General features: G+C 61.3%; 68 protein-coding genes and 2 tRNA genes. 28 read left to right on the forward strand and 42 right to left on the reverse strand.

All coding sequences use genetic code 11. The features are described 5' to 3' along the window. The 3 genes from FHS64_RS13345 to FHS64_RS13355 all read right to left on the reverse strand — a co-directional run. On the reverse strand, positions 1-254 hold a 254-nt coding region (locus FHS64_RS13345), incomplete at its 3' end, for a GTP-binding protein (RefSeq protein WP_243862989.1). 60 nt (positions 255-314) lie between these two features. Next, positions 315-388, reverse strand: a tRNA-Gly gene (locus FHS64_RS13350). 95 nt (positions 389-483) lie between these two features. After that, positions 484-567 (reverse strand) — tRNA-Tyr (locus FHS64_RS13355). 181 nt (positions 568-748) lie between these two features. On the opposite strand from FHS64_RS13355, the gene rlmB reads away from it, so the two are divergent. From rlmB to FHS64_RS13375, 4 genes are all read left to right on the forward strand, one after another. Further along, complete coding sequence (gene rlmB / locus FHS64_RS13360) at positions 749-1,591, forward strand: 23S rRNA (guanosine(2251)-2'-O)-methyltransferase RlmB (RefSeq protein ID WP_341771160.1); 843 nt, start codon at positions 749-751, stop codon at positions 1,589-1,591. A gap of 114 nt (positions 1,592-1,705) precedes the next feature. Further along, on the forward strand, positions 1,706-2,539 hold the full coding sequence (locus tag FHS64_RS13365) for an aminoglycoside phosphotransferase family protein (RefSeq protein WP_167179160.1): 834 nt from the start codon (positions 1,706-1,708) through the stop codon (positions 2,537-2,539). 76 nt (positions 2,540-2,615) lie between these two features. Then, complete coding sequence (locus FHS64_RS13370; protein ID WP_167179162.1) at positions 2,616-3,443, forward strand: TerC family protein; 828 nt, start codon at positions 2,616-2,618, stop codon at positions 3,441-3,443. Beyond that, positions 3,440-3,769, forward strand: a complete 330-nt coding sequence (locus FHS64_RS13375; RefSeq protein ID WP_167179164.1) for a rhodanese-like domain-containing protein — start codon at positions 3,440-3,442, stop codon at positions 3,767-3,769. Before FHS64_RS13370 ends, FHS64_RS13375 begins: the two co-directional genes overlap by 4 nt. Positions 3,770-3,830: 61 nt before the next feature. Here the strand turns inward: FHS64_RS13375 and FHS64_RS13380 are convergent, their stop codons facing one another. The 6 genes from FHS64_RS13380 to FHS64_RS13405 all read right to left on the reverse strand — a co-directional run bounded on the left by FHS64_RS13380 (position 3,831) and on the right by FHS64_RS13405 (position 10,869). Beyond that, positions 3,831-4,544, reverse strand: coding sequence for a 2OG-Fe(II) oxygenase (locus FHS64_RS13380; protein ID WP_167179166.1), 714 nt, complete (start codon positions 4,542-4,544; stop codon positions 3,831-3,833). Between the two features lie 51 nt (positions 4,545-4,595). Further along, positions 4,596-6,302: a methionine--tRNA ligase gene (gene metG / locus FHS64_RS13385; RefSeq protein WP_167179168.1), complete on the reverse strand. Its 1,707-nt coding sequence runs from the start codon at positions 6,300-6,302 to the stop codon at positions 4,596-4,598. 55 nt (positions 6,303-6,357) lie between these two features. Then, positions 6,358-7,713, reverse strand: a complete 1,356-nt coding sequence (locus tag FHS64_RS13390) for an MATE family efflux transporter (RefSeq protein ID WP_243862990.1) — start codon at positions 7,711-7,713, stop codon at positions 6,358-6,360. Positions 7,714-7,811: 98 nt separating this feature from the next. Next, a complete protein-coding gene (locus tag FHS64_RS13395) occupies positions 7,812-8,210 on the reverse strand; it encodes a DUF1489 family protein (RefSeq protein ID WP_167179170.1) in 399 nt (132 codons plus the stop codon). Positions 8,211-8,254: 44 nt separating this feature from the next. After that, entirely contained in the window at positions 8,255-9,952 is a 1,698-nt protein-coding gene (gene recN, locus FHS64_RS13400) for a DNA repair protein RecN (protein ID WP_167179172.1), read from the reverse strand. Positions 9,953-10,047: 95 nt separating this feature from the next. Continuing rightward, positions 10,048-10,869, reverse strand: a complete 822-nt coding sequence (locus FHS64_RS13405; RefSeq protein WP_243862991.1) for an outer membrane protein assembly factor BamD — start codon at positions 10,867-10,869, stop codon at positions 10,048-10,050. A gap of 259 nt (positions 10,870-11,128) precedes the next feature. Here FHS64_RS13405 and FHS64_RS13410 point away from each other — a divergent pair, with 259 nt between their 5' ends. From FHS64_RS13410 to pth, 4 genes are all read left to right on the forward strand, one after another. After that, positions 11,129-12,061, forward strand: coding sequence for a ribose-phosphate pyrophosphokinase (locus FHS64_RS13410; RefSeq protein WP_167179176.1), 933 nt, complete (start codon positions 11,129-11,131; stop codon positions 12,059-12,061). A gap of 109 nt (positions 12,062-12,170) precedes the next feature. Beyond that, positions 12,171-13,232: a hypothetical protein gene (locus FHS64_RS13415; RefSeq protein ID WP_243862992.1), complete on the forward strand. Its 1,062-nt coding sequence runs from the start codon at positions 12,171-12,173 to the stop codon at positions 13,230-13,232. A 150-nt stretch (positions 13,233-13,382) separates the two neighbouring features. Beyond that, positions 13,383-13,988: a 50S ribosomal protein L25/general stress protein Ctc gene (locus tag FHS64_RS13420; RefSeq protein ID WP_167179178.1), complete on the forward strand. Its 606-nt coding sequence runs from the start codon at positions 13,383-13,385 to the stop codon at positions 13,986-13,988. 90 nt (positions 13,989-14,078) lie between these two features. After that, positions 14,079-14,684 (forward strand): aminoacyl-tRNA hydrolase, encoded by a 606-nt coding sequence (gene pth / locus FHS64_RS13425; RefSeq protein WP_167179180.1) that lies wholly within the window; start codon positions 14,079-14,081, stop codon positions 14,682-14,684. 30 nt (positions 14,685-14,714) lie between these two features. On the opposite strand, the gene FHS64_RS13430 is transcribed toward pth, so the two are convergent. After that, positions 14,715-16,364, reverse strand: a complete 1,650-nt coding sequence (locus FHS64_RS13430; protein ID WP_167179182.1) for a DUF4139 domain-containing protein — start codon at positions 16,362-16,364, stop codon at positions 14,715-14,717. 1 nt (position 16,365) lies between these two features. Beyond that, positions 16,366-17,766, reverse strand: a complete 1,401-nt coding sequence (locus tag FHS64_RS13435) for a DUF4139 domain-containing protein (RefSeq protein WP_167179184.1) — start codon at positions 17,764-17,766, stop codon at positions 16,366-16,368. 186 nt (positions 17,767-17,952) lie between these two features. Between FHS64_RS13435 and FHS64_RS13440 the strand changes: the two genes are divergently transcribed. The 5 genes from FHS64_RS13440 (at position 17,953) to FHS64_RS13460 (ending at position 24,497) form a co-directional block, all read left to right on the forward strand. Next, entirely contained in the window at positions 17,953-18,477 is a 525-nt protein-coding gene (locus tag FHS64_RS13440; protein WP_167179186.1) for a copper chaperone PCu(A)C, read from the forward strand. A gap of 115 nt (positions 18,478-18,592) precedes the next feature. Continuing rightward, positions 18,593-19,690, forward strand: coding sequence for a redox-regulated ATPase YchF (gene ychF / locus FHS64_RS13445; protein WP_167179188.1), 1,098 nt, complete (start codon positions 18,593-18,595; stop codon positions 19,688-19,690). 128 nt (positions 19,691-19,818) lie between these two features. Next, entirely contained in the window at positions 19,819-21,090 is a 1,272-nt protein-coding gene (locus FHS64_RS13450) for an O-acetylhomoserine aminocarboxypropyltransferase/cysteine synthase family protein (RefSeq protein ID WP_167179190.1), read from the forward strand. A gap of 169 nt (positions 21,091-21,259) precedes the next feature. Then, a complete protein-coding gene (locus FHS64_RS13455; protein ID WP_167179192.1) occupies positions 21,260-23,476 on the forward strand; it encodes a TonB-dependent hemoglobin/transferrin/lactoferrin family receptor in 2,217 nt (738 codons plus the stop codon). A gap of 16 nt (positions 23,477-23,492) precedes the next feature. Then, on the forward strand, positions 23,493-24,497 hold the full coding sequence (locus FHS64_RS13460) for a DUF6607 family protein (RefSeq protein ID WP_208381026.1): 1,005 nt from the start codon (positions 23,493-23,495) through the stop codon (positions 24,495-24,497). A 265-nt stretch (positions 24,498-24,762) separates the two neighbouring features. Here FHS64_RS13460 and FHS64_RS13465 read toward each other — a convergent pair whose 3' ends face one another. The 5 genes from FHS64_RS13465 to petA all read right to left on the reverse strand — a co-directional run bounded on the left by FHS64_RS13465 (position 24,763) and on the right by petA (position 30,925). Continuing rightward, entirely contained in the window at positions 24,763-26,343 is a 1,581-nt protein-coding gene (locus FHS64_RS13465; protein ID WP_167179194.1) for a M28 family peptidase, read from the reverse strand. An 87-nt stretch (positions 26,344-26,430) separates the two neighbouring features. Further along, complete coding sequence (locus FHS64_RS13470) at positions 26,431-28,071, reverse strand: M28 family metallopeptidase (protein ID WP_167179197.1); 1,641 nt, start codon at positions 28,069-28,071, stop codon at positions 26,431-26,433. A gap of 141 nt (positions 28,072-28,212) precedes the next feature. Beyond that, positions 28,213-29,082 carry a cytochrome c1 gene (locus tag FHS64_RS13475; RefSeq protein WP_167179199.1) on the reverse strand — a complete coding sequence of 290 codons (870 nt, stop codon included), beginning with the start codon at positions 29,080-29,082 and terminating at the stop codon, positions 28,213-28,215. Between the two features lie 5 nt (positions 29,083-29,087). Then, positions 29,088-30,386, reverse strand: coding sequence for a cytochrome b (locus FHS64_RS13480; RefSeq protein WP_167179201.1), 1,299 nt, complete (start codon positions 30,384-30,386; stop codon positions 29,088-29,090). A 17-nt stretch (positions 30,387-30,403) separates the two neighbouring features. Beyond that, positions 30,404-30,925 carry a ubiquinol-cytochrome c reductase iron-sulfur subunit gene (gene petA, locus FHS64_RS13485; RefSeq protein ID WP_167179286.1) on the reverse strand — a complete coding sequence of 174 codons (522 nt, stop codon included), beginning with the start codon at positions 30,923-30,925 and terminating at the stop codon, positions 30,404-30,406. Between the two features lie 237 nt (positions 30,926-31,162). Here petA and FHS64_RS13490 point away from each other — a divergent pair, with 237 nt between their 5' ends. After that, on the forward strand, positions 31,163-31,618 hold the full coding sequence (locus FHS64_RS13490; RefSeq protein ID WP_167179203.1) for a tRNA (cytidine(34)-2'-O)-methyltransferase: 456 nt from the start codon (positions 31,163-31,165) through the stop codon (positions 31,616-31,618). Positions 31,619-31,727: 109 nt separating this feature from the next. Here the strand turns inward: FHS64_RS13490 and FHS64_RS13495 are convergent, their stop codons facing one another. Next, on the reverse strand, positions 31,728-32,045 hold the full coding sequence (locus FHS64_RS13495; RefSeq protein WP_167179205.1) for a hypothetical protein: 318 nt from the start codon (positions 32,043-32,045) through the stop codon (positions 31,728-31,730). A gap of 12 nt (positions 32,046-32,057) precedes the next feature. Then, complete coding sequence (locus FHS64_RS13500) at positions 32,058-33,323, reverse strand: dipeptidase (RefSeq protein ID WP_167179207.1); 1,266 nt, start codon at positions 33,321-33,323, stop codon at positions 32,058-32,060. Positions 33,324-33,505: 182 nt separating this feature from the next. On the opposite strand from FHS64_RS13500, the gene hemF reads away from it, so the two are divergent. After that, the gene (gene hemF / locus FHS64_RS13505) at positions 33,506-34,384 is read left to right on the forward strand and encodes an oxygen-dependent coproporphyrinogen oxidase (protein WP_167179209.1); all 879 of its coding nucleotides are present in this window, start codon (positions 33,506-33,508) and stop codon (positions 34,382-34,384) included. A gap of 63 nt (positions 34,385-34,447) precedes the next feature. On the opposite strand, the gene FHS64_RS13510 is transcribed toward hemF, so the two are convergent. From FHS64_RS13510 to rlmJ, 3 genes are all read right to left on the reverse strand, one after another. After that, positions 34,448-37,000: an ATP-binding protein gene (locus FHS64_RS13510; protein ID WP_167179211.1), complete on the reverse strand. Its 2,553-nt coding sequence runs from the start codon at positions 36,998-37,000 to the stop codon at positions 34,448-34,450. Between the two features lie 119 nt (positions 37,001-37,119). Beyond that, positions 37,120-37,851: a glutamine amidotransferase-related protein gene (locus FHS64_RS13515; RefSeq protein WP_167179213.1), complete on the reverse strand. Its 732-nt coding sequence runs from the start codon at positions 37,849-37,851 to the stop codon at positions 37,120-37,122. 107 nt (positions 37,852-37,958) lie between these two features. Continuing rightward, a complete protein-coding gene (rlmJ, locus tag FHS64_RS13520; protein WP_167179215.1) occupies positions 37,959-38,780 on the reverse strand; it encodes a 23S rRNA (adenine(2030)-N(6))-methyltransferase RlmJ in 822 nt (273 codons plus the stop codon). Positions 38,781-38,841: 61 nt separating this feature from the next. On the opposite strand from rlmJ, the gene FHS64_RS13525 reads away from it, so the two are divergent. After that, positions 38,842-39,189 carry a hypothetical protein gene (locus FHS64_RS13525; protein WP_208381027.1) on the forward strand — a complete coding sequence of 116 codons (348 nt, stop codon included), beginning with the start codon at positions 38,842-38,844 and terminating at the stop codon, positions 39,187-39,189. A 38-nt stretch (positions 39,190-39,227) separates the two neighbouring features. Here the strand turns inward: FHS64_RS13525 and tdh are convergent, their stop codons facing one another. From tdh to FHS64_RS13540, 3 genes are read right to left on the reverse strand one after another with little or no spacing between them, the layout of a single operon-like run. Beyond that, positions 39,228-40,283: an L-threonine 3-dehydrogenase gene (tdh, locus tag FHS64_RS13530; RefSeq protein ID WP_243862993.1), complete on the reverse strand. Its 1,056-nt coding sequence runs from the start codon at positions 40,281-40,283 to the stop codon at positions 39,228-39,230. Further along, complete coding sequence (locus FHS64_RS13535; RefSeq protein ID WP_167179217.1) at positions 40,280-41,485, reverse strand: glycine C-acetyltransferase; 1,206 nt, start codon at positions 41,483-41,485, stop codon at positions 40,280-40,282. The genes tdh and FHS64_RS13535 overlap by 4 nt, the downstream gene beginning before the upstream one ends. A gap of 53 nt (positions 41,486-41,538) precedes the next feature. Then, positions 41,539-42,354, reverse strand: a complete 816-nt coding sequence (locus FHS64_RS13540) for a DUF4232 domain-containing protein (protein ID WP_167179219.1) — start codon at positions 42,352-42,354, stop codon at positions 41,539-41,541. A gap of 154 nt (positions 42,355-42,508) precedes the next feature. Here FHS64_RS13540 and FHS64_RS13545 point away from each other — a divergent pair, with 154 nt between their 5' ends. Together FHS64_RS13545 and FHS64_RS13550 are read left to right on the forward strand one after the other, a co-directional pair. Continuing rightward, positions 42,509-44,587, forward strand: a complete 2,079-nt coding sequence (locus FHS64_RS13545; RefSeq protein ID WP_167179220.1) for a TonB-dependent receptor domain-containing protein — start codon at positions 42,509-42,511, stop codon at positions 44,585-44,587. A gap of 221 nt (positions 44,588-44,808) precedes the next feature. Then, positions 44,809-47,385: a TonB-dependent receptor gene (locus tag FHS64_RS13550; RefSeq protein ID WP_167179222.1), complete on the forward strand. Its 2,577-nt coding sequence runs from the start codon at positions 44,809-44,811 to the stop codon at positions 47,383-47,385. A 54-nt stretch (positions 47,386-47,439) separates the two neighbouring features. Here FHS64_RS13550 and mce read toward each other — a convergent pair whose 3' ends face one another. Genes mce through FHS64_RS13575 form a run of 5 tightly spaced genes read right to left on the reverse strand, consistent with a single transcriptional unit; the run spans position 47,440 to position 54,918 of the window. After that, a complete protein-coding gene (mce, locus tag FHS64_RS13555; RefSeq protein WP_208381034.1) occupies positions 47,440-47,862 on the reverse strand; it encodes a methylmalonyl-CoA epimerase in 423 nt (140 codons plus the stop codon). Next, positions 47,862-50,015: a methylmalonyl-CoA mutase gene (scpA, locus tag FHS64_RS13560; protein ID WP_167179224.1), complete on the reverse strand. Its 2,154-nt coding sequence runs from the start codon at positions 50,013-50,015 to the stop codon at positions 47,862-47,864. The genes mce and scpA overlap by 1 nt, the downstream gene beginning before the upstream one ends. Beyond that, positions 50,012-51,391: a methylmalonyl-CoA mutase family protein gene (locus FHS64_RS13565; protein WP_167179226.1), complete on the reverse strand. Its 1,380-nt coding sequence runs from the start codon at positions 51,389-51,391 to the stop codon at positions 50,012-50,014. The genes scpA and FHS64_RS13565 overlap by 4 nt, the downstream gene beginning before the upstream one ends. 3 nt (positions 51,392-51,394) lie before the next feature. Continuing rightward, the gene (locus FHS64_RS13570) at positions 51,395-53,371 is read right to left on the reverse strand and encodes an acetyl-CoA carboxylase biotin carboxylase subunit (protein WP_167179228.1); all 1,977 of its coding nucleotides are present in this window, start codon (positions 53,369-53,371) and stop codon (positions 51,395-51,397) included. Between the two features lie 11 nt (positions 53,372-53,382). Further along, positions 53,383-54,918 carry an acyl-CoA carboxylase subunit beta gene (locus tag FHS64_RS13575; protein ID WP_167179230.1) on the reverse strand — a complete coding sequence of 512 codons (1,536 nt, stop codon included), beginning with the start codon at positions 54,916-54,918 and terminating at the stop codon, positions 53,383-53,385. Positions 54,919-55,053: 135 nt separating this feature from the next. On the opposite strand from FHS64_RS13575, the gene FHS64_RS13580 reads away from it, so the two are divergent. The 8 genes from FHS64_RS13580 to FHS64_RS13615 all read left to right on the forward strand — a co-directional run bounded on the left by FHS64_RS13580 (position 55,054) and on the right by FHS64_RS13615 (position 68,025). Beyond that, the gene (locus tag FHS64_RS13580) at positions 55,054-56,457 is read left to right on the forward strand and encodes a helix-turn-helix domain-containing protein (RefSeq protein ID WP_167179232.1); all 1,404 of its coding nucleotides are present in this window, start codon (positions 55,054-55,056) and stop codon (positions 56,455-56,457) included. 292 nt (positions 56,458-56,749) lie between these two features. Further along, positions 56,750-58,969, forward strand: coding sequence for a TonB-dependent receptor (locus FHS64_RS13585; protein ID WP_167179234.1), 2,220 nt, complete (start codon positions 56,750-56,752; stop codon positions 58,967-58,969). An 83-nt stretch (positions 58,970-59,052) separates the two neighbouring features. Then, positions 59,053-60,609 carry an alkaline phosphatase D family protein gene (locus FHS64_RS13590; RefSeq protein WP_167179236.1) on the forward strand — a complete coding sequence of 519 codons (1,557 nt, stop codon included), beginning with the start codon at positions 59,053-59,055 and terminating at the stop codon, positions 60,607-60,609. 88 nt (positions 60,610-60,697) lie between these two features. Beyond that, positions 60,698-61,792, forward strand: coding sequence for a hypothetical protein (locus FHS64_RS13595; protein ID WP_167179238.1), 1,095 nt, complete (start codon positions 60,698-60,700; stop codon positions 61,790-61,792). 146 nt (positions 61,793-61,938) lie between these two features. Continuing rightward, positions 61,939-64,464, forward strand: coding sequence for an ABC transporter substrate-binding protein (locus tag FHS64_RS13600; protein ID WP_167179240.1), 2,526 nt, complete (start codon positions 61,939-61,941; stop codon positions 64,462-64,464). Next, positions 64,461-65,306: an ABC transporter permease gene (locus FHS64_RS13605; protein WP_167179242.1), complete on the forward strand. Its 846-nt coding sequence runs from the start codon at positions 64,461-64,463 to the stop codon at positions 65,304-65,306. The genes FHS64_RS13600 and FHS64_RS13605 overlap by 4 nt, the downstream gene beginning before the upstream one ends. 2 nt (positions 65,307-65,308) lie before the next feature. Further along, complete coding sequence (nikE, locus tag FHS64_RS13610) at positions 65,309-66,907, forward strand: nickel ABC transporter ATP-binding protein NikE (RefSeq protein WP_167179244.1); 1,599 nt, start codon at positions 65,309-65,311, stop codon at positions 66,905-66,907. Continuing rightward, positions 66,904-68,025, forward strand: a complete 1,122-nt coding sequence (locus tag FHS64_RS13615; protein ID WP_167179246.1) for a P1 family peptidase — start codon at positions 66,904-66,906, stop codon at positions 68,023-68,025. The genes nikE and FHS64_RS13615 overlap by 4 nt, the downstream gene beginning before the upstream one ends. 7 nt (positions 68,026-68,032) lie before the next feature. Here FHS64_RS13615 and FHS64_RS13620 read toward each other — a convergent pair whose 3' ends face one another. The 8 genes from FHS64_RS13620 to FHS64_RS13655 form a co-directional block, all read right to left on the reverse strand. Continuing rightward, positions 68,033-69,223, reverse strand: coding sequence for an efflux RND transporter periplasmic adaptor subunit (locus FHS64_RS13620; RefSeq protein ID WP_167179248.1), 1,191 nt, complete (start codon positions 69,221-69,223; stop codon positions 68,033-68,035). A gap of 53 nt (positions 69,224-69,276) precedes the next feature. Beyond that, complete coding sequence (locus FHS64_RS13625; protein WP_167179250.1) at positions 69,277-70,677, reverse strand: TolC family protein; 1,401 nt, start codon at positions 70,675-70,677, stop codon at positions 69,277-69,279. A 19-nt stretch (positions 70,678-70,696) separates the two neighbouring features. Then, entirely contained in the window at positions 70,697-71,866 is a 1,170-nt protein-coding gene (locus FHS64_RS13630; RefSeq protein WP_167179252.1) for an ABC transporter permease, read from the reverse strand. A gap of 6 nt (positions 71,867-71,872) precedes the next feature. Next, positions 71,873-72,550: an ABC transporter ATP-binding protein gene (locus FHS64_RS13635; protein ID WP_167179254.1), complete on the reverse strand. Its 678-nt coding sequence runs from the start codon at positions 72,548-72,550 to the stop codon at positions 71,873-71,875. Between the two features lie 51 nt (positions 72,551-72,601). After that, positions 72,602-72,973 carry a hypothetical protein gene (locus FHS64_RS13640; RefSeq protein ID WP_167179256.1) on the reverse strand — a complete coding sequence of 124 codons (372 nt, stop codon included), beginning with the start codon at positions 72,971-72,973 and terminating at the stop codon, positions 72,602-72,604. A gap of 512 nt (positions 72,974-73,485) precedes the next feature. Next, positions 73,486-75,345 carry an acetyl/propionyl/methylcrotonyl-CoA carboxylase subunit alpha gene (locus FHS64_RS13645; RefSeq protein WP_167179258.1) on the reverse strand — a complete coding sequence of 620 codons (1,860 nt, stop codon included), beginning with the start codon at positions 75,343-75,345 and terminating at the stop codon, positions 73,486-73,488. A 4-nt stretch (positions 75,346-75,349) separates the two neighbouring features. After that, on the reverse strand, positions 75,350-76,951 hold the full coding sequence (locus FHS64_RS13650; protein ID WP_167179260.1) for a carboxyl transferase domain-containing protein: 1,602 nt from the start codon (positions 76,949-76,951) through the stop codon (positions 75,350-75,352). 10 nt (positions 76,952-76,961) lie between these two features. Further along, entirely contained in the window at positions 76,962-78,125 is a 1,164-nt protein-coding gene (locus FHS64_RS13655; protein WP_167179262.1) for an isovaleryl-CoA dehydrogenase, read from the reverse strand. 107 nt (positions 78,126-78,232) lie between these two features. Here FHS64_RS13655 and FHS64_RS13660 point away from each other — a divergent pair, with 107 nt between their 5' ends. Then, positions 78,233-79,087 carry a LysR family transcriptional regulator gene (locus FHS64_RS13660; RefSeq protein WP_167179264.1) on the forward strand — a complete coding sequence of 285 codons (855 nt, stop codon included), beginning with the start codon at positions 78,233-78,235 and terminating at the stop codon, positions 79,085-79,087. A gap of 59 nt (positions 79,088-79,146) precedes the next feature. Here FHS64_RS13660 and FHS64_RS13665 read toward each other — a convergent pair whose 3' ends face one another. The 5 genes from FHS64_RS13665 to FHS64_RS13685 all read right to left on the reverse strand — a co-directional run bounded on the left by FHS64_RS13665 (position 79,147) and on the right by FHS64_RS13685 (position 99,991). Continuing rightward, positions 79,147-93,903: an autotransporter outer membrane beta-barrel domain-containing protein gene (locus FHS64_RS13665; protein ID WP_167179266.1), complete on the reverse strand. Its 14,757-nt coding sequence runs from the start codon at positions 93,901-93,903 to the stop codon at positions 79,147-79,149. Positions 93,904-94,136: 233 nt separating this feature from the next. Then, on the reverse strand, positions 94,137-95,186 hold the full coding sequence (locus FHS64_RS13670) for a helix-turn-helix domain-containing protein (protein ID WP_167179268.1): 1,050 nt from the start codon (positions 95,184-95,186) through the stop codon (positions 94,137-94,139). A gap of 265 nt (positions 95,187-95,451) precedes the next feature. Then, complete coding sequence (locus FHS64_RS13675) at positions 95,452-96,912, reverse strand: UdgX family uracil-DNA binding protein (RefSeq protein ID WP_167179269.1); 1,461 nt, start codon at positions 96,910-96,912, stop codon at positions 95,452-95,454. Next, a complete protein-coding gene (locus tag FHS64_RS13680; RefSeq protein ID WP_167179272.1) occupies positions 96,912-98,153 on the reverse strand; it encodes a putative DNA modification/repair radical SAM protein in 1,242 nt (413 codons plus the stop codon). The genes FHS64_RS13675 and FHS64_RS13680 overlap by 1 nt, the downstream gene beginning before the upstream one ends. A gap of 185 nt (positions 98,154-98,338) precedes the next feature. Further along, complete coding sequence (locus FHS64_RS13685; RefSeq protein WP_167179274.1) at positions 98,339-99,991, reverse strand: methyl-accepting chemotaxis protein; 1,653 nt, start codon at positions 99,989-99,991, stop codon at positions 98,339-98,341. Between the two features lie 215 nt (positions 99,992-100,206). On the opposite strand from FHS64_RS13685, the gene FHS64_RS13690 reads away from it, so the two are divergent. Continuing rightward, entirely contained in the window at positions 100,207-101,979 is a 1,773-nt protein-coding gene (locus tag FHS64_RS13690) for a DUF885 domain-containing protein (protein ID WP_167179276.1), read from the forward strand. The last annotated feature ends 279 nt before the right edge of the window (positions 101,980-102,258 follow it).

Here is a 102,258-nt window from a genome sequence, read left to right on the forward strand (position 1 = left end):
TGACCCGGGCAGTCCACGTGTGCGTAGTGACGGTTAGCCGTCTCGTACTCAACGTGCGAGGTGTTGATCGTGATGCCGCGGGCTTTTTCTTCCGGTGCAGCGTCGATGTCGGCATAGGCCTTGGCGGTGGCGCCACCGGCCTTGGCCAGCGTGATGGTGATCGCAGCCGTCAGCGTGGTCTTGCCATGGTCAACGTGACCGATGGTGCCGATGTTGCAGTGCGGCTTAGTGCGTTCGAACTTTTCCTTGGCCATGGCCAAACTCCTGTGGCCCGGGTCCAATGCGGAGGGGCGCTCTGCTCAGTTCATAAAACCTGGAGCGGGTAGCGGGAATCGAACCCGCGTATTCAGCTTGGAAGGCTGCTGCACTACCATTGTGCTATACCCGCGCGAAGAATGCGTTGCCCCAACCTTGGTGGCTGGCGTTTCCGCACCCGATTTCCGTTGAAGCTTCCGGTCCTGTGGCTCGGCCATTGTTAGCGCGTGGTGGGGGAAGAAGGACTCGAACCTTCGAAGCTTTCGCAGGGGATTTACAGTCCCCCCCCTTTGCCACTCGGGACATTCCCCCAGCGCGCTTAACAATGTGCCGACCAGGATTTGCTGAAAGCCGGTTATTCAACCAGATAACAACAAAAGCCTTCGCTGTCGGGCGACGCCTGTATTAGGAGAGCGCCTTCACCGAAAGCCCATGGCCTCGTCGGAGGCCGTCTTATAGTGTCCCCTTTTTCAGAACGCAACGACCGAAAACCGTGAAAAAACAATCTTTCCAAAGACGCGACGAAAAGGGTGCCTCGCGGGGTAATTCCTCGCACAATCAAGCACCTAAATTCCAGTCTGAGGGTAGAAAATCGCCCAAACAGGCGATCAACGCAGACAATTTTCTTTGGGGCCGTCACCCGGTTTTAGCCGCTTTGGCCAATCCGGCACGCCGTGGAACGGGTCGACTCATCGTCACAGCCGACCGTGCAGAGGAAATTGAGTCGCAGAATCTGTCCCACGGGCACAGAATCGAAGTCGTTGATTCCCATGAATTGAATCGAATTCTCCCCCCAGGCGCCGTCCATCAGGGCTTCGTCTTCAAATGTCAGCCTCTCGAAGGCGTCTCTCTCGAGGATTTGGCCGAACCGGCTGAAGGGATTCTGGTCATGCTGGACCAGTTGACCGATACGCAAAACGTCGGTGCCATCTTCCGCTCGGCCCTCGCCTTTGGTGCGCGCGGTATAATTGTGCAGGATCGCCACGCCCCTGCCCTTGCCGGTCCATTGGCCAAGGCTTCGGTCGGCGCGACCGAGCGTCTGCCGCATGCCCGCGTCACCAACCTGTCCCGCGCACTTGAAAAGCTGAACGATATGGGATGGCGTGCCATCGCTATGGACGGTGCTGCCGAACTGACGCTGGAACAGGCGCTGGACGAACGTCCTACCGTCATCGTCATGGGCTCCGAAGGCGACGGCGTGCGTCGTCTGGTGACCGAGCACTGCGAGGCCATCGCCAAAATCCCGATGCCGGGTGGTTTTGAATCGCTGAACGTCTCCAACGCCGCAGCGATTGCCCTTTACGAAGCGTCACGCGCCCAAAAGCGCAAAGCCTAATCTCTGGCTTAATATAAGGGCCGATCTGGCACCCCATCGGGTTCAGCCAGATCGGCCCTTATATATTATCAAAGTCGTGCCCCAGATTTGGCTGAACCACAGAAGGTCGCGCCAATGTCCGACACCGCCCTCGCACCATATTTTCGCATGTGGCGCCTCAAGGCCGCTGGCACAGCTATCGCGACACCCACAGCCATCCTGCAACCCGTAATATGCCCTGACGGTCGGGACGCGATGTTGCGCCTCGCGACCGCCGTCGCCGATGATGAAGACTGCACCACCAGTGGCGCAGATCTATTGCAAGCATGGAACGGACACGCAGCCGCACAGGTCTATGCGCGCAAAGGCCATGCCTTGCTGATCGAAAGCGCGGTCGGCACAGACAGCCTGATCGACATGGCCCAAAGCGGCAACGACGCGGCAGCAACACAGATATTATGCGACACCGCTGCTCGCCTGCACGCACACACAATCGCACCGCCTTCTTCGCTCATACCTCTGGAGCAGTGGTTTCGTTCGCTGATTAGCCCCAACCATACGGGGCTATTGGCCACCTGCGCCCAAGCCGCCAAACGGCTATTCGATCAAAGCGGTCAGCCTGTGCCCCTGCATGGCGATCTCCATCATGGCAATGTGCTCGACTTCGGATCACGCGGCTGGCTGGCCATTGACCCCAAGGGACTGCTGGGTGATCGGGCCTTTGAATATGCGGTGATGTTCACCAATCCCGATCTGGCCGCACCCGATCACCCTGTCGCCGTTGGCGCGTTCGAGCGACGCTTTATGCAAATCAGCGAGGCCTCAAATCTGCCCGCCCGCTCGCTGCGTGACTGGATCATTGCTGGCGCGGGCCTTTCCGCCGCCTGGTTCATGGAAGACGACAGCCCGCTTGGCACCATCCCGCTGGATATCGCCGCCCGCGCCCTGAGGCTCGACCTGCCCGCATAGCCAAACCACTTCGTTGAATTAGCCGGTTTTACTGCGGCAACTTGGCGCAGCCGCCGGTCAGGTTTAGGCTGTCCGTATGGACTTCCTCTCCTCTCCCGAATTTATGAGTCAGTTGATCGCCCTTGGGCAGGTCATGCTGATGGACCTTGTGCTGGCTGGCGATAATGCGGTCGCAGTGGGTCTTGCCGCCGCCGCCCTGCCGCAGGAACAACGCCGCCGGGCCATTTTGATTGGCCTCGGCTTTGCGGTCATCCTGCGTATCGGCTTTGCCCTGATTACCATTCAGCTTCTGGCCATTATCGGCCTGCTGATGGCGGGGGGCTTCCTGCTTCTGTGGGTGTGCTGGAAGATGTGGCGCGAACTGCGCGAACAATCGACCCACGATCAGGCCGAAGCCCAGCACGAACTGGAACTGGCCCAGAGCATCGAACACGGCACCGGCCCCTCGCCAGAAGCCCTCGGCCTGAAGCGCAAGACCTTTGGTGCCGCCCTTACCCAGATCATCATCGCCGATGTCGCCATGTCGCTGGACAATGTGCTGGCCGTCGCCGGTGCGGCGCATGAACATCCGTGGATCATGGTGTTCGGCCTTGTTCTGTCCATCGCCCTGATGGGTGTGGCCGCAACCTATATTGCCAAAATTCTGCATCGTTATAGCTGGATCGGCTATATCGGTCTGGTCGTCGTGCTTTATGTGGCCCTGCACATGATCTGGGACGGTGGCCGTCAGGTCGTTGTCCGTACCGGCAATACCGAGACGTTCAATATGCGTGTGCCGGACTTCATGGACATCAGCCCCGCCGAGGTGGCAAAACACAGCCGACATGCCGCAAATGCCCCGCCGCCGGTAAACCTACCGGCACAGGCTGCGGCGACCGATCTTCAAGTGGAGCCTGCCTCGTGACTGTTTCTGCAATTACCGTTCAAGACGCCAAGGCCCTGCTGGATGCCGATGAAGCCATCATGATCGATGTGCGCGAGCAGGATGAATGGGATGCCGCCCGTATCGGCGGCACCATCTTTGCGCCCCTCAGCCAGATGCCACAGGCATGGGACGCTCTGGACCTGCCGCAAGGCAAGACCGTGATCGTCCAGTGCAAGTCGGGCGGTCGCAGCGGCCGCGTCTGCGAATTCGTCGGCCCCTCCGCCAAGGACGGCCAACCCGTCGTCAATCTGGCCGGCGGCATCCTCGCCTGGGCCGAGGCCGGATACCCGATCATCCAAGGCTGATCCCGACAAACAAAAAGCCCTCGCAGAGCATCCTCTGCGGGGGCTTTTTTTATTGTGCGTGTCAGATGCCGCGCAACCAGCCGGTAATAGATATCCGCTCGCCGCCCGCTGACAGCGCAACCTGTGTCACCGAATGGGGAGACGGCACCTTTAACAGGTTCAAGGTGTTGAAACGGGGCGTAAAAGCCTCGGACACATTGCCGTCCTCGCCGTGAAAGGCCAGCAAGCCACCCCAGTCGATCCGCCAGATCGGCGTCAGGTTCAGGACATAGGCATAATAGCGATTCTTGCCTTCCGCGGCATCGCTATGCTCGGTCAAGAAATGTCCGCGACGAAAACGGGTCAACTGGGCATCAGCCATGGCAATCCGCGCCTCGCCGGTCACGTCACGCATCAGCGCCAAGAAAGTCTCGCCGTTCAGAAAATCACATACCGTCTTCCATACCGGCGGCACGCTTCCGTCCTGAACCGCATCATAAATAGGGTAGTTGTCGTACAGGTACTGGAAGTCCGAAGTCGCAGCTTGCTGGATGGCCTGCGCCAGCCCCTGTTTCTGCGGCGGGGTCAGCATGTCCAGCCATTGCTGCGACATATCCATATGGCCCGTCGTGCGTCGGCTGACGACATTATAGGTTTCGCTGTATGCGACCTGATGGAGTGCGTGCGCCGAAGCTTCGTTCAGAAATCCATCAATCTGGGTGCGACCGGTTAAGGCCAGACGCGAGCGGACATCTGCCCGCTTCTGTGCGTCGTGAGGTCCGATTAACAGTTCCATCCGTCCCTCCCCCGAGGTCGGAGACCGACGCGCGGCCTCCGTTCCTCAATGTCAGCTTTCGGCACCGCCGAAGCGTTCGGACCATTCGGCGACCATGGTGTCGTCGATCTTGTTGAACAGAACGCCTTGCGCCTCGACCTTTTGGCCCAGCGGCAGGACATTCAGGAAGTCCTCGTCCGCCTTGGGCCATGACAGGTCGGTCGAGCCAACCGATTCAGCGATCTTCGGGGCCGAAGTCGTCAGGATCGGCGCGGCCAGACGGGCAAACAGGGCCACAAGATTCAGACCCGTGCGAACACCCACAGCCGCCTGATCGCGGTCGGTCTTCAGTGCCGTCCACGGCGCAGCGAACTGTAGGTATTCGTTGCCCAGTGCCCATGCACCACGCACGGCGGCAGCGGCCTTGCGGAATTCCATAGCCTCGAAATGCTCGGTCGCCTCGGCAATGACTGCGCGCAGATCGGCTTCCAGCTTGGCCTCGACCTCACCGGCAACGCCGCCTTCAGGCACCACACCGTCGAACTTGGATTCCGTGAACTTGACGATGCGGTTGACGAAATTGCCCAGAACGTCGGCCAGGTCCTTATTGACCGCGCTCTGGAACTGTTCCCACGTAAAGGCCGCGTCCGAATGTTCCGGACCATAGGCGGTCAGGTACCAGCGCCAGAAATCGGCGGGCAGCAGCTCCAGCGCCTGATCCATAAAGACGCCGCGCTTCATCGAGGTCGAGAACTTGCCGCCGTACCAGTTCAGCCAGTTAAAGGCCTTGAGCTGGTCCACGGTCTTCCACGGTTCGCCCGAGCCGATGATGGTGGCGGGGAAGCTGACCGTGTGGAAGGCGACGTTGTCCTTGCCCATGAACTGCACATAGCGGACGTCCTCGGCACCTTCGTCCAGACGCCACCAGTCTTTCCACGTCTTGCCGTTGGCCTCGGCCCATTCCTGCGTCGCACCGATATATTCGATGGGTGCGTCGAACCACACATAGAAGACCTTGCCTTCCATGCCCGGACGCGAACCGCCATCGGGACCAATCACCGGCACGCCCCATTTCAGGTCGCGGGTGATGCCACGGTCGATCAGACCCTCATCCAAGTGCTTGTTGGCGATGGACTTGGCCAGCGGCTGCCAGCCTTGTTTGCCATCGATCCAGCCGCGAATCTTGTCCTCGATCTTGGTCTGCAACAGGTACAGGTGGCGCGTGTCGCGCACTTCCAGATTGCGGCTGCCCGAAACAGCCGAATAGGGATTGATCAGGTCCGTCGGGTCCAGCAGGCGTCCACAGCCGTCGCACTGGTCACCACGCGCTTTTTCAAAACCACAATGCGGGCAGGTGCCTTCGACATAACGGTCCGGCAGGAAGCGGCCATCGTCGATCGAATAGATCATGCGATCCACGCGCTCTTCGATCAGGCCGTTGTCTTCGAGAACCTTTGCGAAATGCTGGGTCAGGGCACGGTTCTGCGGGCCGGACGAACGGCCAAACCAGTCAAAGCTGAGGCCGAAGGCATCGGCGATCTGTTTCTGGACCTGATGCTGTTCATCGCAATAGGTCTGGACGTCCTGACCTGCCGCCGCAGCGGCCAGTTCAGCAGGCGTGCCATGCTCGTCCGTGGCGCAGATGTAGAGCACATCATGGCCTTCGGCGCGCTTGAAACGCGCCCACACATCGGCGGGCAACATCGACCCGGCCAGATTCCCAAGGTGCTTGATGCCATTGATGTAGGGCAGCGCCGAGGTGATGAGGATACGGGTCATAATGTTCCACTAGGTTAGAGTAATGCTGGGGATATAGAGAGGCTTTGCCCCTTCGTCACCCTGTGGCTTGATGGGAAGTGAGAGTGGCACGCTTGGCAACGCGGTAAAAACGCAAGCCCAGCAGCAGGCCCGAGATCAGGCTGGCCACAATCACCGCCCAGACCAGACCGTTGACGCCCAGCGAAGGGGCCAACAGGAAGCCCAGCGGGATCATCACCACGCCGTACGAAATAAAGTGCATGACCGTGGGCATGAACACATCGCCCGCCGCACGAATGGCCTGTGCCGCGACCACCTGAATGGCATCGGCCACAAAGAACAGGGTCGCCAGAGCCAGAGCCGGAGCCGCAATCGCCAGCACCGCCATATCATTCGTGTACGCGCCCGTAATCAGTCCGGCAGCAGGCCAGATCACCAGCCCGACAATAGTGGCCAGAACCGCCACCACGCCCATACCGATCCAGCCCGCGCGTTTGACGCCTTCATGGTCGCCTGCGCCATAGGCCTTGCCCACCAGTACCGCCGTCGCCGAGGACAGCCCCATCGGCAGCATGAAGACAATGGCCGAGGTGTTGATGACAATAGCCCAACCCGCCGTCTGGTTCGCACCCAGCAGACCCGCAGCCACGGTCATGGCCGAAAACGCACCGACCTCGATAAAGTTGGATGCACCGGCCCCCATGCCGACCGTAATCTGTTCGCGCTCGGCGACGCGATCGCGCGCAGGCTTTTTGAACAGTCCCCACGCCTTAACTTCCGGCATACGCAGAATATAGATGATCAGGAACACGGCCAGCGCCGTACGCGCACCAAAGGTCGCCCATGCCGATGCCGCCGCTCCATGGATGCCAAGACCCAGCAGGTCCGGCACCAGCAACAGGTTCAGACCGATATTGATGATGTTGGCGACCCACATCGCCCACATGCCGGGCTTGGGTTTGCCCAGTCCCTCAAGGAAGAACTGCGCCGCCACCGAAATCAGATAGGCGGGCATGGACAGGGCGAAGATGGTCAGCGGCAGTGCCGCGCCCTCGCCCAGTCCGTCTTCAAAGCCCAGACGCGGCAACAGGAACGGCCCGACCAGCGACAGCAGGATCATGGCCGCCACACCGATCTGTAGCGAATAGATCAGACCCCGACGCAAGACCGCGCCGACCTCGGCATGGCGACCTTCGCCGCGCATACGGGCGGTCATGACCTGCACACCCATCATCAGGCCAACCGCCGTGGTCAGGATCACCGAAGACGGTGCCCATGCCAGCGAGTGATAGGCCAGTTCCTTGGACGAGTGATGCCCCACCACGATGGCATCGGTCAGACCCATGGTCATGATGCCGATACGCGCCAGCACCACAGGCCAGGCGAGGACCATCAGGTCTTTCAAAGTTGTGCGGTGGGCTTGGCTGAACAAAGCGGGGTTCCAAAGGAAAAACTAGAATGGTCGCAAAGGCATTTTAGCCAGAGCGTGGATAACAGGTACGAAGGGCAAAACAGCAAACGACTGCTTGCCTACCACGCACCCAGTTCGCGTAACATCGAGGCCAGTTCCGGCGGGGTTTCGCCGGTATCGATCACATCCAGATCGACGGGCGCATCCTTAGGCTCCAGATAGCGCCAGCCCTGAAAGGCGCGGCGTATCGTCGGAGAGGTGCGGATCACCTGCGGAGCCAGTGTGATTTCACAGCGGCTGTCACGCCCCTCGCCCAATGTGGTGATGTCCACAATCGGCTGGCGGGCCATGATCGAACCCTTGACCACCCAGTAGAGCGATCCGCCGTCTTCCATTTCCGGCGCACGCTTGGGTGTCATGCGCGTGTGAACGACCAGTGGCACGCCCTGTGAGGCGCGCTCTTCCAGCCATTCGACGTCTGGCACGCCTACGGCGAGTTTGATCATGTGTAGCGGCATAGGTCGGCAGATAATCTTTGACTGAGGCGGGGTAAAGGCCGCCCTTAGGCTATCAGCCGGTTCGCGGCGGCGCGGGCCTCGTCGGTGACCTCGGCCCCCGACAACATGCGGGCGATTTCCTCAAGGCGGTGAACCTCGTCCAGAGGCTCGACCGTCGATGTGGTCTTGCCGCCCTTGTCGGCCTTACGGATCTTCCAGTGCGTATGACCGCACGCCGCCACCTGCGGGCTGTGTGTGACCACCAGAACCTGTGCGCCATGCGCCAGACGCTTCAGGCGACCGCCCACAGCCTCGGCCACGGCACCGCCCACGCCCTGATCGACCTCGTCAAAGATCATCACCGGCTGGATAATGTCCTCGCGGCTGGCCAGAGCCGCCTTCATCGCCAGAGCAAAGCGGGCCAGTTCGCCCCCCGAGGCCACACTGTCCAGCGGACCGAATGCTGTGCCGGTATTGGTAGAAACCTGAAAACGAATCGTCTCACGACCTTCGGGGCCACGACGCCCCTCGATCGGCTCCATCGCCACGCGGAAACGCGCCCGTTCCAGCTTGAGCGGGCCCAGTTCAGCCATGACAGCTTCGGTCAGCCGCTCGGCCGCCCCCTGCCGCGCCACGGTCAGAACCTCTGCCGCCGCATCATAGTCTTGCGCCGCCGCCGCCGCTTCGCGGCGGGCATTGGTCAGGGCTTCTTCGCTATTCTCGATGCGGCGCAGTTGCTCGCGCAGGCGCACCCGCAAGGACGGCAGGGCATCGACGGTCGTATGCAGTTTGCGCGCCGTGGCCCTCAGGGCAAACAGGCGCTCTTCGGTCTTGTCCAAGGCCCCCGGCTCGAAATCAAAGGCATCGGCGGCGGCATCCACTGCCGCAATCGCCTCCATGGCCTCGACCATGGTGCGGTCAATGGCATCAACCGCATCGGACAGGCTTTTGACGACCGGATGATCGCCCTCGATACCGGCCTGTCCCGCGCGAGTGCGGGCATGTTCGACCGCACGAAGGGCCGCGTTGAGCTTTTGCGACAGCTTGTCGCCGCCCAACTGGGTGCGGGCATCGGCCAGATCAGCCAGCGCCTTTTCCGCAGCGCCCAGCACGGCGCGATCGCCCGCCAACTCGGTTTCCTCGTTCTCGCGCGGATCGAGTGCATCCAGTTCGGCCAGATTATTCGATATTTCTTCAGCGCGACTGGCCGCATCGGCGGCTTCGGCCTGAAGTTCCGCCAGACGGCTCAAAGCGTCTTTCAGTTTTCGCGCCGTATCGGCCACCGCCGACAACTGGGGCTGCAAACCACCATAGGCATCCAGCGAGGCCCGATGGGTCTTCCAGTCCAGAAGGCCGACCGTCTCGTGCTGGCCATGCACTTCGACCAGACGCGATCCGATCTCGCGCAGAGCCGTCACGCCGACAGGTTGATCATTGATATAGGCTTTGGAACGGCCGTCCGCCGACAGAATACGGCGCAGGATCAGCTCGTCGCCCGCACGGACATCAAAGCCCTTTTCCACAATAGCGGCGATCAGTTCGGCATCGTCGGGCGTAGAAAATACCGCCGTCGCCACGGCCTGTTTTGCGCCGTGCCGAACCAGCCCTGCATCGCCCCGCGCGCCCAGCGCCAGACCCAGAGCATCCAGTATAATAGATTTACCCGCGCCGGTTTCACCGGTCAGAACGGTCAGTCCGTTCTCGACTTCCAGGTCGAGCGTATCGACGAGGACCACATCACGGATCGAAAGAGTGGTGAGCATGGATCGGTTTGATTCGCGTTATTCCAGACCACTCTAACGGAAACAGAACAAGAACACAGAGGTTTTACACCTCTGTGTTCCATAAATTTCCGAAATCAGTCGCGGTCGAATGGATTGAGACGGCTGATCCAAGACTTCTTGGCTTCAGGGGCCTGCATGCTCTCGGCACCCTGCGCACCGTCGGTCAGCAGAGCAAAGGCATCCGTGTACCACTGGCTGCCCGGGAAGTTGTGGCCCAGCACCGCAGCATTACGCACGGCCTCGTCGCGAAGACCCAGCTGCATGTTCAGCTCAACCAGACGATACAGAGCCTCTGGCGTATGCGAGGTGCGTTGGAAGGCCGGATTTTCGATCACAGCCTTATAGCGGTTCAGGGCACCGATCGGCTGGCTGTTACGCTGGTAGAAACGACCCACAGCCATTTCCTTACCGGCCAGCTGGTCATTGACCATGTCGATCTTCACGCGGGCATCGGTGGCAAACGCCGTATTCGGATAGCGGCGCTCGACATCGCGCAGACCCGCCAGAGCCGCCTCGGCATAGCCTTGGTCACGGCCCACATCGACGATGCGTTCGAAATTGCAGACCGCCTTCATATAGAAGGCATACGAGGCCGACGGATTACCCGGGAACAGCGCGATAAAGCGGTCCGCTGCGGCAATCGCCTCGTTGTAGCTGCTGTTTTGGTAATAGGCATAGACCTGCATCAGAATCGCGCGGCGCGCCCATTCCGAATAGGGGTGCTGGCGTTCGACTTCCTGGAAGTAGTCGATCGCATCGTTCCAGCGCTTGGACTGAAGACGTTGATAGCCCGTATTATACAGGGCCTCGACCGGACGTTCTTCATAGGCGAGCTTCTGGCGTGGCTTGGTTCCCGAGCAGGCCGAAAGCGTGAGTGCCAAGGCGGCAACACCCATCAGCATCATGCCAGAGCGGAAAGAACCGGAGCGAGACTTGTGAGCGGGCAAGAGCGACCTCGTAATTTTGCCAAACAGGCGATGCACCCTCTGCATCACATGTCCTTGGTGTTCTCTATAACAGCGCACAACGCGATGCCAATGCGCGGAAATCACGGAAACGCGGGTTGATGCGAGTCATTTCGCGGCCTAGAGAGCGCGCAACATATTCAGGGACCGCAAATGTGCAGGTCCTATCACGGCGAAAGGATGACCGGTCATGAAGCTGCTGGCAGGCAATTCGAACCGGACTTTGGCTCAGGCCATTGCAAACCACCTCGATGCACCTCTCACAAAGGCGGACGTCAAGCGTTTCGCCGATAACGAGGTCTTCGCCGTTATCGAGGAGAATGTGCGTGGCGAGGATGTCTTTATCATCCAGTCCACCAGCTTCCCCGCCAACGATAACCTGATGGAAATGCTGATCATGGTCGATGCGCTCCGCCGCGCCTCGGCCCGTCGCGTGACCTGTGTCATGCCGTATTTCGGCTATGCCCGTCAGGACCGTAAAACCGGTGGCCGCACGCCGATCTCGGCCAAGCTGGTAGCCAACATCATTGAACGCTCGGGTGCCGACCGTGTTCTGACCATGGACCTGCACGCCGGACAGATTCAGGGCTTCTTCGATATTCCGACCGATAATCTGGTCGCCATGCCGGTGCTGGCCCGAGACATCCGGGACACCAAACCGCGTGATTCGCTCGTCATCGTCTCGCCGGACGTCGGCGGCGTGGTCCGCGCCCGCTCTCTGGCCAACCGCCTCGACTGCGATCTGGCCATTGTCGACAAGCGCCGCCCCGAACCGGGCAAGTCCGAAGTGATGAACATCATCGGTGACGTGGCGGGTCGCAGCTGCATCCTGTTCGACGATATCGTCGATTCGGGCGGCACTCTGGTCAATGCTGCCGAGGCCCTGATCAAGCAAGGTGCCACCGAGGTATCGGCCTATATCAGCCACGGCGTCCTGTCCGGTCCGGCTGTAGAGCGCGTCAATAACGGCCCGCTGAGCGAACTGGTCATCACCGATTCGATCGAACAGCCGGCTGCGGTTATGGATTGCAACAAAATCCGCCGCGTCAGCGTTGCCCCCCTGATTGGGGAAGCCATCCGTCGCATCGCCAATGAAGAATCCGTGTCCAAGCTCTTCGATTAAGGTTCGGCTAACCATATTCGAGCGTATTGGACGGCTTCAAAGCCCCCATAAGGGGCTGCGCTGAGCGGCGCGGCCCCTTCACGTGAATATAGTAAAGGGAAGCCCGCCGATGCCACAGTTCAAGACGTGTCCGGCCCCGATGCGCGCCATAATGTCCCGTCGTGGTCTTTCGGTCGCAAGCTTGGCCGCCGCCGTTCTTCTGGCCAGTTGCTCGACACCCGAGCCGGAAGCTCCCCCGCCCCCGCCGCCTGCACCGCCGCCGGCCATTGCCCTGAACCAGAGCGTGGCCGAGGCAGCCTCGGTCTATGTCGCCTTTGTCCGCGACCTGAACACCATCAAGGCGGGCGGTTTCCAGAGTGCCGAAGAGATTCAAGCCGAACTGCGTAAAGGCGCGTCCTATGACGCCGCCCAGATGTCGCGCGGCATGATTGCCTATGGTGCCATCCTGGCCCTGCAATCGCCCGAATATCTGGCCGGTGTGCGCCAATTTGGCAGCGATCCGGTCCAGCGTCAGGAAATGGTCCGCCGAATCATCGCCGATCCGGCCTATGCCGCCACCCTGCCCGGTGCCGATGCGGCTGTCGGCCTGATGGTGCAAACCCTGATTCGCGATATCGATGCCCTGACCATGATTGCCGACGGTGTCGAAGCCGACGCCTATACGATTCAGGAGCGTAACGATCCGCGCCGTCGCTGGGCCACACAGGCCGTGGCCGACCGCAATGGTCGCCTGCAAACCGCCAAGGACCTGTCGGTGCCGCGTATGCCCTCCGCCGAGGAAAGCGCCCGCCTGCTGGCCGCGGCCCATAGCGGCTCGGGACTGGTATCGGAGCGCGCCCAGCGTGGTGCCCCCTATACGCCCGCTACGGTGAACGCTCTGGCCATTGCCGCCCTTGCTGCGCTTGGTGCAGCGGGTGAAGACGCACGGGCCAATACCGACGCCCTGACGACGGAATCCAATAACGAGTTCTGCCTGACGATGTCCAAGCTGATGCTCTATCAGTGCCTGGCCGCCGCCAAGCCGAACTATGAGGACATTTTCTGCACCGGACGCCACATCGTGCGCGATCTGGCACAGTGCACCTCGCAGTTTGCGGGACCCCGACCAACCGCTGTTCCGACAGTAACTGTTGTGTCTGATCCAAATTCCGGTACACAACCGACCGGATAAGGCGAGTTTTCGCGGGCAATATAGGCAGGAGCAGTTGCGTCCTGCCTATGATCCGTGTAATAGCCCGCGCTCTTGAATTCGAAGGGTTCATGACCCCGCCGCGCTGACATCAGCTCAGCGCTGGCGTTTATTTGTATGAAGGCGAGCCCTATGGCCGAGATCATTCTGAACGTTGACGTCCGCGAAGGCGTGGGCACCGGAAGCGCCCGTGCCGTGCGTCGCGCCGGCGCCGTGCCTGGCATCCTGTACGGTGGCGATAAAGCCCCGGTTGCCATTTCCGTAAGCGAGCGCGAATTCCGCAAGTCGCTGTACACCGGCAACCTGCGTGGCCAGCTGGTCACCCTGAAGTACGGTAAAGAAACCCAGCCGGTTATTGCCAAGGCAATCGACTTCGATCCGGTTTCGGATCGTCCGCTGCACTTCGACCTGATGCGCGTTGATGCATCGGTTCCGGTGAAGGTTGACCTGACCGTCCAGTTCATCAACGGCGACGAAGCTCCGTTCGTCCGTCAAGGTGGCACGCTGGAAATCGTCCGTCACGAAGTCGAAATCCTGGTTCTTGCCGACCGTATGCCGCAAACCCTGATCGTCGATCTGGCCAAGGCTGAAGTCGGTGCGGCTATCCGCTTCTCGGACATTGCCAACCTGCCGGAAGGCGCAACCCCGGTTATTGCCGACCGCGACTTCATGATCGCGACCGTCAAGGCTCCGGGCGGCGGCGTCAAGGAAGAAGCCGAAGAAGGCGCAGAGGGCTAATCCCCTTCTGATCTTCCCGAAAGATCAAAGCCCCGTAGCGGTTTCGCTGCGGGGCTTTTCTTTGCCCTCCACTCAAGGCAGAAGACACCCATGTTTATCATCGCAGGTCTGGGTAACCCCGGCGCAAAGTACGAAAAGAACCGCCACAACATCGGCTTCATGGCCGCTGACGAGATCGCACGTCGCTGGCGCTTTGGCCCCGAGAAGGCCAAGTTCCAGTCCAAGATTCAGGACGGCGAGATCGAGGGCGAGAAAGTCCTGTTGATGAAACCGCAGACCTTCATGAACGAGAGCGGCCGCGCGATTGGCGAGGCGGCCCGTTTCTACAAGGTGCCGGTGGATAACATCATCATCTTCCACGACGAGATCGATCTGGCACCCGGCCGTTTCCGCATGAAAAAGGGCGGCGGTGCTGCCGGTCAAAACGGTATCCGTTCGGCCATTGCCCATCTGGGCGCAGACTTCCGCCGCGGCCGCATGGGTGTCGGCCATCCGGGCGATCCCAAGCTGGTACACGCCCATGTGCTGGGTGACTTCGCCAAGGCTGACCAGCCGTGGCTGGAAGCCATGCTGAACGCCTGTGCTGACGCCCTGCCCTTTGCCATCAAGGGCGATGACGAGCGCTATCAGGGCGAGGTCATGCGTCTGGCCCCCGCCCCGAAATTCAGCCCGCGCCAAGCCGCCAATGGCGGCTAGACGGGAAAGCACGCCAACGGCGGCTAAGACCTATTCAGGACTGTCGTAGGACCAGCGGACATCGAATGTCTGCTCGGCTCCTGCGGCCAATCTCACACGCCAGACGCGCTTGCCCGTATCGCGATCAATCTGGCTGCGGATACCTTCACGCTCCATACGGAAACCGCGCTCTTCGGCCATCCAGTCGGCAGGCATTTCTACATCCACAGCCTGAGACGAGCCATTGTTCAGGGTTATACGATAGCTCTCTACCTGACGGCGGCGCGCCCCTCTCCCGCGTAAAGCATCCTCGGTCATCACGACCTTGCCGCTGACCTCGGGAACACTGCGAAGGCTCAGACGGATCGGCTGTCCCACGGGCGTGTCCGAGACCGAATCTGATCCTGCATAGGCCTTGGGGCTATTCTCTTCCGCGACATAGAAGGCCACCTTGCCCTCGGGAACAGGCAGGCCAAGCCCTGACGCCTCGTTGTTTTGAACGCGCAGTTCAAGTGAAGCTGGATAGGATGGCTGATCCGCATCCGATGGCTGGAATGGCACAACCATCACCCGCTCGGTCAGGATGTTGTCCTGCGCAAAGAACAGCACCTGTTTCATCTGGTTGGCGGCGACTGTTGTCGGCACTGGCAGGACATAGGCCTTGTAGTCGCCCAGTTCCTCCATCTTCGCCTTGATACGGGAGCCTGTGACGACAACGTCATTAACGGCCATACTCTCAGCCCGCATTGCCATCGCCGGTGGTGCAGGCGCTGGAGGAGCCGGTGGCGGAGGCGGCGGCAACAAAACCGCCAGCCCCTCATGCGTGCGCCCCTGCGGCCAGCACTGGGTGGCGCTGGCGGTACGCCTGATCTCTACGGGCACGGAATCACCTGTCATCGAAAGGTCACCCGCCACCACGGTCACCGGCGCATCGGCAAAGCTGGTGCCACCAAAATTGGCCAGCGTGATCCAGCCCTGAAGGTCCAGTGAGCGGCCATCGGCATTCAGATGCGCCACATAGTCCGCAGACCACTGCAAGCCCGTCGCCAGATAAGCCAGCGTCACCGTATAGCGCCCCGCCTGCGTCGCCCGCGTGCGGACCGACAGGGTCGGTGTTGCGCCAAGGCCTTGCGGCACCTCGTTAAAAACAATCCGTTCGGTCAGGCCCGAACAGTCCAGCGCCTCGAACTGGCCGTCGATTTCCAGAACCGTCCCGCGCTGCCCTGCCCGGATGGTCGCCTGATGCGTTTCCTCAAGTCCGGTGGTGGCATTGGTCCGCACCACGCTGACCGTCTGGCCCACAGCCCGATCCAGCAGGTTAAAGGGCGTAATCAGTTCATAATCGGCATTCTGCTCGACCAGATCGGCAGGCAGGCCCTCTATGACCGCGCTATGCGGCACGATGCCTGTGCCCAGCCCCTTGAAGCGGATCACGCCTTCGCCCGCAGGCACATCGATCGTGCGCTTTTCGACAATCAGGGCCAGACCCTCGCGGTCCAGCCGTGACCACGAATAGCGCGAACGCTGGATCAGATCGGACGTATCCACCGCCTGACCGCGATAGACCACGACCTCGACGGCCTCGGGGCCCTCGGACACGCTTTCATGACTGGCGACAACAGGTGCTGCCACCGGTTGGGCGACAGCCACCATCGGCCCCATCGCGACCGTGGCCGCCAGCACTGCACACAGCAGGCGCATATCAGCCGCCCGTCGTGATCGTGGCCGTCAGGACCGTCTCGCCATTGGCCGCAACCGGCACCTTCCACACGGCGGTATAGGCATCGGCCATTTCGCCCTTCAGGCTCTCATTGGAAAGCTCGGTATCACGCCCGCCCGCACGCTGGCGGACCTCGACCGTCTTGGCCTCGCCCGTCGCGTTACGCACGCGATATTCCATCTGGTAGCGGGTGCGATAGCGGTTCGCGCCATACGACCCCACACGCTCGGAGGCCACCACGCGCGACTGTACGGTCACGTCAAAAGCCTTACCCGTAGAGATCACCAGATCGGATCCTGCAGGCGAATGGTTCAACTGGTCTTCGCCGATAAAGCGCGGCTCGCCGTCAGCGCCCGCCACATAGACGCGCATCACGCCCGCAGGCAGGGCCGGTTCGCTGCGGAACACAATGCCCACATCGGCGGCCTGCGCCTGTTCCTGCGTCGAGAAGCCATAGGCCTGATAGACATAACGCTTGCTGGCCGGAACATTGGCCGCATCCAGCAAACCGACCTGTTTGGTCTGATTGTTGGCCACCGTCACCCGTTCCGGCAACAGATAGACATGGGCATCGCCCTCGGCAGCATTGCTGCCCGCGCTCATGCCATTACCACGACCGCCATTATACTGATTGCGCCCACCGCCCGCGACATTGACCGTTCCAGCCACGACGCGCGTGACGGCATTATCAAAGGTCGAGCCGGAATTATTGGTGATGGTCACCCACCCCGTCAGGTCCAGCTTGCCGCCCTTCTCGTCAAAGCGGGCCACATAGTCTGCCTTCCATTCCAGACCGCCGGTCAGATAGTTCAGCGTCACATCGCGGCGCGGATTGCCCGTCGCATCAAGCGTCACACTCAAGGTCGGGCGCGGGCGAAGATTCGGCGGCACACCATCGAACACCACACGCGTCGGTGCGCCGTCATCGCGCAACACCTCGACACGGTTGCCGATCTGGAGAACCACACCTTCGTTGGCAGCCAGCACGCGGGCGCGCTCGCTGGTTTGCGCGCCATTGCCCGGATTGGTGCGAACAATCCCGACCTCGCGCCCGACAGCGCCCTGCATCAGCTTGGACGGTGTCAGCAGGTCATAGTCGAAATTCTGCTCGACCACTGACAGGCCATTGCCCGACAGGGTCACCGTCTCGGGGCGGATCGAGGCCGATACACCCGGAAACTCCTGTCGTGCGCGGCCCGCCGCGATGTTGAGGCTGCGCACATCCTCAACCAGCGCAATATTCTGGTTGTAGATGGTCAGGGCCAGCCGGTCCGGTCCACCACCTCCCTGATCCACCTGCTGGGCCACAGCCGGTCCTCCCAGCGCCACAGCACACAAAGCTGTCGTTGCCAGCAGGTTCAAAGAAGCAGTTAGTCGGCTCATAGGGGCACGCCTCCGTTCAGATTATCCGACGCTGACACACCCGCCTTGCGCTGTCGAGATAGGTCAGATTGTGCCATTCCCATAACAAACGTCTTCGTTTAGGCACGGCGCGGGTGCCAATGCGCGGACCCAATGCGCGAACATTGACCCGTATCTCCCATGCGCCCTTATGAAAGGTGCCCGATAATGAAATACGCTCTGACCCTGTCCATGACCGTGGCGACGCTGGCCTTGGCCGCGTGCGGTTCGCAAACTGACGCCCCCGCAGCGTCCGCCGAGGCTCCTGCTCCTGAATCGGTCCCTGCCGAAACCACCCCGACCGTGGTGGCGGGCAATGTCACCATCGAAGACGCATGGTGCCGCCCGTCGCCGAACGGTGCCAAGGCCGGTGGCTGCTATGTCATCCTGACCTCGTCGGCGGACGACACCCTGACAGGCGTGTCCACCGACCAAGCCGAGATGGCACAGGTGCACGAAATGAAGATGGAAGACGGCGTCATGAAGATGGCCCATCTCGACAAGGGTCTGCCCCTTCCGGCCAACCAGCGCACCGAGTTGAAGCCCCACGGCAACCACATCATGCTGATGGGTCTGAAGGCTCCGCTGGTCAGTGGCCAGACTGCCAAGATCACCCTGAACTTCGCCAATGCCGCCCCTGCAACCGTTGATTTTGACATCCGCACCCCGCCCATGGTCGGCGGCGAGCAATAATCCTTAAAAGGGCGGTCGAAAGGCCGCCCTTTTCCGCCTATAGAGACGGCCATAACTGCGCGAGACTGACAAATCGGCTCGGAACGGCTAAAGGCACGCGCTCACGAGGAATACCATGGCCCTTAAAGTCGCGATCGTCGGCCTGCCCAATGTCGGCAAGTCCACCCTGTTCAACGCCCTGACCAAGACGGCAGCGGCGCAAGCTGCAAACTATCCGTTCTGCACCATCGAGCCGAACACTGGCGACGTGGCTGTGCCGGAACCGCGCCTGAACAAACTGGCTGAAATCGCCGGTTCCAAGGAAATCATTCCTGCCCGCATCACCTTTGTGGACGTGGCCGGTCTGGTGCGCGGCGCATCCAAGGGTGAAGGTCTGGGCAACCAGTTCCTCGCCAATATCCGCGACTGTGACGCCGTGGCCTTCGTCGCCCGCTGCTTCGTCGATGACGACATCACCCACGTCGAAAACCGTATCGACCCGATCTCGGACCTCGAAATCATCGAGACCGAACTGATGCTGGCCGACCTTGAAAGCCTCGAGCGCCGCCGCGTTCAGGTCGAGAAGCGCGCCAAGGGTGGCGACAAGGAATCCCAGCTGACGCTGAAGATGATCGACCTTGCGCTAGAACAACTGCGCGAAGGCAAGCCTGCACGTCTGGCCGAAGTGTCCAAGGAAGACAAAAAAGCCTGGGACATGCTGCAACTGCTGACGGCCCTTCCGGCCCTCTATGTTGCCAACGTGGAAGAAGCCTCGGCTGACAAGGGTAACGAGCTTTCGGATCTGGTCGCCAAGCGCGCGGCTGCCGACAATGCCAACTCGGTTGTCATCTCGGCGCAGATCGAATCCGAAATCGCCGTGCTGGACGACGAGGAATCGGCAGAGTTCCTTGAAACCCTCGGCCTCGAAGAGCCGGGCCTGAACCGCCTGATCCGCGAAGCCTACAAGCTGCTGGGCCTGCAGACCTACTTCACCGTGGGTCCGAAGGAAGCACGCGCATGGACCATTCCAGTCGGTGCCACCGCCCCGCAAGCCGCCGGTGTCATCCACACCGACTTCGAAAAGGGCTTCATCCGCGGCGAAACCATCGCCTATGACGACTACATCGCCCTCAAAGGCGAAGCCGGTGCCAAGGAAGCGGGCAAGATGCGCGCCGAAGGTAAGAGCTACATCGTCAAGGACGGCGATGTGATGCACTTCCTGTTCAATAACTAAGCCAAAATGCAGGGCGGTTAGAAAATCTAACCGCCCTTTCAAATTATCTGAAATCTAATTCCCTTGCGGACATTGCTATTCCCCTAGATGAACAGCGTCATCCAAGCTGTACACTCTTCGGGGACGCCATGAAGTTCGACACTCTTGCTCTGCATGCGGGCTATACGCCTGATCCGACCACCAAATCGGTGGCTGTGCCGATCTATCAAACCACCAGCTATGCGTTTGATGACACCCAACACGGTGCAGACCTGTTCGACCTGAAGGTCGCGGGCAACATCTATACCCGCATCATGAACCCGACCAGCGACGTGCTGGAGCAACGTCTGGCGGCGCTGGAAGGCGGGGTTGCGGCCCTGACGGTCGCATCCGGCATGTCGGCCATCACCTATGCCATCCTGACGCTGGCCGAGGCAGGCGACAACATCATCGCCACGGGTGCCCTCTATGGCGGCACCTACAACCTGTTCGCCCACACCCTGCCCCAGTACGGCATCGAGGTGCGCTTTATCGATGCCGACGATATCGCGGCGGTCGCGGCCAATACCGATGAACGCACCAAGGCGGTCTTCTGCGAGTCGATCGGCAATCCGCTGGGCAATGTGGTGGACTTTGCTGCACTGGCAGACGCCGCCCACGCGCAAGGGTTACCGCTGATCGTCGACAACACCGTGCCGACCCCCTATCTGACGCGCCCGATCGAGCATGGGGCCGACATCGTCGTGCATGCCCTGACCAAATATATCGGCGGCCACGGCAACTCTATTGGCGGGGCTGTGATCGACGGCGGCACCTTCCCGTGGGCCAAGCACAAAGAGCGCTTCCGTCGTCTGAACGAGCCAGAGGTCAGCTATCACGGCGTCGTCTATACCGAGGCCTTTGGACCGGCAGCCTTTATCGGACGGGTGCGGACCGTATTGCTGCGTAATACCGGCGCGGCGATTTCTCCGTTTAACAGCTTCCTGATCCTGCAAGGGCTGGAAACATTGGCCCTGCGCATGGATCGCCATGTCGAGAACGCCACCGCCATCGCCAAATGGCTGAAGGCCCACCCCAAGGTAGAGTGGGTCAACTATGCGGGCCTTCCCGAACATAACGACCACGCGCTGATCCAGAAATATTTCGGCGGCAAGGCTTCGGGTCTTCTGACCTTCGGCGTTAAGGGCGGCCGTGATGCGGGTGCCCGTTTCCAGGATGCCGTCAAAATCTTCACGCGACTGGTCAATATCGGCGACGCCAAGTCACTGGTCTGCCATCCCGCCTCGACCACCCACCGCCAGTTGTCGCCGGACGAACTGAAGAAGGCCGGCGTGACCGAAGACACTGTCCGCCTGTCGGTTGGCATCGAGCATATCGACGACCTGATCGGTGATCTGGAGCAGGCGCTGGCCGCCGTATAACGCCGAATCCCTTTTCGTATCTCCAAGGCCCCGCCGCGTTCTGCGCGACGGGGCCTTTTCAATTTCCGATGCCAAAAATCCATCTGTTTCATAGATTTATAAATTAAGATTGATTCTGATAATCATTCTCAGTAATTGCATCCCGTCATTCAAAACCAAGGCACATTCGATGCGCTCCAAACTCCTGCTGTCGGTGGCGGGTCTCGCCCTCTCAGCCGTCGCGTCCCCTGCATTATCGTCCGACCTGATCGATCTGGAAGAACCGGTCGCGCTGTCTCCCATCAGCGTGGTGGGCACCCGCACCGAGCGCGCCGTAGACACCGTTCCCGCCAGCGTCAGCGTCATTACCGCCGAAACCATCGAGAACAATCTCGTCACCGACATCAAGGACCTGATCCGCTTCGAGCCGGGTGTCAGCGTCCCCACCAGCCCCGCCCGTTTCTCGGCGGCCCTTTCGGGCGCTGGCCGTGACGGCAATTCGGGCTTTACCATTCGCGGTATGGGTGGAAACCGAGTCCTGATTATTCAGGATGGCGTGCGCGTGCCCGACGGCTTTGCCTTCGGTGCTCAGGCTGTCGGTCGTGGCGGCTATAACGATCTGGACATGGTCAAGTCCGTCGAGATCCTGCGCGGTCCGGCGTCTGCGCTTTACGGTTCGGACGGCATTGCCGGTGCCGTCAGCTTTACGTCCAAAGACCCTGCCGATTTCATTGATGCAGGCCGCAATTTCGGTGCCCGCGCCCGCGTCGGTTATAACTCTGCCGATGATGGCTGGAGCGAGAGCCTGGCGCTGGCGGGCCGACACGGCAATCTGTCGGGCCTGATCGCCTATACGCGCCGCGATGCCCATGAAACCGAGAATATGGCCGAGACTGGCGGCACTGGCTCGGCCCGTACCCAGCCGAACCCGCAAGAATTCGCCTCCAATGCGGTGCTGGCCAAACTGCTGTGGGACATCAACGAAAACCACGCTCTGCGCCTGACCTATGACCATTTCGATCAGGACATGGAGGGCGAGGCCCTTAGCTCCTATTCGGCCACGGTTATCGGCCTCACGGCACAAGATGAAGCCGTACGCGACCGCATCAGTATGGACTGGCGTTTCGACAACTTCCTTGGTCTGGACTCAGGCTCGGTGTCCGCCTTCTGGCAGGACGCCACCACCCGCCAGTTCACCTATGAAGACCGCACCCCGGCCGTGGACCGCACCCGCGATGTGACCTTTGACAACAGCATCTGGGGTCTGGCCGCACAGGGCAGCAAAAGCTTCGGCACCCAGTCGGTCCAGCACCGTGTAACCGTCGGTGCCGACTGGTCGCGCACCACGCAGGAAGGCATCCGTAACGGCACCGTCCCGCCGATGGGCGAACCCTTCCCCGCCCGCCCCTTCCCCAAGACCGAATATGATCTGGCGGGCCTGTTCGTTCAGGACGAAATCTCGCTGCTAGACGGACGCCTCAGCATCATTCCGGCCGTGCGCTATGACTGGTACGAACTGACGCCCAAGGCCGACGCCCTGTTCCCTGCGCCCGCCGAGGGCCAGAGCGACAGCCATCTGTCGCCCAAGATCGGTGTGATGTTCTGGGCCGACGACCATTTCGGCCTGTTCGCCAACTATGCGCAGGGTTTCAAAGCCCCGTCGCCGATGCAGGTGAACAACTTCTTCGCCAATCCGGTGTTCGGCTATGAATCCATTCCGAACCCCGACCTGAAGCCGGAAACCAGCGAAAGCCTCGAAGCCGGTATGCGCTTCCGCAATCTGGAAGCCTTTGGCGGCAACCTGTCGCTGTCGGCCACGGCGTTCAAAACCCACTATGACGACTTCATCAACCAGATCGTGGTGCGCGGCACCGGCGTTCCGGGTGTCGATCCTCTGATCTACCAGTACGTCAACCTGACCGAGGTGGACATCTGGGGTCTGGAAGCGCGTGGCGACATTCGCTGGGATAACGGCCTGTCGGCCATCGTCGCTGTCTCGTTCGCCGATGGCGATCAGGAAACCGACGGCGCACGCGGCAAGCTGACCTCCATTGATCCGGTCAAGGTCGTCAGCGGCCTCAACTATGCCGCGCCATCAGGCGTCTGGGGTGGTTCGGCCACCGTCACATGGTCCGGCAAGAAAGACCAAGCCGGTTGCGGCGGCGGCAACTGCTGGGCAGGCGAAGAGTTCGCCATCATGGACCTGACCGCCTTCTGGAACGTCACCGAAAAGGCCACGGTCCGCGCCGGCGTGTTCAACGTCTTTGACGAAACCTATGCGTGGTGGAGCGATGTTCGCGGCCTGTCGCGTGGCGGCACGGTTACCGCCCCGACAGAACCAGCCACCCTTCCCGCCTTTACCCAACCGGGCCGCAATTTCGGCGTGTCCGTGAACCTTCGCTACTGATCCGAACGGCCAGACCATGACCAAACAAACCAAAATGTCCAAACGCGCCGTCATCATTGCGGCGGCCCTTTTGATCGGTGCGCCTGTCGCAGCAGCCAATGCACAAGCCCCCGTGGCGGCTACGGTTTCTACGCAGGCTCCGGCTACCGCCTTCGAGCGTGACCGTCAGGCCATTCTGGCGCAGGCGGGCCAGTACCGCGTCCATTTCGACATGCGCGAGAATGTCAGCTTCCATGCCGACTATGATCCGATGGAGGAAAAACTGTCGGGCGGCAGCGAGATCGTGCGCGTGGTCTATGACCATGGCGACCGCATCAGCCTGCAACACATCCTCGTCATGGCCCATGGCGACCAGACCGTCGTCATCAAGCACTGGCGTCAGGACTGGGTGTATCAGCCGCAAACCGTACTGACCTATACCGGTCCCAACCAGTGGAGCCTGACCCCAGTGCCCGAGATCGAGCGTGCCGGTGCATGGTCACAGACCGTATGGCAGACCGACGATTCCCCCCGTTATGGCGGTGTCGGCCACTGGACCTATGAGAACGGTCTGTCGGCATGGACCTCGAACCCCACATGGCGTCCGCTGGCCCGTCGCGATGCGGTGCGTAATCCGGTCTATGACCGCTATCTCGGCACCAACCGCCACATCCTCAAGCCAAACGGCTGGGTCCATATTCAGGACAATATGAAGATGGATGGCCGCAACGGCAGCACGCCCGTCGCGATCGTGCAGGAGGACGTCATCAACACCTATGACACCTCTACCTCCTACACGCCCAAGCCCGGCGATGACTACTGGGCCGCAACCCAGGCCTATTGGGCCGGTATCCGCGACGCATGGGATGCTGTCATCACGCGTGACGGCGGCGTCCATGTCGAGGAAGCGCCCGAGACAGGCGTCGTCACCGGCATTCCGTTGATGGAACTAGCCCAGAAAATTCAGGACGGCGAGATCACAACCGAAGCCGCCCTGACCGAAGGTCGCGCCATCATCGCGCTGGCCACGACCAAGGACTGACCTCCCAACTGTTCTGACGGGATGTGCATCCCCTCGTCCCGTCAGGCTATGCCCCTCTGTTTTTGCAGCAAACAGAGGGGTATCTTTTTTTTGGCTCTATCGTTCGCCTCGCGGAGGCTCACTGCTTGAGAGCGTTGAGTGCTCTATCGTTCGCCTCGCGGAGGCTCACTGCTTGAGAGCGTTGAGTGCCCTATTTTTTGCGGCTCGGCGTTCTGCGTGAGAGCGTCAGGCGCGCAAGCATTCTGCCTCGCGCCTGCGATTGCGCTTAGTGCGTGTGGCGAGCCGTTTCTGTGCGAGCGCGGACCTGACCGAACTCGGAGTCAGGCTTCCATGTCGGCCACATATCGCCATCGGCCAACTGGCGGCCCAGACGATACAGCAGGGTCAGATTTTCCGACGCCGACGTAAAGTCGAGATCCGCCGACCATTCATCGCTCGGCTTGTGATAGACGCGGCCGAAACGCTCCTGCCATGCAGCCTTGCCAACCTCGGTGCCGCCTTCGACAAAATCAACGCCGTGCCACGGCATCAGCGCCGGAACCCCCGCGCGCGCAAAGGCAAAGTGGTCCGAGCGGTAATAGAAGCCCTGCTCCGGCTGGCCATCATCCGACACATAGCGGCCCTCTGCCTTGGCCAGAGTGTCCAGCATGTCTTCCAGACTGTTCTGCCCCTTGCCAAAGATCGGCACATCACGCGTCGGTCCCGACAAAGGCAGCATGTCGATATTGATATTGGCGACCGTGGTTTCCAGCGGATAAACCGGATCAGCCGCATAGGCATAGGCCCCCAGCAGACCCATTTCCTCGGCGGTCACATGCAGGAAAACAAGGCTGCGCTTGGCAGGGCCATCGGCTGCGAACTGGCGGGCCATTTCAACTACACCGACAGTGCCCGAGGCATTATCCCACGCGCCGTTGAAGATATGGTCTTCGCCATTGGCCGGATCGCGGGTGCCCACATGGTCCCAGTGGGCGCTGAACACGACCGTTTGGTCAGGGCGCTCCGTCCCCGGCAGGATTGCCAGCAGGTTGTGGCTGGTCACTGTGGTCTTGTCTTCGTTCGCCGTCACCGACACGGTCTGCGGCAAGGCCACGGCCGAGAAGCTTTCCAGTTTGGCCGCTTCCAGTTGCGCCGCATCGACACCCCAGCCCGCCACCATTTCAGGCGAGGCCCAGCCACGGAACTGTAGCGGTGCCGAACCCGGTGCCAGACGCGACGAGCGCGCGCGCATCGTCACCGTGCGCCCCCAGTCATTGCTGGAAATCATAATGACGCCCACCGCACCCCGACGATAGGCTTCATCAACCTTGTAGCCATCCTGCGCGTAATAACGGCGATAGGGGCTGTTGAACTCAGGCGAACCGCCCATCAGCACGACGACCTTTCCGGTCACGTCCAGATCGCCGTAATCGTCCCAATCACGCTCGGGCGCGGTAATGCCATAGCCCGCAAATACCAGTCCGGCATCGGTCACATGGCCATGCCCGTCATTGTTCAGGGCGCGTACAATCAGGCCATCTGCATTCGCAGGCGTGCTGATGGTGCCATCAGCCGCTTTCAGCGTCACCGACGCATCGCGCGGCATCAGGCTGACCAGATCGACAGGTTGCAGCCACTGGCCATCCGGTCCACCCGGTTTCAGGCCCATGGCCTCATATTCGGATTGCAGCCATGCGAGGGTTTTTTCCTCGCCGACCGTTCCGGGATAGCGACCCTGAAAATCATCAGCGCTGATGAAGCGCACCTTTTGCGACAACACATCCGTCGCAAACTCCTGCGCGAAGGACGGTGCAGCGGCAAATACAAGAGCCGCAAAGGCTACACCGCGAAACGAGCGCTTGGACATACAGGGTCTCCCACCCGATTTTGTTATCGCATACCAATAAGGGCAACCCCGCCGGAGTTGCCCTTACCGTTTTGTAATGGTTGGTTCTTAGTCGCGCTGGCTTTGCGAAACCGCCCGTACCGTCGAGAATTCCGAGGTCGGTTTCCACTGCGGCCAGTCGGTCGAGTTGGCCAGTGCGGCACCCGCCTGATAGCTGACTTCCATATCCTCGATCATGCCGGCCAGATCCCAGTCGGCGCTCCATTCGTCCGCCACCTGATGGTAGCCGATACGGCCATACTCGGCCTGTGCGGCCAAGCGCGGCTCGATGGGGGCATCGAGGAAATCACCCGCCGAGTTGATATAGGACATCGGCACACCGCGCTTCACCAGCGGGAAGTGGTCGGAACGGAAATAGATACCGGCAGCTGCACCCGCATCCGGCACAATGCCGCGACCTTGTGTGGTGGCGACCGCGCTCAGACGGTCGTCCAGATCGGAATGGCCAAAGCCGGTAATGTTCAGCTTGTCCTTGCGACCATAGACATTGGCGGCATCGATATTGAAACCGGCCACCGTGGTTTCCAGCGGATAGAGCGGGTTGGCGGCATAATATTCCGAACCCAGCAGACCGGATTCCTCGCCCGTAAAGGCGACCATCACAATCGAGCGTTCCGGACGCGGGCCTTGGCCAAAGCGACGGGCGATCTCGACAATCGCCACCGTACCCGAGGCATTGTCCACGGCACCGTTAAAGATACGGTCGCCGTTCACGCCTTCGCCCGCATCAACGCCGATATGGTCCCAGTGCGCACCGTACAGCACGGTCTCGTTCGGGCGCTTGCTGCCTTCCAGACGGGCCACGATGTTGTGGGTGACGATCTGTTCGGAGGCGACGTCAAAGCTGACATCCATCGTGGCCTTCAGGTCCACAGGCTGGAAGTCGGCGCTGCGGGCCAGACGCTTTTGTTCTTCGAAATCGACACCGGCAGCGGCGAACAGCTTCTCGGCCACATCGCGCTGTACCCATGCCTCTACGGGCACACGCTCTGCGGCGGCGTTTTCGCGCAGAATGTCGAACTGAGGCACGCTCCACGAGTTGACGACGGTCGGCCAGCCATAGGCTGCAGGGGCCGTCTCGTGGACAATCAGAACGCCCGCTGCGCCCTGACGGGCCGCTTCTTCATACTTGTAGGTCCAGCGACCATAATAGGTCATGGCCTTGCCGCCGAAGGTGTTCAGTTCCGGCTCTTCAAAGTCGGGATCATTGACCAGCACGACGATGATCTTGCCGCGCACATCGGTCTTGAAGTCGTTCCAGTTGCGCTCGGGAGCGTTCACGCCATAGCCGACGAAGACCAGCGGCACGTCCTTCAGATCAACCTTGCTGCCCGGCAGGCGCGAGCTGATCGTGATTTCCTGACCTTGTGTCAGAGGCGTGGCGGCACCGGCCTGTGTCAGCGAGGCGCTGATGTTCGACGAGGCGATGCGGTTCAGGGTGACGGCCTGCGTCCAGCCGCCATTCTCGCCGCCCGGTGCAAAACCGGCCTCGGCAAAGCGCTGGCTGACAAAGTCGATGACCTTTTGCTCGGCCGGCGTGGCAATGCCGCGACCTTCGAAACTGTCATCGGACAGCAGACGGATTTCCTCAGAAATACGGGCAGCATCAAAACCGCTCTGGGCATTGGCGGCACCCGCCACCAGAGCAGAAGTCAGGGCCAGAGCCGCAACGGTCGTAAACAGGCGCATAGGGCCATCCCTCCAAACAATAGTCGCGTGACCGTAGAGTCCGGTTTCTCCGGTGTCGAGTTTTCCGCCTCATCCGGCACAAAGAAAAACCCCGCCGACCCAAAGGTCGACAGGGTTAAATCCTTGAACTGAAAGGATGGCCTAGTGGGCCACGCCCTTCCAGATCTTGCGGTACGAGGCATAGGTGATGCCTGCGAACATCAGCAGGAAGATCAGCACGCCGAAACCGGCCTGCTTGCGTTCCACCATCTTGGGCTCGGAAGTCCACATGATGAAGGCCGCAACGTCCTTGGCCATCTGGTCGACAGTGGCCTCGGTGCCATCGTCATAGGTGACTTGGCCGTTGGTCAGCTGCGGCGGCATGGCGATGAAACCACCCTTCGGAGCCGGACCCTTGCCTTCCCAGAACGGGGTCAGATCGCCGGACATGTACGGGTTGTAGTTCTGACCCGGAGCGATCTTCAGACCCTTGGGCGGAGCCACATAACCCGACAGCAGCGAGTAGATGTAGTTGGCACCGTCGTGACGGGCCTTGGCCATTACCGACAGGTCGGGCGGAGCCGCCCCACCGTTACCGGCAGCCGCCGCCGTAGCGTTCGGATACGGGTTCGGGAACTTGTCGGCCGTGGTGGCGTCACGCATCAGCGATTCACCGGTTTCCGAGTCGATATCGGCAACCTGGATTTCCTTGGCCAGAGCCTTCACGACAGGGTTGTCGTTCGGGTTCGGATAGGCCGGATTCCAGAACGGGCCGTGCTTGTCGCCAAGGTTACGGAAGTGGACATGGTCCATGCCGTGGCAGGACGAGCAAACTTCACGATAGACCTTGTAGCCGCGTTGCAGCTGGCCCTGATCGAAGGTGCCGAACGGACCGTTGAAGCTGAAGCCACCATCACGCGGGTGCTTTGCACCACCGGCCGCGAGGGCCGGCGATGCAACTGCCACGATACCGGCCGCAGCAACGGCACAGGCGATGATCTTGCGGAAGGACATCTTTTTCTCGTTGTTCATCGCGATCAGACCTTTTCGGCTTCGGTCGTCGGGAGGACAGGCTCCGAAATCGTTGCCGGGATCAGCAGCGGCTTCTCCTTGAGGCCGACCAGCGGCATCAGGACGATGAAGAACACGAAGTAGTAGATCGTCAGGAAACGGGTCAGCCACAGGTAGGAGTTCAGCTGACCGTCGATCAGGTTGAAGCTCGGCATACCCGGAACAACCGGAGCGTCCGGAAGCTGTGCACCGCACCAGCCGAGGCCGAAGCACACGAACAGGAAGATGATGAAGAAGGTCTTCATCGTCGGGCGGTAGCGCATCGAGCGCACCTTGGACGTATCCAGCCACGGCAGGACGAACAGCACGCCGATCGCCGCGAACATCGCAACCACGCCGCCGAACTTGTCCGGAACAGCACGCAGGATGGCGTAGAAGGGCAGCATGTACCACTCGGGCACGATGTGCGCCGGTGTCACCAGCGGGTTAGCCGGAATGTAGTTGTCGGCGTGACCCAGAGCGTTCGGATTATAGAACACGAACACGGCGAACATGATGAAGAACAAGATGATCGCAAAACCGTCCTTGACCGTGAAGTACGGGTGGAACGGCAGGGTGTCTTTCTTTTCGCGGTCCTTCGGGATCAGGATACCGACCGGGTTGTTCTGACCGGCAGCGTGCAGCGCCCACAGGTGCAGGACAACGCAGCCAAGGATCACGAACGGCAGCAGGTAGTGCAGCGAGAAGAAGCGGTTCAGGGTCGCATTGTCGATGGCAGGGCCACCGCGCAGCCACACCAGAATCGGCTCGCCCACAACAGGGATCGCACCGATCAGGTTGGTGATGACTTCAGCACCCCAGAACGACATCTGGCCCCACGGCAGAACATAGCCGAGGAAGGCGGTGGCGATCATCAGGAAGAAGATCACGCAGCCGACGATCCAGATCATTTCGCGCGGTGCTTTATACGAGCCGTAATACAGGCCGCGCAGCATGTGCAGGTAAACGGCGATGAAGAACATCGACGCGCCGTTGGCGTGCACATAGCGGATCAGCCAGCCACCCGGAACGTCGCGCATGATGCGCTCGACCGAGGCGAAAGCCATATCGATATGCGGCGTGTAGTGCATTGCCAGCACGATGCCGGTGATGATCTGCGTCATCAGGCAGATCGCCAGAATGCCGCCGAAGGTCCACCAGTAGTTCAGGTTACGGGGGGTCGGCAGATTTGCGTAGTCCATACCGAAACGAACGATCGGCAGGCGGGTGTCCAGCCACCGCTCAACAGCGGTTTTAGGGACGTAGGTGGATTCGTGATTGCTCATGGGTCCTCGTTACGTCCTCAGCCGATCTTGACGCGAGTGTCGGACAGATATTCGTAGGCTGGCACAATGAGGTTCAACGGTGCCGGACCCTTACGGATACGTCCCGATGCGTCATAGTGCGAACCGTGGCACGGGCAGAACCAGCCGCCGTACTCACCGGCGTTGAAGGTCGGCACGCAACCCAGATGGGTGCACGAACCGATGACAACGAGATATTTCTCGTGGCCTGCCTTGGTACGCTCGGCATCGGTCTGGGCCGGAGAACCGACCGCACCTTCTGCCTCGACCTTTTGCAGTTCAGCGGGGGTGCGATAACGCACGAACACCGGCTTGCCCTGCCATTTGATGACGACCTGCTGGCCTTCCTGGACCTTCGACATATCGAATTCGATCGAAGCCAGTGCCAGGGTGTCGGCTGCAGGGCTCATCTGGTTGATGAGCGGCCAGGCCACCATCACGCCAGCGCCAGCGGCGGCAGCCCCTGCAGCAATATGAATGAAATCACGACGGGTAGCGTCGCCACCCTCGTTTTGGCCCATAGGCCCATCAGGATTCACGACCGGTTCGGCCACGCGTATCACCTCTGTAATCCGATCGGCCCCCTCCGCAGCAAGCTGGGATGTCCCGTCGGCATGAACCTTAACTAGCGGAAGCAAAACCTTTGCCATCCTGCCATCGTTTAGACCACCCCATGACAAGCCGTAGACACAACTTGAGAAGCAATCGCAACAAAAGACACGACAAGGCCCCATCCCGCGCGTAGAGTGGGCCTTAGAATGCGTCTCGCCCTTTTTCAACCTGATATCCCGCAGAATGTCGGGGCTTGTATCCGTCTCAGCGCCTGTTTCGGCGTCGAATTGCACGTGATCGAGCCGACCGGCTTCAATTTCGACGACCGCGCCATGAAGCGCGCAGCCCTCGATTATGGCCCCCTTTCCCACATGACACGTCATGCCAGCTGGGACGATTTCCTGCGCGACAGGCCGTCGGGAAGGCTGGTACTTTTAACCACCAAGGGAGCCACTCCCTTGCCCGATTTCCAGTTCCAAAAAGACGATATCCTATTGTTTGGTAAGGAAAGTAAGGGCGCACCGGACTTTGTGCACGATGCCGCTGATGCCCGTGTCGTTGTGCCACTCAGGCCCGAAGCCCGCTCGCTGAACCTCTCGGTCACCGCCGGTATCGCGCTCTGGGAAGGCCTTCGCCAAACCCACGATTTCAATCTCGGATAATAGAAAAGGGAGCGTGAAAACACGCTCCCTTTTCCTTTGATTTTATTGTGAACAAAAAAATCCAAATTTAGCGAACACGTCTCGCCTAACCGGAAATAGCTCAGCCCTATCAACTATCGGGCCGTTCACCAGATTCGATGTCTTTGGCATCCAGTTCAAACTGAATGCGTGTCCTAAAGCGTGCACCATCAGGAGAGTTGGATACTGTTCTTTGTGTTAGCTGCCCTCTTGAAATGATCGCGACAGCCTGATCCCCCAGACCCAAATTCGCGTGACTTTCTTCTGTCACGCGACAATCGTTTGGCTTGCCACCGGAGTGAGCGCACTCGACGACCGCATAGGCGGGAATGCGCGAAGGCACGGTTGCACACGCTCCCGCCAGACCAGCAAAGCTCAAGCACAGTAAAAAGACTGCGGGCTTACGCATTCCCCTTTCTCCTTAAGCCGCCGGAAGACGCGACAGGTTCGGACGCTCGGCCTGTTTGGCAGCCGCCACAGCCTCTACCCTGCGCATGACACGCAGCATGTTTTCACCCGCCAGTTTGCGAATATCGGCATCGCTCCAGCCGTTCTGGATCAGGCGAGCCAGAATACGCGGATAGGCATCCACAGCCTCGACATCGACCGGCAGGGCATCCACGCCGTCAAAGTCGCCGCCCAGACCGATATGGTCGATACCGGCCACATCGCGCACATGCTGGATATGGGCCACCACGTCATCCAGCGTCGCGCGCGGGATCGGGTGCGCCGAGGTCCACTGGGTCATCTCGTTGCGCACACGCTCGGGATCGCCCGGATGCAGGCTGTTCAAACGGGCCTGTTCGGCAGAACGGTTGGCGCTCCACGAACGCACCTGCTCGTTGATAAAGCCCGGTACGAAGGTGACCATGACGATACCGCCATTGTCCTTCATCATTGCCAGCACATCATCGGGCACATTGCGCGGGTGGCCTGTCACGCCCAGTGCCGACGAGTGCGAGAAGATCACCGGTGCCGTCGAGACGCGCAAGGCATCCTTCATGGTTTCCGCCGAGACGTGGCTGAGGTCCACCATCATGCCGATGCGGTTCATCTCCTTGACGACTTCCTCGCCGAATGGATTCAGCCCGCCCCATTTCGGCGCGTCGGTGCCGCTATCGGCCCAGTTGGTCGATTTGGAGTGGGTCAGCGTCATATAGAGCGCGCCCGCACGGCGGAACTCGCGCAGCAGACCAAGGGAATCGTCGATCGAATAGCCGCCTTCCATACCGATCATGCTGGCAATCTTGCCCTGACGGTGGATGCGGACAATGTCGTCGGCTGTGGTGGCCAGCTCGAAGGTTTGCGGATAGCCGCCGATGATGCGCTTGACCGTATCGATCTGTTCGAAGGTCGCCTTGGCGGCCTCAAGCTGGGTCATGCTGGCCGGCACATAGACCGACCAGAACTGGCCCCCTACCCCGCCTTCGCGCAGACGCGGAATATCGGTGTGCAGACGTGTGGCCATCGACAGGTCGCTGGTCAGGTCCACCCCGTGCACATCATTGGCAAAGCCCTGACGGATCGCCCATGGCAGGTCGTTGTGTCCGTCGATCAGCGGCGTGCGGCGCAAAATCTGGCGCGCATGGGCCTCGGCAGCCGCAGCATCGCGGGCCTGTGCTAGCGAAGGCGTCGCCGCCATCAAGGTAGACACCGCCACAGCGGCCATCAAAACTTTACGGATCATCGCGTCCCCCCAAAATCAAAACCCGGATCATACCCGGATCAAAACACTGGTCCGCAGGCTGGCACAGCGAACGGCCTGTGAAAACAGGGTCTGATCCAGATCAAGGCCGAAACTTCGCCAAAGCTTCACATAGCGACCATACTCGGACTGTTCACCGAGCCTGCATCGTGGTTGAAGCCCCTATGACCGATAAGAATCCCGACCTGATGACCGAGCAGCGCGAACGCGCCCGCATCTGGTTCGAAACCCTGCGCGACCAGATTCACGCCGGTTTCGAAGCGCTGGAAGATGCCGCCCCCGCCGACCTGTATGAAGGCGAGGCGGGTCGCTTTGTGCGCACCCCGTGGGACCGCGCCGCCGGTGGCGGTGGCGTCATGGGCATGATGACAGGCCGCCTGTTTGAAAAGGTCGGCGTCCACTGCTCGACCGTATTCGGCGAGTTTCCCGCCGACTATGCCAAGAATGTTCCGGGGGCTGCCGAAGACCCGCGCTTCTTTGCAACGGGTATCAGCCTGATCTGCCATCCGGTGAACCCGAATGTTCCGGCGGTTCACATGAATACCCGCCTGATCGCCACGACCCAGACCTGGTTCGGTGGCGGCGGTGACCTGACGCCGGTTCTGGATGCAGACCGCCGTGACGACCATCCCGATACGCTGGCCTTCCACGCCGCCATGAAGGGCGCGTGTGATGGTTATGACGCCGACTGGTATCCGAAATACAAGAAATGGTGCGACGAGTATTTCTATCTGCCGCACCGCAACGAGCCGCGCGGCACCGGCGGTATCTTCTATGACCACCACAATACCGGTGACTTCGAGAAGGACTTCTCGTTCACGCAGGACGTCGGTAAGGCCTTCCTCAAGGTCTATTCAGACATCGTCGCCGGCCGCATGCACGAGCCGTGGACCGAGGCCCAGCGCGAAGAGCAACTGGTCCGGCGCGGCCGCTATGTCGAGTTCAACCTGCTCTATGATCGCGGCACCACTTTCGGTCTCAAGACCGGAGGCAATGTGGACGCTATCCTGTCGTCCATGCCGCCCATGGTGAAGTGGCCCTAAGTCCTTCCTGAACATGAAAAAGCCCGCTGCCGATGAGGTCGCGGGCTTTTTTATTGCAACGGATCAGGCCGTATCTTCCAGAACCGATGCGATGCAGCCTATGAGCGATTGCGCGGTCAGCGGTTTGGTCAGGTGCCTATCCGCGCCCGCCGCCATAGTGGCCTCGACATGTTCGCTCATGGCATTGGCGGTCAGCATAATGATCGGCGTATGAACCCGCCCGTCACGCCGCTCGATCTGGCGCAGACGCTGTGTTGCCGTTAGGCCGTCCATGACGGGCATCTGCATATCCATCAGAACCAGATCGAAACAACCCTTCTCGAAGGCCTCTACGGCCTGCTGGCCATCCACCACCGCCGTCAGTTCCACATCCAGCGGTCCCAGCAAGACCTCGACCACCTTGCGGTTAGGCGCATGGTCATCGGCCAAAAGCACCTTCAGACCCGAGCCTTTGGTGACGCATGCCTCATGGTCCGGCATGGTGCTTTTGCGCGCGTTACCCGTCTCGGTTGCGACCTTGCCGACCGGCGTCAACGCAATATCGAACCAGAAACGCGACCCCTTGCCCAACTGGCTCTCGCAATTCATGTCGCCCCCCATCAGGGCGATCAGGTTTTGCGAGATGTTCAGCCCCAGACCGGAGCCTCCATAGCGGCGTGTGATCGATTCATCGGCTTGCTGGAATCGGCCAAACAGGCGCTGGCGGAAACCCTCTTCAAAGCCCACCCCCGTATCGGTGACACTAAAACGGATACGATCGCCATCCAGCGGTTCTGCCTTGATGGTGACGGTCCCGGCCTCGGTGAATTTGACGGCATTGGAGACAAGGTTGTTCAGCACCTGCCGTAAACGCTCCGCATCGCCCGTCACGGTACGGTCCAGTTCCGGACAGCCAAGCAGTTCCAGTTTTATGCCCTTGTCCTCGGCACTGGCGCTCCACAACTGCTGTACCCCCTCCAGTATTTCGCAGACATTGAACGGTGCAGATTCCAGACGCAGCCTCCCCGATTCAATGCGGGCACTGTCCAGAATGTCGTTCAACAGACGCTCCAGCGTCCCTGCCGAGCTGCGGATGATATCCACCAGATCGCGATCCTTGGGCTGAAGGTCGCTGCGGTGAAGTACATCCGCCATCGCCACCACTCCGTTAAGCGGCGTGCGGATTTCATGGCTCATATTGGCCAGAAACTGGGTCTTAGCCATATTGGCCTGCTCGGCGCGGCGGCGGGCGCGACGCAGGGCACGTGACTGGATCCACAGCCACGCTGCTGTTGCGAAACCACACACAAAGAAGAACAGGCTGATGCCCATCACCCATGCCTGTGCGCGGATCATCGCCGACTGTAACCGCGCATTGGCCTGTTCGACTTCCAACTGGCGACGACGTTGGGACAACTGCTCCTGCATGTCCTGCGTGATCTGGTGAATACCATCGCTATAGGCACGCGCCTGACTGACATAGCTCTGCTGCTGATAGCGGCGCATCAGAGCGATGGCCTCGTCATACTGGCCCTGGGCATGCAGAAGCTCCGCACGCGCGCGCACCCCCAAATCGCTAGCCAGCCTGCCTGTTTCACTATCGGCAACGGCATCCCAGTCCGCCATAACGCGCTCGGCCTCGGCCACGCGCCCTGTACGCGCCAGCGCGATTACTTCCAACGGCAGGATCCACACCTTCAGATAGTCATTGCGTGACAGTTCGGGCTGGCCCGCTTCCATACAGGACAGCACCCTTGGCATGTCATCGCGCATCGAAGCCACGCGGGCACACATCATGGCATTATAGGCTTTCAGCCCATGCAGGTTTGACCTGCGCGCCAAACGGTCATGAGCCGCAAAAAAGCGTTCGGCATTGGCAGCATCGCCAACCTGAATAGCCATACTGCCCAGATTATAGATGCTGTCGAAATCCGGGCGCGGCCAGTCATTCGGGCTGTAATCCAGTTCGTAGCGCGCGAAAGCGTCTGTGGCGCCTTGCACATCGTTCAGGGCCATCAGGCCCAGACCCATTATCTCCCAGATACCGCTATGGGCGATATCGGCATCCGGTCCCTCATTGGGGATTTGCGCCTGAACCGCGGTCAGCAGGCGAAGCCCCTCGCCCACCTGATCCTTGTCGAAACGGGTAATCGCATAATAGCGTGTCGCTACGGCACGGACATACCAGTCAGATGTGCCGTTCATGGTGGCGTGGATGCGGTCCGCCGCCCCGCCATCGCCGCCTTCATAGGCAAGGATGGCGTTATTCAATCCGGCAATTGCACGAAAGCGCTCGTTATCCAGCGCCGTAGCCCGCGCCATCAGACGTGCATTCCACGCCCTGGCCTTGGGGCCTTCGTTCTGGTTGATATACAGGCTGACCACATGGTGCAGCCTGCGCAGACCCTCTGTGGTCCGCAGACGCTCGGCCTCGGTGCCAAAGCGGTCAAGATCGGCAAAACTTGTTTGCGCGGCACGCGTCTCGACCTGCTGTAGCAGACGGGCGGGCCGTTCGCCTTGCAGATAGGGCAAGGCCAGCGCCATCGTCGCGGGCAAGCCCAGCAGGCCCGCCAGAACCAGTGGTCGCGCCCAAGCCCCTACCGTCCTCACCAAACCCTTACGGGCAGGACGCCGCATGCGACAGACAACTGTGACCGCCCTCAAAACCGCAACGCGCACACGCCCCCCTACTGACCGCTTACAGCCCTCGAAAGACGATCGCTAACATACCGGGGTTTCCCAACCCTTAGCACAGATCAAATCCCCGAGCCGTCCCCCTCGACGGGTGGCGGGGTCAGCAGCAGAAACGCCCGCACCCATGCCGTCAGCACAGCCCGATCATTGGGGCGCTTCAGGCTCTCGATTGCCTCGTCCACCAGTTCATCGGCAATTCGGCTGCCTCGGCGCAGTTCGGTCAGGGCCGCGGCATAGGCAGGCTGGAATTCGGGATGGCACTGGAAGGTCATGGCATCATCGCCATAGGCCAGACCCGCATAGGGCGTAAACTCGCACTGAGCGATCACACGCGCATCGGCGGGAACGGCCACCACCTGATCCTGATGGGAGACGGCAATGGCGATGCTGTCGGCACGCGGGTGCATCCAGCTTTCGCGCGTCATCACCTGATAACTATGCAGGCCCACACCCCAGCCCTTGCCGGATTTTTCCACCCGCCCGCCAAAGGCATGGGCCATGATCTGGTGACCAAAGCAGATACCCAACAGGCGCGTCTTGCCACGTGCCGCCCGCAGCCAGTCGGTCAGCAACGGTATCCAGTGGTGGTCCTCATAGACCCCTGCCGACGATCCGGTGACGATGCACCCCGCATAGCGCGACGGATCTTCCGGCAGATGGCCGTTCTGCACATCATAGCGCACCGTCTTGGCCCCCTCGCCCAGCAGGGCGCGGAAACGGGCCGGATAGTCGTCAAAACTGTCGCGCAGGGCTTCGGGCGGATACCCTGTCTCGAGAATGGCAATCGGCTTCATAGGTCTGCTTCAATCGATACTCAGCGCCCTACACTGGAGCGCCCGAGCCGCCGAGGCAATGGCAGCGGCCCTTAGCTTCTTTGAGGCAAGCACCAGAAAAACTAAGCCTAGCTGGCCCGCCAGATTTCCGCCCGCGCCTTTTCATCGCCAAGGGTCTGCGCCACCCAGCCACAGATTTCAGCCGCCGCCGCATCGGTGCCGGACGGGGCATTGACCACCGTCATGGTGCAGCCGTTCATCTTCATCGGATTGTTCAGCGGGCGCAGACGCGCCTCGGCCACCAGCACACGCGGGGCCTTGGCTTCCTCAAGACGGCGCACAAAGCCGTCAAAGGTTTCCATGTCCTTCAGCGGGGTCCAGATCGCCACCACCGCCTTGGGATCGCGCTTGACGATGCGGGCTGCGGTTTCGGCCGAGCGGATATAGTCGTCGCCACGCTCGAACGGGGGATCGATCAGCACCAGCGGGCCTTGCACCTTCAGCGCTGCCGCCTCGGTCAGGTCATAGCCGTCGCCCTCGAAGCCTTGCGCGTTCGGATAATCTTTCAGCGCCTCGTCCAACAGAACCTTCACCGGCGGGTTCAGCTCGAAACCCTTATAGGTACCGCCATTGCCCAAGGCGCGGGCGATCAACACCGGCGAGCCGGGATAGAACCGCACCCCGCCCTGCGGATTGAACGACGCAACTTCCTTGGCCAGCGCCTCGATGAGCGGCGGACGGTTATCGGCGGTCATCAGACGCGCCACACCGGCCTCGGCTTCCTTGGAACGCATACCGTCGCCCGACAGGTCATACAGACCCGCCCCCGCATGGGTATCCAGCACCGTCAGTGGCCCTTGCTCAGCCCTCTGGCGGATCAGCCAAAGCACAAGCGCATGTTTGACAAGGTCGGCGAAATTTCCGGCGTGGAAGCTGTGACGATAATTCATTCGCCTCCGTCCCCCCTTGCGGCCCTTGCGTCAAGAGGCAGGCCGCTTACAGAGTTGCTCCATGCTTCTGGACCATCCCGCTATCAGCGACGAAGAACGCACCGTGCCCGACGCCGTGATCGAGGCGGCCAATTATGGCCTCTCATTGCGCCGCCAGCATGAACGCGGCGGCACCGAGGTCGGTCTGGAACGCGCCCTGCGGCTCAGTCGCGGCGAAAAGGTCAGTGACCGCGACATCAAGGTGATGAACGCATGGTTCGCCCGTCACGCCGTTGATAAGCGCGGCAAGTTCTGGGGACATCCGACCAAACCATCGGCGGGCTATATCGCATGGCACCTGTGGGGCGGCGATGCGGCTCATGAATGGGTGAAGCCATTGCGGGAGCGCTTGAAAGATTTCGGTATCTAAAGAAAAACCCCGCCGTTTCCGGCGGGGTTTTGTTTGTCTTAGTCCCAGTTCAGGATGACCTTGCCGGACTGGCCGGACTTCATCGCCTCGAACCCTTCGCGGTACTGCGAGTAGTGCAGTTGGTGGGTGATCAGCGGTTGCAGGTCCAGACCGGCTTTCAGCAGGCCCAGCATCTTGCGCCATGTGGTGAACATCTCGCGGCCATAGACGCCCTTGATGTTGATGGCTTTCAGGATGATCTGGCCCCAGTCGGTCTCGGTCGGCTTGGCCGGAATACCCAGCAGGGCCAGACCGCCACCCATGATCAGGGTGTCCACGCATTGCTTGAAGGCAATCGGCGAGCCGGACATTTCCAGCGCCACGTCGAAACCGACCTTGAGGCCCAGTTCCTTCATCACGTCGTGCAGGTCTTCCTTGGTCGTGTTCACGGTGCGAACACCCGGCACGACCTTTTGCGCCAGTTCCAGACGGAAGTCGTTGATGTCGGTCAGCACCACAGTACGCGCACCGGCGTGACGGGCCACAGCCGCAGCCATGACGCCAATCGGACCTGCGCCCGTGACCAGCACGTCCTCGCCCAGCAGGTCGAACTGCTGTGCGGTGTGAACGGCATTACCGAACGGGTCGAGGATGGCACCGATTTCATAGGGCACATCATCCGGCAGTTCGATCACGTTGAAGGCCGGAGCCACAACGTATTCTGCAAAGCAGCCCTGACGGTTCACGCCGATACCGCGCGTGTGCGGGTCGAGGTGGAAGTGACCGGCGCGGGCAGCTTCGGAGTTCAGGTCGATGACGTGACCTTCGGCCGAAACGCGCTGGCCAACCTTGAGCGGACGATCAACATCGGCACCGATAGCGACGATGTCACCGGCAAATTCGTGACCGGTAATCATCGGCACCGGCACGTTCTTTTGCGACCACTCGTCCCAGTTCCAGATGTGGATGTCGGTGCCGCAAACGGCGGTGCGACGCACGCGGATCAGCACGTCTTCCGGACCCATTTCAGGGATCGGAGCCGTAATCTGTTCCAGACCTTCGGCAGGCTGGGTCTTGGCCAGTGCCTGCATGTCGCCAGTGGGGTAGCTGGTCATTTGATGACTCCGAGTTCCTTGCCCGCCTGCGTAAAGGCGGCGACCGCTTGGTCGATCTGTTCAAAAGTATGGGCTGCCGACATCTGGGTGCGGATGCGGGCCTGACCGCGCGGCACGACGGGGAACGAGAAACCGATCACATAGACGCCCAGTTCCAGAAGGCGTGCGGCCATGTCCTGCGCCAACTTGGCATCGCCCAGCATCACCGGAATGATCGGATGCTGGCCCGGCAGCAGGTCGAAACCGGCTGCGGCCATGGCGGAGCGGAAACGCTCGGCATTGGCAAACAACTGCTTGCGCAGCGCATCGCCCTCGTCGCCCGCTGCGATACGGATGGCTTCGATCGACGAGCCGCAAATCGAAGGGGCCAGTGCGTTCGAGAACAGGTACGGACGCGCACGCTGCTTCAGCAGGGCCACCACATTGGCATTGGCACAGATAAAGCCGCCCATCGCCCCGCCTAGCGCCTTGCCGAACGTACCGGTGACGAAATCGACCTTCACGCCGCAATGGGCGAACGAGCCACGGCCCTTGTCGCCAAGGAAGCCGGTGGCGTGGCAGTCATCGACCATGATCAGGGCGTTGTACTGGTCGGCCAGTTTACGGATCTCGTCGATCTTGCCGATATAGCCGTCCATCGAGAAGGCACCATCGGTGGCGATGATGATATCGCGGGCACCGTCGGCGCGGGCCTGTTTCAGTTGCGCTTCGAGGTCGGCCATGTCGGAGTTGGCAAAGCGGTAACGCTTGGCCTTGGACAGGCGTACACCGTCGATGATCGAGGCGTGGTTCAGGCTGTCGGAAACAATCGCATCTTCGGCACCGAACAGCGGCTCGAAGATGCCGCCATTGGCGTCGAACGCCGCGGCGAACAGGATGGTGTCCTCAAAGCCGAGATAGTCGGCAATGGCGCGTTCCAGCTCTTTGTGGATTTCCAGCGTGCCACAGATAAATCGGACCGAGGCCGTGCCTGCGCCCCACTTTTCCTGAGCCTTGATACCAGCCTGCGCGACGCGCTCGTCACCGGCAAGGCCCAGATAGTTGTTGGCGCAGAAGTTCAGCACATCACGGCCATTGACCGAGATGACCGGACCTTGGCGCGAGGCAATAACACGCTCGGGCTTGGTCAGGCCCTGAGCATCAATGTCCGCCAGTTCGGCAGACACACGTTCGTAGAAGGCGGGATTTGCTGATTGGGTCATGTTTGCTCCGCTACGCTGAATTTCGGCAGTATTAAACCCCTTTTATTACAGCGTTAGGGCGCACCATCCCGAGCGCCCGCATTCGTGGCAAATGCCGATACCGTGACCTTGCCACCGCAGGCCGTTATCGAGGCCGGAACGCTGGCCAATTGCCCGCCGCCGGGGGCCTTCAGGGTCCAGCCTGAAACCTCGGGACATTTCGTCTCGCCCTCGCCTTCGTGCGGGATCACACCCCAGCCCAGATAGAAACTGACCGTCTGATGTGGCTTCAGTTCGATACGGTTCTGACCTTGGGGCGCGGCAAAATAGCTGTCGGAGGTGCGCTCGATTTTCACCGGTACAGCCGCCTTTTGCGTCACCAGTTCCAGTTCAGGCCACTGGGGCAGGATGCAAGCGCGCTCTCCCTTCAGAGACAGCCGCATTTCCTGCTGGCGATGGCCCATCGCCGCGTCGGCCTCGCCGGTTTCAAGCTGTAGCTGGTCGGCCCGACAGGCAGTCAGGCTGGGCGCGGGGGCTGCCGTGGGAGATGGCCGCACACACTGGTGCACCGTGCCATCGGCCAAGGTCAGGCGGGCAACCTCCTGCCCCTCCTCTTGCACCACTTCCCACCTCGCCTTGCCGTCAGTGTAGGCGCTACCGCGCGGGCTGGCGGTCGCCATCAGGTTCATCGTCTGCCCGTCCAGCGTCAGATGCGCCACACCGCCCTCGTCATAGGCCACCACGACATCCCCGCCCGTACCACATGTATAGCGGACAGGTGTGCTGGCGGCGGCAGACGGCATCTTCAACTGTCCGCCTGTCTCCTCAGGTGCGGGCTGCTGGCAGGCCGACAGGACCGGTAACAGCATCAGATATTTCAGCGCTCGCATCGTGTTTCCTCCACCCCTCGCCCCGCTCATACGCAGAGCATTGTGCGCTTAACGCAACAGCCAGAGGCAAAGCTCCCGATATTTCCAAATACGGCGCTTGCGGAATGATACATTATAACATACCAAAACTTATCAGTTCCTGTTGGTGGTGCCCATGACGTCCAAAACCCTTCTGCTTTCCGTGTCCCTTCTGGCCCTCTGCGCCGGGGCGGCCCATGCGCAAACCACCTCTCAAACAGCCGACCCGCACGATCATGTCACCGAGGTCGAGGAAGTCGTTGTCCGCGCCCTGCCGCTGGGCCGTGCAGGCAATGATGTGGCCAGCCATGTGGCGCTGCTGAGCGGCGAGGATCTGGTCCACCGTCGCAGTTCCACCCTTGGCGACACCCTGACCAGCCTGCCCGGTGTGAACTCCGATGCCTTTGGTGGCGGGGCCAGCCGTCCGGTTATCCGTGGTCAGGCCAGTCCCCGCGTGAAGGTACTCAGCGAAGGGGCCGCCCTGATCGACGCTTCGGAGGTTTCACCCGACCACGCGGTTTCGGGCGAGCCGATGCTGCTGGAAGGTGTTGAAATCCTGCGCGGCCCGTCGGCCCTGCTGTTTGGCGGCGGTGCTATCGGTGGCGCGGTCAACCTGCTGGACAAGAAGATCCCCACCCGCATTCCGGCCAATGGCGGCGAAGGCGTTCTGGAATACCGCTATGGCAGCGTCGATGACGAGAATACCGGCGTGGCCGGTGTCACCGTCGGTGCAGGCCAGTTCGCCCTGCGCCTCGAGGCCGTGGGCCGCCGCAGCGACGATTACCGCATCCCCGATGACAAACATGACCGTCTGGAAGGCTCCTATAACAACACCTTTACCGGCACGATCGGCGCGTCGTGGATCGGTGAAAAAGGCTATCTGGGTGCCGCCTATACCCAGCAGAAAAGCACTTATGGCTTGGCTGGCCACAGCCACGAGTTCGCCTCCTGCCACCCGCACGGCACCCACCTGCATTGCGATGGCGACGATCATGGACACGGGCACGACGATGACCATGATGACGGTCACGACCATGACCACGAAGGCGAGCACGATCATGCCGCGCCCCAGGTTCGCCTGAAAAGCCAGCGTGTCGATATTCGCGGCGAACTGAAAGACGTCATGCCGGGCATCGAGCGTATTCGCCTGCGTGCCGGCCACACCGACTATCGCCATGACGAGGTCGAGGAAGGCGAGGTTCTGACCACCTTCACCAATAAGGGCTATGACGCACGCCTCGAAGTCCAGCACACCGAATGGAACGGCCTGCGCGGTGTCGTCGGCCTACAGCTCAGCGAAAACGAGTTCGGCGCTGTCGGTCTGGAATCCTATCTGCGCCCGACCGAAACCAAGGCCACCGGCCTGTTCCTGATGGAAGAATACGAGATCGGCCTGTGGCACCTCGAAGGGGCCATCCGCAAGGACTGGACCGAAACCGCCATCAAGGGCGCAGACAGCGTCGATAATGACCCGCTGTCCGTCTCGGCGGCAGCCGTCTGGCACTTTGTGCCCGAATGGACCATCGGCCTGTCGCTGGCCCGCTCGCAGCGTGCCCCCTCGGCTCAGGAACTGTTTGCCGACGGTGTTCACCTCGCCACCAATACCTACGAGATCGGCACTGAAACGCTGGATCTGGAAACGGTTCACTCGGCCGAGCTGACCCTTCGCAAACGCGAGGGCCGTATCACCGGCACGCTCAGCGCCTACCACTATGACTATTCGGATTATATCTTCGCCAATACACTGGACCAGCACGAGGACTTCCGCCTGATCCGTTACGAACAGGCCGATGCCCGCTTTACTGGCCTCGAAGGTGAAGTGACCGCCGAACTGACCCCGTGGCTGAGCGCCACCGTCTATGGCGATTATGTCCGTGCCAAGCTGGATAAGGGCGGCAACCTGCCGCGTATTCCCGCCGGTCGCCTCGGCGGACGTTTGTCGGCCTTTAACGGCCCGTGGTCAGGTGAAGTCGACTATACCCGCGTGTTCGAACAGTCGGACATTGCCGATTACGAGACCAAGACCCCCGGCTATAATCTGCTGAGCGCCAGCGTCGCCTACGGCTTTACGGTCGGCGATATGGCCGATGCGGAAATCTTTGTTCGCGGTACCAATCTGCTGGACGAAAGAGCATGGAGCCACGCCTCCTTCCTTGGCGAGCGCGCGCCCTTGCGCGGGCGCGGCATCAGCACCGGCGTGCGGGTGCGTTTCTAAAGTCACACACTGTGCTTTAAAAAATAAGGCGGGGGCGGGATCGACGGATTCCGCCCCCGCTCGCGTTTACAGCCACTATGAGTTCCGCCGCCCTGCCCGAAACGCGGAACCCGGTTTTTTATATCGAGCAGGTTCAGGCGCGGTTCACCCAAGCGGCCCTAGTCCTTGCTCGAACCTCCCCCGCGCGGCCTGTGCCGCCCACACGTTTTAGATGAGCCGATATGTCGCCTGTTACACTCATGCTCGCCCTGGCGTCGATGGCAACCGACGCTCCGGTCAATACGCCCGTCCAGCAACAGCCCGAACAGGCCCATGCGCCCGTCCAGACGCCCGAGCAGTCCGAAGACGAAGCCTATGATCTGGGCACTTTGAATGCCGTCACCACATCGCGTCGTGGTGCGGCGCTGGGTGGCTACGAACCGGAAGCGGTTCTGGATTCCGAACAGTTGAAAGCCTATGGCGCAGGCACGATCGAAGAACTGATGACGATGCTGGAGCCTCTGACGCGCTCGGCACGCGGGGGCTCGCCTGTGTTTCTGGTCAATGGTCGCCGCATCTCGGGCTTCCAGGAAATTCGCGGCATCCCGCCCGAAGCTATCGAGCGCACCGAAATCCTGCCTGAAGAAACCGCCCTGTCCTACGGCTATACCGCCGACCAGCGCGTGGTGAATTTCGTCCTCAAGCAGGACTTCCGCTCGGTGGCCGTTCAAGGCCAGATCAAACGTCCCGATCTGGGTGGTCGCACCCAGTCCGAGCTGGAAACCAATATCGTCCGCATCGGTGGTACCCAGCGCTGGACCTTCGATATCGAATATGAGGCCGACAGCCCGCTGTATGAAAGCGAGCGTGACATCAACCGCGAGCTGGAAGCCCCTGCGGGAACGCTTCGCGGCGACGATACGCCGCTGACCACCTACCAGACCCTGAATCCGCGCCGTCGCGGCTATGAAGTCACCGGTTCGTACAAGCGCGATCTCGAAAGCGGCATCGGCCTGACCGTCAGTGGCAATATCGAGCAGACCAACCGCATGACCTATCTGGGTCTGCCGGGTGTGGTGATGGACCTGCCCTCCTCCAGCCCGTTCTCGGACTATGCCAATGACGTGCAGGTGCATCGTTTCTTCGATGCGCCCTCGGCCCTGTCGCGTGAAAGCGATGCGCTGAGCGCCAATATCAACGCCCTTGCCGATGGCTATATGGGCGAATGGCGCTGGACCGTCAGCGGCGGCATCAAACGCAATGAAACCGAAACCACGACGGGACGCGGCCTGAACACCGATGCCCTCAAGGCGGGCGTTGTTGCAGGCACGATCAATCCCTTCGGCGATCTGGGCAGTGTTCCGTTCAATCCGAATGACGAGGCCAAGTCGATCAACACCTCGGCCAATGTCGAGGGCGTGCTGAACGGCACCTTGTGGGACGCTCCGACGGGCGCACTGCAAGCCACCTTCAAGGCCGGTTTCGATACCCAGAAACAGGAAGCTGAAAACCTGCGCTTCTCGGCGGCGGACAATGCCAGCGTCTTTACCGAGCGCAGCCTGTCGCGTGACCGTTTCAATGCCTCGGGCAATTTCAACCTGCCGCTGGCCGCACGTGATATCGGCACCTTTGGCAAGCTGGGCGACCTGTCGGCCAACCTGAACGTACAGCTTCAGGACCTGTCGGACTTTGGCGGTCTGAACTCATGGACGCTGGGCATGAACTGGTCGCCCTGGTCGCCGCTGAGCCTGACGGCCAGCTTCGCGCAGGAACAGGCCGCGCCCTCCATGTCGCAACTGAACGACCCGACTCTGACCACGCCCAATGTGCCGGTCTATGACTTTGCGACGGGTCAGAGCGTCATCATCAACCGTATCGAAGGCGGCAATACCGCCCTGTCGGCCGAGGACAAGTCGGTCCTGCGTCTGGGCATGAACTTCACCCCGTTCGAAAACAAAGACCTGCGCTTTACGGCCAACTATACCCGCACCGATACCGATGGCGTGATTTCGGGCTTCCCGACGATTACGCCTGCGCTGGAAGCGGCGCTGCCGGAGCGGTTCGAGCGCGATGGTGCGGGCAATCTGATCTCTATCGATGCCCGTCCTCTGAACTACGAGAACAGCCTCAAGGAAGAAATCCGCTGGGGCCTGAACTTCTCGACCGCCTTTGGCAAACCTGATCCGGCCGCAATGCAGCGTGCGCGGGGTCAAGGTGGTCCCGCCGGTGGTCCGCCTTCAGGTGGTGGCCCGCGTGCTGGCGGTGGCGGCGGCGGTCCGCGTATGGCCATGCACGGCGGCGGCGGCCGTGGCGGACGCGGTGGCCAGATGCAGCCCGGTCAGGGCCGCTTAAATGTCAGCCTGTATCACACCTATCGCATGACCGACGAGATCACGATCCGTCAGGGCCTGCCGGTCATTGACCTGCTGGATGGCGGCGCGACCGGTTCGCGCGGTGGCCAGTCACAGAACGAGCTGCAACTCCAGGCCGGTGTGTTCAAGAGCGGCATGGGTGCCTTCATGAACGCCAACTGGGCCGAAGGCACACGCGTTTCTGGCGGCACGTCCGGCGATCTGAACTTCTCGGATCTGGCGACCGTGAACCTGCACATGTTTGCCGACCTCGGCCAACGCACCAAGTGGGTCGAGAAATTCCCGTGGCTGACCGGCTCGCGCGTTTCGGTGGGTATCGAGAACCTGTTCGATGAACGCCTCAGCGTCACCGACGCCCAAGGCAATACGCCCAATGCCTATCAGCCCCATTATCTAGACCCGATGGGCCGGACCTTCCGGATCAATTTCCGCAAGATCATCTTCTAAAAACGAAAGGCCCGCTGGAAACAGCGGGCCTTTTTCTTTGTCCTGTAGGGCGACCTAGTGATCGCCTTTGGGGCGTTCCATCAGCTCGATCAGAACCCCGCCCATTTCCTTCGGATGCAGGAAGACGACGGGCGTGCCGTGGGCACCGATGCGCGGTTCGCCCGTGCCGAGAATGGTCACGCCCTTGGCGCGCATCTCGGCGACAGCGGCGTGGATGTCCTCAACCTCGAAGCACACATGGTGCTGGCCGCCCTTGGGGTTTTTGGCGAGGAAGCCGACAATCGGACTGTTCTCGTCATAGGGTTCGATCAGTTCGATCTGGGCGGTCGGCGTGTCGACAAAGCAGACCTTAACCCCCTGCGCCGGAAGATCGAACGGCTCGCCGATCTTGGTCGCACCAAGGATATCGCGATACAGCTTGATCGAGTCTGCGATCGAAGGCGTGGCCACGCCAACATGGTTCAGATTGCCGATCATTATTTCTTGTCCGCTTTAGGTTGGGCATAGCCCAGACGCTCGTTCAGTTTCTCGATCAGGTCCACAGCGGTTTCGGCAATCACCGAACCCGGCGGATAGACAGCCGCCGCCCCCATATCCAGCAGCGGTTGCACGTCCGACGGCGGGATAACGCCACCGACCACAATCGTAATGTCCTCGCGGCCCAGCTTGGCCAGTTCGGCCTTCAGTTCCGGCACCAGCGTCAGGTGACCTGCCGCCAGCGACGACGCACCAACTGCATGGACGTTCTTTTCAACGGCATCGCGGGCCGCTTCGGCAGGCGTCTGGAACAGCGAACCGGCCGTCACGTCAAAGCCGATATCGCCATAGCCGGTCGCCACAACCTTCTGGCCACGGTCGTGACCGTCCTGACCCAGCTTGGCGATCAGGATGCGCGGCGCACCGCCATCGTTTTCGATGAAGGCGGCGACCATTTCACGGGCGCGGGCAAGCTTGGGATCATTGCCTGCTTCCTTGGCATAGACGCCCGAAACGGTTTTCACGGTGGCGATGTGGCGGCCAAAGGCGGCCTCCAGCGCATCCGAGATTTCACCCACCGTGGCCTTGGCGCGGGCAGCGCGAACCGACAGCTCCATCAGGTTTTCATTACCGCGCGCGCCTTCGGTCAGGGCGTTCAGAGCGGCCTCGACCTCGGCGTCATTACGCTCGGCCTTCAGGCGTTCCAGCTTCTCGATCTGGCGGGCGCGTACCTCGGCATTATCGACCTTCAGCATCGGAATATCGTCGGTCAGCGGGTTGATATACTTGTTCACCCCCACCAGCGTCTGCTGGCCGGTATCGATACGGGCCTGCGTTTTCGCCGCTGATTCCTCGATACGCAGCTTCGGAATACCGGCCTCGATGGCCTTGGCCATGCCGCCATATTCCTCGACCTCGGCCATCAGGGCGCGTGCCTTGGTGGCCAGTTCCTGCGTCAGGCGCTCGACATAGTGCGAGCCGCCCCACGGGTCGATCACGCGGGTCAGGCCCGTTTCTTCTTGGGCCAGAATTTGCGTGTTACGCGCAATGCGGGCCGAGAAGTCGGTCGGCAGGGCCAGAGCTTCGTCCAGCGCATTGGTGTGCAAGGACTGGGTCTGACCACCGGCGGCAGCCATGCACTCGATCATGGTGCGCGGCACGTTGTTGAACACGTCCTGCGCCGCCAGCGACCAGCCCGAGGTCTGGCAGTGGGTACGCAGCGACAGGGACTTAGGATTAACCCCGCCCTCTTTCGCCACGGCCTCGGCCCACAACAGGCGACCGGCGCGCATCTTGGCCACTTCCATGAAGTAGTTCATGCCGATGGCCCAGAAGAAGCTCAGGCGCGGCGCAAACTTGTCCACGGCCATGCCTGCGGCCTTACCGGCGCGCAGATATTCAATGCCGTCCGCCAGCGTATAGGCCAGTTCGATATCGGCCGACGCGCCCGCTTCCTGCATGTGATAGCCGGAAATCGAGATCGAGTTGAACTTGGGCGTTTCCTTCGCCGTCCACTCAAAGATGTCGGCAATGATCCGCATCGAGGGCGACGGCGGATAGATATAGGTGTTGCGGACCATGAACTCTTTCAGAATATCGTTCTGAATGGTTCCGGTCAGTTGGGCATGCTCCACGCCCTGCTCTTCGCCCGCCACGACATAAAGGGCGAGGATCGGCAGAACCGCGCCATTCATGGTCATCGACACCGACATCTTGTCCAGCGGGATGCCGTCGAACAGGGTGCGCATGTCCAGAATGGAGTCGATGGCCACACCGGCCATGCCGACATCGCCCTTTACGCGCGGATGGTCGCTGTCATAGCCACGGTGGGTGGCCAGATCGAACGCGACAGACAGACCCTTTTGGCCCGCCGCAAGGTTACGACGGTAAAACGCGTTGGAAGCCTCGGCGGTCGAGAAGCCCGCATATTGGCGGATCGTCCACGGCGCACCGGCATACATGGTCGGATACGGGCCACGCACGAACGGTGCAAAGCCCGGCAGACCTTCGATAAAGTCCAGACCCTCGATGGCATCCGGCCCATAGGTCGGCTCGACGGTTACACCTTCGGGCGTGGTCCATGCCTCGCGCGACGGACCCTTGCCCGTTTCGCCAAGGTCCAGATTCAGTTTGGAGAAATCAGGAAAGCTCATTGGCCAGCCTCCTCGAACGCGGCGGCAATACGGACAGGCTTCAAGGCCTCGAAGGCATCATAGGACACAGCCTCGGACACGTCCTCGGTCACCGAAACGGCACGCACGTCAGGGTCCACAAACTTGGTCACGCCGATAATCTGGGCGCTGCCGTTCTGATAGGCTTTTTCAATGAATTCGCGGGCACGGGCGATGCGCGGCTGGATGACATGGCCTTCCAGCGCCGCAACAATACCGCCCTCGGACTCGATAGCTTGAAACTCGGTCCAAGCCGCCTCGGCCAGTTCACGCGTTCGGGCATCCAGATACCAGCTACCCGAGGCCGGATCATCGACACGGCCCAGATTGGATTCTTCCATCAGGATCAGCTGGGTATTGCGGGCCTGACGACGCGCAAAATCATCCGGCAGACCGGCAGCCCGGGTAAAGGCATCCAGCACCACCACATCGGCCCCGCCGACACTGCCTGCAAAACCGGCAGCCGTCAGACGCAGCATGTTCGGCCACGGATCGCGCGCCGACAGCATACGGCGTGAAGAGCGCGCTTCGATCTGGGCCTGAACCTCATGACCGAAAGCCTTGGAGACATTCGACCACAGGATACGCAGGGCGCGAACCTTGGCCAGACTGTCAAAATATTGCTGGTCCACAGCCACGCCCAGCGTCAGCGGCGACAGGGCTTTTTCCGTCGAAACACCGGCCTCTACCAGAGCCTTCACATAGGCCACAGCCGATGACAGCGCGAAGGCCAGTTCCTGTGCAATCGATGCACCCGCCTCATGCGCCACCTGACCGGAGGCGAGGAACAGCCTGGCCTCGGGATAGGTCGAGGCCCAACCCGCAGCCTTGCTTGCGGCATCTTTCAGGATCGCCGCAAAATCGGATGGCGCACCACCGGCGCGGGCATAGGCCGACACCGGATCAAGATGGAACGACAATTTGGCACGCGGCGAAGCCTTGGCGACAGCATCCAGAGCCTCGCCCGCCTTTACGCCATCAAACCCCGCATCCAGCGCAACCGGAGCCAGCTCCAGCGCCACGCCTTCAAGAGCACGCGTCAACTTCGCCGCATCCGTCGTTACGGATCCCGAAACCAGCACCGAAGCTGCCCCGTTTTCCAGATCGGTCAGGATGGATGTGTTCAGTTCTGCGGCATCCCCGCCCTCAACGATCGCGCGCAAATCCCAGCTACGGCCTTCGCTGTCCGACGGGCGCGGTGCAAACACCGCCCCCGTGGCATTGGCGGTTCCGTAAAGAGGACGGGTCGCCAACTGGTCCGCATCCAGATGGATAAGGCTTTCCAGCGGGCGATCCTTGAGCGCCTTGATCGCGGCATCACGCCACTCAAGAGGCGTCGGAGCGGGGAATTGGCTCATGGTTTACTCGAACTCCACCAGTACATCGTCGGCAGCGACGGGGTCGCCAGCCTTGGACTTCACGGCTTTGACCTTACCATCACGCTCGGCCTTGAGGATGTTTTGCATCTTCATGGCTTCGATGATGGCGACGGTTTCGCCCTGCTTGACCTCTTGACCTTCGACGACCGGAATATCGACCACCAGACCCGGCATCGGCGACAATACCAGCTTGGAGGTGTCGGCGGCCTGTTTTTCGGGCAGCATGCTGTACAGGCTGGCAATCTCGGGGCGCAGGATACGCACACGCGCCTTGGTGGCACGCGAGCGGATGTCGAAACCGTCTGCGGCGCGCTTCACTTCGACCGTAAAGGCTTCTTCGTCCAGCACGGCGCGGAACAGCGACAGACCCGGACGCCAGTCGATTTCCGACAGGGTGACTTCCTCGTCATCGATGATGACGGTCAGGTCTTCGGCCTCGTCATAACCGACCTCGACCTCATAGGCCGCCTTATTGACCAGAACGGTCCACTCGCCACGCTCGGACGGATCACCATCCTGCTCGGCAATGACTTCGTTCATCGCAATGGCCGACGCGATCAACTGCTTCACCTGAAGCGCGTTCGGCTCCAGACCATTAAAGCCGTCGGGGAACTCGTCCTTGATATAGCTGGTGGCGATATTGCCGGACTGGAAGCGTTCCTGATCCATAACCGCCGCAAGGAACGGCACGTTGTGGCCCAGTCCCGACAGGTGGGTGTCTTCCAGAGCGCGGGCCATGCCACGGATGGCATCGGCGCGGGTTTCGCCCCATGCACACAGCTTGGCGATCATCGGGTCATAGAACATGCTGATCTCGTCGCCCTCGCGGACGCCCGAGTCATTACGCACGATGTAACCGTCTTGCTGGCCTTCAGCGGGCTGTTCGTAACGCACCAGACGGCCAATCGACGGCAGGAAGCCGCGATACGGGTCTTCGGCATAGATGCGGCTCTCGATGGCCCAGCCGTTGATCTTCAGGTCTTCCTGCTTGATCGCCAGTTGTTCGCCCCATGCCGAGCGGATCATCTGCTCGACCAGATCAACGCCAGTGATCAGCTCCGTCACCGGATGCTCGACCTGCAGGCGGGTATTCATTTCAAGGAAGAAGAACGACTTGTCCTGCCCAGCCACGAACTCGACCGTGCCAGCACTGTCATAGTTCACAGCCTTGGCCAGAGCCACGGCCTGCGCGCCCATGGCCGCACGGGTCGCTTCGTCCAGCAGGGCGGACGGCGCTTCTTCGATGACCTTCTGGTTACGACGCTGGATCGAGCATTCACGCTCGAACAGATGGATGACGTTGCCGTGCTTGTCGCCCAGCACCTGAATCTCGATGTGGCGCGGGTCGATGATGAACTTTTCAAGGAAGACGCGGTCGTCACCAAACGCGTTCAGCGCCTCGGCCTTAACAGCGGCAAAGCCCTCGGCCATATCGTCGTCGGAATGGGCCACACGAATGCCCTTACCGCCGCCGCCAGCCGACGCCTTGATCATCACCGGATAGCCGATTTCGCGGGCAATCTTGACCGCTTCCTCGGTGGTTTCGATCAGGCCCATATGGCCCGGAACGGTCGAAACACCGGCTTCGGCGGCGAACTTCTTGGAGGTGATCTTGTCGCCCATGGCGTCGATCGCCTCGGGGTTCGGACCAATGAAGGCTATACCCTCGGCCTTCAGACGACGCGCAAAGCTGGCGTTTTCCGACAGGAAGCCAAAGCCCGGATGCACAGCCTGTGCGCCCGTCTGCTTCACGGCATCCACGATCTTGTCCTGGATCAGATAGGACTGGGCCGCCGGCGACGGACCGATGTGAACGGTTTCATCCGCCATCTCGACCGCCAGCGAACCGGCATCGGCGTCGGAATAAACCACCACCGTCTTGATGCCCATCTTGCGGCAGGTCTTGATAATGCGAACAGCAATCTCGCCGCGGTTGGCGATCAGAATTTTATCAAACATGTTTCTGGGCCTTACAGCGGGATGTTATCGTGCTTCTTCCAGGGGTTTTCCTGGACCTTGTTCTTCAGCGTGCCGAGGGCCTTGATCAGGCGGCGTCGCGTGCCGTGCGGCATGATGACGTCATCGATATAGCCGAGGCCAGCCGCCACGAACGGGTTGGCGAAGCGTTCTTTGTATTCGGCTTCACGCGCGGCCAGAGCTTCGGGGTCGCCCGCTTCCTTGCGGAAGATGATTTCCACGGCACCCTTGGCACCCATGACGGCGATTTCAGCAGTCGGCCATGCATAGTTGACGTCGCCGCGCAGGTGCTTGGACGACATAACGTCATAGGCACCGCCATAGGCTTTACGCGTGATGACGGTCAGCTTGGGCACGGTCGCCTCGGCATAGGCGAACAGCAGTTTGGCGCCGTGTTTGATCAGTGCGCCATATTCCTGCTTGGTGCCCGGCATGAAGCCCGGCACGTCCACGAAGGTCACCAGCGGGATGTTGAAGGCGTCGCAGAAACGCACGAAACGCGCGGCCTTGCGGCTGGAGTCGATATCCAGAACACCGGCAAGCGTTTGCGGCTGGTTGCCGACGATGCCGACGGTTGCGCCATCCAGACGGCCAAAGCCGCAGATGATGTTCTTGGCAAAGTCGGCACCGATCTCGAAGAAGTCCGCCTCGTCGACGACCTTCAGGATCAGTTCCTTCATGTCATAGGGCTGGTTCGGATTGGTCGGCACCAGCGTATCCAGCGAAGCTTCGTCACGGTCGGCTTCGTCATACGACTCGCGCACCGGCGGCTTCTCGCGGTTCGACAGCGGCAGGAAGCCGATCAGGCGGCGAACCTCGGACAGGGCCTCAAGGTCGTTTTCAAACGCACCGTCTGCCACGCCCGACTTGCCCGCGTGAACGCGCGCGCCGCCGAGGTCTTCATGGGTGACGACTTCGTTGGTGACGGTCTTCACCACGTCGGGGCCGGTCACGTACATATAGGACGTGTCCTTCACCATGAAGATGAAGTCGGTGATGGCAGGCGAGTAAACATCGCCGCCCGCGCACGGGCCCATAATGACCGAGATCTGCGGGATCACACCCGAGGCCAGCGTGTTCTGCAGGAAGATGTCGGCATAACCGGCCAGCGATTCAACGCCTTCCTGAATACGCGCACCGCCCGCATCGAACAGGCCGATGATCGGCGCACCGGACGTCAGGGCCATTTTCTGCAGCTTGACGATCTTGGCCGCATGCGCGCCCGACAGCGAGCCGCCAAAGACGGTGAAGTCCTTGGAGAAGACATAGATCAGACGGCCATTGATGGTGCCGCGACCGGTGACGACGCCGTCACCCGGAATGCGCTGCTTTTCCATACCGAAGTCGTGGCTGCGATGCTCCACGAACATATCGGTTTCTTCAAAGCTGCCTTCGTCCAAAAGCACGTCGATGCGCTCGCGCGCCGTCAGTTTACCTTTGGCATGCTGGGACGCGATACGCGCCTCACCACCGCCCAGACGGGCAGCAGCGCGGCGACGCTCGAGTTCCTCGAGGATGGCCTGGGTCATGGAAAAGCGACTCCCTCACGTTTTGTTAATCGCCACAAACCCCCGTCATCGCAAAAAGGCAATCGCAACTTTGCAAAACGTGCGGAAGTGTGGAAGCTTGCCAAGGGTTTGAGGGCAATTTGCAAAGTTGCAAAAATGGGCGAGAAGCTTTTTCTAGGCGCGAAAGTTCGTAAATTACGCGAGGCTAAAGGCTGGACTCTGGACCAGTGCGCGTCGCGTCTGGCCCTGTCGCCGTCCTATCTTTCACAGATTGAAACCAATCAGAGACCGGCCACCGCGCGTGTCCTGATTTCCCTCACCCGCGCCTTTGACGTGGATGCCAGCCTGTTCGATCTGGAGGGCGATGCCCGCCTGATCGCCGACCTGCGCGAAGCCGTCACCGATGTGGCCGCAACCGCCGAGCCGCCATCCCCCGCCGAGTTGAAACAAGCGGTCAATAACAGCCCGCGCATGGCCCGCCTGTTCCTGCAACTTCATCAGGACTATCGCCGTCTGGATGATCGCCTAAAGACCCTGAACGAGACACTGGGCCGCGACGAGAAACAGTTGTCGGCCCCTGCCCTGCCCTATGAGGCGGTGCGCGACTTCTTCCACTATCGCGACAACTATATCGACGCGCTTGATCTGGCCGCAGAAAAGCTGGCCGAGAGCATAGACATCAACGGGACCAGTCATCCCGAACGGACGCTTGAAAAGGCCTTGGGCGATCTGTGCGGTGTGCGTGTTGCCTATCAGGACGGGCCTATGCGGCGCTATGATGCCGCCGCGCGTATCCTCTATATCCAGCCATCCTTGCCGGTGGTGACACGCTGTTTCCAGATGGCGCACCAGTTGGCGCTGATCTGCTTTGCCGACCTGATCGAGGAAGAACTGGCGCGGGCCGATTTCGAGCTGACTGCGGCTACCGATGTCTGCCGGATCGGTCTGGCCAACTATGCGGCGGGGGCCATCCTGATGCCCTATCGCCGCTTCCTGGAGACCGCGCGTGAACTGCGTCACGACGTGGACCAGATGCGCAAACGCTTTAATGCCAGTTTCGAGCAGGTCTGCCACCGCCTGTCCACGCTGCAACGCCCCGGCTGGCGAGGCGTGCCGTTCTATTTTGCCCGCGTGGACATGGCCGGCAATATCACCAAGCGCCACAGCGCCACCCGTTTCCAATTCGCCCGTTTCGGCGGGGCCTGTCCGTTATGGAATGTGCACGAAGCCTTTAGTGCGCCAGACCGGATACTGGTCAACCTGTCGGAAATGCCGGACGGGTCGCGCTATATCTGCATCGCCAAATCCGTGGCCAAGGCAGGCGGTTCCTATCTAGAACCCGACCGTCGCTATGCGCTGGGTCTGGGCTGTGAAATCGAATATGCGGACCAACTGGTCTATACCGCAGGGCTGGATTTGAATGGTCCGCCCATTCGCATGGGTGTGTCATGCCGCATCTGCGAACGGCTCGACTGCAAACAGCGGGCCTTCCCGCCCATCGACCGCACATTGCGCGTCCCGCAAAATGAACGCGACGTTATCCCCTACGCCCTAGGCTGAGCTTGGCCTTTCGTCGCTTAGGCGGCTCCACGCGACGGTGAATTTTCTGGATTGACGCCGCGCGTTTTTGCACTGCAATGTACAGTTGTGCAGTGCAAATAATGACAAGATGTCAGCGATGGTTTGAGGCGCAAACCATCCGTCCGTTCTCCGATCATTCGTCAAATCATCCTCACCAAGGCGTCAAAAGCCTGACGCCCAAAGATCACGCCTGCGTCACGCCCCGCCCCTAGAGCGCCCAGCGTGGCTGTCCGGCCATCTGTATTGTTCCTGTTCGGCTCAAGAGACCCCAATGACCAAGGCCTTCCTCGCCTCCAGCGCCAGCCTGCTCACCCTGTTCGCAGCCGGTATCGCAAACGCTGAAACTGTCGCCGCCGATGCGCCGCAGACCGCCCGCGTGACCGATATCGTCGTCACGGCCCAGCGCCGTGAACAGTCCGCACAGGATGTCGGTGTCTCGCTGTCGGTCATTGGTGGCGAGGCCCTGAACGAAAAGGGCGTCACCGTCATCAATGACATCGAGAATGTCGTGCCGAACATGGAGGTCGACAGCCAGTTCGGCAGTGGCCAGCCCCAGTTCCGCATCCGTGGCATCGGTGCGCGCGAATATTCGTCCAACAATGCCTCGACCGTCGGCATCTATGTCGATGAAGTGGCGCATCCCTATACGATCACCACACAGGGCGCGATGTTCGACATTGCCCGCCTCGAAGTGCTGCGCGGCCCACAAGGCACCCTGTATGGCCGCAACACCACCGGCGGTGCCGTCAACATCATCACCAATGCCCCGACGGTTGAACGTCAGGCCGGTTTCACCGCCGAATATGGCAGCTATGACGCCTATAAGGTCGAGGGCTATGTGTCGGGCCAACTGGCTCCGAACCTGCTGGGCCGTCTGGCCGCCGTCACCGAACAGGGCGGCGCATGGCAATACCACCGCGATACCGCCGAGAAGCTGGGCGACAAGAACAAGACCGCCATTCGCGGTCGCCTGACATGGGACGCCAGCGAAACGGTCACGGTCGATCTGGCCGCCACCTACCAGATCGACAAGTCCGATGGTCTGGGGTTCCGCCTGCGCGCACCCTACAAGGTCTTTGACGGCAGCGTCACCTATGACACCGACACCGCATGGCGCATCACCGGCTGGGAGTTGTCGCCGGAAATGGCCGCTGTGTCTGGTCGTGCGCTGGGCTCCAAGCCGGGCCGCGACAATGAAGGTCTGGACCTGAATGCCCGCATCCATGCTGATCTGGGCTGGGCGCAACTGAACTCAATCACCGCCTATCAGTCGTTTGAACGCTCGGAATACAACGACTGGGACGGCACCCGTTTCAATGAATCGGACGTCTATTTCTATAACGACATCGACGCCCTGTCGCAGGAACTGCGCCTGTCCTCGAATGCCGGAGAGCGCCTGAACTGGATGGTCGGTGCCTATTATGCCGACGAAAACATCGACGGCGGTTTCTACACCCAGTTCCGTGGTGCCGACCGCACCTTGATCAACACGCCGTATGAACAGACCGTCGAGGCCTTTGGACTGTTCACGCATAACAGCTATCAGTTGACCGAGCGCCTGAACCTGATCGCAGGTCTGCGCTACGAGAATGAAACCCGCACCCTGACCACCACCGGCACCCGCCGCATCAACCTGCCGGTTGGCCCGTCTGTGACCTATGATACCGACCTGTCCGAGGTGACTGGTCGTGTCGGTCTGGAATATGATCTGACACAGGACGCCATGTTCTATGCCAGCATTGCACGCGGCGTAAAATCGGGCGGTTTCACCACCTATAACGCCACCTCGGCTACCCCGTTCAAGCCCGAGATCGTCATCGCCTATGAGGCCGGCATCAAGTCGGACCTGTTCGACGGTCGCCTGCGGGCCAATGGCGCGGTCTTCTTCTATGACTATGAAAACCAGCAGGTTCAGGGTCTGGAATATGACCGCGAGACAGGCCGTCTGGGCAAGATCACCAATGTGCCCAAGTCCGAAATCTATGGCGGTGAAATCGAACTGGTCTGGATGCCGATCGACGGCCTGACCATCAGCCAGAATTTCGGCTACAAGAAAGGCAAATACACCGAGTATTTCGCCATTGACGGTGCCGCCACCGACGCCGCCAATCCGGTCGACGGTCCGTGGGATATCATCATCACCAATGACCGTTCGGGCGAACCGCTCCAGTTCCCGAAATTCAACTATGGCGGCTCGGTCGCCTATGATTGGGACATGGGCGGTTGGGCCATGCGCGCCGAGACCAACTATAACCAGCGCGACGATATCTATAGCGCCGCCTCGGCCTCGGTCCTGCCGGGTTACTGGCTGTGGAACGCCAATCTCAGCATGGGTCCGCTAGACGCCAACTGGCGCGTTGGCCTGTGGGCGCGCAACCTGTTCAACACCTATTACGAAGAGACCCGCAACGGCTTTAACGGCTCGGCGCGTCCGACCACTTCGCCGGGTCAGGGCCGCACCGTCGGTGTGCGCCTGATGATGGATTTCTGATCCACATCTTTGAGGGCGGCTCTTAACGGGGCCGCCCTTTTCATGTTCTTTAGTCACCACTGTCACGCTTACGGGTGATCCCTGTGTTCCAGCCCCATCGCCGCGGCCTTATCCAAGGCCTTGTTGCCGCGCCTGCCGTGCTGTCCTTCGGTCGCAGTGCCTTTGGCGGACAGGACATCTTCCCGTTTGGTGTGGCCAGTGGCGACCCGTCGCACGACGGCTTTGTCATCTGGACGCGCCTTGCGAAAAATCCACTGGCCGCAGACGGGCTGGGCGGTATGGACGCCGCCGTTCCTGTGCGCTGGGAAATCGCCGCCGACGAAGGCTTTGGCCGCATCGTCATGGCCGGTAATGCCGTGGCGCAAAGCCCCCATGCCCACACGCTGAACATCGAGATCAGCGGCCTGCCGTCCGGTCGTCCCTACTGGTATCGCTTTACCGCCATGGGCCAGCAAAGCCCTGTGGGACGCAGCCTGACCACCCCCGCCACCGACCAGATGGCGGATCGTCTGCGGATCGCGGTCGCCTCCTGCTCGCACTATGAGCGCGGCTATTTCAGCGCCTATGGCCACATGGCCGACGAAGCGCCCGACCTGACCCTGTTCCTTGGCGACTACATCTACGAATACAGCCTCGGTGCCGACCGCGCCGACCAAGTGGTGCGCCCCTATAATCTGGAAGAAGCCACCACGCTGGCGGGCTATCGCAATCGTTATGCGCTTCACCGTCTGGATGCCGACCTGCAGCGCCTGCATGCCGTCGCGCCCGCCCTTGCCGTGTGGGATGACCACGAGCTTCAGGACGACTATTCCGGCATCTGGTCCAAGATCAGCGGCACGCCCGTTGCCGATTTCGCCGCGCGTAAACAAGCCGCCTATCAGGCCTTCTTCGAGGCCATGCCGGTGCGCCGCTCCACCATCGCCAACCGCCTTTATCGGCAGGTCCGCTATGGCAATCTGGCCCAGTTCTTCATGCTGGACGGCCGACAATACCGCTCGCGCCAACCGTGCAGTGACGGCCCCAATGGCGGCAAGGGCCAGATCGTCACCGACGCGACCTGTACCGACCGTCTGGATCCGTCACGCACCTTCCTCGGTTTCGATCAGGAACGCTGGCTGTATGACAATCTTGGCCGCAGCGATGCCCGCTGGAACATTCTAGGCCAGAACCTTGTCATGGGCGGCCTGACACTGGCCCGTTCCGACGCCGACGAGGCTCGCTTCTGGACCGACACATGGGATGGCTTCCCCGCCGCCCGCGAGCGCCTGACCACCGCCCTTGCCGAGATCAAGCCATCCAACCCTGTGGTGCTGGGCGGTGACTACCATTCCTTCTGGACCACCGACATCAAGGCCGATGCCCGCAATCCGGCATCCCCCATCCTCGCCACCGAGTTTGTCGGCACCTCCATCACCTCGACCGGCCCCAGCCATGACGGACTGATGGCGGTCATGCCCAACAACCCGCACATCCGCTTCTTCGACAGCCGCCAGCGCGGCTACATGGCCCTCGACATCACCCCCGACACCATCAACACCCGCTATCAGGTCATAGACGACGTGCGCCAACACCAGACTAAGCTTTCCACGCTGAAATCATGGGTAGTGGAAAACGGCAAAGCGGGCGCGGTTGCGGTGTAGGCTCAAGCCTTGTCATTCAAATACCGTTGATATTAACATGACTGACATGAAGTTCGAGCCGCCCCCATTCATTTGAGAGCATCCAAATTTGCGCAAATTACTGAAAGTGGCAGCTATAGCCTTAGTCACAGTTGTCGCTTTTTTCTGCATTTTTGTGGGCTGGCAAATTAGCCTTCAATACTCTCGTTTTGAGGATCGCACTGACCCTCAACTCGGTTCGTTGATCGAAGGAATTGCGACCTCGGATGCTCTTTGGATCTTGGGTTCCAGTGGACAGGTCGTCAGGATAAACCGCAGATCGGGCGAACGTAGCCTCCTGTCTAAAGGCACCATAGACATAGTGGCCGATGGCCAACGTTTATGGGCCTTATCAAAAACCGCCGAAGGTTCGTGGCAAGTTACCGATCTTCGCAATCCGAATGAGCCAGCCATTTCTGTCTCTCGAGACACAGCACCCATTGTGCTGTTCTCGACTTCGGCAGGGCCGGCTGTACTCACTTCGAATAAAGTTCTGTTGCCTGCACCAGACGGTTGGTCTCCCCTTCCTCTGAGCGAAACGATTTTTGAGGGAGCCACAGCATTCAGCCCATCAGACAAAGTGCTCTACGTCGGTTATGACCATGGCGAATTCGGTGGTGGCTTGCGTCAGATTAATTTGAACAACGGACAGGTCTCGATCATCGAAGATACGCCTGACTCACGTCAAACCCTGCAATCATGCCAGGGGCTTATGAACACCGGTTGCGACCCTGTGGTCAGGATCATGTCTGATCCACAACAACCGGATTGCATCCTTGCAGGCACCAACCAGTCTCATTTAGGCATGTATGATGGTGTCGTTGTAAAGGTTTGCGGCCAAACTCTTGCGCCGGTCTTTTCGCGAGAACTGTGGACGCTGGACAAGCTAACTTCCGGACCTAATCGAACTTGGGCTTTCAACACCCTGACGCCAGTCCGCAATGGTTGGGTCGCCGTCGGCCACACCCGCTATGCACGCGCCGCATATTCAGCGGCTTCCACTTCGCCAAAGATAAAGATGTCAGCCTTCCCCCGCTTGGGTGATCTTGGAAACCTGAAAGTCTCCAAAGACATTGATGGCGTCATTTTCGTCGAGACTTATTGCTGTGCATACTATGGCCTAAAGAAACAACGCTGGATCATCGCTCTGCCTGTCATGAACTAAGGCGCAAGGATTAACACAGCTTGCAACTCTCTATGGCGCGCGCACCCCACACCCTCTAGTTTGCGCTGCCCGCTTCCGTTCGGGGCATCCGTGTTGTGAACTTCCGGTCGGTGCGTTTGGCCTTTTCCAAATCAAAATCAGGTTTTGTGCGCTGGGTACATGCGCTTGTGGCGTCGGCACTACTGGTGCTGGCCGCGCCTGCATGGGCCGAGGTTCCGCAAAGCCGCCTTGTGATCGGTGTGCCGTTGGAGCCGCCGCATCTGGACCCGACATCGGGAGCGGCGGCGGCGATTGACGAAGTGGTCTATGCCAATGTGTTCGAGGGTCTGACGCGACTGACGCCCAATGGCACGGTGGCCCCGTCGCTGGCTGAAAGCTGGAGCGCGTCGCCCGATGGCCTGTCGTGGACGTTTCGCCTGAAGCATGGCGTAACCTTCAACGACGGTACGGCCTTTAATGCAGAAACCGTGCGGTTCTCTCTAATGCGGATCGTTGCCGCTGGCTCGACCAATGCCCAGAAGGCGTTGTTTGCGCCCGTCCGCGATGTTCAGGTGATCGATCCCGCAACCGTGGTGATCCATCTGTCGCGGCCTGTTGCCAACCTGCCCTATCTGTTGGCGTGGGGCGATGCGGCGATGGTGTCGCCCCAAAGCGCCGCCACCAATGGCACGCGCCCTGTGGGGACCGGCCTCTATACCCTGTCGCGCTGGCAGCGCGGGGGCGAGTTGGAACTGGTACGCCGCGAAGATTATTGGGGTCGCGCGCCGCAAACCCAGCGCCTGACCTTCCGCTTTATAGGTGATCCCGCCGCCGCCTTTGCTGCGGTGCGGGCGGGCGATGTGGATGCCTTTCCCAACTATCCGGCCCCTGAAACCATTGGTGAGCTAAAACGCGATCCGGCATTGGTGGTCACGCAAGGCCTGTCCGAGGGCAAGGTCATCATGGCGATGAACAATGCCCGCGCCCCGTTCAACGACATTCGCGTGCGCCGCGCCCTGTCCTATGCCATCGACCGTCAGGCCGTCATTGACGGGGCCATGTTCGGTTTCGGCCAACCGATCGGCAGCCATTATTCGCGTCAGGCCGAGGGCTATGTCGATCTGACGGGCCGCTACCCGCACGATGTCGCCAAGGCGCGGCGATTACTGACGGATGCGGGCTATCCGAACGGCCTGGACGCCACCCTTCGCATCCCGCCGCGCCCCTATGCCCGTCGCAGCGCCGAGGTGCTGGTGAACCAACTGGCCGCCGCCAATGTGCGCGTAAAGGTCGAGACTCTGGAATGGGCGCAGTGGCTGGATCAGGTCTTTGGTCGCAAACAGTTCGACCTGACCATTGTCGAGCATGTCGAGCCGATGGATTACGACATCTATGGCCGCACGGACTATTATTTCGGCTATAACAACCCCGCCTTCGACGCCCTTTTGGCCGCTGTAAACACCGCGCCTGACGAGGCGACGCGCTTGTCGCTGCTGGGCGATCTGCAACGCAAGATTGCCGATGATGCGGTCAATGTTTTCCTGTTCCAGTCCGCTCGTATCGGTGTGCATAAGGCGGGCATAAACGGCATCTGGATCAATGCCCCCATCGCCGCCAACGACATGACGGGCGTGACGCAATCGGGCATTGCGCGAGGCACAGCTAATGCACCCAATACCAAAACCCTGCCGTGGCACTGGATCGGTTTTGGTCTGCTGGCCGCCCTTCTGGCCTTCAGCGCGCATCGTCTCGGCGCGGCATGGACAGCCAAAAAAGTGGCGGGCCATACGGCAACACTTTTGGCCGCATCGGTTGTCATCTTTGCCCTGTTACAGGTCCTGCCCGGTGATCCTGCCGCCTATATGATGGGCCTGAATGCCAGCCCCGAAGCGGTTGCTACCCTCAGACAGCAGATGGGTCTGGATGGGCCGATTATCGCCCGCTACCTGTCATGGGTTGGTGGTCTGTTCAGCGGTGATTTCGGCACCAGCTACACCTATCAAACCCCTGTGGCGGGCCTGATCTTCGAGCGCCTGTCCGTATCGCTGCCGCTGGCGATTTCCGCCCTGATCGCGTCGGTTCTGATCGCCCTGCCTGTCGGGGTACTGGCCGCCCGATATCGTGGAAAGACACTGGATACCGGCCTGATCGGTCTGATGCAGGCAGGGATCGCCATACCGAACTTCTGGCTGGGCCTGTTGCTGATCCTGCTGTTCTCGGTGGGTCTCGGCTGGTTTCCGGCAGGCGGTTACAGCGGCTGGACCTCGCTGCTTCTGCCCGCCCTTGCACTGGCCGCGCCGCAAGCCGCCATCCTTGCGCGTGTGCTGCGAACCTCCTTGCTGGATACGCTAGGCGATGACTATGTCCGCACGGCCCGCGCCAAGGGTCTGTCGAAGAATGCCGCCCTGATCCGCCACGCCCTGCCCAATGCCTGGATACCGGTGCTGACGGTACTAGGCCTGCAAGCCCCCTTCCTGCTGGCGGGCAGTGTCGTGATCGAGAACGTGTTTTCGCTGCCCGGCCTTGGCCGTCTGGCGTTCCAAGCCGTCAGCCAGCGCGACCTGATCGTGGTTCAGGGCGTGGTGATGGTTCTGGTCGCCGCCGTGGTGCTGGTCAGTTTGGTGATCGACATCGCCTATGCCGTCGCCGATCCACGCCAGCGCGATGCCGCCCTGAACGGAGGCCGCAAATGACCTTCGCTGCCCCCAAGCGCATGCGGGCCATCGGGCCGCGCAGTTTGAAAATCGGCCTCGGCCTGTCCGTCTTCATCATTCTGGTGACGCTGCTCGCACTCGTCTGGACGCCATTTGATCCGCTGTTCCAGAACCCCGATGCCCGCCTGATGGCTCCCGACAGCCAGCACCTGTTCGGCACAGATGCGCTCGGCCGCGATGTGCTGTCTCTGGTAATGGCAGGGGCCGCCAACAGCGTGGCGGTAGCGGGCAGTGCCGTCATCTTCGGGCTTGCCATCGGTGTGCCGCTGGGCCTGTGGGCGGCGGCCCGTTCCGGCTGGCGCGATGATGTGGTCATGCGCGGCGGTGATCTGGTCTTCGCCTTCCCGTCTCTGTTGACTGCCGTGATGCTGGCCGCCGCTACGGGGCCGAGCGCCTTTAACGCCGCCCTTGCTCTGGGCGTGTTCAATATTCCCGTCTTTATGCGGGTGGTGCGGGGTGCCGGACGCGGTCTGTGGAGCCGCGATTTCGTCACCGCCGCGCGCGCTGCCGGACAATCGACCCGCAGTATTTCGATCCGGCACATTCTGCCCCATGTGCTGGGGCTTGTGGTGGTTCAGGCCGCGGTTCAGTTCGCCGTCGGTGTCGCCGCCGAGGCGGGCCTGTCCTATCTCGGTCTGGGTGCCCAGCCGCCTGCCCCGAGCTGGGGCCGGATGCTGGCCGAAAGCCAGACCCTGATCGGCACCGCACCGTGGCTGGCCATCTTCCCCGGCCTTGCCATTTTCGCCACGGTTCTGGCCCTCAGCCTGACGGGTGATGGTCTGCGTGACCGTCTTGATCCGCGCCTGAAACGGGAGGTTTGAGCATGAACCTTCTGGATATCCGCAACCTGTCGCTCACGCTTGGTTCTTCGCCGCTACTGTCGGACATCAACCTGTCTATTGCCGAGGGCGAGATCGTCGCCCTTGTCGGCGAAAGCGGATCGGGCAAGTCGCTGACCGCCCTGTCGATCCTTGGCCTTACGCCCGACCATGCCCGTATTTCCGGCGAGATTGTGCTTGAAGGGCGCGCACTGCACACGCTTGATGACCGCGCCATGCAGGCCGTTCGTGGCCGTGATATCGGCATGGTGTTTCAGGAACCCTTGAGCGCCCTGAACCCCGTCATGACCATTGGCGATCAGGTCGCCGAGGTCGTGCGCCACCACCAAGGCTGTTCACGCAAAGACGCATTGGCGGCCGCACGACTTGCGCTGGACAAGGCCGAACTGCCTGCGCCGCGCTTTGGTCTGGACCTCTATCCGCACCAGCTTTCGGGTGGCCAGCGCCAGCGCGTGGCGATTGCCATGGCCAATGTGCTGGAACCGCGTCTGCTGATTGCCGACGAGGCCACCAGCGCCCTTGATCCGGTCAATCAGGCCAAGGTTCTGGACCTTCTGTGCGGCACCGCCCGCCACAACAAGGCGGGTCTGTTGCTGATCGTGCATGATCTGGCTGTGGCGCGTGAACGGGCAGACCGCGTGGTGCTGATCCGTCAGGGTTGCGTGATGGAAACTGCGCCCGCTGCGGCGCTGGCAAATGGCCTGAGCAGTGACTACGGCAAAGCCCTCATTGCCGATGCTGGCCACTGGCCGCCGCCGCGCCCGACTGTGGCGAACAATGCCCCAGTCGTTGCCGAGACGCGTAATGTCACCCGTCTCTATGCCGGATCGCGTAAGTTATGGGGCAAGGGACCGCCCATCCGCGCCGTGGACAACGTCAACCTGTCTGTTCAGCGCGGAACCAGCATCGGCCTGATCGGCGAGAGCGGCTGTGGTAAGTCCACACTACTACGCGCCCTTTGCGGCCTTGAGCCGGTTCAGGGCGGTCAGGTTCTTGTCAAGGGTCAGGACTGGGCCAAGGCCAGTGTAGGGGAGCAACGCGCCCTTCGCCGCCGTATCCAGCCGGTGTTTCAGGATCCGGGGGCCAGCCTTGATCCCCGCTGGACCATTGCCCGTTCGCTGTCGGAACCGCTGGCCCTGCTGGACAAGCGACCTGAAAATCCTGACGCCCTGATTGCCGTGACTTTGCAACAGGTCGGGCTGGACGCGCATTTTGCCAATCGCCTGCCGCACCAGATGTCGGGCGGACAGCGCCAGCGCGTGGCCCTTGCCCGCGCCCTGATTACCAAGCCGGACCTGATCGTTCTGGACGAGGCTGTTTCGGCGCTGGATGTGTCCGTGCGCGCCCGCATCCTTGATCTTTTGTCGGGGCTTTGCCGCGATCACGGTATCGCGCTTTTGTTCGTCAGCCATGATCTTGAGGTCATCCGTCGCCTGACCGACCAAGTGCTGGTGATGGAAGCTGGACGCATTGTCGAGCAAGGCACCACCGAAACAGTTCTTGCCAGCCCGCAGCATCCGGCCACACAAAGACTGGTGGCGGCAACGCCGCGCCTGAACCCCGAGACGGAGCCAAAAGCATGAACCGCCGCACTGTTCTAAGCGGAGCCATTCTGGGCGCGACCGCCGCTGCCGCATCCGGTTCTGCCACCGCCAAAGAGGCCCACATGCCCAAAGCCAAAGGCCGGACCGGCCCGCGCAACCTGATTACCGATGTGGCCGGTATCCGTATCGGTCAGGCCCACGATGCAAATGCCCGCACAGGCGTCACCGTCATCCTTGCCGAAACCCCCGCTGTCGCGGCGGTCGATGTGCGGGGCGGCGGCCCTGCGGGGCGCGAAACCGATGTGTTGAAGGCCGAAAATCTGGTGCAGGAAGTGGACGCCATCGTCCTGTCCGGCGGCTCGGTCTATGGCTTGGCCGCCGCTGACGGCATTGCCGCGTGGATGGGCATGCGCGGTCGCGGCTATGGTATGGGCGGCGGGGCTGGCGTTCCGCCTTCGCCCATCGTGCCGTCGGCCTGTCTTTACGATCTGGCCAATGGCGGCGACAAACAATGGGGTATGGACACGCCCTATCGCCGTCTGGCCGTCGAGGCTCTGGAAAGCGCGTCCGACGCCTTTGTCCTTGGCACCGCAGGCGCTGGTTTCGGCGCACAGGCCGGAAGCCTGAAGGGCGGCACCGGCTCCGCATCGGCTGTGACAGACGACGGCTGGACCGTAGGCGCCATTGCCGCCGTCAACAGTGTCGGTTCGGTCACCGCCCCCGACAGCCGCCAGTTCTGGGCCGCACCCTTCGAAATCGGCAGTGAGTTCGGCGGTCTTGGCACCGACCAACTTTCCGCCGCGCACGAAGACTGGGGCCGTGCCAAATTCGCCCCGCGCCCGCGCGAAAATACCACCATTGCCGTGGTCGCCACCGATGTCGCGCTTAGCCGCGTGGAATGTCAGCGCATGGCCATCATGGCGCAGGACGGCCTGTCGCGCGCCGTACGCCCCGCCCATGCGCCGTTCGATGGCGATACGGTCTTTGTCCTGTCCACCGGCAAGATCAAGCTTGAGGACGGCCCTGCCCGCAACATCGCCGTCAGCCGCCTTGGCAATATCGCCGCCGATGTTCTGGCCCGCGCCATTGCCCGCGGCGTCTATGAAGCCACCGCCTATGACGGCAGCGCAGACAAGACGTGGAAGGGCCTAGCCTGACGGCGGCCTAGGGCTTCCAGACCACCACATCACCGACCTTCAGGCCCGACAGGATTTCCACCCTGTCCGGCCCGATCCGGCCAAGGGTCACAGGACGTATTTCCAGCGTGCCGTCCGCCTTTTTGACCTGAACCAATGGCGCACCATTATTCAGAGCCGATACCGGCACCGTTATCGCCTGTTCCGTTTCGTACAGCACCAGCGACACCTGCGCCGTCATCCCCACCCGCATAATCTTGGCCACATCCTCGGACAAAGGATCCAGCCGCACCCGCGCCTCGAACTGGGTCTTTTCGCTCGACGATCCGGCATCCGCCTCGCCCGAAACCGCCAGAAGTCGCCCTTGCAGCGTTTGCCCGCCCAGCCCCGGGCCAGTAACAGCGGCCACCATACCGGTTTCCAGAAGGATCAGGTCCGCCTCGTCCACGCGAAACACCACATCCAGTCCATCCAGTGCCGCAATCACACCCAGTGACTGGCCAAGGCCGACCTTGCCGCCCACCTTGGCACCGCTATTGTCCGATCCGTTCGTGCCACTGCGCGGGCGCACCATGACACCGGCACGCGGCGCACGGATGACAGCCTCGCTGCCCGATACCGCCTCTTGTAATTTCGTCGAGGCAAGGCCGCGTTGTAGTCCCGCCACCTGACGCTCGACACCTCTGCCGCGGGCCTCGGTGCGGGCAAGGTCTTCCTCGGCTGTGGTTACCGCCTGTTCGCTCTGGCGCAAACTGCTTTGCAGACCCTCCATCTCAGTGCGGGCAATCAGGCCGCGCTCGAACAGACGTTGGCCCTCCTCGTGGCGGCGGCGTATCTCCTCGAACTGGATGCGAGCACTTTCCAGACCTCGTTTGGCCGCGTTCATTTCAGGGCCGGAAGCCCAGTTGTCCATCTGAGAGGCCGTATCAGCCGCCTGTAGATATCCGATCCGCGCCTCGGCGGTTTTTCGCCAAACATCGGCAGCACTCAGGCGATACAGAATCTGTCCCTCTTCTACCCGATCACCAAAGCGGAAGGCGATATCCATTACCGTAGCGTCCGTTTCGGCAATGATTTCAACCTGCTCACCCGGCACAATACGGCCCGAGAAGGACTGCTTGATTTCGAATGGCCCCTGGCTGACCGTATAGGTCATAGGCGGAGCTTCGACCTCGCTGTCGCCTCCGCGCGTAAAGGCTACCAGCAGTAACCCCGCCAACAGAACCGCGCCTGCGCCCAATACCAGTTTCGCCTTCCGGCTCGGAGGCCGCCTTATGGCTCCAAGGAAATTTGCCATGTTTCCAGCGTCCTCCCTAGTTGCTGATCCAGTGATGTCAGAGCGTTCAGATAGGCAATGCGAGCCGACAGGGCCTGTGAATCGGCGCTTCTCAAATTGTTTTGCAGCGACAGCACCTCGAAATTGCTGGCCCGCCCTGCCCGTAGTCTTTCCTGCTGGATTTCCACACTGCGCAGGGCCAGCGCCTTGGCGCGGTTGGCCGCCTCAAGTTGTCGCCAGCGCGATTGCACATCGGCCACCGCCTCGCGCACCTGCCCCTCTACGCGGTCCAGTTGGCCCTCATAGGCCAGTTGCGCCGTATGCAGAGCGGTTTGCGCCCCCATCACATTGCGCCGCCCCGAAAAGTCGGCAATGGGTATATTCAGTTGCAATCCGACCGAATGGGATGACAGGTCCGGTCCGCCGCCCACAGGGTTAAAACGGTCATAGCCTGCCACCACCGAGACGTCCCAAAGACGACTGTTGCGGGCCAGTTTCTCGGCCAGTTCCAGTTGTTCGAAACTCAACCGCCGCGCCTTCAGATCGCGCCGGTTGGACAGGGCAAAAGCCACCGCCTGATCGGCATCCAGTTCCACGGCCTCGGCCTCGACCTGATCTTGCGCTTGTATCGGCATGGAGGGATCCAGCGCCAACAGGTTCAGCAACTGGGTGCGTGCCGTGGTCAGGCTGCGTTCTGTCTCCAGTAACGCCACCTCCTGACTGGCCACTTCGGACTGGGTCTGCACGATATCGGCGGCGGCCATACGACCTGCATCGATAAGGGCCTGATTAGTTTCCAATAACTGTCGGCTGCGCTCCAGCGCCATTTGCGACAGCGTGAGCCGTTCCTGTGCCCCGATTAGATTGCGATAGGAAAAGGTCACCTGATCGATCAGGCCGGCCACCGCCTCTTCCTCGTTCATATAGGCCAGTTCGGCACTGATCTTGGCTTGACGTAAGGGGGCCATGTTCACATCCCAGCCTGCGCCTCGCAAAAGCGGCTGGCGGATACTGGCGGAAAACCCATCATTGCCGCCGCCTGCGCCATCCAATCGCTCATAGCGGGACCAGTTCACAGAGGCCGAGGTGCCGATCGGGCTATGCCACGACACCGATGGAGACACGGTCAAATCCTCGCTGGTGGCACCATTATCGGCCTTACGTCGTAGGGCCGACACCGCCACCCCCCCCGTTGGCCAATAGGAACGGTGCGCCAGAAACAGATCAAAACGATCCAGCACCCGGTACATCCGCAAAGAGCGCAGGTCGCGGTTGTCCCGCAAGGCGAGCGCCACCGCCTCTTCCAGTGTCAGAGTATTCGCTTGTACCCCGACCTCGACAGCGGAATCCGCAATCGCAAGCGCGTCGGCATGGGTACCGAACACAACAAAAGCCACCAATACCGCACTAAACAACCTAGTCCGCACGCAAGGCCTCCACGGGTAAAATACGCGAGGCGGACACCGCCGGATGGATGCCGAACACCAAGCCCACCGACGCCGCAATCGCGGTTCCCCACACCAAAACCATCGGATCGAACACAAAACTGATCGGCAGGAACACACAGCCTAACGCCGTCAGCCCTACCCCGACCAAAGCCCCGATCAGGCCTCCGCCCACCGACAAGGCCACGGCCTCGACGATGAAGATGAACACGATCTCGTTTGGCGTCGCGCCGATGGCGGCCCGCAGACCGATCTCCTTGCGGCGCTCCATCACCGACATCAGCATGACATTCATCACGCCCACACCGCCCACCAGCAAAGAGACTGACCCGATGGCCACCAGAATGGCGGACATCAGGTTCATCTGGCTGTTCATCGCCGCAATCATGTCCTTGGAAGTGCGGACTGCGACCGTCTGTCCCTGCTGCATCAGGTCATTCCGCGCGTTTTCGGCCCACTCGGAAGGATCACGCCCCTCGCCCACCCGCACCAGGGCGTGGGTGATGCCCAGCTTTCTCACTACACGGCGCGAACACTCCAACCCTATAAAGGCCGTTTGATCCGGATTTACCGGATTGAGAGCCTGCTGCTCCGTAAACGGAAAAACCCCGACAATCTGAAAACCATAGCCTTCGATATAGGCAGTATCGCCCGTGCCCGCCCGCGCATCCTTGGCCAGTTTGGCACCTAGAACTACGGCCCCGTTACAGCCGTCCAGCCGTGTCAGATTGCGTCCTTGTACGGTCGCAAGGTGCAGCATGTCGAGGATGTCGGGCGATACAGCTGCAATAGCAGCCGACAGGCTTTCATTGCCAACCCGTACATAGCCTTGACCAATCGCCATATTGCCCATCGCATCGACCTGCGGGTCATCACGCAACGTTGTATCTAGTCTTAAAGCGTCCAATCCCTGAGACGCCGTAAAATCGGCTTCGATTTGAACCGTATTGACCCCCACTTCTTGAAAACGTTCCATGACCTCGGTCTTGGCGATGTGGGAAAAACTCATCAGGGCCACAACCGAGGCCGAGCCGATCATCACTCCCAGTAAGGCTAACAGTGACCTGCGCCCTTGCGTGCGCAAACTGGCTAGAGCTTCTCCCGTCAGTTCGATCCATACGCTTCCGATCAAGCGCTCCATGGATATCTACCCCGTTACAGTCTGAATGATGCGCCCATCCTGCATGACCACCTGCCCGTCACAACTACGGGCCAAAGCCTCGTCATGCGTGACCATAAGGATAGACACGCCCATTTCGCGATTGATCCGGCTCAACAGAGCCATAATCATCGCCCCGCTTTCACTGTCCAGATTGCCGGTCGGTTCGTCAGCCAAGATTAGGCGCGGTTGCGTGACAAGGGCACGGGCAATGGCGACGCGCTGGCGCTGACCACCCGACATTTCCTCTGGCCGATGATACAGGCGATCATCCAGACCGACCCGCTCCAGTTGCTCCATGGCCGCATGCCGACGCGCGGTACGACCAACGGCCCGATGAACCAAAGGCAGGGCGACATTTTCCCACGCACTTAAACGCGGCATCAGATGAAAAGACTGGAAAACAAAACCAATGAGTCGGTTGCGCACCTTGGCCGCCTCATGGGCACTCAAACCCGAGACATTCTGCCCTGCCAGTTTGATCTCGCCAGAGTGCGGCCTGTCCAGCAGCCCCACCAGATTGAGCAAAGTACTTTTGCCCGAGCCCGACGCCCCCGTCAGAGCCCACATTTGCGAGGTCGGCATAACAAGACTAACCCGGTCCAGAACCTGCGTTCTGGACCGGGCCGGACCATAGCCATGTGTGATGTCAGTCAACTGAATCATTACAAGCTCAGTGTCCACCGATGCTAGCAGACCACCGGTCTGTCATCCATATCAGGTGACGTTAATCGATACGGAGGAGTTGCTCGAACTCAGAACCCCATTGATAGTGCAGGGCTTGGACATACCGAGGCTGGTACCCGAGACAGTGCTGGCGACAGTGGCCTGCTTGGTAGAATTATTCCAAGCCACAGTCAGAGTACCAGCACAATTCCCCGTCAGGGTGTTTGCCTTGAAGTTGGCAATGGCCAGTTGGGTCGCTGCCCCCGGCGAACTCGGTGCCGTAGCCGAGATAGGCCAATCGAAGTTGGTCAGTACGACCGACGGACAAAGCGCATTACCAGCCGACAGCGAACCACCGGTAATCTTGGCATTACCAGCAGAGTCAACCGAGACATTCAGTGACAGGTTACAGGTCAAGTTCACGCTCTGGGAGACCGTAACGCTACCACTAAGGGTGAAAGAGCTAGGAGCAGGTGTAACAGACGTGCCAGCAAAAGCTGGGGCGGCACCGGCCATCATGGCGATAGCGGCAAGCGAAGCGATGATGCGTTTCATGGGTTGTTCCTTCCCTATTTTTTCTACCTCTAGATGAGGCTTGAAAATGATTCCACAATCTACACCTTAGTCAACAAGTTAATTTAATTATATATAACAACGATTTAGTTATATGCGCCGCAACAAATTATACAACTACTAGTTGTGTTAACTATGTAACATCGTTCTTTAGTTGCTTCACCGAGTTGTTGAAATGCGATTCTTGGACTTGCCGATCCCGTGTCGCGAACGACTTTCCACTCAGTCAATTATGCTTCTGAAACTCGAACCATGGCAACAACATCAAACCCAGCGGCAATAGGAACAGCATCCTTGCGGGCTTTAACGCCGAATGCATCTAAGAAAAAAGGGCGGGTCCAATATTGGAGCCGCCCTTTCGCTTACTCTAAGTTTTCTAATCGGATTAATAAGACATCGACCTGAACCTGATCACCGGCGGCACAGTTCACAGCCTCGACCACACCGTCGAACGGGGCGGTCAGGGTGTGTTCCATCTTCATGGCTTCGAGCGTCAACAGCTTTTGGCCCTTGGTGACGGTTTGGCCCGCCGTCACCTCCACGGCGATCACACGCCCCGGCATGGGGGCGAGGATCGAGCCTGAACCGACGCCGCCATCGGCACCGCCGTGGGCGCGCCACGGCTTGATTACAAAACGCTCGCCGCCTTCATTGATGACAGCCACGCGCTTGGGTTGTTCGTCCGAAACACCGGCCAGTGCAACGTCGAAATCGCGGCCATGCTGGTCTGTGACGCGCATCTGGCGACGGGGCGCAGCATTCAGGCGAAGGCCACCGGCCAAGCCCCACGGACCATTGCCGCCACGTCCCAGCAACTCACCAACTGCCGTCTGCAAACCTTCCAGCGAAGGCTCGGGACGGGCGGTCAGCTCTTCCAGTTTGCGACCGATCAGGCCCGTATCCATCGTGCCTGACGCGAATTCTTCATCGCCCAGTACGCGGAACAGGAAGCCCGCATTGGTAATCAGCGGCCCGCATTCACCGGCATCCAGTGCATAGCGCAGATCGGCAATCGCCTCCTCGCGCGTATCGCCATGCACGATCAGCTTGGCGATCATCGGGTCATAGTGGGGGCTGATTTCAGCCCCCTCTTCCACGCCCGTATCCACGCGCACCATCGGGTCGGAATAGTCGAACACGTCCAGCTTGCCGATCGACGGCAGGAAGCCCTTGCTTGGGTCCTCGGCATAGAGGCGAACCTCCATGGCCCAGCCATTGATCGACAGTTCATCCTGACGTTTCGGCAGCGGCTCGCCAGAGGCCACACGCAGTTGCCATTCCACCAGATCAACACCCGTAATCTCTTCGGTCACAGGGTGTTCGACCTGAAGACGGGTGTTCATTTCCATGAACCAGATGCGGTCGGCGCGTAGCCCTTCCGAACCATCGGCAATGAACTCGATCGTGCCTGCCCCGCGATAGTCCACGGCTTTGGCGGCACGGACAGCAGCGGCGCACAGCTCAAGACGTGTGGCCTCGTCCATACCGGGGGCCGGAGCCTCCTCGACCACCTTCTGGTGACGGCGTTGCAGCGAGCAGTCGCGCTCGAACAGGTGGACGACATTGCCGTGGCTGTCGCCAAACACCTGCACCTCGATGTGGCGCGGCGACAGGATGTATTTCTCGATCAGCACATGGTCATTGCCGAACGAGGCCGACGCCTCGCGCTTGCACGAGGTCAGGGCGTCGAGGAACTCATCGGCCTGTTCGACCAGACGCATCCCCTTGCCGCCGCCACCGGCCACAGCCTTGATGAGGACCGGATAGCCGATCTTGTCGGCCTCCAGCTTCAGATGATTGGGGTTCTGATTTTCGCCCATATAGCCGGGCGTGACCGGAACACCCGCATCATCCATCAGCTTCTTGGCGGCATCTTTCAGACCCATGGCCGTGATGGATTTCGGCAGCGGCCCGACCCAGATCAGGCCCGCATCCATAACAGCCTGCGCGAACTCGGCATTCTCGGACAGGAAGCCGTAACCGGGGTGGATGGCCTCGGCTCCGGTCTGTTTGGCAGCGGCAATGATCTTGTCACCGACCAGATAGGATTCACGCGTCGGGGCCGCACCAATATGTACAGCCTCGTCGGCCATACGCACATGAAGCGCATCGGCATCGGCGTCCGAATAGACGGCGACGGTACGGATACCCATGCGACGGGCGGTCTTGATAACGCGGCAGGCAATCTCGCCACGGTTGGCGATCAGAAGAGATTTCATCATCGCATTACATCCTGAACACGCCAAAGGAAGGACGCTCGGCAATCGGGGCCTGTAGGCAGGCTTCCAGCGCCAGACCCAGCACATCGCGGGTTTGCGCGGGGTCGATCACCCCGTCATCCCACAGGCGCGAGGTGGCGTAATAGGGATTGCCCTCGTCCTCGTATTTTTGACGTACCGGAGCCTTGAACTCTTCGACCTGTTCCGGTGTCCAGTTAGCGGCGTCACGGTGGACAGTGGCCAGAACGCTGGCGGCCTGTTCGCCGCCCATCACACTGATGCGGCTATTGGGCCATGTGAACAGGAAGCGCGGGCTGTAGGCGCGACCGCACATGCCATAGTTGCCCGCTCCGAAGCTGCCACCGATCAGGACGGTGATCTTGGGCACATTGGCCGTGGCCACCGCCGTCACCAGCTTGGCCCCGTGTTTGGCGATGCCCTCGGACTCGTACTTGCCGCCAACCATGAAGCCGGAAATGTTCTGCAGGAACAGCAGCGGAATTTTGCGCTGGCAGGCCAGTTCGATGAAGTGCGCGCCCTTTTGCGCGCTCTCGCTGAACAGCACGCCATTATTGGCCAGAATGGCCACCGGCATGCCGTGGATATGGGCAAATCCGCACACCAGTGTATTGCCATAAAGCGATTTGAACTCGTGGAACTCGGACGCATCCACGATGCGGGCGATGACCTCGCGCACATCATAGGGGGCGCGAACATCTTCGGGGATGACGGCGTAGAGATCTTCGGGGGCGAATTTCGGCTCTACAGCCTCGGCCAGATTGACCCGCGCATAGACTGGCGGCGGCAAGGTCGAGACGATGTCGCGCACGATGGTCAGGGCGTGTTCGTCATTGTCGGCGACGTGATCGACCACGCCCGACTTACGACCGTGAACCTCGGCCCCGCCAAGGTCTTCGGCACTGATGACCTCGCCCGTTGCCGCCTGAACCAGAGGCGGGCCAGCCAGGAAGATGGTGCCCTTGCCCCGCACGATGACCGTCTCGTCCGACATGGCCGGAACGTATGCACCACCGGCGGTGCAGCTACCCATCACACAGGCGATCTGGGCAATGCCCTTGGCGGACATCTGGGCCTGATTGAAGAAGATACGGCCAAAGTGGTCGCGGTCGGGGAAGACCTCGGCTTGGTTAGGCAGGTTCGCACCACCGCTATCGACCAGATAGACGCACGGCAGATGGTTCTCGAGCGCGATCTCCTGCGCGCGAAGGTGCTTCTTCACCGTCATCGGGAAGTAGGTGCCGCCTTTGACCGTGGCATCGTTGCACACGATCATGACCTGACGGCCCGACACGCGACCGATGCCGCAGATCATGCCCGCGCCCGGCACCTGATCGTCATACTGGCCATTGGCGACCAATTGGCCGATCTCGAGGAAGGGCGAGCCTGCATCCAGCAGGCGCTCGACCCGTTCACGCGGCAACAGCTTTTCGCGGGCCACATGGCGCTGGCGGGACTTCTCGTCCCCGCCCAGTGCAGCCTGTGCCACTTTTTCGCGCAGGGTGTCGGCAAGGGCGCGGTTGAAAGCCGCCCTCGCCTTGGCCTCTGCACTGTCGATATTGACCGAACTGGTCAGGACGGGTGCCGTCATTGCTCTATCCTCAGCGTGCGCCGATCAGCTCGCGGCCGATCAGCATGCGACGGATTTCATTGGTGCCAGCGCCGATATCCATCAGCTTGGCATCACGCAGATAACGCTCGACCGGCCAGTCCTTGGTGTAACCAGCACCGCCCAGCGCCTGAACGGCTTCGGCGGCGGTACGGAAGGCGTTTTCCGAGGCCAGCAGCACACAACCGGCGGCGTCATAACGGGTGGTCTGGCCCGCATCACAGGCGCGCGCCACGGCATAGGAATAGGCACGGGCCGATTGCAGGGCCACATACATGTCCGCCACCTTGGCCTGCATCAGCTGGAAGGTGCCCAGCGCCTTGCCGAACTGCTGACGCTCGCGAACATAGGGGATCACCGTGTCGAGGCAGGCCTGCATGATGCCCAGTTGGATGCCCGACAGCACCACGCGCTCATAGTCCAGACCCGACATCAGAACACCGACGCCGCCATTCAGCGGGCCCATAATGTTCTCTTCCGGCACGAAGCAGTCTTCGAAAACCAGTTCGGCCGTCGGCGAGCCGCGCATACCCATCTTGTCGATCTTCTGACCGATCGAGAAACCGGCAAAGTCCTTCTCGATCAGGAAGGCGGTGATGCCACGGCTGCCCGCTTCCATGTCGGTCTTGGCATAGACCACCAGCGTATCGGCATAGGCCGAGTTGGTGATCCAGAACTTGGTGCCATTCAGGCGATAGCCGCCGTCCACCTTATCGGCGCGCAGCTTCATGCTGACGACGTCCGAACCGGCATTCACTTCCGACATGGCCAGCGAGCCGACATGCTCGCCAGACACCAGCTTGGGCAGGTATTTGTCTTTTTGTTCCTGCGTGCCCCAACGGTGGATCTGGTTCACGCACAGGTTGGAGTGCGCGCCATACGACAGACCCACAGACGCCGAAGCGCGCGAGACTTCTTCAACCGCGATCACATGGTCCAGATAGCCCAGACCCAGACCGCCCCACTCCTCGGCCACGGTCACACCGTGCAGACCCAGTTCGCCCATGGTCGGCCACAGATCACGCGGGAACCAGTCCTCCGCATCCACCTTGGCCGCCAGAGGTGCAATCACCTCGTCGGCAAAGCGGGCCGTGGTTTCACGGATCATCATGGCACTTTCGGTCAGACCGAAATCAAAATCGGGCGTGGCGCGCATGGGACTGTGTCCTTGTTCTCGTTGAGCGTTTCCTAAGAGTGGATGCTAACGCGCCGGATCGCTTCGGATAAATGGAAACTTCGTGAAGTTTCAGATAGGTTTTTTCTATGTTGAAGCGCGCTCACATCCGCCATTTCCTCGCTGTCGTCGATAGCGGCAGCTTTACACAGGCCGCCGCACGGGTGCGGATCACCCAGCCCACCCTGTCGGTCGGGATTGCCGAACTGGAAAAAGAGGTCGGAGCCAGACTGTTCATTCGTGACCGCAAACATGTGCGTATTACCGAGGCGGGTGCGCGGCTATTGCCTATCGCGCGCCAACTGGAACAGGGGTTTCGGGCCGCAGAATCCTTAAGCGACAGCACCGAAAACCATTGGCCACAAATCCGGTTGGGCCTTTTGCAATCGGTTGCCGGTGCCATGGCGCAAAAGGTCATGCAGGCGCTTTGCCCCGACTATGAGCCAGAACTGGTCGAAGGCCCGAACCACGAACTGCGCACCATGCTGGCCTCGGGACGCATTGATGTGGCTCTGACCCTGTTGCGCCCCGAGGATATCGAGATGGGCGCTCTGCCCTTGCTCAGCGAGCCCTATGTGATGCTGGTGCCCGCCGGACATGCGCTGGCCGGACAGACCGACGTGCCGCCCGATGCCTTCGGGGCCGATGTGATGATTGCCCGCCGTTCCTGCGAACGGCTTCAGGACACCAGCCGGTTCTTTACCCGCAATGGCGTGCGCCCGCGCTTTGCCCTGCGTAGCGACAATGACGACCTGTGTATCCGCATGGTGGCGGCAGGGCTGGGGGTTACCACCGCGCCCTTATCGCTACAGATCGAAGGCACCCAAGCGGTCAGCATTGCCGGCTATGATTTCCAGCGCATGCTGGGCCTGATTGGCGCATCGCCCGAACAGGCCGACAGCGTGGCCGATATCCACGCCCTGCTCGCACCGGCGTTTGTCTAAAGAAAAAGGGCGGAGACTTTGAAAGTCCCCGCCCCTTCTTTTTGTTATTCGCTACCGGATCAGAAGGTCCAGCGGACGCTGACCTTGGCCGAGTGGATATCGGTCACCTTGCCCAGCTGGCCTTCATAGCCCGCCTCGAAGGTGACACCGGCATCGGTCTGGACGCGGGCGTCGAAACCGAGGTTCCATGCGGCGCGGTCCAGCGGAGTCGTGATCTGAGCCGGATCGGAGCTTTCGGCAGCACCGATGAACTGGATCGGCAGATAGATGCCGTCTTCCGAGCGGTGAACGCGGCCCGCCGTCAGGGCGAACGAAGCGTTCACGCCTTCAGCCGGATCGAAGCTCACACCCGTCGTCACCTTGGGTTCGATCGAGCCGATATACTGGGTGTCGGACAGGACGCGCGCGCCCAGCCCCTGCCAGCCATTTTCCTCGAACGCACCGCTACGCAGCGCCGTGCCCAGAACCTGAACCGCCGGACGCATGTAGAAGTGGCCCGAACGGATGGTGTGGCCCAGTTCTGCGCCCAGTTGGGCATAGCCGTTTTCGCCCTTGGACTTGGCGTGCATGGTGTCGAACACATAGCCATAGCGCTGGCTTTCCAGCCACTGCCAGCCACCCGTCGCCGTCAGGCGCAGGTCCGTGCCCTGTGCCCACGAACGGTGCGCACCGATGCCCAGATCGAAGCCGTCGCCCTGGGTATTCATACGACCACGATCGACCGTCTGACGCGCGAGGCTGTTATAGCCACCCGATACAGACAGGGTCCAATCGGCGTTCAGACGTTGCTCCATGCCGACGCGGGCATTGAACACGCGGCTGGTGGCACCGAAGTATTCACCGGTGGCTTCCTGATCGATGGTGGAGGTCGAACCTACGCCCCACAGGCAGCGATCCAGCGCCGTCTCGCGGGTCAGGCCACAGCCGAACATCTGGTCCGCAAAGGCGGTGGCACCGAAGTATTGCGTCTGCATCGACGCCACATGGCCCTCGGGGTTCAGCTCGTTGAAGATCGACTGGTAGAGGTCTTCCTGACCGGACACCATATTACCCAGCGCCGCCATCAGACGACCAATGCCATTGGCACCGCCCTCTTGCAGGGCCGAGTCCATATGGCCGCCCAGGCGGCGCTCGTTCGGGCGCATCTGGGCAAGGCCGAAATCGCTGTCCACGATCAGGTGCACGCCTTCGCTATCGCCCTTGAGGCTATAGTTCAGGGCCAGGGTCGAGGCGATGTTGTAATCGCCGACCGAACCTTCACCACCCGTCGCAAACAGGGTCAGCGGGCCGGCATTTTCCAGCCACAGCAGGTTCACGCCGATCTCGCCGGAAACCGATGCATTGCCGGTGATGTTGAGGCGATCCGAGCCATAAGGACCGAAGGCCACATCAAACAGCGACTTGCCGCTGGCGGTCTGGACGAAGTGGCCGTCCAGTTCCACGGTCGAGATGACACGGGCACCGTAATAGACGTTGTTCTTGGCCTCGACCAAGCCGTCCAGATCGCCGAAGGTTTCCCCTGCCGCCAGATCCAGCGGCCAATCCGTGCCTTCCAGACCCAGACGCAGCAGACCGTCATTGGTGAAGGTCGCCTCGCCACCCGCTGCAGGCACAGCCTGACCAGACACCGCACCCGTTGCCATACGCGTCAGCGGGCTGTCGCGCAGGATGATGCGGTCAAAGGTCAGGAAGGTCGCACCTGCACTGTTCAGGAAGCGGTTATCGCCACCCGACAGGTCGATATTGCCGAACACCAGACCGTTGTTGACGATGCGGTCATTGCCCACCCCGCCCTGAATGGCCATGCCGCTGACAGCCGACAGCGAGGTGTTGGTCGTGACAAGGTTGTCCGCGCCACCCAGCAACTGGATGCCGACACCTGTGCCCGAACCACCGCGTACGACATCGGCCAGATTGATCGTAATGTCGTCCGCGCCATACAGACCCTCGCTCTGGGCCAGCACGCCGACCGAGTTAAGACCGGCAGCATAGATGATACCGGCAAAGTCCAGATTGATGGACCCGCCAGCACCGGCACCGCCTGCCGAGCCGGCAAAGCGACCATCGACCCAGCCGCCGCCGCCGCCCAGAGACTGGGCCACGACGCCATAGCTGTTATCGCCCGTCACCACGACCGCATCGGACTGGACGAAGCGGATCGCTCCGCCGTTGCCGCTGTTGTCGCCCGACAGGTTCAGCGCACCGTCGGAGGCACCGAACACGGCACCGCCGCCACCGCCAATGGATTGCAGCATCAGGCCGTGGGCCATGTTGCCGCTGGTGAAGATGCCGCCATTGTGGGTCAGGTTGATCGCACCGCCATCACCCCACACCCCTTGGCTGCCGCCCAGCGTCAGGTCTGCACCGTTCACGCCCGACAGACGGATTTCACCACCGCCTGCACCGATGGATTGCAACAGCAAGCCAAGCGCGTTGTCGCCAAACGTCTGGGTGCCACCGCTATAGTTGCCCGTAATGCCCGCCGCATCGGCACCGCTGCCACCCTGTGCGCCAAGGCTGGCCACAAGGCCCGTATTGATCGAAGGCAGTTGCACGACCATAGAGCCGCCGCCGCCACCAATCGATTGCAGCACCGAGCCGAAGCTGAGATCGCCACGCGTGACGACTGCGCCGTCCTGCGTGCGGTTGATCGCGCCGCCGGTTTCGTTCTGGCTGTTGGCTGCGCCCAGTTCGAGGCGGACCGTATCCATGGCCGCGCCGTCTGCGGCCGTGACAGTCATCACCCCGCGACCGCCGCCGCCGCCGATAGCCTGAGTCAGAACACCCGTCGAAAGATCGCCGAATGCCGCCAGTGCGCCCGTATGGGTATTGGCAATATCGGCTGCACGGTTGTCGTTACCGTCCATACCGCCCAGCACCACATGGAAGCCGGTCGCCAAAGCACCGATCTCGTTCTCGATGGAGGCCAGATCGACATTCATCGACAAGGTACCGCCACCGCCGGACAGCGATTGAGCAAAGTCGACAACCGCGTGGTCGCCTGCCGTCTGGAAGGTGCCGGTCGTGTTTACCGTCACCTTGCCTGCATTCATGCTGGTGGCTTTTATCGCCCCGACACGCACAGCGATCACCGGATCTTCCGTCGGCTTGATGCCGATCTTGTCGACATAGGGCACGCCCGGCATGCCGATGACACCGGCCAGATCCATCACCAGCGAACCGCCGCCGCCATTGATGCTTTCGGCCTTGATCGCCACGGCACCATCACCCAGCACCGTAATGTCGCCGGAGTGGTCAACCACCACCTCGCCGCCAATACCGCCCGAGCCACCGCCCAGATTACCCAGCGCAAACGCCGCCGTATTCGACAGGGCCGTAGAGGCCAGACCCGAAGCTGTCGTGGACAGGCCAAGGCCGAAATTGGCGTTACCGCCACCACCGCCGATGGACTGCGCCACGATACCGTGGGCATTGGCACCTTCGGTCAGGATGGTGCCGCTGTTGTTGACATAGACACGGCCGCCGTCACCGCCCGAGCCACCAAAACCGCCGACGCTGCCCATGGCCGAACCGGCTTTCGGGTTCACAATGGCATTGGCTGCAATCGACAGACCGCCATTGCCGCCGCCGCCGCCGACCGACTGGGCCAGAATGCCATAGGCATCCGCGCCTTGGGTGTAGATCACGCCGGTGTTCTCGACATCGACGCGACCGGCCTTGTTGCCGCTACCGCCCATACCGCCGAGATTGAAGGAGGCGATTATGCTGTCCTTGGTCACCACGCCGGTTTGCAGGCTGAGCACGGACGAGCCGTTACCGCCGCCGCCACCGATGGACTGGGCCACGATACCGTGGGCCGCATCGCCTTCGGTCAGGATGGTGCCGCTGAACTCTTCACCGGCCACGGCAAGGTTGCGCACGATGACATTGCCACCGGTGCCGCCTGTACCGCCCGAACCACCAATATTGGTGACGAAGCGCTTGGACTCTTTCTTCGGCGAAGCAAGGATTGTCAGTGACATGACCATGCCACCGTCACCACCACCGCCGCCGATGCTGTTGGCACTGATGCCAGCCGCGCCTGCGCCCTTGGTGTAGATCAGTCCGGTATTGGTCACATCGACCAGATCAGCGGCACCGCCTTCACCACCGCTGCCACCGATATTGATCTCTACGGCATTATTTTCGTCAAAGCCCTGAAGCGTCGCAGCCACAGACGAGCCGCCGATACCGCCGCCGCCGCCGATCGACTGGGCGCGGATACCAAAGGCTTTTTCACCGGCCGTCAGGATCTTGCCGCTGTTATCGACAAAGACCTGACCACCCAGAGCGCCTTCGCCACCGGTCCCACCAATCGCAAAGGTCATGGTGTTCTGAGACTCGCCCTTACCGCCCGTGATCTGCAGACCGATGGTACGGGTCGAGCCACCCAAACCGCCGCCACCGCCAATGGCTTGGGCAAGAATACCATCCGAACCCGCGCCTGCGGTTTCAATCAGGCCCTTACTGGTGACAAAGACATCGCCGGATTCTGCGCCTTCGCCCCCATTGGCCCCTACCGACATCCATGCACCCGTGCCTGCGAATACCAGGGTGGCACTGGCCGAACCGCCAATACCGCCGCCGCCGCCAATCGACTGGGCCACAATGCCGCGCGCGTCATCGCCGCCAGTATAGATGATGCCGTCAGCGGTCACGGTCACATCGTCAGATGTCGCTGCCACGCCGCCTTCGATACCAATCGAGACACCGCCCCCCTTGGACTGCTTGTCACCATTCTCCTTGGTGCTGACGCTTGCGGCAATCACACCCGAAGTGCCGCCACCGCCGCCAATCGACTGGGCAATGATCGCGTCGGAATTGTTACCCTGGGTGATGATGCGACCGTCCACATCCACAGTGACCTTGCCGCCTTCACCACCGGTGCCGCCCTTGCGACCCAGAGTGGCGCTGATCGATGTATTGGCAAAAATACCGATGGCCATGTCGGTGCCGACATTACCGCCGCCACCACCGATGGATTGCGCCAGAATACCGCGCGACAGGTCGCCCTTGGTGAAGATATCACCGCGATGTTCGACATCGACAGCCCCACCCGAACCGGCTGCGCCTGTATCGCCGCCAACCGCCATGTTGATGGCGGTATTGGCCTTGTTGAACACGGCCAGACCGATATTGAACGAGGCGTTGCCGCCGCCGCCGCCAATCGACTGGGCGATCAGGCCGTCCGACATATTGCCGTCGGTGATAATGGTGCCCTTGTGACGGACATCCACAGTATCGCCCGAGCCTGCACCGGCCCCCGAGCCACCGACAGCCATCAGCATGCCGATCTCTTTGCCCTTCTCGGCCTCGCCCGAAAGCTTGAGGCCCAGCACAAGGTTATGACCGGCTGTACCGCCGCCACCGCCGATGGATTGCGCCACCAGACCGTGGGTTTGATTGCCATAGGTCTGGATCACACCCGGTGCCGCATCCGTACCGTTCCAGCCGCGTACAACCGAAACCGCGCCGCCGTGACCGCCCGAACCGCCCGAACCACCGACGCCCAAGGCAATCGGCGAGCCCTTATAGCTCAACGCGCCGGTCACATTGATACCACCGGTACCGCCGCCACCGCCAATCGACTGGGCGATAACGCCGCCGCCGCCGCCCGTATGTTCGGCAGCAACAAACTCGGCCACACCCTCGGCATTGGTGACAATGGAACCGCCGACCAGCACATTACCCGTGCTGGTAAAGGATACATCACCGGCATCGTCGCCTGCGCCGCCCGAACCGCCAACACCGGCCGACAGAGCAAACGACTTCTTGTCGCCAATGGATGCGCCAACCGACACATTCAGGCCGCCCGAACCGCCGCCACCGGCAATCGACTGGACCAGAGCACCGACAGAATCCACGCCCTCGACCAGCACATTGCCGTTCAAGGCCGCCGTGACATCATCCGAATGGCCACCGGCACCGCCGAAACCACCAAGACCAAAGACCACCGAGGCTTCCTTGGTATAGCTGTCGATCTGGATACCACCGGAAATATTGATGGCACCGGCACCGCCGCCGCCGCCAATCGACTGCGCCAACAGACCCCGCGACAGATTACCGGCGGCATAAAGGTCGGCATCGACACTGACATCTACGGTCGAGCTATAGCCGCCTTTACCGCCAAAGCCGCCAATACCTGCTGTAAGCTGGCCATCCAGCGTAAGGCTGCCCGAAACATTCAGGCCGCCATTACCGCCGCCGCCGCCAATCGACTGCGCCATAACCGCCGAACGGTTGTCGCCATTGGCCTGAACCTGAATACGGTAGCCCGTTGCCGAATTAACCGTCAGGTCCACATTACCGGCATTACCGCCGCCGCCGCCAAAGCCGCCAACACCGGCAGTCAGGGCGCGTGTATCGCCCTTTTGCGGTGGTGCGGCTGCAATACCCGCAGACACATTGAGACCACCGGTCCCGCCGCCGCCGCCAATCGATTGCGCCACAATACCGTTCGAGCCGCCATCACGACGACGCATGGAATGGGTGCTGCCATCCTCATTGGTCAGGACATCGGTAAAATCGTTCAGCTCTCCCTTGGCCCAGACATTGCCCTGAACCACGCCGGTCACATTGCCGCCATCGCCGCCAAGGCCGCCAAAGCCGCCCAGACCCAGCGATACAGAGGTCGCCGTATTCTTGGACGTAAAGGACAGCGCGCCACTGACATTCATGCCACCCGCGCCGCCTCCGCCGCCCAGCGACTGGATCAGGACACCATCGGAATCGGCACCTTCGGTCTGGGTGTCGCCGATACGGGTCAGGCTGACATCACCGGCATCGCCGCCGCCGCCGCCAAAGCCGCCCACGCCCAGCGCAACCGAAGCTGCATTGCCTTGGGACACAGCAATCGAGCCGGACACATTCATGCCGCCCGTACCGCCGCCGCCGCCCAGTGACTGGGCACCGACGCCAAACGAATTGGCCCCTTCGGTCAGATAGTTACCCGTCACCGTGCCGGTCACATTGGCACCGTCGCCACCGAGGCCGCCAAGGCCACCCATGCCGAAGACGATGCTTCCGGCCATGCCGTTGCCCGCAGAGGCCGCAACACCGCCCGAGATGTTCATACCACCGGCACCACCGCCGCCGCCCAGCGACTGCAACAGACTGCCGAATGCATTATCGCCTTGCGTGGTGATGTTGCCCGCCAGCGTGCCTGTGACATCGGCAGCATTACCGCCGCCGCCGCCCATGCCGCCGATACCGACGACCAGATTGCCTGCATTTTCCTTGGTCAGCGCCATGCCGCCCGAGACGTTCAGGCCGCCCGAACCGCCACCGCCGCCGACCGACTGCGCCAGAATGCCGTGCGCATAATCACCCGAGGTGAAGATCGAACCCACATGGTCAAGATCAACCGTTCCGGCTTCGCCACCGTCGCCGCCCAGACCGCCCATACCGAAGACAGCATTGCCCGTGCCGGTCTTGGCCACAGACACACCGGCCGAGATATTCATCCCGCCCGCGCCGCCGCCGCCGCCAATCGACTGATAGGTCAGGCCGAAGCTGTTATCGCCCTGGGTATAGATGTCCGAACGCACGGTGCCCTTCACTGCCGAAGAGTCGCCACCTGCACCACCGGCACCGCCGATACCGACCACGACATTGCCCGAGCCTTCGCCCGAGGCGCTGACACCGGCCGAGATGTTCATCCCGCCCGCGCCGCCGCCGCCACCGACCGACTGGGCCAGCACGCCGCCCGAATAGTCGCCTTCGGTGCCGATATAGCCGCTGACATCGGCCTGAACCGTGCCTGCATTGCCGCCAGTGCCGCCCGAGCCGCCAAGGCCGACCGTCACCGAACCGGCACCCTTGCCTGCGCCGCTGACGGAACCGGAGATGTTCATGCCCCCCGTACCGCCGCCGCCGCCAATCGACTGCGCCGTAAAGGCCGTCGAATTGTCGCCCTGTGTCAGGGCAGCAAACATATTGCCCTCGGCATCAAGACCGCCAAGCGCCTTCAGGATCACGGCCTTTGCGTCACCGCCGCCTGCGCCATAGCCGCCGATGCCGACGGTAACGGCCCCTGCGCCCTTGCCGGCTGCACCGACGCTTCCGGCGATATTCATACCGCCGTCACCGCCACCACCGCCGATGGATTGCGCCACGACGCCACGCGAGTTGTCGCCCACGGTCTTGACCAGACCGGAGATGTCCGCCGTGACCATTCCGGCCTCGCCGCCTTCGCCGCCGCCGCCGCCAAGGCCGACGCCGACCGCACCGGCCCCTTGGCCTGCTGCGCCGACATTGCCGTTGACGTTAAAGCCCCCCGAGCCGCCGCCGCCGCCAATCGACTGGGCCAGAATACCCGTCGCATCGCGGCCTTCGGTCAGAACCGCCAGCGAGATGCCGTTGGCATTGGCACCGGCCGTCTGGTTCAGGAAGACGTTTCCGGCGTCACCGCCATGATCGCCTGTACCACCCAGCGCCACGCCGACGCTGCCGGAACCCTGCCCGGATGCCGAGATACCTCCGACGACGTTAAAGCCGCCCGCGCCACCACCGCCACCGACCGACTGGGCCGTGATACCGGTCGAGCCGTCACCCTTGGTGATGACCGCGCCCGTCACATCGACATCGACCGTGTCGGCGTCACCGCCTGCACCACCCGAACCACCGATGCCGACATTGATGGTGCCCGAGCCATAACCGGCACCGGCAATACCGCCGACGACGTTAAAGCCACCGGCACCACCGCCGCCGCCAATCGACTGGGCCACCAGACCGTTGGACATCATGCCCTCGGTCAGGATGGCGACCTCGAGGCCGTCAATGATCTGCGAGAAGGTCAGGTCCAGATCCACGACACCGGCATTGCCGCCGCCGCCGCCCGAACCGCCGAGGCCCACATTGATTGCGCCCGCACCAAAAGCTGCGCCTGCAATGCCGCCTGCGACACTGAAACCGCCCGTACCGCCGCCGCCGCCGATGGACTGCGCCACCAGACCCGAGGACATGTCACCCGTCGTGGCAATCGTGCCCAGAATGTCGCTTGTGACGTCGCCACCAGTGCCACCGATACCGGCACTGCCGCCGAGGCTGACATTGATCGAGCCGGTACCCAGACCGCCGCCGATGCCGCCAGCCACGCTAAAGCCGCCGTCACCGCCGCCACCGCCCAGCGATTGCAGCACAATAGCGCTGGCCATGTCGCCGGTGGTCAGGGTGTTGCCGACCATGTCGAAGGTGATGTTGCCACCATCGCCGCCGCCAGCACCCGAGCCGCCAAGGCCCACATTGATAGTGCCCGAGCCCATACCGCCCGCAATGCCGCCCGTGACGTTGAAACCGCCCGAGCCGCCACCGCCGCCGACCGACTGGGCCAGAACGCCCGTCGAGAGATCTTTTTTAGTTTGAACGTGGCCGGTGATGTCACCGATCACATTGCCGCCGTGGCCACCGCCACCGCCCGAGCCGCCAAGGCCCACGCCGATGGCACCGGCACCCATACCGCCCGCAATGCCGCCCGTGACGTTGAAGCCACCGTCACCGCCGCCGCCGCCAATCGACTGTAGAACCACAGCCTTGGAGGCCAGACCCTCGGTCAGGACATTGCCGACCTGCGTGACATCTACAAGACCGCCATCGCCGCCGCCGCCACCGCCGCCGCCAAGACCAACATTGATCGTGCCTGCACCCAAGCCACCGGCAATACCCGCTGCAATACTGAAACCGCCCGTACCGCCGCCGCCGCCGATGGACTGTGCCACCAGACCCGAGGACATGTCACCCGTCGTGGCAATCGTGCCCAGAATGTCGCCCGTGACACTGGCACCATTACCACCGGTACCGGCATTGCCGCCGAGGCTGACATTGATCGAGCCAGTGCCAAGGCCGCCGCCGATGCCGCCTGCAACACTAAAGCCGCCGTCACCGCCGCCGCCGCCCAGCGATTGCAGGACAATGGCGCTGGCCATGTCGCCGGTCGTCAGGGTGTTGCCGACCATGTCGAAGGTGATGTTGCCACCATCGCCGCCACCGGCCCCCGAACCGCCAAGGCCCACATTGATGGTGCCAGAGCCGATACCGCCCGCAATGCCGCCCGAGACGTTGAAACCGCCCGAGCCGCCACCGCCGCCGACCGACTGGGCCAGAACACCCGTCGAAAGATTACCTTCGGTTTGGACATGTCCGGTGAGGTCGCCGATGACATCGCCGCCATCGCCGCCGCCGCTACCGGAGCCGCCAAGACCTACGCCGACCGTGCCGGAACCGACACCGCCCGCAATACCGCCCGTGACGTTGAAACCACCGTCACCGCCGCCGCCGCCAATCGACTGTAGAACCACAGCCTTGGAAGCCAGACCTTCGGTCAGGGCATTGCCAATCTGGGTAAAGTCGACAAGGCCGCCATTACCGCCGCCAGCACCATTACCGCCAAGGCCGACGCCGACCGTGCCGCCACCAATGCCGCCGGCAATTCCCGCCGTGACATTATAGCCGCCCGAGCCGCCACCCCCGCCCAGCGATTGAGCCACGATAGCCGATGCCAGATCGCCCTTGGTCTGGACCGTGCCTGTGATGTTTCCGGTGACTGAACCGCCATCACCTCCACCGGCACCATTACCGCCAAGACCGACATTGATGGTGCCTGCGCCAATACCGCCGCCAATGCCTGCCGAGACATTAAAGCCGCCCGCACCGCCAGAGCCACCGACCGACTGGGCCAGGAAGCCCGTCGAGCCAAGCCCGTGGGTCAGGATGTCATGGGCCGTCGCATTGACGCTGCCGCCATTGCCGCCGTGGTCACCTGTGCCACCAAGGCCGACGCTGATCGCGCCCGCGCCAATGCCACCGGCAATACTGCCCGAGACGTTGAAGCCGCCATTACCGCCGCCGCCGCCAATCGACTGGGCGACAAAACCACCAGACATGATGCCCTTGGTTTCGATCGTGTCGCCTGCATAGGCATCAACACGGCCACCGGTACCGCCCGCGCCGCCATTACCGCCAAGACCGACCGAGATGGCCCCTGCGCCGATGCCACCGGCGACTGCGCCGCTGACGTTGAAGCCGCCGTTACCGCCGCCGCCACCGACCGACTGGGCGACAAAGCCCGTCGAGAGATTGCCTTCGGTATAGATGGTGCCGTGGACACCGGCATCGACCAGACCACCGGCACCACCGCCGCCGCCATTACCGCCGATACCGATCGAGACGCCAAGACCGCCAATGCCGCCGGACACCGAACCGGCCACGCTGTAGCCGCCATTACCGCCGCCACCGCCGACCGACTGGGCGACAAAGCCGCTGGCAATATCGCCATAGGTTTCGATATTGCCGCGAATATCACCGACGACATCGTTGCCCGCTTCGCCCTTGCCGCCATTGCCGCCAATGCCGACGCTGATGGCCGGAGCCGCAATGCCGCCGACGCTGGCCGCGACACTGAAGCCGCCATTGCCGCCACCGCCGGAAATGGATTGCAGCAGCACGCCGGTCGAGCCGAGACCGAGCGTCGCAATATCGCCCGTATAGTCGACATTGATCTTGCCGCCCTGACCACCATTGGCGCCCTCGCCGCCAATGGTTGCGGTTACCGCCGCACCGATACCGCCCATAACACCGGCACCGATGCTGAAGCCGCCATTGCCGCCGCCGCCGCCAATGGTCTGGACAACCAGACCCGACGAGAAGTCACCGCGCGTGACGATATCGCCGCCTGCATTGGTGGCCGTAATATCGCCGCCCGTGCCGCCTGCACCGCCATTGCCGCCGATCCCGACCGAAACGGCGACGCCAACCAGACCTGTGACGCTGTTGGCAATGGTAAAGCCGCCATTACCGCCGCCACCGCCGATGGATTGCAGCAGGATACCGTTGGAGTTGTTGCCACCTCTGGCCTCGGTTGTCGGGTCATAGGTGCCGGTGTCGATATCGGCATAGCCGCTATAGTTGACGCTGCCGCCATTGCCGCCGCCAGCACCCTCACCACCGATGGCCAGACTGACACTGGCACCGAGACCGACGGAATTGGCGATGCCAAAGCCGCCATTACCGCCGCCGCCGCCAACCGACTGGGCAAAGACACCGTGGGAACGGTCGCCCTGTGTGCTGATCTTGCCCGGTGAGGCGATGTTGGAGGACTGGTTGATGGTGACATTGCCACCATGGCCGCCCCCAGAACCTTTGCCGCCAATGGCCACAGCCGTCAGAATACCGGTCGCGGTTGTGTCGCCGCCATTACCGCCGCCGCCGCCAATCGACTGGGCAAAGATGCCGTGCGAGTCATTGCCGCCCGTCGTCAGCGAACCTGCATTGACGATATCGACCGCGCCACCGGCACCACCGGCACCGCCATTTCCCCCCAGCGCCATAAAGGCACCGTTGGCATTGGCACCATCGCCGCCGCCACCGCCAATCGACTGGGCCTGAATAGCGCTGGACATATTGCCCGCTGTGGTGATGGAGCCGTGGTTCTCGCCACGCACCTCAGCGGCATTGGAGGCCACGCTGGAGCTGCCGCCGATCTGGACGCTGGCATTACCGCCTGCACCGCCCGAGCCGCCGCTCGAGAACACGCCGCCGCCCGAACCAGCCGAGCCGCCGCCGCCGCCAATCGACTGGATCAGCATACCGCGCGACAGATCGCCAGTTGTGGTGATTTTGCCGCTGTTGATACCCGTGGCGCTGGAGGCATTGCCCCCCGCATTACCCGAGCCACCCAGCGCCACAAATCCGCCGGAGCTGCCCCCGCGACCACCGCCGCCGCCAATCGACTGGACGACAATGGCATCGGAGCCGTCACCAAGGGTCGTAATCGTGCCCGCACTGTTCACCGAGGCCGCGGCTCCGTGACCGGCCGCACCACCCGAACCCCCGAGCGCCACCAGACCGCCGGTATTGCTGCCGTCGCCGCCGCCGCCGCCAATCGACTGGGCCACGATCCCGCTGGAGGCATCACCTGTTGTGGTGATCGAACCTTCGCTACCGACCGTTACAGTTACCTTGTCGGAAGTGCCGCCGATCTTGCCGCCGACACCAAGGGCCACCAGACCGCCCGTGCTACCCGCCGAACCGCCACCGCCACCAATCGACTGGGCCAGAATGCCATAGGCTCCCTGTCCCGTCGTGATCGCATCGCCATTATGATTGACGGTTACCGTATTGCCTTTGCCGCCTGTGCCGCCTTCGGCGCCGATGGCCACAAGCCCGCCCGCAACACCGCCCGTGCCACCACCGCCGCCGATCGACTGGGCCACGATGGCATGTGCGCTTTGGCCACGGGTAGAAATGGTGCTGTTCTGTCCGGTCGTAACGGTGACCCTACCACCATTACCGCCCGAGCCGGCATTGCCGCCCAGAGCCACCAGACCGCCCACATTGCCGCTGTCACCGCCCTGACCGCCGATGGACTGGGCCAAAATACCGTATGATCCGGTCCCCTGCGTTGTGATGTTGGCATTTTGGGTCAGATTGACATCGCCACCGTGGCCGCCCCAGCCTGCCTCGCCACCGGCACCGAACAGACCATAGGAAGAGCCACTATCACCGGCCCCCCCGCCCAGTGACTGGACCAATACGCCGTGTGAGCGGTCGCCGGTTGTTGTCACCTTCACGTCGTTGCGAACAGTAACGTCACCACCCGAATTGGCCGAGCCGCCATTGCCTGCGCTGCCGGTCGTACCCCAGCTATCGCCGCCATTGCCGCCACGACCGGCACGGCTTTGCACAACGATACCGTGCGCCTCGGTGCCACGGGTGGTGACCGAGACGCCACCGCCAATGCCGACATTGATATCGCCGCCCGAACCGCCCTGGCCGCCCGGCTTGCCCCCACCGGCAAGGTTCACATAAGAACCACCGCCATTGCCGCCATTACCGCCTATACTGGCGATAATGACGCCAGGCCCGCCCGACGCCGTAATATTGTCAGTTAAAACTCGGTACCCGACGAAATCGGGACCGGATTCGCCCGCCTTGCCCGAAGATGCCGGAACAAAGAACACGCCGGTACGACCGTTCTTGCCCTTGGCGCCGCGTCGGACGTCCACGTAACGATTTTGCCCCCCACCGCCTACCGCCGTTTCGCCCGGCGTCGTGGGATTGGCCACACCATCCGATAGAGACTGGACCAGCGGCAATCCGCCGCCCACGACCTCGGGAACATAGTCGGCCTCGCCGGCAACGCCCGAAGACGGCGTGCCGTACACAATGTTCTTAATGACCTGATCCGGTTGCCCCGATACGCTATATACCGGCACACCATTGCTGTTCATCACATAGCTGGTGACGCGCGAACCGTCCGCCAGTTCGTAACCCAGAATCTTGGTGCGCTCTGACACATTGCCATCGGCATCAGGTGTACCGCTGGGATCCACGATCTCTGATCCATAGGCGGGCATGTCGAAAATGAAATATTCCGTGCCCGTCGTGCGGTCGATCGCCACCACACCCATGGAAGCGGTTTCAGTAACGGTCAGTTCGATATTGCTGTCAGGATGGCGGACCACGTCGCCAACGTCGCTGGCCAGTGCCATACCGGCCGGCAGGGCCAGAAGCGCCCCGCCCGTCAAAGCGGCAAAAGCCTTGAACAGGGTCTTGAGCGACAGGCGGTGACGTTCGGGGGAACTGTCCGTTACCGCCGCGCCTGCCATCGGCGCTTCCATCAGCGCCACCAGCCGTTCCAGACTGGCCTTCAGACGGCGCGAACCTTGCGTATCACGGTTGCCGATGCCGCCCAGAACATCTGCCGCTTCGGTGCGAACGACCAGACGCAGCGCAGGATCGGTTGCCCGAACATCCAGATCACCGACCACACGGTCAATCAGGCCCGCAATCCGTTGCATTTCGCGCGAAGTCATTTTCATTTTTCTAGTCCCCAGCCCGCGCGCAAAGGGTGTTTGAGGGAACACCTTTTACGACACGCAACACAGCCGCCCCAAAGGGCGGGTAAAATTTCAGCCTGACTGCTAAATCCACGCGCGCCGGCGAACAACAGGACGCGATATGAATTTAAATCTTTATTTTCAGTACTTTTGAGACCGTCTCAGTAAGTTTTGCTGACGTCTCAACTGTCTTGTTTTGAAACTCGGTCTGCGTGTCAGCGCATGGAAGCCAGCCACCGGCTCCAGTCGCTTTCAGACCCCAACTCATTCATGCGGTGGCCACGGCTGCGCGTCATGTGCCTGAAGTCACGCGGCGTCATGTCGAATAGGTCCTTGAAGGCCGTGCTGTAGTTGGCGGCATTGGCAAACCCCCAGCGTTCAGCGATTTCGGCAATCGTCAGGTGAACCTTGGACGGGTCGAGCAGATCGTCGCGGCTACGGTGCAGGCGACGTTGGCGCAGATAGCTGGCAAAGCCGCCATAGCGGACCATCATCCGGTAAAGGGTGGCCCTCGAAACGCCGAACTCCAGCGCCGTCTGATCAACCGACAGATGCAGATCATGCAGATGCTCTTCGATATAGCGCCGCACCGGCAGCCACGCGGCCATCCGTACCGAAGACGCAACCTCGGGATCAATATTTCCGTTCAACGCCGCCGACGCCATGGCCAGTGTCGGCCCCTGCATGGCCATGGCCTGAGCCGCCGTCATGGTAGGGGCCGCGTGATAAAGCGCCATCAGATGGCTGCGGAACAGGGCCGTCAACGGATGCTGGCCCGCCAGTCTCTGGCCCGCCAGTGCATCCGGATCAATCAGCAATGGCTCCAGAACCCGTCGCGGCAAAACCAGATCAAAAGACGTATAGGCCGTAGATTCCGTCTCGATGGCATGGGTCATGTCCACCATCAACATGTCGCCATTGGCAAACACCTGCTCGCCGCGCCGCGACCGCGCGACGCGGCTGCCGGAGACGTAGAACTGCATCATATAATAGTCGAGGCTGTCCCCCGCGATCAGGGCCGAGGTGCGCTCGGTCTTCTGGGCGCAGGTCGTCACACTGCCGAACATCAGTTCGCCCGCATGATAGGCATCAACGGTCGCAAAGAAGCTGGAATCTGTAATCGACGAAATCTGCCATACCGAAGCGGCGATTTCGCGCCAGATGCCGATACGGGAATTTACGGGCAGCAAGGACGTGTCGAAAACCGAACGCGCTATTGGGGCACGGTCATCTGTCGCTTTAAGATCGGCCGAGTAAGCCCCCAAGATGCACACCTGACTGGATTACAAACGCGAGGTGCAATGACCACCAAGTCGCGACAAACCGAACATGCGGCGCGACGACCTTTACTGCGTTTTACGTTTTTTCCAGTTCGATACGTATCAAGTCAAACCTTACCCAGACCTTAATATTTATGGCTAACTGCACCCGCTATGCCGGAAATCGGGCCTTTCATCGAACTTCGTTCCACCCATGGTGGTGCGCGATATTTTATTCCCGAAATATGTATGTTCAGGCGCTGGGTGCCGTTCAGTCATTGGGCATCCCCAATCCTGTCCCCAATCCTGACCATGCCCCTGCCCGCGCCAGATCAGCCATAAACTCCGCTTTGGCCCTGACCCGTTCCCGAGGATCTGGGTGTCGTAAAATATAGGCGGGGTGATAGGTCACCAGAACGCTGCCTTCAGGGCCCTTCATCAACTGGCCGCGTGTGTCCGAAACATTGACGGCATGGCCCAGAACACTGCGTGCCGCACTGGCCCCCATGGCCACCACCAGTTCGGGTTTCACAAAGGCGCGTTCGTAATCCAGCCACCAGCGGCACAGCTCGATTTCCGATACGGACGGTGTGCGGTGCAGGCGACGCCTCTCCTTCACCTCGTGTTTGAAATGTTTGACCGCATTGGTCAGATAAACCGCCCCGCGATCTATGCCTGCCGCCTGTAAGGCCTCGTCCAGAACCTGTCCGGCCGGACCCATAAAGGGTTGTCCGCTCAGGTCCTCGTGATCGCCCGGTTGCTCGCCGACGATCATCAAAGGAGCCGCCTTTGGCCCAACCCCGCAAACCGGCTGTGTTGCATCACGCCACAGCGGACAACGACGACACCCTGCCAATGCCGCATTCAGGGCCTGCAAGGATTGCGGCACCAGATCACTGGTGACGGTGCGGTCCACGCTCTGCGCCTTAACCTGTTCAAAGCGGCGATTGGGTTCAGGCGCAGTCGCATTGACCATCTGGTCGGTGCGCCCTGTCGCCCCAGCAATCATCTCGGCAATCAGTTCGGCTTCGGGAAGATTGGCCCAATAGCGTTTGGGCATTTCCGACTGCATGGCCTTGGTGCGTAGACGCGACGGGTTAAAGGTCGAGGCGTAATAGGTCTTCCAGAAGTCCTCGACGGCATCTTCATCTGGCGCATCTTCTTTACGGGCGGGCGGCCCGAAGGTCAGGCCCGTGCCATCCCAGTGGGCCGTACCCTCGGGTGTCAGGATCGACCAGTTCATATTGGCATAGCGGCGCGCAAAGAAGGGGGCCGTCTTTTCAAGCACGCGATGCGCCGGTTCAAACCACGCGATCCAGCGCTCATCCACCCCCTCGCCCGTCTGGCGAAAGCGGACAAAGGCCTTCATCTTATGGGATGCACGGCTGACGTTTTTTGCTTTTTCCAAGGCCGCGCGCACATCGCGATCCGATGTGATTTTCAACAGCTCCGGCGTCTCCTGTAATCGCCACAACAGGCGGTACAGCAGATCAAAACGGTCGCCGTCGCGATGCAGGATCACATCCTGCGCCAAACCCAGAAAAGCCTTGGACACCTTGAACGGCCGCGCATTTGTGGCATCCGGCATAGGGGTTTCGCCAAACAGCCCGCCCTGCCCTTCGCCGGTAACAAATCGCACATGGGCTGGCTCTACGCCCTCGACCCGCAAGCGCCGCGCCGCATCGCGCCATCCGTCAAAATCTGTTTCCCCCGCCAGTTGGACGGTACGCATCAGAACAGGCTCAACTGCTCGGGGCGTTTATGGGGTGCGATACGGGCCCGCAGGTCCACCGCATCGGTCAGCCCGCCCGGTGTCCAGTCCAGCGCCACAATCCACGGACGAACCTTGTCGATCGAGCGGGTCAACTGCCCTACATCCTCAAGCCGCAGGGTTCGATAGCGACGCACCGAGATGATCCGGTCCACGGCCTTTACCCCCAGCCCCGGCACACGCAGCAAGGTTTCGCGATCCCCCGTATTCACATCAACCGGAAAGCTGGCCCGCTTTTGCAGCGCCCAGGCCAGCTTGGGATCAATATCCAGATCCAGCATCCCGCCTACACTGCCCTCGGCGATTTCAGGGGCGGAAAACCCGTAAAAGCGCATCAGCCAGTCGGCCTGATACAGACGGTGCTCGCGCATCAACGGCGGACGTGAAACCGGCAGGATGGCCGAACTGTCTGGGATCGGGCTGAAGGCCGAATAATAAACGCGCCGCAGGCCATAGCCGCCATAGAGCGATGCAGAACGATCCATAATCTCGGTGTCGGGCGCACCATCGGCCCCCACAATCAACTGGGTGGACTGGCCCCCCGGTGCAAAGCGTGGCGGCTTGATCCGGTCACGCTTTTCGGGTTTGGCCGCTTCCATTCTCAAACGCACCTGCCCCATGGCCTTGCGGATCACGCGCGCATCTTTTTCAGGGGCCAGAACCCCCAAGGCCTCGTCGCGGGGCAGTTCGATATTGGCCGACAGACGATCCGCATAAAGTCCCGCCAACTCGATCAGTTTCGGGTCCGCCTCGGGGATCAGTTTCAGATGGATATAACCGCGAAAATCGTGATCCTCGCGAAGGCGGCGTGCCACCTCGACCATCTGTTCCATCGTATAGTCCGACGAGCGGATAATGCCCGAGGACAGGAACAGGCCTTCGATATAGTTACGCTTGTAAAAGGCCAGCGTCAGGTCAACGACCTCGTCCACGTCGAACCGCGCCCGCTCGACGTTCGAGGACGAGCGGTTGATGCAATAGGCGCAGTCGAAGATGCAGAAATTCGTCAGCAATATTTTCAGCAAACTGACGCAGCGGCCATCGGGCGTATAGGCGTGACAAATGCCCATACCCTCTGTCGAACCGACGCCCTTGCCATTGCTGGAATTGCGCTTTTGCGCCCCCGATGAAGCACAGGATGCATCATATTTGGCCGCATCGGCCAGGATGGACAGCTTTCTTCGTAAATCTAAACGCGCCATTTGTTCATGATATGTTCCATTAGGCCCCGTGTCCAATTCTGCATGATGAAAATCACCCTCAGACAACCTTACGGAGCGTGGAATGCGCGAATTGCTTCGCGATTTCAGCGACAACCATGTTGCGAGATTTTCATGGAATAAGGACGATACCTCTCGCCCCTATTCCATGTCTGTGGCCGCCAGCCTTAAAACTCTTCCCAGTCCTGACTGGCCGCAAGGGTCAGATTAGCCTTGGGCGCAGGCGCGCGTCGTGCCGCCAGAGTCGCCTCTACATCGGCATTATGGCGCGTGCGGATCGGCCCTTCTGCTGTGACGTTAGGGGCCAGAGCTTTCACCTGAGACTGCAACCGGGGCTGAGGGGGACGCACGGCAGCGGTGGCCTGTGTCACCTTGAATTTGCGTACCAGCGTCGTCAGCTTTTCCGCCTCGTTTGTCAGGTGGTGACAGGCTGCGGTCGATTGCTCGACCATGGCAGCATTCTGCTGGGTCGTCTGGTCCATCTGGTTCACCGAGTCATTGACCTCGGCCAGCGTGGTCGCCTGTTCTTTGGCCGAGGCGCTGATCTCGTTCATCAGATCGGCAATCTCGGTCACGCGGCCAACAATAGCCGTCAGCACCTCGCCCGTCTGGCCGACCAGCTTCACACCATTCTTGACCTGATGGCTCGAGGACGAGATCAGGGTTTTGATCTCCTTTGCCGCATCGGCCGACCTCTGGGCCAGGGCGCGGACCTCCGATGCCACCACGGCAAAACCACGACCGGCATCGCCCGCCCTCGCCGCCTCGACACCGGCATTCAAAGCCAGAAGATTGGTCTGGAATGCGATTTCGTCGATCACACCGATGATGCGGCTGATCTGGTCGGACGAGGACTCGATCTCGCCCATCGCCGTGACCGCATCGGACACCACCTCGCTGCTGCGGGTTGCATCCTGTTTGGCTGCGTCCACGACATGGCTGGCCTTTTGCGAGCCTTCGGCGGTGCGTTTCACCGTCACCGTAATCTCGTCCAGCGCCGCCGCCGTTTGCTGCAAGGAGGCAGCCTGACGCTCGGTACGGCTGGAAAGATCATCGGACGCGCCGCTGATTTCGTTAGCCCCTGCCCGCATCATGCCGACGTTTTCCGACACTTCCTGCATGGCCTCTTCGAGACGGGCCATGGCCGCGTTGAAGTCGGTTTTGAGCTGGGCATAATCGCCGGGGAAGTCCTCGACAATGCGCGTCGTCAGATCCCCATCGGCCAGACGGGCCAGCGACTGCGCCGTGGTTTCCACCACGCTTTTCTGGATCGCCTCGGCCTCGGCACGGATCGCTTCGGCTTCTCTACGGGCCGTTTCCGCCGCTTCCAGATAGATGGAAATCACGAAATCCATATCCAGCAGCGCAGCCTTGACCACGGCCCCCACTGTCTCGCCCAATTCTTTGCCGCCATCTGATCTGGAAAACCACGAACGCTTCTTTTCGTGATCCTTGACGACAGCCTTGAGCAGACCGTCCAGTACCAGCGCATAGCCGCCAATATACCAGCGTGGCTCCAGCCCGATACGCGCATGGGTCGCACCAATGCGTTGCACGCTATCGGTATAGGTCTGGTCGTACTTGGCCGAGGCAATCTGGGACCAGTGACGCGACTGACCACCCTTTGCGCTCGAAATCATCTGCTCGTTGCCAAAGAAGCGCGAAACGGCGGGATAGGCACGAACCTGTGCGTAGAACGCATCCAGACTATCGGACACTGTCGCGTCGATAACAGGCTGGGCTTTGGCCAGTCTCTGACGGGTTTGTGTATCTAGACGCATAAAGGCCAGACGCTCTTGGAGCGCGATGCTGTCAGACATTTTTGATCCTTGCCAAGGGGGGAACTGCAAGAACCGACAGAATGGTGGGCCTGTCTTATTTCGCCATGAAGACTGAGTTACGTACTTCTACTTGGTCATGACGATTGAATTTAATCCGGTTTTCGCCCTCTAAATCCGCATCCCTCACCCTTGGTTTCTATGGCCATGCGCGAGCTAGCTGATATTCATCAATGGACATTCAAAGGGGACGAGGAATGAAGTCACTGCTTTTGACGGCCTGCGCCGTTTCGGCTGTTCTGGGGGTATCTGCACCGGCTATGGCCCAGCAGGCACCTGCGGCGGCGGTCGCACAAAACGATGCCAATGCGCGCCTCAAGGCCCTGTATGATGCCGACTGGGATTATAATCAGGCCCGTTACGGCATCCGTAAACTGGCCGATGGCACCAGCACCCCGCGTACCAGCCTCGGCATGATCGATCCGGCCTCGCAACAGGCACGCATCGAGCATGCGCAGGGTTTGTTGGCGCAACTGGATACGATCCCCGTCGCCGAACTGTCCGATGAAGAGCGCATCAATGCGGCCGTGTTCCGCACCAATCTGGAGCACGCCCTGATCGACGGCCAAGCCCGCCAATGGGAAATGCCATTCAACAGCGACAGTAATTTCTGGACCTATCTGGACCGCGCTTCGGACATGCGAAGCCCCGAAGATTACCGCGCCTATATTGCCCGCATGCGCGATATCCCGCGCTATTTCGGTCAGAACATGGACAATATGCGTACCGGTCTGGCCCGTGGGTTCAGCGTCCCGCAGGTCACACTCGAAGGCCGCGAAAGCTCGATCAGCAACTTCATCACCGATACGGCCGAGGCCAACAGCTTCTATCGCGCCTTTGAACGCATGCCGTCCAACATCTCGGCGGCGGAACAGGCCCAGTTGCGTGCCGAAGCGGTCGCGGCCATCAATGAAGCTGTCATTCCGGCCTATCGTTCCCTGCTGGCCTTCTATCTGGACGAGTACCAACCCAAGGCCCGTACCAGCCTGGCCGCGCGCGACATACCTGACGGTCTGGCCTTCTATGAAGGGCAGGTCCGCAAATATACGACGCTGGAACTGACCGGCGAGCAGATCCACCAGATCGGCCTGTCCGAGGTTGCCCGTATTCAGGCCGAGATGCGCCAAACCATGCAGGACGCAGGTTTTAACGGCACATTCGAAGAGTTCCTGACCTTCCTGCGTACCGACCCGCAATTCTATGCCAAGACGCCTGACGAGCTTCTGATGGTATCGGCATGGGTGGCCAAGCGCGCAGACGGCCAGATCGGCAAGCTGATCGGCAAGCTGCCGCGCCGCCCCTACACCATTATTCCGGTGCCGCAAGCGCTGGCCCCCTTCTATACCGCAGGACGTGGCGGGCTGGGTTCATGCCAGATGAACACCTACAACCTGCCCAGTCGTCCGCTGTATAATATTCCGGCCCTGACCCTTCACGAATGCGCCCCCGGTCACAGCTTCCAGGCCGCCCTTGCCGAAGAGCAGGCCGATGGTCCGGCCTTCCGCCGCTATACCTATTTCTCGGGTTATGGCGAAGGTTGGGGGCTTTATACCGAGCATCTCGGCGTCGAGATGGGCATCTATCGCACGCCCTACGAGCATTTCGGCCGTCTCAGCTACGAGATGTGGCGCGCCGCACGTCTGGTGATCGACACCGGCGTCCACCTGAAAGGCTGGTCGCGTCAGGAAGCCATCGACTATCTGGCCGGCCACACGGCCCTGTCCCAGCACGAAGTCGTCACCGAGGTTGACCGCTATATCAGCTGGCCCGCTCAGGCTCTGTCCTACAAGCTGGGCGAGCTGACCATCCGTCGCCTGCGCGGCGAAGCCGAGGCCGCTCTGGGCGAAGCCTTCGACCCGCGCCCGTTCCACGACACCATATTGGGTATCGGAGCCGTTCCCCTCACGACACTGGAAGAACACATGGACCGGTACGTGGCAGAGACGTTGGCCAAGGCGAACAGCCAGTAAGTCAAAACCCGCTGTCGATGGTTATCGGCAGCGGGTTTTTTGTGTTTACGCGCAGCCGTTCCGGCATTTCATCGCGCTCGGCATAGCGGCCCCTGAGAGGCTCGCTGAGCGGTAAGGCGCTATTTGCAGGTCGATGGTCCGGCCGCATGCAAGTTGACGCTGTGCGAGGCTGTGGTGGGAGGGTTTTTGGGCGTTTTGAGGTTGTGGTGCGAACAGCAAAAAGCCCCGTGCGTTGAGCGACGGGGCTGTTTGGGAGTGTTTGGGTGCGGGAGTAGGATT

It is taken from the genome of Brevundimonas terrae (genome assembly GCF_011761985.1).
Taxonomy (GTDB): domain Bacteria; phylum Pseudomonadota; class Alphaproteobacteria; order Caulobacterales; family Caulobacteraceae; genus Brevundimonas; species Brevundimonas terrae.

Excerpts from the sequence above, each read along its gene's own strand:
- FHS64_RS13365 (WP_167179160.1), top strand. The coding sequence starts at position 1,706 with ATGTCCGACACCGCCCTCGCACCATATTTTCGCATGTGGCGCCTCAAG.
- FHS64_RS13370 (WP_167179162.1), top strand. The coding sequence starts at position 2,616 with ATGGACTTCCTCTCCTCTCCCGAATTTATGAGTCAGTTGATCGCCCTT.
- FHS64_RS13380 (WP_167179166.1), bottom strand. The coding sequence starts at position 4,544 with ATGGAACTGTTAATCGGACCTCACGACGCACAGAAGCGGGCAGATGTC.
- metG (WP_167179168.1), bottom strand. The coding sequence starts at position 6,302 with ATGACCCGTATCCTCATCACCTCGGCGCTGCCCTACATCAATGGCATC.
- FHS64_RS13395 (WP_167179170.1), bottom strand. The coding sequence starts at position 8,210 with ATGCCGCTACACATGATCAAACTCGCCGTAGGCGTGCCAGACGTCGAA.
- recN (WP_167179172.1), bottom strand. The coding sequence starts at position 9,952 with ATGCTCACCACTCTTTCGATCCGTGATGTGGTCCTCGTCGATACGCTC.
- FHS64_RS13405 (WP_243862991.1), bottom strand. The coding sequence starts at position 10,869 with ATGGGTGTTGCCGCCTTGGCACTCACGCTTTCGGCCTGCTCGGGAACC.
- FHS64_RS13410 (WP_167179176.1), top strand. The coding sequence starts at position 11,129 with ATGAAGCTGCTGGCAGGCAATTCGAACCGGACTTTGGCTCAGGCCATT.
- FHS64_RS13415 (WP_243862992.1), top strand. The coding sequence starts at position 12,171 with ATGCCACAGTTCAAGACGTGTCCGGCCCCGATGCGCGCCATAATGTCC.
- FHS64_RS13420 (WP_167179178.1), top strand. The coding sequence starts at position 13,383 with ATGGCCGAGATCATTCTGAACGTTGACGTCCGCGAAGGCGTGGGCACC.
- pth (WP_167179180.1), top strand. The coding sequence starts at position 14,079 with ATGTTTATCATCGCAGGTCTGGGTAACCCCGGCGCAAAGTACGAAAAG.
- FHS64_RS13430 (WP_167179182.1), bottom strand. The coding sequence starts at position 16,364 with ATGCGCCTGCTGTGTGCAGTGCTGGCGGCCACGGTCGCGATGGGGCCG.
- FHS64_RS13435 (WP_167179184.1), bottom strand. The coding sequence starts at position 17,766 with ATGAGCCGACTAACTGCTTCTTTGAACCTGCTGGCAACGACAGCTTTG.
- FHS64_RS13440 (WP_167179186.1), top strand. The coding sequence starts at position 17,953 with ATGAAATACGCTCTGACCCTGTCCATGACCGTGGCGACGCTGGCCTTG.
- ychF (WP_167179188.1), top strand. The coding sequence starts at position 18,593 with ATGGCCCTTAAAGTCGCGATCGTCGGCCTGCCCAATGTCGGCAAGTCC.
- FHS64_RS13450 (WP_167179190.1), top strand. The coding sequence starts at position 19,819 with ATGAAGTTCGACACTCTTGCTCTGCATGCGGGCTATACGCCTGATCCG.
- FHS64_RS13455 (WP_167179192.1), top strand. The coding sequence starts at position 21,260 with ATGCGCTCCAAACTCCTGCTGTCGGTGGCGGGTCTCGCCCTCTCAGCC.
- FHS64_RS13460 (WP_208381026.1), top strand. The coding sequence starts at position 23,493 with ATGACCAAACAAACCAAAATGTCCAAACGCGCCGTCATCATTGCGGCG.
- FHS64_RS13465 (WP_167179194.1), bottom strand. The coding sequence starts at position 26,343 with ATGTCCAAGCGCTCGTTTCGCGGTGTAGCCTTTGCGGCTCTTGTATTT.
- FHS64_RS13470 (WP_167179197.1), bottom strand. The coding sequence starts at position 28,071 with ATGCGCCTGTTTACGACCGTTGCGGCTCTGGCCCTGACTTCTGCTCTG.
- FHS64_RS13475 (WP_167179199.1), bottom strand. The coding sequence starts at position 29,082 with ATGAACAACGAGAAAAAGATGTCCTTCCGCAAGATCATCGCCTGTGCC.
- FHS64_RS13480 (WP_167179201.1), bottom strand. The coding sequence starts at position 30,386 with ATGAGCAATCACGAATCCACCTACGTCCCTAAAACCGCTGTTGAGCGG.
- petA (WP_167179286.1), bottom strand. The coding sequence starts at position 30,925 with ATGGGCCAAAACGAGGGTGGCGACGCTACCCGTCGTGATTTCATTCAT.
- FHS64_RS13490 (WP_167179203.1), top strand. The coding sequence starts at position 31,163 with ATGCGTCTCGCCCTTTTTCAACCTGATATCCCGCAGAATGTCGGGGCT.
- FHS64_RS13495 (WP_167179205.1), bottom strand. The coding sequence starts at position 32,045 with ATGCGTAAGCCCGCAGTCTTTTTACTGTGCTTGAGCTTTGCTGGTCTG.
- FHS64_RS13500 (WP_167179207.1), bottom strand. The coding sequence starts at position 33,323 with ATGATCCGTAAAGTTTTGATGGCCGCTGTGGCGGTGTCTACCTTGATG.
- hemF (WP_167179209.1), top strand. The coding sequence starts at position 33,506 with ATGACCGATAAGAATCCCGACCTGATGACCGAGCAGCGCGAACGCGCC.
- FHS64_RS13510 (WP_167179211.1), bottom strand. The coding sequence starts at position 37,000 with ATGCGGCGTCCTGCCCGTAAGGGTTTGGTGAGGACGGTAGGGGCTTGG.
- FHS64_RS13515 (WP_167179213.1), bottom strand. The coding sequence starts at position 37,851 with ATGAAGCCGATTGCCATTCTCGAGACAGGGTATCCGCCCGAAGCCCTG.
- rlmJ (WP_167179215.1), bottom strand. The coding sequence starts at position 38,780 with ATGAATTATCGTCACAGCTTCCACGCCGGAAATTTCGCCGACCTTGTC.
- FHS64_RS13525 (WP_208381027.1), top strand. The coding sequence starts at position 38,842 with ATGCTTCTGGACCATCCCGCTATCAGCGACGAAGAACGCACCGTGCCC.
- tdh (WP_243862993.1), bottom strand. The coding sequence starts at position 40,283 with ATGACCAGCTACCCCACTGGCGACATGCAGGCACTGGCCAAGACCCAG.
- FHS64_RS13535 (WP_167179217.1), bottom strand. The coding sequence starts at position 41,485 with ATGACCCAATCAGCAAATCCCGCCTTCTACGAACGTGTGTCTGCCGAA.
- FHS64_RS13540 (WP_167179219.1), bottom strand. The coding sequence starts at position 42,354 with ATGCGAGCGCTGAAATATCTGATGCTGTTACCGGTCCTGTCGGCCTGC.
- FHS64_RS13545 (WP_167179220.1), top strand. The coding sequence starts at position 42,509 with ATGACGTCCAAAACCCTTCTGCTTTCCGTGTCCCTTCTGGCCCTCTGC.
- FHS64_RS13550 (WP_167179222.1), top strand. The coding sequence starts at position 44,809 with ATGTCGCCTGTTACACTCATGCTCGCCCTGGCGTCGATGGCAACCGAC.
- mce (WP_208381034.1), bottom strand. The coding sequence starts at position 47,862 with ATGATCGGCAATCTGAACCATGTTGGCGTGGCCACGCCTTCGATCGCA.
- scpA (WP_167179224.1), bottom strand. The coding sequence starts at position 50,015 with ATGAGCTTTCCTGATTTCTCCAAACTGAATCTGGACCTTGGCGAAACG.
- FHS64_RS13565 (WP_167179226.1), bottom strand. The coding sequence starts at position 51,391 with ATGAGCCAATTCCCCGCTCCGACGCCTCTTGAGTGGCGTGATGCCGCG.
- FHS64_RS13570 (WP_167179228.1), bottom strand. The coding sequence starts at position 53,371 with ATGTTTGATAAAATTCTGATCGCCAACCGCGGCGAGATTGCTGTTCGC.
- FHS64_RS13575 (WP_167179230.1), bottom strand. The coding sequence starts at position 54,918 with ATGACCCAGGCCATCCTCGAGGAACTCGAGCGTCGCCGCGCTGCTGCC.
- FHS64_RS13580 (WP_167179232.1), top strand. The coding sequence starts at position 55,054 with ATGGGCGAGAAGCTTTTTCTAGGCGCGAAAGTTCGTAAATTACGCGAG.
- FHS64_RS13585 (WP_167179234.1), top strand. The coding sequence starts at position 56,750 with ATGACCAAGGCCTTCCTCGCCTCCAGCGCCAGCCTGCTCACCCTGTTC.
- FHS64_RS13605 (WP_167179242.1), top strand. The coding sequence starts at position 64,461 with ATGACCTTCGCTGCCCCCAAGCGCATGCGGGCCATCGGGCCGCGCAGT.
- nikE (WP_167179244.1), top strand. The coding sequence starts at position 65,309 with ATGAACCTTCTGGATATCCGCAACCTGTCGCTCACGCTTGGTTCTTCG.
- FHS64_RS13615 (WP_167179246.1), top strand. The coding sequence starts at position 66,904 with ATGAACCGCCGCACTGTTCTAAGCGGAGCCATTCTGGGCGCGACCGCC.
- FHS64_RS13630 (WP_167179252.1), bottom strand. The coding sequence starts at position 71,866 with ATGGAGCGCTTGATCGGAAGCGTATGGATCGAACTGACGGGAGAAGCT.
- FHS64_RS13635 (WP_167179254.1), bottom strand. The coding sequence starts at position 72,550 with ATGATTCAGTTGACTGACATCACACATGGCTATGGTCCGGCCCGGTCC.
- FHS64_RS13645 (WP_167179258.1), bottom strand. The coding sequence starts at position 75,345 with ATGATGAAATCTCTTCTGATCGCCAACCGTGGCGAGATTGCCTGCCGC.
- FHS64_RS13650 (WP_167179260.1), bottom strand. The coding sequence starts at position 76,951 with ATGACGGCACCCGTCCTGACCAGTTCGGTCAATATCGACAGTGCAGAG.
- FHS64_RS13655 (WP_167179262.1), bottom strand. The coding sequence starts at position 78,125 with ATGCGCGCCACGCCCGATTTTGATTTCGGTCTGACCGAAAGTGCCATG.
- FHS64_RS13660 (WP_167179264.1), top strand. The coding sequence starts at position 78,233 with ATGTTGAAGCGCGCTCACATCCGCCATTTCCTCGCTGTCGTCGATAGC.
- FHS64_RS13665 (WP_167179266.1), bottom strand. The coding sequence starts at position 93,903 with ATGAAAATGACTTCGCGCGAAATGCAACGGATTGCGGGCCTGATTGAC.
- FHS64_RS13675 (WP_167179269.1), bottom strand. The coding sequence starts at position 96,912 with ATGCGTACCGTCCAACTGGCGGGGGAAACAGATTTTGACGGATGGCGC.
- FHS64_RS13680 (WP_167179272.1), bottom strand. The coding sequence starts at position 98,153 with ATGGCGCGTTTAGATTTACGAAGAAAGCTGTCCATCCTGGCCGATGCG.
- FHS64_RS13685 (WP_167179274.1), bottom strand. The coding sequence starts at position 99,991 with ATGTCTGACAGCATCGCGCTCCAAGAGCGTCTGGCCTTTATGCGTCTA.
- FHS64_RS13690 (WP_167179276.1), top strand. The coding sequence starts at position 100,207 with ATGAAGTCACTGCTTTTGACGGCCTGCGCCGTTTCGGCTGTTCTGGGG.